This window comes from Kitasatospora mediocidica KCTC 9733, from assembly GCF_000744225.1.
Lineage (GTDB): Bacteria > Actinomycetota > Actinomycetes > Streptomycetales > Streptomycetaceae > Kitasatospora > Kitasatospora mediocidica.
Window position 1 is genome coordinate 740,919 of record NZ_JQLN01000001.1, and the last position, 115,343, is coordinate 856,261.

Here is a 115,343-nt window from a genome sequence, read left to right on the forward strand (position 1 = left end):
CGCGGGTTCGTCGACCTGGATGACGGCGGCACCCGCGGCCTCGAGGTCGGTGACCTCGTCGCGCAGGGCGAGGGCGACCTGGCGGGCGGTCACGGCGAGCGGCTGGTCGTCGCGGACGAAGGACCAGGCGAGCATGGTGACCGGGCCGGTGAGCATGCCCTTGACCGGACGATCCGTCAGGTCCTGCGCGTAGCGGTACCAGTCGGTGGTCATCGGGTGCGGGCGGGAGATGTCGCCGGCCAGCACGGGCGGGCGCACGTAGCGGGTGCCGTAGGACTGCACCCAGCCGTGCCGGGTGGCGAGGTAGCCGGTCAGCTGCTCGGCGAAGTACTGGACCATGTCGTTGCGCTCGGGCTCACCGTGCACCAGGACGTCCAGGCCCGCCTTCTCCTGATAGGTGATCACCTCGCGGACCTCGGCCTCGATGCGCTCGCGGTAGGCGGCGGTGTCGATCCGCCCGGCGGTGAGGTCGGCGCGCGCGACGCGCAGTTCGGCGGTCTGCGGGAAGGAGCCGATGGTCGTGGTCGGCAGCAACGGCAGGCGCAGCCGCGCGCGCTGGGCGGCGGCCCGTTCGGGGTAGGGCTGAGCACGGCGGGCGTCCTCGGCGGTCGTGCCGGCGAGCCGGGCGCGCACGGCCGGGTCCCGGGTGATCGGCGAGGTGGCCCGGGAGGCGAGGTCGGCCCGGTTGGCGGCGAGGTCGGCGGCGATCGCGCCGGTGCCCTCGCGCAGCGCGCGGGCGAGGAGCGCGCTCTCGGCGGTCTTCTGGCGGGCGAAGGCGAGCCAACGGGCGATCTGCGGATCGAGGTCGCGCTCGGCGGCGGCGTCGAGTGGAACGTGCAGCAGCGAGCAGGACGGCGCGACGTCGACGCGGCCGGCCAGGCCGAAGAGGGTCGCCAGGATGGCCAGCGACTTCTCCAGATCGTTGATCCAGATGTTGCGACCGTCGATCACGCCGGCGATCAGGCGCTTGCCCGGCAGACCGCCGACGGCCGCGAGGTCGTCGAGGTTGGCGGCGGCGGGACCGGTGAAGTCCAGTGCGAGCCCGTCGATCGGGGCCTTGGCGAGCACCGGCAGCGCCTCGCCGAGGCGGTCGAAGTAGCTGGCGACGAGCAGCTTGGGACGGTCGCTCAGCGCGCCGAGTTCGCGGTAGGCGCGCGCGACGGCGTTGAGCTCGGCGGGCGTGCGGTCCTGGACGAGCGCGGGTTCGTCCAGCTGCACCCACTCGGCCCCGGCGGCGCGCAGGTCGGCGAGGAGTTCGGCGTAGACCGGGATCAGCCGGTCCAGCAGGGTGATCGGCTGGAAGTCGTCGGCCACCCCCGGCGCGGGCTTGGCCAGCAGCAGATAGGTGACCGGGCCGAGCAGGACCGGGCGCGCGCTGTGGCCCAGGGCCAGGGCCTCGCGCAGTTCGCCGACCTGCTTGGCCGGGTTCGCGGTGAAGGTGGTGCCCGGGCCCAGCTCGGGCACCAGGTAGTGGTAGTTGGTGTCGAACCACTTGGTCATCTCCAGCGGCGCGACCAGCTGGGTGCCGCGCGCCATGGCGAAGTAGCGGTCCAGCGGGTCGGCGTGGACCGCCGCGCGGTGGCGGGCGGGGATCGCGCCGACCGCGACGGTGGTGTCCAGCACATGGTCGTAGAGCGAGAAGTCGCCGGTGGGCACCTCCTGGATGCCGGCCTCGACGAGCCGGGCCCAGTTCTCCCGGCGCAGTTCGGCGGCGGTCGCCTGCAGGGCCTGCGCGGTGACGCCGCCCTTCCAGTAACCCTCGACGGCCTTCTTGAGTTCACGGTTGCGGCCCTGGCGGGGGTAACCGTGCACGGTGGCCCGGGTCGCCGCGGCTACGGACTTCGCTGTCAAAGGACTCTCCTTCGCGAGACGTGCTCCTGCTCCCGGTGACGGGACGACAGCGCGAAGGGATGACGAACCGGGCGGTCGGCCGCATACGTACCCACCGCATGCCGGACTCCGCCTGATCTGTACGCCGACCCGCCCTCGAGGTCACCGGAAGAAATCCGCACACGGGTGTCCCGGGTGCGGGCAACGGGCAGGTCTTCGGACTCGCGGGCACGGCCACCCTGTGAAAGGGCGGACACCTACTGGCCGTCGCTTCCCAGACCCCTCCGGGGCCCAGTGCATGTGACGGCGGTCGTTCCCACTCACCGCTGCGGGGCAGTCCCGGATTCCCACCGGGTTCCCTCTTACGACGCACCTGCCCGAACGGGCGGGGCGAACCAGCTGCCCGGCCAGCCTAGGCGCAATCCGGCGCGCTGAGAACAGCAATCCGCCAGGACGTCCGCATTCTGAGACACCGTCAGGACCGGACCACCCGGGCCGACACCCCGGGCGCCGTCCTCCGACGTCAGCTGCTTGACGCCAGTTCCCGCTCCGCGAACGCGCGGAAGCTGCGCGGCGGGCGGCCGGTGAGGCGCCGGACGGTGTCGGTGGTGCGATCCTCGGCCACGCCGACGGCGTCTTCACCGCGCACGCGCTCCTCGCCGCGACCCGCGCCGACCTCGTCGAACACCTCGTCGGCTCACGGCAGATGACTCGCGAGCAGGCGCGGGCACAGCTGGCGGCCTTCACCGCCAAGGTCCTGAGCCCTGAACCCGAGCGGGCTTGACCACACCCCCGAGGCGGTGGCTAGTATCCGGGGAACGTACTTCCCAAAGGGAAGCATGCTGCTGAGGAGCGTTCTGTGACCACCCGTTGCCTGACCGGGCAGCATGCCCACCACGACGTCTACGCGGCCCAATGCCCGTGCCGCGCGATGCTGGACCTGCTGGCGAACAAGTGGGCGGCCCTGGCCATCGGAGCCCTCGAAGACGGCCCCCGGCGTTTCGGCGCCCTGCAGCGCACCCTCCAGGGCGTCAGCCCCAAGGTCCTCACCCAGACCCTGCGCCGCCTGGAGGACGCCGGCCTCGTCGACCGCACCATCTACCCCGAGGTTCCACTGCACGTGGAATACGACCTGACCCCGCTCGGCCACAGCGCGGCCGTGCCGCTGCGCATGCTGCGCAGCTGGGTCGAGGACAACATCGACGGCATCACCAGCGTGCCCGGCCACCAGGAGTCCGCGGCACCGGTGGCGTAGACGCGGCCCCCAGGATCGCAGCCGTGCTCCAGGCCACGCGGTCTCAGCCGGTGACGCGCAGGACGAGCTTGCCGCGGGTGCGCAGGCTCTCGCCGCGGGCGTGGGCCTCGGCGGCCCGCTCCAGCGGGAAGACCTCCTCGACCTCCACGCTCACCTCACCGGCGTCGATGAGGTCGGCGATCCGGCGCAGCGCGGGGCCGTCCGGCTCCACCAGGAACGGGGTGACCCGCACACCGCGCGCTGCTGCGGCCTCGGCCAGCTCCGTGGAGACGCCGGCCGGGACGGCGACGAGCAGGCCGTCCGGGCGCAGGGTCTCCAGCGAGCGCGTCCCGGTCCGGTCGGGGTCGTCGCCGACCAGGTCGATGACGACGTCGACGTCCCGTACGACGTCCTCGAAGCGGACGGCGTGGTAGTCGATGACCTCGTCGGCGCCCAGTTCCTTGAGCCAGGCGTGGCGGCCCCCGCTCGCGGTGGCGATGACGTGGGCACCCAGGTGCTTGGCGAACTGCACCGCGAGGTGGCCGACGCCCCCGGCGGCGGCCGTGATCAGCACCCGCTGTCCGGCGCGTACGTCGGCGGTGTCCACCACGGCCTGCCAGGCCGTCAGCGCGGCCAGCGGCACGGCGGCGGCCACCTCGTGGCCGACGGTGGCGGGCTTGCGGGCGAACTGGCGGGCGGGCGCGGTCACATACTCGGCGTAGCCACCGGCCGCCCGCGGGAACCACGGCATGCCGTAGACCTCGTCGCCGGCCTTGAGCGTCGTCACGCCGAAGCCGACCGCCTCCACCACACCGGAGACGTCCCACCCCAGCACGAAGGGCGGCTCACCGAGGATCCCCGCCATGCCGGTGCCCCCACGGGTCTTCCAGTCCACCGGGTTGATCCCGGCGGCGTGCACCCGCACCAGGACCTCGGTCGGCAGCGGCTCCGGACGGGCCACCTCCTCCACCCGCAGAACGTCCGGGCCACCGAAGGTGTGCTGCACCACCGCGCGCATCGAGGACATCAGAGCCAACTCCTTGGAATATATCTACCGAAAGGCCGTATATCGGTCGCTCGGTCCAACGGGGTTGACCGTAGCCCGGCGGTGGTGGTTACCGACAAGGCCACCTACTTCCCATCGGGAAGTACCAGGACACCGCCACACACCCCGAACTCGACTCCTCAGAGCATGGTGGAGGCAGCCGCTTGCCGCAGGGCGGCGGCCGCGCCGTGGATGATCGGGTCGCCGTGCCCGAAGAGCGCCGTTTCGACCTCCAACTCAGCAAGCCGGTGCAGCGACTTGACAGCCCGGCCACGGTCGGTGTTGAAGACACCCATCATCGTCCGGCCGACGTTGGCGACAGCGTCTCCGGTGAACAGCACCTTCGGCCCGGGCAGGTGGAGCGCGATCGACCCATCCGTGTGCCCGGGCGCGGCAACGACCACGGCCCCACCACCGAACTCCAGCACATCGCCGTCCCCCACCTCCCGGTCCACCCGGCAGGGCGGAGCCGCCGGAAGCGGCGGAATCCCCGCCCTGATCGCCACCTCGAACTCCTCCAGCACCGGCGGCGCCCCGGCCACCTCCCCCCGGATCACCGGAGCATCGAGCACATGCGCCACCACCTCCGCCCCGTGCCGGGCGGCGAGTTCAGCGGCGGAGCCGGTGTGGTCCTCATGCCAGTGCGTCAGCACGATCCGCCGCAGTTCGCCGTCCAACGCCTCCTCGATCTCCGCTGCGCAGTCCACCGTACCGGCGTCGATCAGGGTCAACTCGCGGCCGTCCCGCCACAAGTAGGCCGAGCCCACGAGGAAGCGGAGCATACGCAGTCCTGGCGCTATCTCGATCACGTCCATGCCCTCAGCATGCGTGACCGGGTCCGCCGACGCGCCTTAGTTCGCCGACGGCGCATCAGGCATGTGGAAGCGCTCTGCACCCCCCCGCACTGACCGACTCCCCCGCCCCCCTCACTGGGCGAGGTAGCCCCCGTCCACCGGCAGCACCGCGCCCGTGATGAACGAGGCCTCGGGCGAGGCCAGGAAGACCACCGCCGCCGCGACCTCCGGCGGTTCACCGAGCCGGCCCATCGGGTGCATCTTCTCAATCGCCTCCAAGTACGCGGCGCCGCCCGGCTCCTGGGGCAGGCGGGCGACCCGCTCGGTGCGGATGGTGCCGGGCGCCACCGCGTTGACCCGGATACCGCGGTCGGCCCACTCGACGGCCAGGTGCTTGGTCAGCCCGGAGGCGACGAACTTGGCGGGCCCGTACACCGCCTGACCACGCTGCCCGGCCTCTCCGGAGACCGACGAGACGCAGACGATCGCGCCCCCTCCGCCCTGCGCCACCATCGCCTCGATCGCGTACTTGCAGGTGAGGAACATGCCCCGGCCGTCCACCGCCATCACCCGGTCGAAGTCCTCACCGTCCGCCTCGGTGATCTCCATCAACGGGAGCACGCCCGCGTTGGCCACCGCGACGTCCAGCCGCCCGTACCGCTCGACTGCCGCCCCGACCATGCGCCGGACGTCGGCCGCCTCGGAGACGTCGCCGACCACCGTGGTGATCCCCGGCAGTTGTCCGGCCAGGCGGTCGAGGCCCGCGCCGTCGAGATCGGTGGCGACGAGCCGTGCGCCCTCGGCGACGAAGCGCACGGCCACGGCCCGCCCGATCCCACTGGCGGCGCCGGTCACCAGGCATACCTGGTCGCGAATGGTCATGGCGGGATGGTTGCCACCGTTCGACCGGAACGAAACCACCCCCCATTGCACCACCCGGCGGGCAAGCCCCCCCCGACGATGACGTGCACATTCAGGAAACTCGCCAGTATCCGATTCCAATAACAATTCAATCCGGGGCCTTCTCCACGCCCCCGGGAGGTCTCTAGGCTGCGCCCGTGTCCATCCTTCAGAGATTTCGAAGCTCCGGCCCGCACCTGGCCCCCGAACTCGACGACCGTGACCTCGGTCGGGTCTGCAAGCAGCTGGACACGCCCCCCATGCCGGGGCTCACCGACATTCAGCTCGACCAGATCGAGCGGCTGATCCGGAATGCGGGAACGGATTGGGACCGGCGTTCGCATCGTTTCTCGGTCATCGCCGAGTCCGTGGCCGAGTCCAGTCTCGCCCGCTCCTGGCTTCGGCGGCGGCCGAACAGTGCCGACGCGCTGATCCTCCAGGCGTGGGCCGCTCTGGCGTACGGCCGCAGGGCGGGTGTCATGGACGACGCGCGCGCCGCGGCGGAGGGGTGCTACCGGGCCGCCGACATCCAGCCGAACGATCCGACGCCCTGGCTGGTGCTGATCGGGATCCTGCGGCTGGTGCGCTGCGACCAGAAGGACATGGCCGAGGCCTGGAACGAGCTGACGGCCCGCGACGCCTGGAACCGCGAGGCGCACCTCCAGATGCTGGGCTACCTGTCGCCGGAGGAGTGCGGCTCCCACGGCCAGGTGCTCGACTTCGTCGACAACGTCCGCTACCGGATACCGGCGGGCGCGCCGGCCGCCGGCCTGGAACTGACGGCCGTCGTCGACCAGCACCACCGGACGGTCGCCCGCGGCGGCGTCGACGCGCTGATGGCCAGGAAGCAGTGGACGCAGGCCCGCGCCCAGTCCGCGCTGGACCGGGCGTTGGCCGACTGGACCAAGCCCGGCCACCTCCAGCACGCGGCGGCCCTGGCCGACCTCAACCTGCTGGCCTACGCGCTCGTCCAGGCCAAGCGGCTCCCCGAGGCCGAGGTGGTCTTCCAGCTGATCGGCCGCACGGTCACCCCCTGGCCGTGGCGCCTGGAGGGCGACCCCGTTCGTCAGTTCGCCTACTGGCAGGCACAGGCACTGCGCTGACCGCGCCGGCAGCGGCCCGGGCGGCCAGTCGCTCACGCAGGCGGGCGTGGCGGAACTGGTACACCGTGCCGACCTGGCGCAGCACGCCGAGGTGGTGGGCGTCGTGCAGAAACCGCGTGAGCCGCCAGGGCAGGCGGCCGGTGAGGGCCAGCCAGAGGCGGGTCTGCTGGTAGGAGGCCCAGGCGGTGACGAGCAGGGCCCCGGGCGCGATCAGCACCCCGACCAGCAGGCCGGCCAGCAGCACCGCCGTCCGGCCGTCTGACTCCTGCCCCGGGCCCGCCCCTCGCAGGAAGACGCAGCTGAGGATCACCATGCCCAGCGCGGACACCGACAGCCCGACGCCGAACGCCACCCCGGCCGCCTTCCGACGGGCCAGCGACAGCGACTGACGCACGGTGAGCGGGGCGTCCCAGCTCCTGGGCGACTCGTCCGCGAGGTGCACCAGGAACCCCACGCCCGCCGAGCAGCCGATCCCGACGACGACGAGTGCCAGCGAGGCGAACGACTCGTCCAGGGCGTGGAACCGCAAGCCGATCACCGTCACGCACAGCCCACCGATCACGGCGAAGGCGACGGTGACCGCGGAGCGGCTGAGCGGTTTCGTGAGCAGCACCCGCGCCCTGCCGTGGCCCCTGCCGCTGCCCTTGCCGTCGGCCGCCAGCAGCCCCTCACGCACCCGTTCGCCGAGGGACGCCGAGGGCACCAGCGCACCGAATCCGCATCCCATGGCCGCACTGAACAACAGCGCGTCGAAGCCCAGCGCGAAAGCCACGGTGAGACACATGGCGCCCGCGCTGAGCACGCCGACCACCGCCGCCCTCCTCCGCCGGGACACCGACCGGTGCAGCTCCCACCAGGCCCAGTCCTCCGTCTTGTGGCGCGTCAACTCCCCCGCCAGGTAACCCAACCAGCGCTCCGCCCGGGCGCCGTTCCACGCCCCGGCCGCCTGCCGGCTCCCGACCGGCGCCGGCGGGCGCTTGAACACGCCGGGGACCAGCGCGTCGAGCAGGTGGTTCTCCAGCGACGGCGCATCCACGAAGTCCAGCAGCGGGGACGGATCGGCCGGATCGCGGTAGAGCTCGCGCACCACCCCCAACAGCAGCGGCTGCGCCAGGGTGACGGCGAGCGGGCCGTCCGGGGCCTCGGTGATCGCGGCGACGACGGGCTGCCACCGCGCGCTCAGATGCGGCGGGACGAAGACGCGCAGGTGTTCGACGACGTCCTGCTGGGTGAGGCGCCGGGCGCGCAGCAGCGCGGCCGCGCGCAGGATCCCGGCCTGGCCGGCCGTCAAGTCGTACTCCGCGGCCCGGGAGGTCACGATGAGCGGCACCGGCCAGTCCAGGACCTCGTTCAGCCGCGCCACCGCCGCGCCGCGCAGACCCGCCTCCATCTCGTCCAGGCCGTCCAGCACCGGAAGGATCAACCCCGCCTCGACCAGCCGGGTCATCACCGCAGGGCCGCCGGACTCCGCGCGCAGGAGGTGCGGGTACTCCTGGCTCAGGCGGGCCGCCAGCCAGGTGTCGAGGTGGTCCGCCTCCGGGTTCCAGGAGGCGAGCGGGAGCAGGACCGGCACCGGATCCTTGGCCTGGCGCCGCTTCAGGAGCTCCCGCAGGAGCAGCACCACGAGCGTGGACTTGCCCGACCCGGCCTCGCCGAGCACCATCAGCCGGCCCGCCGGGAGGGCGCGGAAGGCCTCGACGAACGCCCCCAGATCACCCACCGCGGCATCGCGGCCGAGACTGCCGGTGAGCCGGGCGTGGTCGGCGTACCCGCTGTGGTCGGTGGTCCAGCGGGTCGGGATGGGCACGGGATCGAACAGGCGGCGGACGACGACCTCGGCGTCCCACTGCGCGCCGACCAGCTTGGCCAGCGCCAGAGCCGCCCGCTCCTCGCGGGTGGCCTCGGGCGGGAGCTGCGTCGGTGCGTAGGTGATCCCGCCCGAGACGCTGCCGGCCATCACGATGAACTCGGCGCGGCCACCCTGGTAGCTGTTGTGCACGCCGCCACGCGCGGCTGTCTGTTCGTCCATGGTCCGACGATTCTGCCAGCGCCTAAGCTGTCCCCGATGAGACGCCGCCGCCCCCCGCTCCCCACTGCCCCGCTGCCGCAACGCGGCGGGATCGACCCGGTCCGACTGCGACTGCCCGGCGAGGGACCGTGGCCGACGGTGCGCGCCTACCTGCTGGACCACTTCCCCGAACGGCTGGGCGACCGGGTGGAGGCGATGCTGCGCGAGGGCCTCTTCGTCGGGGTGGACGGGCCCCTGGCGCCGGACACGCCGTTCCTGCCCGACAGCTACCTGTGGTTCCACCGGGACCTGCCGGACGAGGTGCCCGTGCCGTTCGGCATCGACGTGCTCTACCGCGACGAGCGGCTGCTCGTGGTGGACAAGCCGCACTTCCTGGCCACCATGCCGCGCGGCGGGCACGTGGCCGAGACCGCGCTGGCCCGGCTGCGCCGCGACCTGGACCTGCCCGCGCTCAGCCCCGCCCACCGGCTGGACCGGCTGACGGCGGGCGTGGTGATGTTCGTCGTCGCCCCCGAGCACCGGGGCGCCTACCAGACGCTCTTCCGGGACCATCTGGTGCGCAAGGAGTACGAGGCGGTCGCGCGCTACGACCCCGAGCTCGTCCTGCCGCGCACCGTCCGCAGCCGGATCCTCAAGGAGCGCGGCGTGATCGCCGCCCAGGAGGTGGCGGGCGAGCCGAACAGCGAGAGCCGGATCGAGCTGATCGAACACCGCGGCACGCTGGGCCGCTACCGGCTGCTGCCGATGACCGGGCGCACGCACCAGTTGCGGCTGCACATGAGCAGCCTGGGCCTGCCGCTGCTCGGCGATCCGGTCTACCCCGTCCTGCTGGCGGGCAGCGCGCCGGACGACTTCGACAACCCGTTGCAACTGCTGGCCAGGCGCCTGGAGTTCACCGACCCGGTCACCGGCGAGGAGCGCTGCTTCACCAGCGGTCGCACCCTGCGGGCCTGGACCTGAACCCTCCGGCGGGCGGGAGCCGGCCGCACGGCCCGACGGCTGCCGTGCTGAGTCCCTCCACCCCGTCTCCACACGGTATTTGACGTTCCCTTAGGCACGTAATGGCCTCTGGTCGAGGCCCTCTGTGTACCGCTGTTCCGATATCCAGGAGATTCCTGAAACTTTTCCGATATTTCCTGCGACGAAATCACTGTTACACAGTCGACCGGTCACTGTTACACAACAGACGCCTCAGAGCCTGGGCGCATTCCTACGGTTTCCTCACTGCCCCGCGTTCCCCGAAGCGCAGGCCGCCCGCCGGCCTGCGGTGATTCGACGTGCCGGCAGCGCTGTGGCACCGATTCCCTAGGAGTACCTGGAACATGAGTCTGCGTCTGAGGACGATCACCCGCGAGGAGCATCTGTCCTTCATCAGGAGCCTGCCGTCCGCGAGTCACATGCAGGTGCCCTCGTGGGGCGAGGTGAAGGGCGAGTGGCGCAGCGAGTCGGTCGGCTGGGTGGACGCGTCGGGTGCGGTGGTGGGTGCGGGGCTGGTGCTGTACCGGCAGTTGCCGAAGGTGAAGCGGTACCTGGCGTACCTGCCGGAGGGCCCGGTGATCGACTGGTTCGACCCGGATCTGGACCGCTGGCTCCTGCCCCTGCTGGCGCACCTGAAGTCGCAGGGCGCGTTCTCGGTGAAGATCGGGCCGCCGGTGGTGGTGCGCCGCTGGGAGGCCTCCACCATCAAGGAGGCCGTGGCGGGCAAGGAGGCCAAGCGGCTGCGGGACGTCGAGCCGGACTGGTACGAGCCGCGGGCCTTCGAGGTGGCCGACCGGCTGCGCAGGTCCGGCTGGCTACAGAACGAGGACGGCGGCGCCGGCTTCGGCGACGTCCAGCCGCGCTACGTCTTCCAGGTCCCGCTGGCCGACCGCACGCCGGACGATCTGCTCCGCGGCTTCAACCAGCAGTGGCGGCGCAACATCAAGAAGGCCGACAAGAGCGGCGTCGAGGTGGTCCGGGGCCAGTACCAGGACCTCCGGATCTTCCACCGGCTCTACCTGGTGACCGCCGAGCGCGACCGCTTCACCCCGCGCCCGCTGGCCTACTTCCAGCGGATGTGGACCGCGCTGACGGCCGAGGACCCCGACCGGATGCGGCTCTACATCGCCCACCAGGACGGCGAACCACTGGCCGCCACCACCATGCTGACGGTCGGCGAGCACGTCTGGTACTCCTACGGCGCCTCCGCCGACCACAAGCGCGAGGTCAAGCCCTCCAACGCCATCCAGTGGCGGATGATGCGCGACGCCCACGCGCTCGGCGCCACCAGTTACGACCTGCGCGGCATCAGCGACACCCTCGACCCGAGCCACCCGCTGTTCGGTCTGATCCAGTTCAAGCTCGGCACCGGCGGCCAGGCCGCCGAGTACCTCGGCGAATGGGACTTTCCGCTCAACAAGCTCCTGCACAGGGTCCTGGACCTCTACCTGTCCCGACGCTGAGCACCCCCGGCTCTTCGCAACCCCTCACCCTCCCTCAGGAGCAACGCACCATGGCCCTGTCTCTCTACGTGGACACCGAACGCTGGCGCGCGCACCAGCAGACCGTGCTGGCCGAGTTCCCCGGCCTGGTCCCGGTCGCCAAGGGCAACGGCTACGGCGTCGGCAACCGTCGGCTGGCCCTGGAGTCGGCCAGGCTGGGCAGCACGATGATCGCGTTCGGCACCTCGTACGAGGCCGCGGAGGCACTGGCCGCCGAGGAGTACGCCAGCGCGCCTGCCGACCGCTACGAGGGCGATCTCCTGGTCCTCGCCCCCCTGCGGCCGCACGAGCCGAACTCGCCGCTGCCGACCCGGGTGATCCGGACGATCACCGACGTCACCGCGCTCCGGGCGCTGCCCGACGGCTCACGGGTGGTGGTGGAGTGCATGACCAGCATGCGCCGCCACGGGATCGCCCCCGGTGACCTGGTGCAGCTGGCCGAGGCCGTTGACGACGTCACCTTCGAGGGCTTCGCGCTGCACCTGCCGCTGGACCGGCCGGACGGCTCCGACCCGGTGGGGGAGGTCGTGGCCTGGATCGCGACGATAGCGGCGGCGGGCCTGCCGACCGACACCGTCTTCCTGAGCCACCTGGGCTCCCCCGAAATCGCCCGTCTCGCGGAGCTCTTCCCCACGACGGAGTTCCGCGCCCGGATCGGGACCCGGCTCTGGCTCGGCCAGGCCCGCGCGCTGGCCGCCCGGGCGACCGTGCTGGACGTGACGCCCGTCGCCAGAGGGGAGCGCTACGGCTACCGCCAGCACCGGGCGCCCTCCGACGGCCACCTGCTGGTGGTCTCCGGCGGCACCGCGCACGGCGTCGGCCTGGACGGCCCGAAGTACCACCACGGGCTGATCCCGCGCGCCAAGGGCATCGCCCGGGCCGGGCTGGCGACCGTCAACCGCACGCTGTCGCCCTACTCCTGGCAGGGCCGCCAGCTCTGGTTCGCCGAGCCGCCGCACATGCAGGTCAGCATCCTGTTCCTGCCCGCCGGTACCCGGGCGCCGGCCATCGGCGGCGAGCTCGACCTCACGGTCCGGCACACCACCACCCGCTTCGACCGTGTGGTGGACAGCGAACGGCCCACCGGGGCCTAGCCCTTCTGGCCCTTGGTCACCACGGTGGACGCGCCGTCCGCCGCACCGGAGTGGACGTGGGCGCTGGCGTCGAACCCGAGCTGGAGCGCCCCCGCGCTCACCAGGGCGAGGACGCACAGCACCGTACGGCGGACCAGGGGGGCGCCTTCGCTCGCTGGATGGTGCATGGAGTCGTCCTCTCGGAGCACGGGGCAACGCTCACACGGCTGTGTGGACCGACAGCCCACGGTACCCGGCCGCACTCCGGAACGGACCCCCAGTCTGTGACCAACATGTATTTTTACTAGGGCAGTTGGGAGATCCTCCGGGGCGCGGACATGTCGTTGTTGTGCCCGTTCGTGACGGACTCGACGACATTGCTCGCCAGCCCCAGCACCAGGAACAGCACCAGCAGCGCGGTGCCCGCCCCGCTGATCCGCAGCGGCCGGGTGGCGGAGTGGGTCTCCACCCGCGGGTCCGGCGGACCGTCGCCGAACAGGCCCTTCGGGTAGGCCGAGGTCAGCATCAGCCCGTACGCGTGCACCCGCATCGCGAAGCGCGTGATGGCGGCGGTCGCCTCGAACAGCGGCCGGGGCATCCGGCCGGCGATCAGGACCCAGAGCCAGATCAGCACCGACACGGCGAACCAGCCGCTGCTGGCCAGGCTCTGGATGATCACCGCAGGGATCATCAGGATGAGCCGGAACAGCACGGCCAGCCGGTTCAGCCGGCCCGGGCGCAGCTCGATCCGCACCGGGTAGTCGGCCGGCGGGTCCAGCGAGAACGGCGGGTAGGCGTCGACCAGCAGCGTCGCGCTGGCCCCCACCCGCGTGTAGTAGCCGACGTACCCCGCCAGGAAGCGGGCGATCGGCTCGGGCAGCCGGCCGGTCGCCAGCGCGGCGAACCAGCCGACGATGACCACCAGGGTCGCCACGAACGACAGCACCACCAGGATGACGAAGTGCGGCAGCAGCAGCAGCAAGCGCAGCAACACGGTGAGCCGGCGCTGGCCCGCGGGCTCGGGGATGTCGAGCGCCGGCAGCCACTCCACGGGTCCGGGCTCGGTCGGCACGCTCCATCCGCCTGGTGTTGCCATGTCCTGATGCCTCCGTCGAGTCGATCCGCCGTCGGACCTTGCCGTCCATGCCCCACGCTGGCAGGCCCGGCGGGCGGCGGCCTGATTTCAGGGCCGTCCAGGTGGCGGCGGCAGTCCTTCCCGGCTTCCCGTTCAGCCGGGAAGCTGCTACCTGTGCTGGAGTGGGCGGATGGACAAGGACGAGGTACTGGCACTGTTCGACCGCCAGATGCGCCGGGAGGCCCGGTCCGACAGCCCCGGCTCCCGGGTCGAGCGGGACGGCGACGTGGTGCGGCAGGTCGGCGCGGACGGCGGCTGGAACGGCGTGCTCTGGTCGGATCTGGACGACGCCGGCGCCGCGGCGGCGATCGCGGCCCAGGTCGCGCACTTCACCGCGCGGGGAGGGGAGTTCGAGTGGAAGCTCTACTCCCACGACCGCCCGGCCGACCTCGGGCGGAGGCTGACGGCAGCCGGCTTCGCGCCCGATCCCCCCGAGACGCTGATGGTCGCCCGCATCGACGAGCTGTCGGCCGAGGCCGCCCCTCCCGAGGGTGTGCGCCTGCTGCGGGTGACCGACCCGGCCGGCGTCGAGCTGCTGGCCGACGTCCACGACCAGGCGTTCGGCTCCGGCGGCGCCCGGATCCGCCGGTCCCTGCTCGCGCAGCTCGCCGGGGCCCCCGAGAGCGTGGTAGCGGTCGTCGCGATGGCCGGCGACCGGCCGGTGAGCGCGGCGCGGATGGAGCTGCCGCCGGGCGCGAGCTTCGCCGGACTGTGGGGCGGCGGCACCGCCGCGGACTGGCGCGGCCGGGGCGTCTACCGCGCGCTGATCGTCTACCGTGCCGCGATCGCCGCCGAGCACGGCTACGACTACCTCCAGGTCGACGCCTCCGACCAGAGCCGCCCGATCCTCCAGCGCCTCGGCTTCACCGCGCTCGGCACCACCACCCCGTACCGCTACCGCCCCTGACACCCCCAAAATCGCTTGACCTGGCCACCGGTCGACGCTGCACTGTGGCGGGGCATCACGCGTCGTGCTGCCCTCATCCCCGGGGAGGCAGCGGTAGCCATGGAGATCCGTCAGACAACCGACCAGGACCTCGACGTCTTCGTCACCACCATGTTTGCCGCGTTCGGGCGTTTCCCGAAGACCCCGACCGACGACGGCGGGGTCTGGTGGTCGGCGCTCGAAATGGACCGCAACCTGCTCGCCGTATCGGCGGACGGGCGGCCCGTGGGCACCACCGGTGCGTACTCCTTCGAGCTCACCCTGCCCGGTGGCATCATCGCCCCGACCACCGGGGTGACCACCGTCGGTGTCCTGCCCTCGCACCGCCGCCAGGGCGTGCTCACCGCGATGATGCGGCATCAGCTCGCCGAGCTGCGGGCCCGCGGGGAGTTCTTCTCCGTCCTGCTGGCCTCCGAGGCGCTGATCTACCGCAGGTTCGGCTACGGACCGGCGACCTACACGCAGCGCCTCACGGTGCCGCGCCACCGGGCCGCCCTCGCCGTTCCCCGGGCGCGCGCAGCTGCCGACGCCCCGGCGACCGGCTCGGTCGAGCTGCTGCGGCGCGCGGATTGCGGCGAGATCCTGGAAGAGGTCTACGACCGCTACCGCCGCGCCCAGCCCGGCGCGCTGGCGCGGCCGCACCGCTGGTGGGCCTCGGGCGCCGGGCATCCCCCGATCTCTTCGGAGCCGCGCTACGTCGCCGTCCACCGTGACGCCGACGGCGTCCCGGACGGGTACGCCAGCTACTCGCTCGACGAGCACGACACCCTGACGGTCGACGAGACCATCGCCACCGACGACACCGCCTCCACCGCCCTGGCCCGGTTCGTGCTCGGACACGACCTGGTCGCTCAGATCGTGTTCCGGCACGTCCCGCCCGACCACCCGCTGCGCTGGCAGCTTCTGGACTTCAACGCCGGCCAGCTGAGCAACAGCACCGACTGGCTCTGGGTGCGCCTGCTGGACATCCCGCGCGCACTGACCGCGCGCGGCTGGTTCACGGACGGCGAACTCGTCCTCGACGTCGACGACCCGTTCCTCGGCGAGCACGGCCGCTACCTGCTGACCGTCCGGGACGGCAAGGCCGACTGCGTCCCGACGGACCGGGAGCCCGACCTGTCCCTGGACGTGAGCGACCTGGGCTCGATCTACCTCGGCGGCACCACCCCGAGCACGCTCGTCCGTGCCGGACACATCCAGGCCCACCGCCCGGACGCGGCCGCCCTCGCCGACGCGCTCTTCCGGGCCGAGCGCACCCCGCACTGCCTGCACTGGTTCTGACCAGGGCCGCACAGGCACGGTCGCCACACGACGCTGAACATCGGACCTCCTGAAAGGGGCACCCCCACCATGGTCCTGCTCGCACAGATCAGTGATCTTCATCTGGACGGCACAGAGCGGGCGCGCGAACGCGCCACCCGCGTCATGGACTACCTGCGGGCGCTTCCGACTCCGGTCGACGCACTGCTGGTCACCGGCGACATCGCCGACCACGGCGAACCGTCCGAGTACCGGGAGGCGGCCCGGATCCTGACCGCAGCCTTTCCCGTGTTGACCTGCCCGGGCAACCACGACTCCCGGGAGCCGCTGCGGAGCGCTCTGCTCGGCGAGCCGCCGGCCGAAGGCCCGGTGAACCGCCTGCACCTGATCGGCGGTACCGCGATCCTGATGTGCGACTCCAGCATCCCGGGCAAGGACGAAGGCCTGCTGGACCAGCAGACGATGAGCTGGTTGGCCGAGTCGCTCGACGCGCTGCCCACCGGCACACCCGCGCTCGTCGCCTTCCACCACCCACCGGTGACGCTGCACCACCCACTGCCCGACTCCTACACCCTGCAGAACGACCAGGACTTCGCCGCACTACTGGCCGACCACCCCGAGGTGGTCGCCGTCATCACCGGCCACGCCCACACCGCCGCGGTCTCCACCTTCGCCCGGCGCCCCCTGCTGGTCGGCCCGGCGGTCACCTGGACACTGCGCCTGCCCTGGGAGGGCACAGAGGTCGCGGACTTCGAGCAGCCGCCCGGCATCGCCTTCCACGTGCTGGACGAGCGGCACCGGCTCACCACGCACTTCCGCACCGTCCTGTAGCAACCGCCCGTTCCGCCGACCGAGCGGAGTGGTCGGCCGGCGGGAGCGCCCGGCTCGGAGAAGTCCCGCGGTTGGGGCCGTCGCCGCTCGCTTCCCGGCCGCAGCCGATCCGCGATGAGGCCGAGGCGGATACCGCGCGGCCGATGCGATAGTGCTCGCGCGGAAGCCGAGCGGAGGGACGACCCAGGATGGCCGAGGAACACCGAACCACGACGGAGCGCCTGCACCGCGACGACCAGGGCCGGCCCGTACCGACCGGCCGGGTGCGGCGAGTGGTGTCGCTGGTGCCCTCGCTGACCGAGGCGGTGGCCGAGAGCGCGCCGGAGCTCCTGCTCGGCGCGACCGACTGGTGCACGCACCCGGCGGGGCTGGACGTCGTGCGGATCGGCGGCACCAAGAACCCGGACACCGAGCGGATCGTCGCACTGCGTCCGGACCTGGTGATCGCCAACGAGGAGGAGAACCGGGAGGCCGATCTGGCGGCCCTGCGCAGCGCCTCGATCCCGGTCTGGGTCACCGAGATCCGCACCCTCGACCAGGCCCTGGAGTCGCTCGACCGCCTGCTGACCGTGGCCTGCGGCCTGCCCCGGCCGGCCTGGCTGGACGCCGCCGAGGCGGCCTGGCGCGCGCTCCCCGCGCCGGACCCGGCCGCCCTGCGCAGCGCGGTCGTCCCGATCTGGCGCCGGCCGTGGATGGTGCTGGGCCGGGACACCTTCGCCGGTGACCTGCTGCGACGCCTGGGTGTCCGCCAGCTCTACGCCGACCACGCCGAGCGCTACCCGGCCGTCCCGCTCGACCAACTCCGCGCCGCCGGGCCCGATCTGGTGGTGCTGCCGGACGAGCCGTACCGGTTCAGCGCCACCGACGGCCCCGAGGCGTTCCCCGGCGTCCCGTCCGCGCTGCTCAGCGGGCGCCATCTCACGTGGTACGGACCGTCGTTGGCGCAGGCACCGGCGGTGCTGGCCGCCCAGCTCGCGGCCGCACCGATCTGATGGTCCGTCAGGCTGCCTTCGGCAGGCGGCCGGTGCCGGTCCAGGCCAGCAGCTGCGCCGCCGACCAGGTGGTGACCACCCGCTCGGGTGGCACGCCCGCCTGCGCGGCCCGGGCGCACCCGTAGGGCTGCCAGCTGAGCTGACCGGGCGCGTGCGCGTCGGTGTCCAGGGCGAACAGGCAGCCGGCCTGCTCGGCCTGCCGCAACAGCCGCAGCGGCGGGTCGAGCCGCTTGGGGCTGCAGTTGATCTCCACCGCCGTCCGGTGCTCGACGCAGGCCGCGAAGACCTGGGCCGCGTCGAACTCCGACTCCGGACGCGGCTTGTCCGCCGCGATCAGCCGACCGGTGCAGTGCCCCAGCACGTCCACCAGCGGGTTGGACACGGCGGCCGTCAGACGGCGGGTCATCGCGGCGGCCGGCATCCGCAGCTTGGAGTGCACCGAGGCGACCACCACGTCCAGCCCGGCGAGCAGGTCCTCGTCCTGGTCGAGCGAACCGTCGTCGAGGATGTCGCACTCGATGCCGGTGAGCAGCCGGAACGGCGCGAGCTTCGCGTTGACCTCGGCGACCACGCCGAGCTGCTCGCGAAGCCGCTCGGCGCTCAGCCCGTTGGCGACGGTCAGCCGCGGCGAGTGGTCGGTGAGCACCGCCCAGGCGTGGCCCAGCTGTCGGGCGGTGCGGGCCATCGCCTCGATCGGGCTGCCGCCGTCGGACCAGTCCGAGTGCAGGTGGCAGTCCCCGCGCAGTGCGTCGAGCAGCCGCCGGCCCGCCTCGTCGAGCTCGGCGAGCGGACCGCCGGCCCGTTCCTCCAGCTCGGCCAGGTAGCGGGGCGTCCGCCCGGCCAGCGCCTCGACGACGACGGTGGCGGTCTTCGGACCGATGCCCGGCAGCGCGGACAGCCCGGCGAGGGTGCGCGGCAGTTCCGGCCGGGCGCCCAGCACCTCGGCCGCCTTGCGGAAGGCCTGGACCCGGTAGGTCGAGGCGTGCTCGCGCTCCAGCAGGAAGGCGATCCGGTCCAGCGCGGCGATCGGGTCCAGGGGGTCCTGGGAGTCTGTCCGGTCCAGGGAGTCTGTGGGGTCCAGGGGATCTCTGCGGGCTTCGGCGTCCATCGGCACCTCCTCCGTCCTCCAGGATGGGCCCGACCGGGCCCTGTCCGCAGCGCACGGGGTGCGAGCGGGCCGCCGAGGACGTGCGATGGAGGTATGCCCGACCCCAACGCCACCGTCACCGAGGTCGACGGCCGCCGCCTGCGGCTGACCCACCTGGAACGGGTCCTCTACCCGCGGACCGGCTTCAGCAAGGCCGCCGTGCTGCACTACTACGCCCAGGTCGGCCCCGCCATGCTGCCGCACCTGCGGGACCGGCCGGCCAGCTTCCTGCGCCTGCCGGAGGGGGTGGAGGGCGAACGGTTCTGGGCCAAACGCGTGCCGCCCGGCGCGCCGGACTGGGTGCGCGGGCTGGACGTCGAGCACCATCGCGAGACGCTGCACCAGGTCGTGGTGGCCGACCTGCCCACGCTGCTCTGGGCGGCGAACCTCAGCTGCCTGGAGATCCACGTCCCCCAGTGGCGCCTGGCGCCGCAGACCCACGACCGGCTGATCGTCGACCTGGACCCGGGCCCGGGGACCTCGGTGGTCCAGTGCTGCGCGGTCGCGCTGGCCGCGCGCGAGCTGCTGGCGCAGGACGGCCTTCGGGCGTGGCCGAAGACCACCGGCAGCAAGGGCCTGCACCTGACCGTCCCGCTCGTCGAGACGCCCGCCGACCGGGTGGGCGACTACGCCCGCGAACTCGCCCGCCGCCTGCGGCTGGCGCTGCCCGAGCTGGTCGTCGACCGGATGGCCAAGCAGCTGCGGGCAGGCCGGGTCTTCGTCGACTGGTCCCAGAACAGCAGTGCCAAGACCACGGCCGCCGCCTACTCGCTGCGGGCCGGCGCCGAACCGGGCGTCTCCACCCCGCTGGCCTGGCCGGAGGTCGAGAGCTGCGGACGGCCCGAGGAGCTGGCCTTCACCCCGGACCACGTCACCGCCCGGGTCCGGGAGCACGGCGACCTGCAGGCCGCCCTGACCGAGCCCGCGACCGCCGGTACCCTGCCGGACTGACCCGCCCCGGGAACAGGAGAAGACCATGGAGTTCCTCGTCACGATGACCACCCGCGTCCCGGACGGGACCTCGGAGCAGGCCGTCGAGGAGATCCGGGCCCGCGAGGCCGTACGGGCGCGCGAACTCGCGGCGCAGGGCCACCTGCTCCGCCTGTGGCGCCCCCGCTGCGGCCGGGCGAGTGGCGCACGCTCGGCCTCTTCGCCGCCGACGACGGCGCCCGGCTGGAGGAGGTGTTGGCCTCCATGCCGCTGCGCGTCTGGCGCACCGACGAGGTCACCCCGCTGTCGCCCCACCCGAGCGACCCGCAGCCACCTACGGCGGGGTGAGGGTCCGGACTATCCGGACCAGGACCCTGGTCCTCCCCCAAGATCCGACTCCGGGCCCGTCGGTCGTCGGTCGAGCGATGGAAGGATGGTTCGCGCACGACGACGGCGACGGCGCACCGGTCCGAGCCCGGGGCGCGGGCCGCCGCACCATCCGCAGAGGGAGACCACCAGCATGGCGATGCGCCGACCGCTGCCGCCGGACGCACCGCAGGCACCGCAAGCACCGCAAGCACCGCAGGAACCGGGCGCCGACTCCCCCTGGACCCGTAACGACGCGCTGGTGGCTGCCACTACGGCCGTCCTGGACCTGTTCACCTACACGATGACCAACCTGGACGCCCACCGCTCGTTGAGCGTCCTGGGGCTGCTGCTCAGTGTGCTGGCGGCGCTGCCGCTGCTGTTCCGGCGCCGGCACTCGTTCGCGGTCCTGGCCGGGGTGCTGGCCGTCAACCTGGCCCTGAACCTGAGCGCGCCGTTGTCCCACCGCGTGCCCTGCACCACCGTGGTGGCGCTGTTCGCCGTCACCCGTTACCGCCCGCTCACGGTCACCGTACCGGCGGGGCTGGCCACCGGACTCGTCACGCTGCTCAGCCGCGGGCCCCAGCTGAGTCTGAACGGGACGGACTGGCTGGCCGGCCTGCTGGCAAGCGGGCTCGTGGTCGGCACGGGCGCCGTACTCAACCGCTGGCAGCGCGAGGTGGAGGTCCGCCGCGCGCTGCTCGCGGAGCGTGCGGTCTCCGAGGAACGGCGGCGGATCGCACGGGAGTTGCACGACATCGTGGCCCATCACCTCACCACCATGCAGCTGATGGCCGGCGGCGCCCGGGCCAACCTCGGCGGCGACACCGAGGTGGTGCGCGAGGCCCTGGTGACACTGGAGAGCTCCGGGCGCCTGGCGCTGCGCGAGATGCGCCAACTGCTGGACGTCCTGCGGGCCGATGACGAGCACGAGGCGACCCCGGCCGCGCCGCAGCCCGGCACCGCCGACCTCGAACGGATCGTCAACGACTCGTGCCTGGCCGGCCTGTCCACCGAGTTCACCGTCCACGGCACCGCGCGCCCGCTGCCGCCGACCACCGACCTGGCCGTCTTCCGGATCGTCCAGGAGGCGCTCACCAACGCCCGCAAACACGCCGGCCCGGCCAGGGCCCGGGTCAGCCTGACCTACCGGCCGGAGTCGGTGACCGTGGAGGTCCGCGACAACGGCTCCGGCCTGCCGGGCCGAACCGCCGGCACGGGCGCAGCGGTGGGACCGGGCCGGGAGGGCGGCGGCTACGGCCTGATCGGCATGCGCGAGCGGGCCGCACTGCACGGCGGCAGCCTGGTGGCCGAACCACTCGCGGAGGGCGGGTTCCGCGTCACCGCCAGCCTGCCGCTGGACCCGGCCGAAGCCGCCGAGTGGGCGCAGACGTTCTGAGGCGTGGCGCGGTACTGGCTAGGCGCTGCGCAGGTGGGAGCGGCGGGTGGCCGGGGTGGCGTGTTCGACGGCGTCCTGGAGCTGGTCGCGGGTCATCGTGGAGCGGTGCGGGATCTCCAGGTCGCTGGCCCGTTTGTACAGCTCCGCCTTGGTGAGCGCGTCCAGGCTCTCCTGCGAACTCTTCGCGGTCCCCGTGCTCTTGCGGGTCGCGGCGGCCTTGAGGGGTTGCCGGGCGCTGGTGCTCTTCTTGCCCCCGGCCGGCTTGGGACTACGGCTCGACGACGGCGCGCCGCTGCGGGCGCCCCGGCCCGTGGCGGGCTCTGCCGCAGCGTCCGCCGCGGGCTCCTCGGCGGGCCGCGGGCCGGCACTCTCCAGACTGCGGTTGAGGATGTCCATGAGGTCGATGACATTGGTCGCCTCGACCGGACCCTCGGAGGCGGCGATCTCGCGTCCCTCCGCCTTCGCCTGGACCAGCTCGCGGACCTGTTCGCTGTAGGTGTCGTGCCACTGGCCGGGGTCCCAGTCGAGCGAGAGCATGTCGATCAGCTGCTCGGCCGCCGAGAGTTCGAGGTCGGAGACGGCGATGTCCTCGTCGGGGAGGTTGTCGACCTCGCGGCGGGGGTCGCGGACCTCGTCGGCGAAGTGCATCGTGTGGGCGGTCAGGATGCCGTTCTCCGCCCTGACCGCCGTCAGGCAGGTCTTGCCGCGCATCGCGAACATCGCCAGGCCCGCCTTGTTCCGGCGCTCCATGGCCAGCTGGAGCAGTCGGTAGACCTTCGCGTACTCCTTGCCCTTGGGGCCGACGTAGTACGTGGTGTCGAAGTAGATCGGCTCCACCTGGTCCAGGTCGACGAAGCCGGTGATCTCGATGGTCTTGGACCGGCCGGGGGCGATCTGTTCCAGCTCGTCGGGCTCGACGATGACGTACTCGCCCTCGGCGAGCTCGAAGCCCTTGACGATCTCGTTGTAGGGCACCTCGTCGCCGGTGCGCTCGTTGACCCGCTTGTTGCGCACCCGGTCGGCGGTGCCGCGCTGGATCTGCCGGAAGGAGACTCCGTGCGACTCCGTGGCGGAGTAGAGGGCGATCGGCACCGTGACCAGCCCGAAGCTGAGCACTCCCGTCCAGAGCGGTCTAGCCATGGCCACAACCTCCAACGACCGGTGTCGGCGATGCCGCGCGAGCCGCCCGTACGCACCGCGGCGGCACGAGCGGCGGGAGCAGCGGGCACCCGGCTTTCCATGGTGCTCCCGTTCCGGGCCTGGCGCCGCCGCTACGCGACCAGCCGGGCGGCGTAGTGGTGGCGCCAGGACATCACGTCGACCATCCGCAGGCCCACGGTGGACGCGGCCTCGCGCAGGGTGTCCTGGTCCACCCAGACCCAGTCGAACCAGGTGCTGACGGCGGCGTCCCCCAGGCGCAGCCGCAGCTGGGCGTCGCCGGGGTAGCGGCCCGCGCCGAGCTGAGCGGCCACGAACTCCTCGTGCGGGCCGGTCGACATCCGCCAGTCGATGCTGGTCACGATCAGCTGACCGCCCGGCCGCAGCGCCGCGGCCAGCGTGCTCAGGAACCCGGGCACACGCGCCACGGTTCCCGCGATCCCGAGGTTCGCCCCGAGCAGGGTGACCGCCGCGTACCCGGCTCCGGCCGGCGGCTGCCAGGCGTCGCCGACCCGGCAGTCGTAGCCGGCCCGGGTCGCCAGCTCGACGGCCGCCGGGCAGCTGTCGATCCCGGTCGCGTCGATGCCGCGCTCGCGCAGCGCCTCGACGTGGCGCCCGGTGGCGCACCCGACGTCCAGCACCGGGCCGCCGGTGATCCAGTCCAGGGCGGCCACGTCGGCCGGCGGCCGCGCGGCGGGATCCCGCAGCCACCAGTCGAGATTGGACATGCTGCGGAAACCGTCACAGCGCTCGATCTCCAGTACTTCCGGGGCCACCGAGCGCAGCGCACGTTCCATGATCTCGTCCGGGCCGAGTTCGCTTTTCCGAGCACTCGTGGCATATTCTCGCATCATTGACTTCGCTTCCCTGTCCTTGTAGCTTTTTATCCGGCAGTCAATGACGAAGGGCAGGCCGAATGTTCAGCAGTCAGCACCTCTGTCGCCTTTTCTCCGGCGACATCACGGACTATCACCGGTTCATTGACGAACTCTTCTCCCGGCGCGTCGCGGACGTATTCTCCGACATTCCCTTCTATCGGGATCACCTGGCGTCGAAGGGGCTCACCCCGGCTGACTTCCGTGGCATATCCGACCTGTCGAAGCTGCCCGTGGTGGATCGCCGCACACTGCAGAGCCGACCCGTCGAGACATTCGTCAGTGCGGCCGCGCTCGCCGCCGGGCTGCCGTCGCCCGCCTATACGTCGGGGACGAGCGGGGAACCGCTCCAGCTCTATGCCAGCCGGGATTTCTACATAGCGTCCTTCCATCTCATGCAGCTGGCCTACGGGGGGTCGGTGCCGTTCACCGCCTCCTGCCTCTCCGAAGTGGACAGGGTGCTTCCCGAGCAGGACGACTGCCAGGTCCACTTCATCGCGCGGAGCAACAGCGTCGCCCAGCTGTTCGAGCGGCTGAAGGAGATCCGGCCGCAGGTCGCACTGCTCGGCCCGCGCCGCTGGCGCAAGCTGGTCGAGCGGTACGGCCATGAGCTGGCGGACCTGAACCTCGTGGTGGCCGGCGCCGCGGGCGCGGCGTCGACCCCGGAGGAGCGGGCCTACCTCAGCGGCTTCGTCGGCTGTCCCGTGGTGGACATGTACGGTGCCACCGAGCTGGGCGGGGCGATCTTCGAATGCCCGCGAGGCCGGGAGCACGTCCTGGCCCACCACAACTACCTGGAAATACTCGACGACGACGGAAATCCGGCCGCGCCCGGCCATTCCGGGAATCTGGTCTGGACCGCTCTGGACAATTCCATCATGCCGCTCATCCGTTATCAGATCGGCGACACCGGGCAATTCGCCGTCGATCAGGAATGCGACTGCGGCTGGAACGGTCCGATTGTCCAGGGGGTCGGCGGCAAGGCGAGAGAGAAGATCGTCTTCCCCACCGGCATGACGCTCAACGCTTTCAAGCTCAATGTCGAGGTGCACCGGACTCCAGGGCCTCCGCTGTTCGACGACTACCGCTTCCGGCAGGCGGAGGCCGACCTCATCAGGCTGTCCGCGGTGCGGTCGAACGATTTCAGCGAGGATATGCTCGGCGATCTTCTCTCCCGTATCGAAAAGCTGCTCGGCGGTCATGTCCGGCTGGAACTCGTCTGGGTCGACGCCATCGACCAGCCGATGGACAAGCCCGTCTATTTCGTCTCGCTGGAACAGTCCCGCCGGGAGGCCGCGGCCGGTGCCGGCGCGCCGGTCACCCCTTGACGTCGAAGAGCCGGGCCCAGGCGGCGAAGCAGGTGACCCGCCACAAGCGCAGGACCTCGGTCTTGCCCGGGCGGGCCGCCCTCGCCGCGTCCGTCGGGCCGCGCAGCCCGGCCGCGTCGAGCAGGCCGGGCCACTCGGCCGCGGCGTTGGCGGCCTCCTCCCGCAGGCGGTCCAGCGAGGCGAGCAGCCAGGTCATCTCGACGCTGGAGTAGCTCTTCTTCTCCGCGGGCCGCAGCAGGGTCTCCGGCACCAGCCCGTCCGCCGCCAGGCGCAGCACGTACTTGGTGCGCCCGTCCACCAGCTTGTGCTCAGCGCCGAGACCGAGCGAGAGCTCGACGAGCCGGTGGTCCAGGAACGGCGAGCGCGCCTCCTGCCCGAAGGCCGCGCCGATCTCGCGGTTGTAGCGCAGCAGGATGGGCAGGGCGCCGTAGCGCAGGTGGTGGCGGCAGAGCTCGCCGAAGGACCCGATCGCCGGGAACCGGCCGTCCTGCATGGCGGCGACCCCGGCGGGCCGGACGTCGTCCGCCAGCCAGCCCAGATCCAGCGACAGGTCGCGGCCCGGTGTGAAGCACTCGGCCGGGTGGGAGGTGCTCAGGAACGGCAGTCCGGGCACCCGCTGCCCCGCCGCGAGCGGTTCGAACGAGCTGTGCCAGGGCACGTAGCCGCCGAGCAGCTCGTCGGAGCCCACGCCGTCCAGCGTCACCCGCACCCCGTCGACGGCCATCGCCTCGCAGGCGGTCCAGTGCGCGGCGGCGATCGAGCGCTCGTAGGGGACCTCCAGCGCGGCGAGCAGCGCGTCCCTGCGGTCCAGCAGGTCCGCGCCCCTGACGTCGGCGCGGTGGTGCGGCGCCCGCCTGCGCGCCACCACCTGCGCGACGATCTCCTCCTGGTCGTGCTCGGGGATCCCGAAGCACGCCTTGTAGGAGGAGACGGAGGTGAAGGCCGCGATCGTGGAACTGTCGATTCCCCCGGACAGCAGCAGGGCGGTACCGGACGAGCCGGCCGCCAGCCGCACCGATTCGCGCAGCCGCTCCCGGAACTCGGCGGCGGCCTCCGTCGCGGTCAGGTCGAGCGTGCCCGGCTCGGGGAGGCGGTACCACGGACGGATGGCCTGCGCGGCGGCGCCGGGGCGCCAGTTCCCCGCATCCAGCTCCAGTACGGAGCCCGGCGGCAGCTGGTACACCCCGTCGAGCAGGGTGTTGTCGTCCTGGTCGGTGAACCCGTTGACGAGGAAGTCGATCGCCGCCGGCACATTCAGCCGCCGGGACCCGCTGTCGGCCAGGACCGTCATCCGGGTGGCGAAGGTGACGCCCCGCGCGTCCTGCGACCAGTAGACCGTCTTCAGGCCGAGACGGTCACGGCCCACGGTCAGGCGCCTGCGGTCCTCGTCCCACAGCGCGAAGACGAACTGCCCGTCGACGGCCGCCAGTCCGGGCACTCCGTGCTCGGCCAGGACGCCGAGCAGTGCCTCGCCGTCGGTGCGGCCGCCTTCGCCGGCCGGGCGCAGCAGACTGCCGGTGAAGGCGAGCGTGTACGGACCCCGGCTCACCGTGGTGAGACTCGCGCCCCACGTCGGGGGCCGGCCGTCGCCGGTCCAGCGGCACAGATACTCGTCCATCAGAACAACTGCCTCTCACGGTCGGACGACAGGACCGAGCCCTGCTCGGAGTGCGGCGCGGATGTGCTCGTCGGGAGGACGAAGGGGAACAGGTTGAGCCGCCACCAGCGGGGGAACCCCTCGGGGCGCAGCGATTCGGCGCCGGTTCCCCCGCGTGCCGTCACGGTGTAGGAGCGCCCGCGGTACCGCACCGCGACCGTCACCTCGGCCGGACGCGTGGCCGCCCGGCAGACGCGCTCCAGGGCCTCGAAGAAGAAGTACGGGCGGTATTCGTAGTCCTGCGGCTGGGACAGCACGGTGCGCGCGAGTTCCGCGGCGCCGTCCGCGCGGTCGATCTCGTCGGCGCCCGGCAGGCCTTCGACCGAGTCGACGCACAGATACCGGGCGAGCTGCCAGAGGCGCCAACGCCCCGGGAACACCAGGTGGTTCCAGTCCTTGCAGTGCAGGTTGCTGAACATCGTCATGCTGAACTCGGTCTTGAGACCGAGATAGGGGGCCAGCCCGTTCACCGTGTACAGCGCCAGCAGGACGGCGGCGGCCGGCCAGGCGCCGCCCGCGTCCGGCGATCCGGGATGCCAGGCGGACGGCCCGGTCAGCGCCTGGACGATCTCCACCACGAACCACGCGGTGAGCAGGCCGAAGCAGGTCTGGATGACCCAGGCCACGCCGCGGTGCCGGTAGGGGAGTTGCCGGTTCGCCCGGCGCGGGGTGATCAGCCACACCATCACGCAGGCGACCACGCCGGCGACCGCGAAGCCGGTGGCGGAGTGCGGCACCGGCCAGGACGAGCTCAGCGCGGTCGGCAGGAACGCCGCCAGTCCCGCGTACATGACGGCCGAGAAGTTCACGATGCCCAGCAGGGCGAGGCCGAAGTGGAAGACGATTCCGGCGAGCACTCCGGTGTAGCGCGTCTGCGGCACCATCAGCAGGACCGGGATGCCCAGTTCGTACACCAGCGTGCTCACCACGGCATAGCGGCGGGCCAGTTGGACGAGCCACGGCGCCTGCACGCCGCGGTCCCAGCACATGAACGCGGCGAACGTGCCGGCGTAGCCGTCCAGGCTCAGGAAGCTCCGGTTGAGCTTGTGCGTGAAGGCCGCCAGATAGGTGATGATCATCAGCCACTGCACGCTGACGATCACCAGGGCCCGGCTCTGCTGTTCGCTGCCCCCGGCGGCCCTCAGGCCGTCCGCCGCGAGGACGGCGGCCAGCATGAAGGCGCCGAGCACCAGGTGGTTGGAGACCCGCAGCGAGTAGCTCGCGATCACCAGGACCAGCAGGACGAAGACCGCCAGGTGCGCCGCGACGGCGGACGGCTGGACCGCCATCCAGGCGCAGACCGCCATGAACGCGACGTGCAGGGCGTAGTGCGCCCGCGAGCCGAGCCGCAGTCCCAGGGTCGGGACGAAGCAGCGCCGCAGGTACTCCTCGCCGTCACGGGTGAGGTAGAGCAGCTCGTGCGCCAGCAGCGCCGCGCCGAGCAGCCTGATGACGGTCACTGCGGCCGACGCCCCGCGACGACGGCGTAGAGGCCGAACGACTGCTGGACCGTGACGTCCACGAAGCCGGCCGCCGTGAGCACCGCGGCCATCTCCTCCCGGGTGTACTGCTTGCCCCGGTGGCTGAGCAGCATCGTGACCGACAGGCAGGCCGCCGCGAGCGGGCCGTCCTTGCGCGCGTCCAGCGGCAGTTCGTGGACGAGGACCGAACCGCCGGGCCGCAGCGCCGCGTACGCGCGACGCGCCAGCTCCTCGCAGGTGGCGGGGTCCCAGTTGTGCCAGACGCTCGCGAAGAGCACCGCGTCCTGGTCGGCGGGCCAGGGTTCCTCGCCCAGCATGTCCTGGTCGGCGGTGAAGACCCGGCCGTCGAGCCCCTCGGCGGCGATCCGCTCGGCGGCCAGCCGGCAGACCGGCCCGCGGTCCAGGACCACGCACTCGATGCCGGGGTGTTCCCGGGCGACGGCCATCGCCAGGCTGCCGGAGCCGCCCGCGACGTCGAGGAACCGGCGGGCCCCGGCGAGCGAGGGATGCGCCGCCAGTGCGGCGGCGGCGGGCCGGGCGAAGGCCGCCATCCGCTCGGTGAAGTCGCGGACCTCCTCGTCGGGGAGCAGGCTGACGTCTCCCGCGAGTGGCGTGATCGCGCCGTCGCCCGGGCTGGACGCCTGGCGCAGAGCGGTCAGCCCGGGGTCGTCCGGGCGCAGGAAGCGACCGCGGTAGAACTCGCTCGACCGCAGCAGATAGGTGGCCGCGACGTCGGTGAGGGTGAACCGTCCGTCGTGGTCCGCCCGCAGCAACCCCAGCGCGGCCTCCACCGCGAGCATGGCCTCGGCGGCGCGCGGCGTCGTGCCGAGGTGGTCGGCCACCTGCGCGGCGTCGGCGGGACGCGCGGCGAGCAGGTCGAAGAGGCCCAGATCCATGGCCAGTTGCGTCATCGGCAGGACGTGGCGCCCGTGCCGCAGTTCGAGCAGCAGGGTGTCGTCGGCGACTGCGGCGGTGTCGATCGCACCTGATGTCGTCATGGCTGCTCCACCCAGTTCTCGTACATCGGTCGGAGCACGGCCGGAAGCGCCTCGAACTGGGCGGCCGTCAGCAGCGGAGCGCTGTTCGCGCGCCCGTCCATGAGCTCCTCCACCAGCCGCGCGTCCGTCGAACCCGGCCGCCGGACCTCCAGGTTCAGCCACCACGGGGCGTACCGGACGGCCAGCGCGACGCGCGTCTGGTCGGACGTGTTCGGCGCCACCGCGTGCCACAGGCGGGCGTCGAAGAGGATCGCGCTGCCGCGGCGGCCGGTCACCTGCAGTTCGCCGCTCTGGGGCGTCGCGGCCAGCTCGTCGTTGTCGCCCGTCGGGTTGCCCGGCCGGCGGTGGCTGCCCGGGACGAGCAGCGTGCCGCCGTTCTCCTCGGTGAAGTCCGTCACCATGAACAGCGCCGACAGGTGCATCACCATGTCCCCGTAGGGTTGCGGGATGTGCGCCGCGACCGTCTGGTTGTAGGGCCAGTCGCAGTGCCAGAAGCCGCGTTCGGCGCCGGGGAGCGTCACGATGCCGAAGTCGCTGGACACCCGGACGTACTCGCCGAGCAGCCGTCGGACGGCGCCGAGGACCCGGTCATCGGCGACGAACGAGGCGTGCGCCCCCAGCCGGGCGACGATCGCGGCGGCCTTGGAGACCCGCTGGTAGCGGGTGGTGTCCGTGCTGCCGTTGCTGGTCCGGGTCCACGACTCTCCGCGGGCCTGCGCCTGGGCCCGCTCCTCGGCGAGGATGAGGTCGTGGACCAGGGGGATCTCGTCCTCGGGCATGACTCCGGGCACCAGACACCACCCCTGGTCGCGCAACTGAGCCACGAGGGAGTCGGTTTCAGGTGGGGCAAGGCCGTCGAGGCCGGCTGGGGTGGTCACTGTAGGTCTCCCTGAATCACAGTTCGAGAAGGTCGGGAAACTCTCCGCGGCCGTGGCTGCGCACGGCGCCTTCGGTCTGCTCGACCGTGAGCTCGTTGAAGATGTGCAGGCGGTTCTGGTAGAGCGCGCGGATGCGCTCGCCCGCACCGTCCGTGGCCCACTGCTCCATCAGCAGTGCGGTGTAGCCGATGTGCCGGACCTCGTCCTTGACCAGGCTCTCCAGGATCCGGCGCGAGGTCGGCTTCTCCTGCGTGGGCGTGAAGCCGAAGATGATCGGGGCGAAGAGGTGCATGTGCAGCCGGGTGCGGATCTCGCCGATGTTCATCTGCACCAGGTGGTCGATCAGGTGCTCGTGCGGGACCGACACGGACGTCTTGTCCAGCGGCCGCGTCCGGATGTCCGGCATGGTGGCGGCCAGTCGCGTCCCCGCGCCGGGCGGCAGGAAGGCGGGAAACGCCGTCTCGGTGAGCCGGACGAACAGCCGGGAATGCGCGGACTCGTCCCTGGCGTGCTGGAGGACCTGCTCCGCGGCGACGTCGTCGTGGTGGACGCCCTGCCAGAGCGTGAACAGCTTCTCCGACCCCTCGCTCTCCGCCGGGCCGTTGGCCAGGGTGACGCGCGCGGCGTATCCGGGGACGGTCGTGGCGCAGTGCCAGAAGAATTCGGCATAACGCGGACGGGCGAATACCGGCTGCACATCCTGGAAGGCGGCCGTGAGTGCGTCGGTGTAGTGCGGAAGTTCGTGGTCGGTGTACTCCCTGACCACGTTCAGCAACTGCTCCAGATAGTCTTCGGGGCAGACGCGCTTGACGTAATCCTTCAACGCGGTTCGGGAGAGCGCGTCGCGGTCGCTGGTGGAACTCTCGATGCTGCTCGTCATCTCGTACGTCCTGCGGCGTAGTAGGGCGTGCTGGAAGGTGGCCCGGGCCGGCCGCGGGTGATTCCTTGCGGCCGAGCGGCCGGCCCGGGCCTTCATGCCTTCATGCCTTGGTGCCTCGGTGCTTGGTGCCTTGGTGCTTAGAGGGACGCCTGCTCCGGCTCGACGAAGCTGGCGTTCCACGCCCGGTACGACGCCTCGAACTGCGCCGGCTCGGTGAAGCTCGCGTTCCACGCCCGGTACGACGCCTCGAACTGCGCCGGCTCGGTGAAGCTCGCGTTCCACGCCCGGTAGGACGCCTCGAACTGCGAGAAGTCCTCGGGCATCTCGATGGTCGCGATCGCGGTGAGCGCGCCCTCCTGCTCCGGCGACAGCTCGAAATTAAGGGTGTCGGACAACTTCATAGAAGTAACCCCTCGACTCGGTGCGCCACCTCGGTCCGGCAGCGCTGTCGGCGACGCTAAGGAACCTTTTTTCGGCAGTCAACGACTCGCCGCGTAAACTGCCCGAAGGGGCCAGCTTCGTCATCACGCGAACGGTAGTCCGGTGGCGTTCTGTTCGGGCGCGGGTGCGACGAGGACTTCACGAGGGCCTCCGCCGCACCCGCCACCACGACGACCAGGCACGATGCGCCCGGACGCGACCGCTTAGACTGCGGACCCGCCCCGCGACGCAGGGGCCAGTGGGATGGGATTGGGGACGCATCGGCATGGGCATACGCCTGCTCGGTCCGGTCGAGCTGCGGCATCCGGACGGCAGCCTCGCCGAGGTCGCGGGCGCCAAGCGGCGCGCGGTGCTGGCCCTGCTCGCCCTCGAACTCGGGCGCAGCGTCCCGATCGAGCGGTTCTTCGAGATGCTCTGGGGCGACGATCCCCCCGCGCAGGCCCGGGCCGCCCTCCAGGGGCACGTCGCCGCCCTGCGCAAGGTCCTGCACGGCACCCCGTTCACGCTGCACACCCGCGCGCCCGGCTACCTGCTGAGCGGGGACGCCCAGCAGGTCGACGCCCGGCGGTTCGAGGAGCTGCTCGCCGAGGCCGAGGCCCTGACGGACCGGGCCGAGGCCGCCGGACTGTGCGAACGGGCACTCGCGCTCTGGGGCGGGGCGGCACTGGCCGACCTGCCTGACACCGAGCTGCGCCACGCGCTGGCCGGGCGACTCGACGAGACCAGGACCCGGGCCCTCACCACCTGGGCGCAATGCCTGCTCGGGCTCGACCGGGGGGCCGCGGCGATCCCGGCGCTGGAGCAGCACGTGCGCTCCGACGGGCTGCGCGAGCAGACCGTGGCGCTGCTGGTGCGCTGCCTGCACCAGGCCGGACGGTCCTCGGCCGCGCTGACCGCCTATCACCTGGCCCGCCGCCGACTGGACGACGAGCTGGGGATGACGCCGGGACCGGCCCTCCAGGCGGCGCTGGCCGCCGTCCTGGCCGAGCCGCCGGCTGCCGGGCCCGGCCTTGGGGAGCCCGGCATCGAGGTGCCCGACCGCGTGGGGCCCGACCGCGAACGGCCGGGGGACGACGGCGGCCGAAGTCGCGGTCGCAGCGGGCCGGCCGGACGGGTCGGCGCCACGCTGACGCTGGTGCCCGTCCAGCCGCGCGTCTCGACGGAGCCGATGCCGGTGATTCCCGCGATGGAGGCGGCGGAGGCGGCGGGTTCCCCCGGCGGGCGGCCGGCGGTCCAGTCGCTGCCCCGGCAACCGCTCGGCTTCGTCGGCCGGGACGCCGAGACGCAGTGGCTGGACCGCGAGTGCGGGGCCGACCGGGTCGGCAACGGACTCGCTGTGCTGATCGGCCCGGCCGGCGTGGGCAAGACCGCCACCGCCGTGCGCTGGGCGCACACCGCCTCCCCCGGGTTCCCGGACGGGCAACTCTTCGTCGACCTGCGGGGCTTCGACCCGGCCGGGCCGGCCGATCCGGACGAGGTGCTGGCCGGATTCCTGCGCGCCCTGGGCCTGCCGGAGGCCTCGATTCCCCAGGACCCGGCCGCGCGGGCCGCGCTCTACCGGGAGGAGACGGCACAGCGCCGGCTGCTCGTGGTGCTGGACAACGCCCACAGCGCGACCGAGATCTCCGAACTGCTGCCGGCCGGCCCCGGCTGCGCGACCGTCGTCACCAGCCGCAGCACGCTGGAGGACCTGGTGGTCACCGAGGGCGCGGCCATGCTGCGGCTGGAGACGCTCTCCGACGACGTGGCCCGGCAGCTTCTGGAGCGGATGGTCACACCCGAGCGGGTGCGCGCCGAGCGGGAGGCGGCCGTGGAGCTGGTGGCGCTCTGCGACCGGCTCCCGCTGGCCCTGCGCATCGTCGCCGGCAAGCTCGCCGCCCGCCCCGCGTGGTCGCTGGCCGACCTGGCGGCCGAGTTGCGCGACGAGCGCACCCGGCTGTCGGCGCTGGACATCCGCGGGGTCGCCAGCGTGCGCACCGGACTCTTTCTGACGTACTGTCAACTGCCGATCGAGGCAGCCAGGTTGCTGCCCCTCCTGGCCGTCCATCCGGGCGTGGAGGTGGACGCCTGGTCGGCGGCCGCACTGCTCGACAGCGGCCTGCCGGCCGCCCGGCAGGCGCTCGGCGCGCTGGCCGGCTACCACCTGCTCGTCGAGAGCGCCCCCGGCCGCTACCGGCGCCCCGACCTGATCCGGCTCTACAGCCAGGAGTTGAGCGCCAGCCGGGGAGCGGCCGCACAGCAGGCGGCGCACAGCAGGCTGTTGAACTACTATCTGGCCGGTGCCCACCGCTCGGCCGCCGCCCTGCGGGCCTGCGGGCAGTTCCCACGGCACCTGGAGTACCTGGCGTACCTGGAACTGCCCGACTATCCCTCGGACCGGCTTCCCCGGCTCGACGACCCGCGGGCGGCACTCGACTGGGTGCGCGCCGAACAGCCCGCGATCCGCGCCCTGCCGTCCGCCCCCACCGGCGCCTGCGGTCACCCGGAACAGGCCGCCCGGCTGGCCGAGTTGTGCGCCGCGTTGAGCGAGATCGCGCCGCTGGTCTGAGGATCCACCGGGCGGGCGCGGCGCACCGCGCCGGTCAGGCGACGGCGCCGGAGAGTTCGCCCCGGAAAGCCTCCGCCCGGGACGCCTCGGCCTGGGCGGCCAGGACCGGTCGCAGGGCCCGGATCGCGTAGAAGTTGCGGGACTTGACCGTCCCGACCGGCACGCCCAGGACCACCGCGGCGTCCGCCACCGAACGGTCCTTGAGGTGCAGCTCGACCAGGACGTCACGGTGGTGCGGCTGGAGCTGCGCGAGGACGAGCTCCATGTCCCAGGCTGCCAGCACCTCGTCGAACGGGTCCCCCGGGACGGCACGCTCCTCGGGCGCCTCGTCCGCGACCTCCTGGGCGCGGGCGGCGGCCATCCGGAAGTGGTCGATGGCGATCCGCCGCGCGACCGTGAAGAGCCAGGGCCGGCTCTGCTCCGCTCCGCGCGAGATCGCCTCGGGGTGCTGCCAGGCTCGCAGCAGCGTCTCCTGGAGGATGTCCTCGGCCTTGCCCCGGTCGCCGCTGGTCACCCGCAGCAGGGCACGCAACAGGTAGGGGCCGTGCAGCCGGTGGATCTCGGCCAGGGTCTCCTGGTCGAGCGTGGGCTTCCGTACGACACCGGGGGTGTCGGGGAGCTTGCTGTCTGTCACGTCGAGGGTCTGCATGGTCACCGCTCTTTACTTCACGTCGGCACGAACGCATCTGGGAGGCCAGGGCCCGCACGAGATTCGGCGGCTCCCCCGGCCTGTCCGACGCATCGTGCCGGGCGGCGCCAACGACGAACCAATGGATCGCCAACGTTCGCCAAGAGCCGGCGTTGGGCGTTCCTCAGCAAGAAAATTCTCAGAAACCGACGGCGAATCTGCGACCGATCGTCACTGCTGAACCGTGAGAGCCAGTAGCAGGCGCTGCACACCGTCCTCACCGAACCGCTCGATCAGCACCGCCACCCAGTGCGCGGCGGCCTGCCGCTCCTGCGACGTCCAGCCGGACGCGGACGGATGCTCGTCGACCACCAACGCCTCGGCGATCAGTTGCAGTTGGACGGACGGGAGGCCTGCGGGGCCGCCGGTCGCGCCCCGCCGGGCCAGCGACCGGGCCGCCGCGATCACCTCGGCCGCCCGGGCCTGCGGCACCGCCAGGCCACCGCCGGCCGCCGGTTCACCCGACGGCGGGTCACCTGGGGCCTGCTCGGCCGCCGCTTGGCCCGCCAGCAGCCCGGCGATCACCTGACGGATCGTCAGTTCGCGCTGGGTGCGCTCGTCATCTTCGGACAGCACGCCCGCCGCCCCGGTCCGACGTCCACGCCGAGCCCACCAGTGACCACCGTCTCCCATACCGTGCTGCCGTACCGATCCCGGCCTCCGCTCGGACGAGGGCCGCTACGGATAGAAACGTGTCCCGCGTCCGGCGGGTTCACCTCCGGGCGGCGGACCGGGGGTGAACCCGAAGTGGCCGGGCGGCCGCTCGGCACCGCCGGCCTGAACGCCGCGCGGCGCCGCAGCCGTTCAGCTGGCCGGGGGCCGGAGCGACGACAGGAGGCAGCAGATGGCAGGCACAGGCGGCGGAGCACCGACCGTGCAGCGGTTGGACCCGGAGGCCGACTGGCATCTCGCCCCGAACTACACCCCCGCCCACCGCGTCCCCACCGCGCGGCGAAGCGCTCCTGCGGTGACGACGCCGCCCAGGCCCGATTGGACCGAGCCACTGGACGCGCTGGGCACGATCCTGGTGCCACCGGAGGCGCGGCTCGGGAGCTGCCGCGCCGAGCCTGCCGGACCGCCGGTCCCGATGGTGCCCGCCGTCCCGCCGGTCCCCGCGCTACCGCCCCGGCCGGCTGCCGCCCCGCTCGCCGCCGAGCGCCTGCCGCGCCGCCGGTTCCCCGCGCTGGGGAGCGGCTTCGGCAGCGGCTTCGGAAGCGGCGGCGAGCAGGAGCGGATGCTGAAGCTCGCCGCCGTCCGCACACCGCTCAACCGCTGCTACCGGATCGCGGTGATCGGCCTGAGCAGCGGGATCGGCACCACCTCCGCCACCCTGGCGCTGGGCTCGACGCTGGCCGCCGAGCGCCCCGACCGGGTGGTCGCCGTGGACGCGAACCCCGCCGGGGCGGCCGGAGCGCTCGGGCGGCGGACCCACGGCAGCACCGGCGCCACCCTCGCCGACCTGCACGCCGCCGCAGCGTCGATCACCGACCACCGGGACATCCGCCGCTTCACCGCGCAGGGCGCCGGCGGCCTGGAGGTCCTGGCCCACCCCGACGACGACGGCCTCGGACCGCTCGACCCGGTGGTCTACCGCCAGGTGATCGACCTGCTGAGCACGCAGTACCCCGTGGTCCTCAGCGACTGCGGCGCCGGCCTGTCCCCGCAGGCCCTGCGCGGGGTGCTGGACGTCACCGACCAGGTCGTGGTCACCGCCGACACCAGCGTCGACGGCGCTGCGGGCGCGGGCGGCGTGCTGGACGGTCTGGTCGCGAACGGCTACGGCGAGCTGGCGCTGCGCGCGGTCACCGTGGTCCGCGACCTCGGCGGTGGCGGACGCCGGGTCGGGGCGGACCGGCTGGTGGAGCACTTCGGGGCACGCTGCCGGGGTGTGGTGGTGCTGCCGTTCGACGACCGGCTGACCGCCGGCGCGGAGTTCGAGCCCGCCCGGCTGCGTTCCCGGACCCGCCGGGCCTGGCTGGACCTCGCGGCCCTGGTCGGCCAGGACATGGCCCGCGCCCAGCAGCGCGGCGGCGCCTGGTGCCCGCCGCTCGGCTGACCCTGCCGACCCTGCTCACCCGGCCGACCCGGCGCACCGGGCGGCCGCCGGGGCCGCTACCCCGCGTAGGGCGAGGCGATCGCCAACACCGTCGCGACCGCCTCGCGCACCGCCCGGGCGTGCGGCAGGGCCAGCGGCGCGCCGTCGTACGGGTGCGGCCGGACTCCGCGGTCGGCCAGCAGGTAGAGCGCCCGCAGTGTGCGCAGAGTGTTGGAGACGTGCGCGGGCACCGGTCCCGGCCTGCCGCCCGCGAACTCGGCGGCGATCGGCTCCAGCCAGCCGACCGCCTGCTGTTCCGTCAGCTCCGGACGCGTCAGGGTCAGGGCGATCGCCACGCCCAGCCGGTCGTCCTCCATGGCGTCGAACAGGTGGGTGGTCGGCGCGAGCAGCCGGGCGGCGGCCAGTTCCAGCAGCGGCACGGGGTCGGCCCGCGGGCAGCGGCCGAGGGCGCCCAGCAGGTCGGCGCCGTGCGCGACGGCGTGCAGCCAGCCCAGCTCCGCGTCGTAGCCGCGCAGGTCCGTCTCGGCCGGGTACCAGCGGGCGAACGCCTCGGCCCAGGCCGGGTCGTGGTCACCCCGGCGCACCAGGCCTGCGAGGATCAGCGGCGCGAACGTCCGGGCCTGGATCTCGGGATCGGCGAACCGGCCCGCCATCTCGGCGCCGAGCGAGCGCCGTGTCTCCACCGGGAGGTCCGGGATCCAGCGGCTCAGCAGCACGAACGCCTGGTCGTCGCGGACCACCGGATCGGCCGAGCGCAGCGCGGCGCTGAGCCCGGCGATCAGCTCCGGCGTGGGCCGGACGGTGTCGTCGTCGAGGAGGTTCCGCCAGTCCGTCACGCCGTTCAGCCTAGGCCGTGTCTGACAATTCGCGTCGGATGAGCCCGCGGCGTTGGGCGCCCGGCTGGGCGTGCCGGCGGATCGTCCTCGTACTGGGTCGTACTTGGATGATCCGCCGGTGCGTCCAGCCGGGATGCCCGGCGTCGCGGGCCCGGCGGGAATTGTCAGACACGGCCTAACAGCCGGGGTGTGACGCTACGAGGGCCCCGGGCGCCAGCTGCGGCGGCGGCCGCGTGGCAGCACCACGGCCGCGCAGCCGACCAGCACCGCCACGCCCAGCGCGCCGCCCGCGACGGACGCGGCCTGACGCCCGGCCGGCTGCGGGCGCACCGGGGGCATCGCCGTCGAGGCGGCGGACGGCGTGGGCGCGGGCGCCGTGCCGTGCTCCTCGGGAAGGACGGCCGAGACGGCGGCGACCGGGTCGACCGTGCCGTAGCCGAGCTGCGGGTCGGGCAGCGCGGTGCCGGGGTGGTAGGCGGTGGCCTCCAGGCGGTGGACCAGTTGCTCCGTCGTCAGCTCGGGGCGGTAGCCGAGCACCAGGGCGGCCGTGCCGGCGACGAAGGCGGCGGCGAAGCTCGGTCCCGTTCCGGTGAAGTAGCCCACGCCGCCCGGGCCGACGCTCATCACCGAGTCGCCGGGAGCCACCAGGTCGACCCGCGCGGCCGCCGGGGACGCGGGGGCGGCGGACTGGGACGGGGACTGCGCCGGTGCGCCGCCGGGGCCGAGGTCGGCGACCGCCAGCACGTCCGGGGCCGTCGGCGCCTGGGCGGCCGCCGCGCCGGCGCTCGCGCCGCTGGGGTCCACCGTGGCGGGCACGATCACCAGCGCGCCCTTGCCGTCGGCGTAGTGCAGCGCATCGGCCAGCTGGCCGCTCCCGGGCGGCAGCGGCATCGCGAGGTCGATCACCCGGGCTCCCCCGTCGGCGGCCGCGCGGATGCCGCGCGAGACCTGGTCGGCGGCGGTGTTGCCGACGTCGTCGGTGATCGCCACCGCGAGGATCCGGGCCGCGGGGGCGACCCCGGCGAAGCCGACGCCGCTCTGCCGGCCGGCGGCGATCAGCCCGGCCAGGAAGGTGCCGTGGCCGACACAGTCCCGGCCGGAGTCACCCGGGCCGTACTCCCGTGGGCCGAGCGCCAGTCGGCCGCCGAACACACCTGACGTACCGTCAACTCCCGACCCCAGCACGGCCACCGTCACCCCGGCGCCCTGGCTGAGCGACCAGGCGGCGTCCGGGCGCAGGAAGGTCTGCGCCCACGGGGTGAGGTCGGTGCTCCGGGCCGAGGCGTGCAGGCACCCCTGTTGCTGGAACGCGGAGTTGGTCTGGCCGATGGTCGGCAGCGAGGACGGCTCCGCGCCGGCCGACGCGCCTGCGACCGGCGCTCCCGTGGCAGGTGCGCCGGTGGCAGGTGCGCCGGTGGCGGGCAGCGGCGTGTCGGCGCGGGCGGGCCCCGGGGCGAGCGGCACCAGCAGGAGGCCGCAGAGCGCTGCCAGGGCAGCCGGGGCGGACCGGTGGGTCATGCGGTGCTCCCCACCCGGTGCACCGGGATGTCCTGCGGGAGCAGCAGGCTGAGTTCCGACAGGTCGTCGATCTCCAGCCGGCTGAGCCGTCCGGCCTGCCGGGTGACCATCGACTCCAGGGTCTGCCGGGCGAACCGGCCGTTGCCGAAGGAGCGGTCCCGGGGCACCGAGGCGAAGAGCGTGTGCAGTGCCTCCAGCGTCTCGGGCGCGCACAGGTAGCCCGCCGTCTCGGCCTGGATCCGCACGATGGTCGTCAACTCGTCGTCCGTGTAGTGCTCGAAGGCGATCTCGCGGGAGAACCGCGAGGCCAGACCGGGGTTGGAGGCCAGGAAGCCCTGCATCTCCTCCTGGTATCCGGCGACGATCACCACGACCTCGTCGCGGTGGTCCTCCATCAGCTTCATCAGCGTGTCCACGGCCTCCTGGCCGAAGTCGTTGCCGCTGCCGCCGCGCGGGGTCAGGGTGTACGCCTCGTCGATGAACAGCACGCCGCCGCGGGCCCGTTCGAAGGCCTCCTTGGTCAACTGCGCGGTGTGGCCGACGAAGCGGCCGACCAGGTCGGCCCGGGCCGTCTCGATCAGCTGGCCGCCGGTCAACACGCCCAGCTCGGAGAGCAGTTCGCCGTAGAGCCGGGCGACGGTGGTCTTACCGGTACCGGGCGGTCCGGCGAAGACCAGGTGGTGGCTGATCTTGGCGGTCGGCAGGCCGGCCTCCTCGCGGCGGCGGACCTGCTTGATCAGGTTGACCAGGTCCTCCACCTGCTCCTTGGCGGCCGGCAGGCCGACCATCGCGCGCAGCTGGTCGAGCAGTTCGGTGCTGGCCGGGACCGGCTCCTCGCCCGCCTCCTGGGCGATCGCGGCGGCGACGGCCGCCGCGGCCTCGACGCCGACGTCCAGCGGGACGAGCTGCGCGAGGTCCGCGTCGCCCACCTCGGAGAGCAGCGCGAGCCGGGAGGCCTGCCGGTCCACCATCTCCTCGAAGACCTTGCGCGCCGCCCGGCCGTTGCCGAAGTCGGCGCCCTTGGCCATCCGTTCGAAGTGCTCCAGGAGCGCCTCACGGGTGTGCTCGGCCAGTTCGTAACCGTGCGCGCCGGCCGCCCGCTCCACGATGGTGGTCAGCTCGTCCACCTCGTAGTTGCAGAACTCGACGGTCCGGCTGAAGCGCGAGGCGAGGCCCGGGTTGGAGGCCAGGAAGTCCTGCATCTCGGCGGAGTAGCCGGCCACGATGACCACGATGTCGTCCCGGTGGTCCTCCATCAGCTTGACCAGGGTGTCGATCGCCTCCCGGCCGAAGTCGTGTCCGTTGCCGCCGCCCCCGGTCGACAGCGCGTACGCCTCGTCGATGAAGAGCACGCCGCCGAGCGCCTCCTTGAAGACCTCGGTGGTCTTGATCGCCGTGCCGCCGATGATCGCGGCCACCAGGTCGGCCCGGGCCACCTCGGTGAGATGACCGCTGCGCAGCACGCCGAGCTCGGCGAGGATCGCGCCGTAGAGCCGGGCCACCGTCGTCTTGCCGGTGCCGGGCGGTCCCGCGAAGATCAGGTGGCGGCTCATCGGGAGGGACGGCATACCGGCCTGCTCGCGGCGTCTGGCCAGCTTGTTGAGGTTGACCAGGGTGGCCACCTGCTCCTTGACGCCGGCCAGGCCGACCAGCGAGTCCAGCACCGCGAGCGGGCCCTCGGGCTCCGGGACGCCCTGCGGCTGCGCGGGCGAGCCCTCCTCACCGCCCGGCTCCAACGGCTCGCCGCCCTCGCGCGGTTCACCGGATTCGGCCGATCCGCCCGACGCGGTGGCGCTGCCGTGCGCGTCGGCGCTGACGTTCTCGCTGCTGGTCAGGTTCTCCACGGCCAGCCGGTTGCTCGGCCTGGTCTGCCGGAGCCCGGCCCCCGGTTCCCGGTCACCACGCAGTCGGTGATCCGGACCGGTTCGGTGGACTCGATCCGGATGCCGTCCAGGGTGTTGTCGATCAGTTCGCAGGCGTTCAGGCCCGCCCGGCTGCCGGCCGCGAGCATCGCGCCGTGCCGGCGGCTGCCCCGCACCCGGGACCGGGTGACGGTCAACTCGCCGCCGTCCTCGACCAGCAGGCCGTCCCCGCCGGAGTCGATCACGTCGCAGTCGCGCAGCGCGCCGATCCCCGTCCGGCCGGCCGAGACGCCGGGGCCGCCGGAGCCGCGCACGGTCGTGGAGCCCAGGTAGGTGTTGCCACCGTCCTCGATCCGCACGCCCGCCCGGCCCGCCGAGCTGATCTCGGACGCCTCCACCCGGCCGCGCCCGTCACCCAGTACCTCGATGCCGTGCCCGCGCGCGTCGATCACGTTCAGCCGGCGCAGCAGCGGGTTGGCACCCTCCCGGACGCTCACACCGGGCCCGGCCACGTCGCGGATCTCCAGCCGGTCGAACTCGGCCGAGCACTCGCCGACCAGCTCGACGCCGACGTCCCCGCAGTCCCGGACGGCGGTGCGGGTGAGCGAGGGGCCCGCGGACTCCCCCACCCAGATGCCGGTGCCCTCGGCGCCGCTCACCTCGCACTCCTCGAAGGTGCCACGCGAGCGGCCGCCGACGTGGATGCCGTGCCCGGCGCTGCGCGAGGTGCGGCACCGGCGCAGCACCGGATCGGTGCCGGCGGCCAGCACCACGGCGTGGCCCTGGGTGCCGGTGACCGTGCAGTCCTCCAGCACCACCCGGGAGGAGGAGCTGAGGTAGACGCCGACCGAGGTGTCCCGCACGGCCGTGCGCAGCACCCGGGTCGAGCAGTTCTCCTCCAGCGCGAGGGCGGGCTTGTCGGTGGCCGAGATCTCGCAGTCCTCGATCACCCCGCGGGCCTCGCCGTTGGCGCAGACGCCGTTGCCGCGGGCGTCGCGCATGACGCAGTTGCGCACCACCGGGTTGGCCCGCTCGCCGATCACCACGGCGGAGGTGCCCAGGTGCTCGATGACGCAGTCCTCGATCACGCTGCTGCCGGTGGAGGTCTCCACGATGCCGGCCCCCGCCGGGTTGACCACCCGGCAGCCGCGCATCGCCAACGCGCCCTGCTGACGCGTCAGTACGGCCGTCCAGGAGTTGCCGATCACCTCGCAGTCCTGCAACGCCGCCTGCCCGCGCGGGACATCGACGGTCGGCAGGTCGTCGTCCTGCCCCTGGAGCACCAGACCGGTCAACTGCACCGCCTCGGCGACCACTTGGATCACCGCGCCGCGCTTGGGCGAGATCCGGACGCTGCCGCGGACGTCCTCGGCAGTGATGGTCACCATCTTGGTGATCACCAGGTTCTCCTCGTAGCGGCCCGGCCGGACGCTGATCACCGCACCACTGCGCGCCGCCTCCAGGGCCTCGCCGATCGTGCGGTAGCCGCCCTCCCGCTGCTCCGCACACACCGTCAGCACATGGCGCGTCATGCTCGTTGTTCCCCTTCGTCGTTCATGGCCGGACCGGACCGCTCGGTGGAGCAGGTGTCGTCGCCGTCGCTCAGCCCGTGCAGTTCGCCTTGACGGCGGCGGCCGCGAGGTGGGCGTAGGTCTTGGTGGTGTTCGTCCAGTCCTGGCCGCGGTCGTGCAGCATCACGCCGATCCGGCCGTTGCTCACCGGGTACGTCCCGGCGTTCACCCACGCGCCGCGGTTGCCCACCTGGTTGACGGTGAACGAGCCGATGGTGCCGCTGCCCGGGCTGCTGCCGGTCTGCACCGTGTAGTATGCCGGAGCGCCGCCGACGGCCTTGACGTCACCGTTGCCCGGGACGTAGACCGACAGCGTGCAACTGCCGCTGGTGACCGCGCCGGTGCTGAACGTCCAGACCACCGAGTTGCCGGAGTCCTTCCCGGACGCGCCCGACATCGGCATCGAGTTGAACTGGCCGCCGCAACCGCTGTTGCCGGAGTTGGTGACCCAGCCGGCCTGGCCCTGGTCGAACCAGCCGTTCTGCTGGAAGGTGGTCCCGCTGTTGGCGCAGAACGGACCGGCCACACCCGTGTAGCTGGGCGCCGGCGGGGGCGCGGCCTTGGTGGGCGCGGGGGCTGCGCGGGCGGCTGGGGCTGGGTCTGGGTGTTGGGCTGCGGCTGGGTCTGCGGCTGGGTGTTGGGCTGGCCCTGCTGGCCCGGCTGGCCCGGCTGCTGCGGGGCCTGGCCCTGCGGCTGGCTCCCGCCCGCGCCCGAGCCGGCGGGGTTGGCGCCGGCGCCCGAACCGCTGCTGAGCGGCGCCACCACGGCGCCCGCGCCCGCGGCACCCGCCGCGACCGGTCCCGCGCCCGACCCGCCGCCCGCGCTGCCGCCGCCGGTCGTGCCGCCGGCGTCCGCGCCACCGCCCGTCGTGCCGCCCTGCGGGGGCTGGCCCGGGCCCTGCGGGCCGGTGCCGGGACCGATGTCGCCGTGCGCGTCGGCCTTGGGGACGTAGCCGTTGCCGCCGCCGCTCTGCTGCGTGTAGCCGGGCGGGGCACCGGCGCTGGGGCCGCCGGGGGCACCGCCGCCGCCGAGGTGGGACAGGACCAGCGGCAGGCCGATCAGCACCACACCGGCGGTCGCCGCGGCGGCGATCATCGGCTTGGAGATCCGGCTGGGCTTGACGGCGGTGGCCGTGGCGGCGCCGGCCGTCACGGCGCCGAGGCCGTCGGTGGCGGCGAACGCGGGGGGCTCCGCCGCGCCGTCCGCGTCGGCGCCGGTGCTCTCGGCGTCGCCGCCGTCGGGGTCACCGCCCGGGCCTTCGCCTTCGGGCTTCGCCTCGGGCACCGCGGCTACCTCGGGCAGCTCGGGCAGCTCGGGCAGCCGCCCGGTGGCTGCTGGCTCAGCCCGCTCCTGTGCCTGCGGCTGCTCCGGCGCTTCTGCTTCCTCCACGGCCCAGGCGACCGCGGGCAGCTGGTACCCGACCCCGGTGCCCTCCGCTTCGCCCGATCGTCCGCTCTTGCCGTACCGGTCCTTGCCCACCCTGGTTCCCTGGCCCTTCGACGACAGTCCTCACGCAAACGCATCCATCCGATGTGACGGACGCGGTGACCTCCGGGGTTCACCGGTCCGCGAGACCGTTGCGCCGCGCCACCGAGCCACCGAGCCACCGGTCCCGCCGTACGGCCAGACGGCCCTACGCGGCCTCGGCGGCGCCGCCCGCCCGCCAGACCGGCTCGGCGGCCTCCTCCGGCGGGGTGAGGATGAACGCCACCGCACGCTCCAGCACGTCCGCGTCCGCCTCCGGCGTGACGCCCGCCGCGCACCGCGCGCGCAGGTGCGCGAGCAGACCCGGCTCGGGGGCCAGGGCGTAGCGGTCCAGGTAGTAGGTGACGGTGTCCGTCCAGATCCACGAGCTGTCGGTGCGGTAGGTCATCGGGACGACAGCGAGCCGGGACGGCTCGACGACGTCGTCCATCAGCATCGGGGTCATCAGCACCGCCTCACCGGCCTGGAGGTACCGCAGCAGGGCGGCGCGTTCGACGCTGTCGTCGATGCGCGGACGGTCCGCGGCGAAGCCGGGTCCGGTGACCGGGTCCACGGTGTCGAACACGGAAGCCAGCTCGAATTCCTGGTTCGCCTCGGCCATCGCCACTCTCCTGTCGTCGCGCACCCCGGTCCTGCGCCGGGACGCCCTCACCCAGCAAGAACGGATGGAGCGCGCTCGGACGTTCACCAGGCCGGCCGGCGGCAGGCGGCAGGTGTCCGGCGGTCAGCTCCAGTCGAAGGTCAGCAGCGCCAACCGCTCGACGGGCTCGAAGAAGAGCAGGATCCAGTCGGCGCCGCCGCGCCGGTAGTGCCAGCCCGGCACCGCCGCCACGAAGCGGAACCGGTGACCGGCCGGGCTGACCGGCGCGGCCTCGTCCCCGTCGTACTCCAGCGGGAAGAGCCCGGCCTCCGACCAGTTGCCGCCGGCGTCGGTCCCGCCGAGCTGGTCCAGCAGGGCGACCCCGTCGAGGTTCCCGTGCAGCGGGGAGCCGTCGTCGTCGAGCATCAGCAGTCTGCCCTCACGGCGGAACGAGTCGCGGAAGGCCTGGTAGCTGCGCTCCTCGCCCCGGCAGTGCTCGTCGAGGCGGGCCCGGAAGCCGTCCGTCGGCTCCGGCAGCTCGTCGGCGGTCGTCGCGCGCGCGAAGTAGCGCACGTCGCCGAGCAGGCGGTAGCGGTCGCCCTCGATCGCGAACCCGAGCCAGTTGGTGGTCTGCAGGGGGGAGTGGAACGCCTCGGTGTGGTCGCCGAGATAGCCCTCGGCCGGCTCCAGCGGGCTGACCAGGTGGATCCACCCCTGCCAGGCCGGGTCCACCCGCGCGAGGTCGATGGAGACCAACGGGTGCAGGTGCGCGGCCAGTTCGAGCTGGTCTGCGACGAACACCTCCGCCGCCTCCGGGTACACCCGCAGTCCCGGCCCAGCCGTCATGACGTCTTCCTGCATGCGAGCCCCTCCCACGGTGGCGATCCACCGGCAACCTACTCCGGCCCACCGACAGCCACCAGAAACGGGATTGGAGGGGGCTCGGCCGGACCGCCCACGCGGGGCGACAGCGTGTCAGATCCATCATGCCTCGTCAGAGGCTCGGCGGGTAGGACCGAGAGCACGTCCGTCGTCCCTTGTCGCCACCCGTCGGTGAGCCGCAGACTCGACGGCATCCACTCCCCACGGCCACGCGCCGGGACCTGTCCGCAGGTGCCGGTGCGCCTGTCGTGCTGCCCCGCCGTCGGCGGCGGGTGGGGGTGGCGGACGAAAAAGGGGGAACGCGATGGACCAGGAAGCGGTACTGCGGGCGAAGGTGCTGCTGGGCAGCGCGGACCGGCGGGTGGTGCGCGGGCCGAAGGCGGTGGAGATGTACCGGCTGCTGACGGGGACCGCCCCGGAGGTCTACGGCTCCAAACTGGCGTACGTGCTGGTCGAGGCCGCCTGGGCCCCCGGGGCGCGGGAGCTGCCCGCGCTGAGGCAAGCGCTGCTGGACGAGGCGGTCGAGGTCGCCCGGGCCCTGGACGCGGCGAACCCGTACCGGGCGAAGGTCCTGGCCAGGGCAGTGGACGCGCTGCGGGCGGAGGTGGCGGGCGGGTGACCCGGTCGTAGTACCGCGGTACCACCCCGCGGCCGGGGTCGGTCCCTGGGTACGACCGATTCCGGCTCGCGGGTTCGTAGCGTTGAGCACAACGCAGGCCGGGTCGTCCGGCCGCCCAAGGCCAGGGGAACACCCGATGATCGAGGCGCAGCAGCTCACGAAGCGGTACGGCGAGAAGACCGCCGTCGACCGGCTCGACTTCACGGTCAAGCCCGGGACCGTGACGGGCTTCCTCGGCCCCAACGGCGCGGGCAAGTCGACCACGATGCGCATGATCGTCGGGCTGGACGCCCCGAGCGCCGGCTCGGTCACCGTCAACGGCCGGCGCTACGCCGAGCACGCCGCCCCACTGCAGGAGGTCGGCGCGCTGCTGGAGGCGAAGTCGATCCACCCCGGGCGCTCCGCGTTCAACCACCTCAACACCCTCGCACTCACCCACGGCATCCCGCGCCGCCGGGTGGACGAGGTGATCGAGATGACCGGCCTCCAGCAGGTGGCGAAGAAGCGGGCCGGGGCGTTCTCACTGGGCATGGGCCAGCGGCTGGGCATCGCGGCGGCGCTGCTCGGCGACCCGGCGACGATCATGCTGGACGAGCCGGTCAACGGCCTGGACCCGGAGGGCGTGCTGTGGATCCGCAACCTGCTCATCGGCCTGGCCGACGACGGCCGCACGGTCTTCGTCTCCTCGCACCTGATGAGTGAGATGGCCCTGGTCGCGGACCACCTGATCATCGTCGGACGCGGACGGCTGCTCGCCGACACCACCGTCGAGGGCCTGATCCGGCAGTCCGGCGGCGACACCGTCAAGGTCGCCAGCTCCGACCCCGCACGGCTGCGCGAGCTGCTGGCCGGCCCGGGCGTGGAGATCACCGGCCGGTCCGGCTCCGAGGAGCTGGAGGTCACCGGGCTGGCGGCGCGGGCGATCGGGCTGAAGGCGGCGGAGCACAACATCGCGCTCTTCGAGCTCCACACCAAGGCCGTCTCCCTGGAGGAGGCGTTCATGGAGCTGACCCGGGACGCGGTGGAGTACCACGGCACCACCACCACTGCGGCTGTCGAGGCCGCCGAGACCGTCGGGAGCGCAGCATGAGCACCGCCACCGCCACCCCCACCGACGCTCCGGCCGCGCCCGAGCGCGCCGGACGCCCCGCCTACAAGGTCACCGCCGCCCGGGTGTTGCGCTCGGAGTGGGCCAAGTTCTGGTCGCTGCGGTCCAGTTGGATCACGCTGACGCTGGCGCTGTTCTTCGTCCTGGCGTTCGGCCTGATCCGGGCCTGGCGCTTCAAGGCCAACCTCGACGCGGGCCAGCACATGGACCCGGACATGCTGGGCGCCAACGCGGTCAGCCTGACCCTGTTCGGCCTGAACTTCGGCCAGCTGGCACTGGGCGTGCTCGGCGTGCTGGTCGCCGCCGGCGAGTACTCGACCGGCATGATCCGCTCGACGCTCGCGGCCGTCCCGCGCCGGCTGCCGGTGCTCTGGGCCAAGGCCGTCGTGTTCGGCGTCGTCGCGCTGGTCGTCGGCACGGTGGGCGCGTTCGTCGCCTTCGGCTTCGGCAGCGGGATCGTCTCCGGCACCCGTGCCGCGCTGACCTTCTCCGACGCGGGCGTGCTGCGCAGCCTGTTCATGGCCGGTCTGTACCTGGCGCTGATCGGTGTCTGCGGTGTCGCGCTGGGCGCGCTGCTGCGCTCGGTCGCGGGTGGCATCGCCATCCTCGTCGGCGTGCTGATGCTGGTCCCCGGCCTCGTCTCGCTGCTGCCGACGAGCTGGCAGAACAACGTCAGCCAGTACCTGCCCAGCCACGCGGGCGACTCGATGTACGCGCTGCACCAGGACGCGCACACCCTGGCGCCCGGCACGGGCCTGCTGGTCCTCGCCCTGTGGACCGCACTCGCCCTGGCCGGCGCGGCGTACCGGCTCAAGCGCACCGACGCCTGACCCGCGCGCAGCGCACACCAGCGCCGACGGCCGCGACCAGTGGGGGGTCGCGGCCGTCGGCATGTGCGGTGCCAGTACTCAGCCCCGCACGGGCCGTGCTCCCACGCGGCCCCGGTCACTCGTCGTCCGGCTCACCCGCCTCGTCCAGGGCTGCGAACCAGTCGGCTGTCGACATGCCGACGTACAGCTCGAAGACCCTCCGATAGGTTTCGGCAAGCCTGTCACCGACGAGCGGCTCCATGGCCCTGATCTCGGCCGCCACCCTGTCCTGGATCCAGGCTTCGTGAGCCGCCGAGATCCCGGCGAGGTCCGCCTTCGTCGGCGCGTCCCTGAGCCTCAGCTCCGCCGTCGCGACAGCTTCCTTCCAGCCGTCGGGGCCGTCCACGAGATCCGGCTCGTCCTTGATCATCGCGTTGACCTCCGCGACGGCCCGTTCCGCTCGGTAGTCCGCGAGGACGCGGTCGACCTCGGCGCTCTCCGCTGCGGTCGGCGCCTTCCTGAGCCGCTCTCCGATCGCCAGCTCGTTCGCCCGGTGGAAGTCCTCCCGGACGGTCTCCAGCTGCTCCTGGTAGTGCGCGTACTCGGTGTTCCCCTTCAGCACCTCCCGCTTGATGCCGCCGAGCAGCGACTTCACCGAGGGCGCCGGGTGGGTCGAGGAGGCCTCCTGCTGGAGATCCGTCAGCCGGTTCCTGGCCTGCTGGATCCGCTGCGCCAGGCCGTCCCTCAGCTGCTTGGTCGGCAGCTGCCCCTTCAGCGTGTTGAGCTCGTTGAGGTACGGCTCGACGTGGCGCAGCACCTGGACCCCCGACATGGTGGCGATGGTGTCCAGCCGCTCGAGAGCGGCTTCCACACGCTGCTGGGCCAGGGGGTGGGAATCGTCCCGGTAGTCCGTCAGACCGGCCCTGCGAACGCCTGCCTGACCCTGGTCCGGCGCCGACTCCTCCGGCTGCGGCCGGGCCACTCGCTCGGTGAAGTAGAAGCCGATGGACTTCTCGATCGAGGCGAGATCCTCGGGCTCGAAGCCGCCATCCCAGTTCGGGAGCTTCTTCGTCGTGTCGAGCAGCCGCGGATTCTCCAGGAAGGCCCGGCCGTAGTTCCGGCCGTAGGCCTCCTCCAGCCTGAGCCCTCGCGTCCAGCCCTTCGACGGCTTGCTGTCGGGGTTTCCGTTCTCGTCGTGCCGATGCGGGCTGATGTCGACGGAGATGATCCTGATCCCCGCGAAGGCCAGCTCGTCCATGACGCCGCTGCGCATGCCGACCGCGCCGACGATGTCGTAGTGGTCCGACAGGTACTTCAGCATGGAGAGTTCCTTGCGCCGGTTACCGGCCGAGGCCCACATCCAGTAGTTCAGCAGATCGGCGCCCGTGGTCTCGGGCTTCTCCCCCATCGGGACGACCTCGACCGTGTCACCGAGAACGTTCTTCACCGCTGCGATGATCTCGGTCACCCCCTTCGAACCGGTGTCGAGGGCGGGGGCGTTGGCGCCGGCCCGCGCGCTGTGGCCGGTGTCGCGGAACGGGACGATGACGTACTGCTTCGCCTTGTCGAAGTTGTGCGCGTCAAGGTCCTCCTGAAAGGCCCTGCCCTCCTCTTCGCTGTACGCCCCGTAGAGCGCCGCGAGCCTGGGGATGAAGAGCTCCTCGCGGTTGCGCTGCCGGTTCTCCTCCTTGACCGCTTGCTTGTTCGTCGCTTTGCGCAGGGCGAGCTTCTCGGCGTCCGCCGCGTCGATCACGTGCCGCTGTTCAGCCGTGAGGTTCGCCCGGGCGCCTGCTGTCACCCACTGCGTCTGCTCACGGGTGAGCTTCACCAGAGCCTTCTGCTCAGGCGTGAGAGCGCCCAGGGTGTCCTGTCCCGACTCCCGCTGCTCCGGTGTGAGCCGCACCGTCTCCTGCTGCTCGGGCGTGAGCTTCACCCTGTCGTGCTGTTCGGCTGTGAGAGCCGTGAGGATCGGCCCCACCTGCTTCGCTTCGGTGAAGATGTCCGATTCGAACAGATACGCCTTGATGTCCTCGGTCGCCTGCGTCTCGCTCCTGCCGAAAGGCATCAACTCGACGGGACCGGACTTCGCGCCCCCGGCCTTTGCCGGCCGAACGACCTTGGGCAGAGAAGTCTCCCGTGTGTAGAACACCTGACGACCTGCCTTGATCAGGTCGTCATGCAGATTGATGATCTGCATGGACTGTCCCTCGGTCGCGTCGCTGACATTCCAGACCAGCAACTTGGCCCGAGGGTTCACCATCATGGCGGCGCGCACGTGGTACATGTCGCCGGAGTTCTCCGCCCTGATCACATAGGTCTCGTCCGTGCCGAGCGCCTGTATCTCCTCGTGCGTACGGAGCCGGTCCGATGCGAAGGAGACCCAGAGGCGGGCGTCCTGGGTGAAGTGCGGGAGAGGGCCATCGGTGTGCGGCGCGTCGGACGCCCGGTCGCGCCAGCGCAGTTCGCCGCCCTGCTCCGCGGGAGCGATCACGCTCAGCGGGCGCCCCGGCTCGTTCGGGCTGGTGAGGACGACGGAGGCCTCGGTCCCGTCGGCGGACGCCGCCAGACGCTGCTTCAGGCTCTCCAGCGCCGTGGCACCCACGCCGTAGTCGAAGGCGAGGAGATTGTCGCCGAGCAGCTCACGGGCCTCGCGATCCGGCGCGGTTCCGAAGCCGAGCGATCCGTCCATGGAGCTGAGCGTGAAGTCCATCGCGGCGTCGGTGTGCGTGTCGGCGTGGGCGTGGGGGTCGGGGTGGGTGTAACCCGGCGGCACCGCGGCCGACTTCGGTTCCCGCTCGGTGTCCACCACCAGGTGCGCACCGAGTGCCTCGGCCACCGGCTTCGCTCCGGCGGGCGCGTCCTTGGCGACCGAGAGGCTCAGCCAGCTGCCGCCCTCGACGATGGTGGGGCGGCCGCTGCGGTCGAAGCCGACCTGCCGGGCGACCACCAGGTGCCCGCGGCCGTCCGCCTCGGTCCGGTACGGTGCGCGGGCCGACGGGACGAAGTAGAGCGCCCCGTTGGGAACGTACGCCTTCAGGTCGAGACCGGGCAGGAGGCGGTGCACCTCCGCGAGCACCTGGGACGCGTAGGAGTCGCTCCCGCCCGCGGCCATCGAGCAGCCGGCCAGCTGCAACGGCTTGACGCCGTCCCAGATCCGCTCTGCGTGCAACTGGACGATGACGTGGGCCAGTTCATGCGGCTGGACCGCCGAGTCACGCCAGATCGGCATGTTGTCGGCACCGGTGTGCATGGCGAGCGTGAAGAACCGCTCGTCGGTCGGGAACCGTTCGAGGCTGCGGGCGACCCGCTGCCTGGCCTCCGGCGAGGCTGTCGGGTCGTCCAGCCAGTGCGCACCGGACGTGTGGTTGAGGCGCACCGAGGCGCGCAGGTCGTTGAGGCGGGCCTCGGATCGGGCGGTCTCCGGACGCGGTTCCCCGGCCGGCGACGGCGCATGGGCCGACGACGGGCCGAAGTGCGTGGCTTCGGGGATCTGAGCCAGTTCGGATTCGGGGTCGGAGTCTGAGTCGGGGTCGGAGTCGAACTCGGAGGCCGTTTCGTACTCGGACGACGAGTCGAAGTCGGGCGCCAACTCATAGACGGAGGCGGTGTCGGACTCACTGCCGGACTCGGTGCCGGACTCCGCCGGCGAGGGCGGCAGAGGAACCGACTCCGGACGGGCGGCCCCGAGGTCGCTCTCCTGGTGCTGCTCGGTTGCCGCCGACGTCGTGGACACGGCCTGCGTCTCCCCTGCCAGCACGCTGGCGATGAAGTCCTCCAGCAACGGGCCCGCCGGCTCGACCACGTCGTCGGCCGGACGACCGGCCTCCGACAGTGAGGCGGCGCGGTCCCGGCCCTGCTCGGGCCGGGAGGACGTGGTCACCCGGCCTGGCAACGGCTCGGACAGCGCACGCGGCCTGGTGAGCTGCGCGTGCGGGGTGGGCTCCTCGTTGTCCACGACGTGCTCGGACGCGGACGCGGGCACGGCCTCCGTCTCCGTCTCCGTCTCCGTCTCTTGAGTGGCCACGCGCTCCACGGGAGGCCGGGACGTCACCGGCAGCCCGGCCAGCGGCTCCACTTCGTTCGGCTCATCCTCCAAACGCTCCGGGGAGCCCTCCGCCGCGTCATGCTCGGACGCAACCTCCTGCACAAACTCGACACCGCCCCCGTGCTCCACCGCGACCTCAGCCTCGCTCTCGACCTCAGCCTCATGGAGCGGGTCCGGGAGCGTGCTGCGGTCGATCGGCAGATCGTCGCCCGCGGGGTTCTCGTCCGTGAAAGCGCGGTAGTGATCGCTCATCACCGTGCTGTCCCCGGTCTCCGCCTCCGGGATGTCGATCTCGATGGGGATGAGCCCCCGGATCGGGAGCTTCGCCGGCTGATCCGGGTGCTCCCCGGGCAGCGGCTGATCGCCGAACACCCGGTCGCCGTCACGCAGGACCAGGGCCACCTCCATGAAGCCCGTGTAACGGACCATCGGCGAGCCGGACTTGGCGGCCGACACCACGCGTCCGCCGTCGGCCTCCGCGACACCGTCGCGGGTCCGGTGCTGTCCGCCGACGCTGACCTGGAAGGTGCCCTCGGCCGTCGCCGACAGCTCCGCCTTGGGGCCTGCCTGGATCTGGCCGCCCCACAGGCCCCAGTCCAGTCGGGTGTGCTGCGACGAGGACGCGGACTCGTTGGCGGGGCTGAACTCAGCCCCGGTGTCGATCCCCTGGAACTCCAGATGGACGATCTTGAGCGAGGCCTCCACCCGCGCGTCGGCCACCAGCCGACGGTGGCCGGGGGCCGGCGTGCTGACGGGCACACCTCGGGTCGCCGGGGCGACCTTGGCGGACAGCTGGCTGTGGCTCTCGCTGTTGAGCACCACGCTTTCGAGATGCTCCCAGGTGCTGCGGCCGAAGAAGTCCGGGCCGTGCGTGAGCAGCAGCTTCTGGACGCCGGCGGAGTCGCCGATCCAGCGCATCACGTCGGTGTCGTGCAGTCCGTTCCCGAACACCCTGGCGGGCGGCACCTTGATCGCTACGGGCACCGGCACCGGCACCGGCAACACCCGCACCGGCGCAGGCGCAGGAGCAAGCGCGCCTTCGGGCGCGGCAGCCGCATCAGGCGCAGGTTCCGCGGCCCGGTGCCAGGCGTCGACGGCCCTGAACGATGTCGGCCGGTCCACCGGGACCGTCGACCCCTCCTCCATCAGGACGTCGATGCCGATCTCGGTGGTGGCGAACCCCCGCTTGGTCGTACCGATCCGCTGGATCGGGCGCAGAGCGGCCACGGTCCGGTCGACGACGTCCTGCAGCGGCGGCCGGGACTGCGACCGGACCGGCGCGGACCCTACGCCCCCATCGCGGACGAGCACACGGTCCGGCACCACCCGGTTCTGGTCACCGAGGGCCAGCAGCGGGCGCCGCTCCATCTGGACGAACAGCCTGGCCCGGCCCGTGAAGGCGGCAGCGGTCAGCTTGGACTTCGTCGCCCCGCCCGAGGTGACCGAGGTGGCGTGGACGTCGATCTCGTCCCTCCCCGTCGCCCTGGTCACGCTCCCGCCTGCCACCACCGCGACTCCGGAGGCGAACGGGTCGGTGGTCCCGGCGAACGCCACCGTGAAGCCGTTGGCGTGGCCGGCTCCGAGATTCGTCGAGCCGTCCGTGTCGGCGACGGAACGCTGGTTGCTGGTACCGGTGTTGAACTCGGTCGTCGTGCGGTTCCCGTTGCTGTCCGGCGTGCTGCCGCCGTAGTGGCTCAACTCGCCGACGCCGGCACTGATCCGCACCGTGCTCCGGCCGTGCTTCAGCACGATCGCGTGCCCCGACATCAACGACTTGATCTGGGGGTGGAGTTGGTCGACGGTCAAGGCCTTGAGGAGCATCCGGCGCATGCCGGACCAGTCGGAGCCGAGCGTCGTCCTGCCGGGGCCGGCGAGCTGCCCGACGGTGCCCTCCAGGTCCGCCGTCCCGCCGGTGCGAGGCGCGACGAAGAAGACGTCCGTGACGATGTCGGAGGAGCCGAGCCGGTGCGACTGCTCCACCCGGACGGGTACGGCCCGGTGCGCCGTGATCGGGGTCCCGGCCCGTGTCCCGCCCGCTGCGGCCGGCACCGGTGCCGCGCCCCGGACGGGCGCCTCGCGCAACGGCACCGCCAGCGTGGTCTCGACATCGACGTCCCGCGTCCCGACCGGGAACGACCGCCCGCCTCGCTCCAGGTCGAAATGCAGGGTGAAGCGGGCATCTCCGGTGAACAGGCCCGCAGGTTCCACGAACTTGCCGCGGCTGCCGACACCACCCGTGCTGACGGTGGTCGTGCTGCGGATCCGGTCCCTGGTCCGCGCGTAGCTGCCGGTGATGTCGAAGTGCGGGATCTTGAACTTCAGCACCCCGTTCCCGACGTACCGGATCCGGCGCTCGGCCGTGATCCCGGCCGACGTCCGGAGCTGGCTGCCCAGCTCGAACTCGAACTTCCCGATCGTCTCCCGGTGCGTGAACTCACGCAGCCGCGCGGTCGCCGTGACGGTCCCGTGCCAGCCGTTCACGTCCACCTCGGTGCCGATCGTCTCTCCCCGACTCAGCGCGGAGAGCTGCGACTTGAGGGCGAACGGGTCGAAGGCCTCGCGCAGCCGCAGCCGCAGCTCGTCCGGCAGCAGGCCGGCGTGTTCGCCGAGAGTCGCCTCGACCGTGCTCAGCACCTCGGTGTCCCTCCGGCCGAGACTGAGCACCACGTGCGAGGCACTCATCGCGCCGGACTCGGTGAGCCTGCTGGGCGGCTCGTGCAGCGTGGCGGGCAGCTGGTTGTCGGTTGCGCGCGCGGTGGTCCGGCCGCGCTCGGTTCCGTCCTCCCGGATGACGGCGGAGCTGTCGGGCCCGACCGTGTAGTCCCGGGTGGTGCGAGCGTCGAGACTCAACTCCGCGTCGAGCTCGACGGGAAACGCGTGCTCCCTGCCGTTCGCCGTGAACGTCAGGTCCAGCTTCACCCTGGCGCCGAAGATGTCCTGTCGGCGCGCGAACTTGCCGTTGGCGTAGACCTTGCCCGCGCTGCCGTCCCGCCACCCGTTGCGGTCCCGCACCTGACGGGTGAGGGTGGGGGCGATGTCGACGGTGTCCTTGACGGCCTGGGCTCCCGTGCCCGCCTCGTGCAGCAGGACCGTGCCACCGGCCTGGCCCTGGTGGGAGGAGGTGTCGGAGAGCAGGTAGCGCTCCGCACCGAAGGTACTGGTCTCGCTGACCACGTTCACCTCGGCGGCCTGGCTGCGCCGGTACTCCATGCTCACCAGCTCGGCCGTTGCGGAGACCTTCACGCCCTTCAGCAGGCCTGCCGACAACTCCGGTGTCTCGAGCTTGAGTCCACGCGTCATCGCGGTGAGCCGCGCGGCCACCCGGGCGTGGCTGAAGGTGTGCAGGACGGTCTGGGCCACCTCGTCCCATCCGCCGCCGACGAGCAACCGGCCCTGCACCCGCAACACTTCGTGCAGGGGGTGGATGTCAGGGAGATCGCGCACCGTCACGGTGTCCGAGAGACCGGCACCCGCAGCATCGGCGTCCGCCGCTTCGGCGCCCGCATCGGTGGCCGGGCGGGCCTCCCGGGGCCAGACGCTGTTCGGCGGCGCCGGGATGACCGTACCCGGGGCCCAGGGCTCCTCCCCCGCAGGGACGGCCCCGGCCACGGGAACCGAGCGCGCCTCGTCCTGTTCGACGAGCACCCGGAAGTTCACGGCAGCCTCGACGTGGCCGGAGCGATCGGGCAGGACCGTGTTCGTCTGCCGGAGTTCGAGGCCCAGCATGGTCACGCCGTCGAAGACCGCGCCCCGGACCTTCGCCTTGGTGGTGACGGTCACCTCCTGGCTGGCACCGGAGCTGCGGACCCGGTCGCGGCCGAGCTGTGCCGTCTTGGTGCCACCGAGGATTCCGGGCTTCGCAGCGGTGTAGCCACCGGATCCGGGCACCGGGACCTGCCAGGTGTCGGTGCCGGTGTCCTGGCCCACCCGCGAACGGTAGATACCGGTACCGACGTTGAACTCCGTCGGATCGGTGTTGCCGACATGACGGAAGCTCTCCGCGACGGTCCTGGCGGTGATCTCCACCGAGGCCGTGCGCAGCCCGCCGATGTCGCTGACCTCGATCCGGGTCCGCTCGCCCGCCATCAGGCTCTTGAGGTCCTGGTGCAGGCCGGCCAGCCCGACCCGGCTGAGGATCTTGGCCTTGAGCGCGGGCCAGAGGTCCCCGGCGATCCTGTCGCCCGCGGCCTGCACGTCCTCTCCGGCGAGGATCCTGGCCATACCCTGCGGAGCCGCCGGGTCCTGGTCGTGGTCCGTCCAGACGTCGAGCACGATGTCCGAGCCGCCGAGGCGCCCGCGCTCGATCACGCGCTGCGGCGGGGCGAAGTGCAGGTCGACGGGCGGCGCGATCCCGTCCGCGTCGCGGGTGTCCCGCAGCGGGATCGCGATGACGACGTCGAAGCGGTCCAGCGGCTCCCTGTGGTCCGCCGAGGACGATCCGACGATCGGCGTGTCCGAGCGGAGTTCCGAGAAGGTCGCGGTCACGGTCATGTGCGCGTTGAAGAGGGCGGCGCTTTCCACGCTCTTGCCGCGGGCGATCGTCCGGCCGGCTTCCACGGTGGTCGCCCCGCGCGTCGAGTCGTGCTGGTAGCCGACGCCCAGGGAGTAGTCGCCCTTGCTGCCGAACTTGACCTTGCCCTGTGCCCCGACCGCGACCCGCCGACGGGTGTCCTCGGAGAGCGCCACCGAGGACTGCCGGTCCGCGCCGCTCTCGAACTCGACCGACTGGGTCTTCCGGTACTCGGGGGTGCCGTCCACCGTGCCGGTGAGCGTGAGCCGGCCGGACCGGCCGTTGGCCGCAAAGGGCATCTCCCAGACATCCCCGCGGGACAGCGCCGACAGGATCGGCCGCACGGTGCCCGACTCGAGGAGGGTCCTGGCCAGCGTGTCGGCCGCCGCCCGGTCGTCGCCCAGCGCGCGGGTGAAGCTCCGGGTGATCGTGTCGAGCACCGCCCGGTCGTCCATCCGCAGGGCCACGATCTGGTCGGATGCGGAGAGCCGGTGCTCGTCGACGATCCGGCTCGGCGCCTGCCGCGCCGGCTCCTGCTGCTGTTCTCGGGGCTGCGACTGCGACTGCGCGGGCGGCTCCGTCGCACGGTCGGCGAACCGGGCCGAGTTCGGGATGGGCTTGCTCGTGTCCACCTCGGCGAGCTCGACCGTCCGGTAGCCGCCCAGTCGGTCGTGATAGGTGCCGTTCGCAGCCCGGTACGCCGGGTGCTGCGTCATATCGACCTCCGGCACCGGAGCGTGCGGCGCGGCCTCCCGCACCTGGTACTCACGCCAGTGGCCACCTCCGGCGACCGCCAGCACCGGCCTCCCGTTCGCCGTGAAACCGACCGCCTGCGTCACCACCAGGTGGTTGCTGCCGGCGTTGTTCGCCGGCGGGAGCGACCACACATCGTCACTCGCCACCACCAGCTTCGGCCGCAGACCGGTCCGCTGGAACAACTCACGTGCCACCTGCGGCACATACTCACCATCCAGCGCCTCACCCAGACCACAGGCGAGCAACTGCACGTCGTCCGTGCCGTTCCACTCCTCCGTTCTGCGCAACTCGACCAGGGTGTCCGCCAGACGCGTCGGCGACATCTCCAACCCGTCATGCAGCGGCATCCGACTCACCGCGTGCGTATGCGCACCCAGCATGAAGACACCCTGATGCCCCGGAAGCCGCCCCAGCATCTCGTCCAACACCGCGCGATCCGACTTGCTCACCACCGAATCGGTCAACCAGCGGCCACGACCGGCACCGTGCTTCGACAGCGGCTCACCCACGGTCGGCGGGAGCGGGTCGAATTCACGCCCCTCCCGCCATACGGGGATCGCCTCGCGCAGCAGGACCGTCACGGCCTGCCGCAGGGCCGCCACAGAGCCCGCGTTGCCGTCCTGTTCGGCTTCCGCCCGCTCGTTCCCAGCACGCTCCTCCACCCGGTCGAGGCTGGCGTCGAAGTTCTTCGAAGGGACGGCGTGTGTCTGCAACACCTTGCGCAGCGCGTCACCGAGCTCGCCGAGCGCTCCCTGCGCGGCCGGGTGACCGTAGAGCGCCACCACGGCACCGTCGAGGAGGTGATCATCCAGCGTGAGGACCGCCTCCTTGTTCTTCTCCCGCTGCGCAGCGACATAGCCGGCATGGCTTTCCCTCGCCGACTCGCCGCCCTCGACGGCCTGCGCGTGCTCCTGGTAGATCGTCCTGAGCGCTCCGAGACTGGTCCTGACGTCCGTCGCAACGGCTTTGTGGAACTTCTCGCCGAGCCGACCCATATCGGTGGCGATGGCCAGCCGGATGTCGAAGACGATCGTGGGCTCCCCCCGCCCGGTGATCATGTTCAGGCTCTCGCCGCCACTCAGCCCGAAATTCAGCGGCTTGTCCGGGTCATGCTTCACAAAGGTGTTCGGCTCGGGCGGGTACGGGCCGTAGCCGAGCGCCACGGGCTTCTTCACGAGGTCCTTGTGGGCGAGCGGACTCCGTGCGAATTCACTCTCCCGCTGACCCTCCCCCAGGACGAAACCGAAATCGGTCGCCCGGGGGTTGATGTCCTCCAGAGCGGGAGTGAACGCCACCTTCCACGACGGCTCGTCGGCAGCCGGCTTTTCCACCCGGACGGGCTGGACACTCCTGCGGGCGAGGGCCAGGCGGGTCTGCATGTCGGCCTCGACGGAGAGCTTCTCCATCAGGGACGCATGCTCGGGAGCGCGATATCCGCCGGAGAGGATCCCGGGATACCCCTCGCCGTGCAGCGCCTCCGCAGCCGCGACGAACAGGCCCGAACGGGCCGTGTCGGCCCCTCCCCGGTCGAACGGACCGACCAGCAGACTGTGCGCGTCATCGTCCCCGAGGTGCAGATACACCTCACTCATGCCACCGTCGCGCAGCCCCTTCGCGATCGCCTCCGTCTCCGCGTGATTGACGACGAAATTCCTGATCGTCCCGTAGGGAACGGCGAGCCTCGCGCTCTTGTCCCTCGCGGGCCAGTGCCACGAGAACGGAACCACGGCGACCGGGAAATCCTCGCCATCGTGGGAGACAGCGCCGATGGCCGCGTCGTAGAAATCACTGCGCCACGTCCCGCCGGAGGCCACCCGCACATTGACGCCGATCACCAGGCCACCCCGAGCACCGCGGGCAGCTTGGGCATCGCCGGAGGCCGGATCGGAGATCCCGGCGAACGCCTCGTCGCGATAGCGCGCGATCAAGCCGTTCAGATCGGTGTGCTCTTCCAGAACGACGGCGACGACACCGACGAATCCGATTCTCTCCGGGGCGAGCTCTCCCACCGGCTGACGACCATCGGGGTCGACGGGAGGCAGCCGCCTCCCGAACCGGCTCGGAACGCCCCGCCCGGTCAGGGAAGGACCGCCGCTCTCCTTCCGGGCCCCCGAGGAAGCCACGGGTCCCGACGATGAACCCCCCTGCTGACCTCCGGCGCCTGCCCCGCCGCCCTTGGAGCCCACGTTGCCGTTGCCGGCCCCGCCGCCCCGACCGCTCGCGTTGCCGCGACCGCCGGCATTGCCCTTGCCACCCGGGTTGCCCGTGCCGCCCGCGTTGCCCTTGCCAGCCTGATTGCCCGTGCCGCCCGCGTTGCCCTTGGCGCTCGCCTTGTCGCCCGGACGACGCGTCACGCCGAACCGCGGGGCCTCCGGAGCCAGCAGGCCGAGGTCGATCAGCGGCAGTGACTTGACCCGGTCCAGGACCGCGAGGGCGGTTTCGTCCGCTGTTTCGTACCGGCGGGTGAGCGCGTCCGCGGCGCCGGGCTTCGCGTCACTGCCGTTCGCGAGCGGATTCGACGGCCTCGGCGCAGCGATCCACTCCTTGAGGACCTTGAGGATCGCCGGCTTCTGCGCCGGGTCCTCCCAACGGTCGACCAGCTCCTGGTCATCACTGATCCCGGCGCGGATCCTGGCGTAGGCACTCCGCGCGTCCTTCTCCTCCCGCATGCGGTCGAGGAGCACGCGGGGCGACGCCCAGCGGTCATCGCCCGACACCGCCGTCACGGCGGAATCGGTGGAATCGGCGGAATCGGTGGAGTGGCGGTCGGTGACGGCGTCGAGCGGGTGGTCCCGCACGACCGTGGTGCTGTCGACCGTGTCCTCGATGACCTTCAGGTAGCGGGCGGGCAGCGCTTCGAACTCGTCGATGGACGTCATCAACCCGTCCTCGCGCACCGCACGACTGTCCGGCCGCTGCCGGAACAGGGCACCGGGGCCGACGCGGTTGCCCGCGCTGTCCAGACCGGAGTCCTGGTACTCGTCCTTCAGGCCCAGGTAGTGCAGGACCTCGTGCACCAGAACGGGCCGGTGGGCCGCGTCCTCGGCCGGATCGGCCGGCAGGTTCCAGGAACGCTGGTCGGAGTCGACCGGCACGCTGTGACGCCTGATCGTGATCTGCTCGGGGTGCCTGTCGCCCGGCAGCAGTTCCAGGTCCAGATGGAACTGGTCACCCGAGCGAGGGAGTTTCAGGCCGACGTTGACGTGCTCGTCCAGGGCGCTCTGCACACCGTCGCGGATCGCCGCGAGATCGTCCCGCGACAGGCCGCCGGCCTCCAGGTCCACCCGCAGGCTCACCGTGTGGTGCCGCACCCAGGTCCCGTTGTCCGCCTGGACGCGCCGCACCACCGATCGGACCAGCGCCTGCGTACCGGCCAGTGCCCCCCGCGCGCGATCGACCAGCGGCTCACGCGCCGGGTCGAACAGTTCGGTGTGCACGGAGGCGGTCGGCGCCTTCGCCAACCGGTGTCGCCACCCCTGCGCCGGAACCGCGACCCGCTGGGCCGGCTCCTCGACCGCGCGCCGCGCAGCCGGGTGCGGCTGCGCGGCCGGCTGCCCGGGGGCACCGTGCGGCTCGACAACCTCCGCATGCGGCTCGGGCTGCGGCTCGGGCAGTGGACCGGTCGACCGGTCGTACAGGCTGTGGGCCTCACGGTAGATCCGCGTCACCTCGGCGTCGGTGAACTCCCCTGTGCCGCCGACGATCTGCTGGATCTGCTGGATCTGCTGCCTGACGACATCGATCTCCTGGTCGTAGAACTCGTAGCTGACGTTGTTCTCCAGCAGGTCCTTCATCCGGTGCCCGGACATCCACTTGACCGTGGGAACGAACGGGGAGATCGTCCGCGCGGCATGCGCCTCCAGCGTCCGGATCCGTTCGTCGGCTTCCCCGTTCAGGTCCAGCACGGGCTGCCGCGACGGCTCCGGGAGCCGGGCCCTCGACTTGTTCAGTTCGCGCAGGTACGGGTAGGCCCGTTCGAACACCTGGTACCCGGTCATCTCGACGGGGTCCCGCATCCTGTCGAGTCCGCCGGCCACCCGCTCCTGGGTACGCGGGTGCGAGGAGTGCCGGAAGTCCGTCAGGCCGGCGCCCCCGTCCCCGTCCCCGAAGTAGAAGTCGACGGCATCGCCGATCCGGGCCAGGTCCGCCGCAGCGAATCCGCCCGGCCAGTTCGTGACGTTCCGCTGCAGGTCCTGCTCTCTCGGCTCCTCGATGAAGACCCGGCCGTAGTGCCGCCCGAAGGCCTCCTCCACCTCGACGCCGCGGTCCCACCCCTTGGACGGCGCGAGGTTCGGCAGGCCGTCCTCGATCCGGTGCGGGCTGATGTCGACGGAGATGACCTTGATCCCGGCGAACGCGAGCTCGTCGATCACGCCGCTGCGCATACCGACCGCCCCCAGGACCGTGTGGGTCGTCGACAGGTAACGCAGCAGCGCGAGTTCCTTGCGGCGCATGTCACCGGTGAGCCGGCCGTCCTCCTCCAGGTTCCTGACCGAGTGCCACTCCCAGTAGTTCAGCAGGTGCGGGCCCTCGCTCCATCCGGCCGGCTCCTCGCCCATGGGGACGACCTGCACGTCGTGGCCCACCGCGCTGGCCTTGATCTGCTCGATGATCTCCCGCACGCCCTGGTGCCCGGTGTCGAGCGCGGGCGCGTTGGCGCCGGGCCGGTCGCTGTGGCCGGTGCCCCGGAAGGGGACGATGATGTACCGCGCGTCGGGCTGGAATCCACGGCTCGCCAGGTCCTCCTGGAAGGCCGCCGCCTCGGCCTCGCTGTAGGCGCCGTAGCGCTGCGCCAGGCTGGGGATGACGAACTCCTCGCGGTAGGAGTACCGCGCATGGCCCACCGGGTCGGCCGTCCCCTGGGCGGCGGTCGCGATGGCCTGGAGCCGGGCGAGCTTCGCCTGATCCTCCGGCTGCGGATCCGTCAGGCGCATGATCCGGTTGCGCTCGTGCTCCAGGCTCGTGTCCCGCAGGTACTTCGCGATGTGGGAGGTCGCGACGGTCTCGCTCATCGAGAAGCCACGGACCGACGGCGCGCTCGTCCAGTAGACCCCCCGCCCCTGACCCACCAGGTCGTCGTGGAGCAGAGCGATCTGCCGAGCCTGCCGCTCGGTCTCCCTCCGGACGTTCCAGATCAGCAGGCTGCGGGTGGGGTGGAGCACCATCGCGGCCCGCACGTGGTACATGTCCCCCGAGTTCTCGGCCCGGATCGCGTACGTGTTCTTGTCGTTCAGTCCGCGCTCGCCCAGCGCCAGGGTCAGGGCCGCCGCGTCGGACGGAAGTTCGGCGGCACCGCGGACCGTCAGCGCGGGAGCGGCGGGAGGCGCGGGTGGCGCGGCTGCCTGCTCGGTGTGTGCCGAATCCCCGGACAGCGCCTGGGTGATGAGGTCCACCACCGACGCGGGCTGCTCCGGGTGCGACGCGGTGGTCGCGGGCGGCGGACCGTCCTGGGCGAACCGGGACGCGCCGGGGATGTTGTTGTCCGGCTTCAGCCGGCCGGGCTCGACCGGACGGTAGCCGGCCGGGCTGTCCTGGTACGTGCCCCGCGCGGACTGGAACGCCGCGTGCTCCGTCATGGTGACGTCCACCCCGCGGTCGTCCAGCTGGTACCCACGCCAGTGAGCGCCCTTGACGACGGCGAGAACCGGCTTGCCGTCCGTGGTGTAGCCGACCGCCTGCGTCACCACCAGGTGGTTGCTGTCGTCCCTGTTCGCCTGCGGAAGCGACCACACGTCGTCAGTCGCCACCACCAGCAGCGGCCGCAGACCGGTCCGCCGGAACAACTCACGTGCCATCTGCGGCACGTAGTCCCCGTCCAGTGCCTTGTCCAGAGCACAGGCGAGCAGCTGCACGTCGTCCGTGCCGTTCCACGCCTGCGTTCTGTGCAGCTCGACCAGGGTGTCCACCAGGCGCGTCGGCGACATCTCCAACCCGTCATGCAGCGGCATCCGACTCACCGCGTGCGTATGCGCACCCAGCATGAAGACACCGTCCTGCGCCGGAAGCCGCCCCAGCATCCCGTCCAACACCGCGCGATCCGACTTGCTCACCACCGAATCGGTCAACCAGCGGCCACGACCGGCACCGTGCTCCGACAGCGACTCACCCACCGTCGGCGGGAGCGGGTCGAATTCACGTCCCTCCCGCCATGCGGAGATCGCCTCGCGCAGCAGGACCGTCACGCCCTGCCGCAGGGCCATCGCGGACCCCACCCGGCCGTCCTGTTCGGCCTCGTTCCGCTCCCCCGCACCGCCGCGCGTGCCCACCCGGCCGGCACTGTCCGTGAAGTTTCCCGAAGGGTCGGCGTGGGTCTGAAACACCTTGCGCAGCGCGGCGCTGAGCTTGCCCAGCGCATCCGCCGCGCCCGGGTGATCGTAGAGCGCCAGCACGGCACGGTCGAGGAGGTGATCATCCAGGGTGAGGGCCGCCTGCTTTCCCTTCTCCCCCTGAGCGGTGACATAGCCGGCGTGTTCTGTCCCGGCCGCCGCCTCGGCGTCCCCGGCGCCTCGCGCATCCGCCTCGTACACCCTCCTGAGCGCCTGGAGGCTGCTCCTGACGTCCTTCGCCGTCGCCTTGTGGAAGTGCTCACCCAGACGACCCATGTCGGTGGCGATCGCCAGCCGGGTGTCGAAGACGATCCTGGGCTTCTCGGCCCCCGTCCGCTCACGCCCCGCGATCATGTTCACGCCCTCACGGGTGCTCTCCCCGAAATCGAGAGGCTCGTCCGGAATGTGCTTCACGAAGGTGTTCGGCTCGGGCGGGTACGGGCCGTAGCCGAGCGCCACGGGATTCTTCACGAGGTCCTTGTGGGCGATCGGACTCCGCGCGAATTCACTCTCCCGCTGACCCTCCGTCAGGACGAAGCCGAAATCGGTCGCCCTCGGGTTGAGATCCTCCAGACGAGGGGTGAAAGCCACCTTCCAATCCGGATCACCGGCGTCCTTCTTCTCCACCCTGACCGGCTGGACACTCCTGCGGGCGAGGGCGAGGCGGGTCTGCATGTCGGACTCGACCGAGAGCTTCTCCATGAGGGAGGCATCGTCGGGAGCGCGATATCCACCGGAGAGGATGCCGGGATACCCCTCGCCGTGCAGCGCCTCCGCAGCCGCGACGAACAACCCCGAACGGCCCGTGGGGTTCTGGCCCCGGTCGAACGGACCGACGAGGAGGCTGTGCGCGTCGTCGTCACCGAGGTGCACGTACACCTCGTTCATGCCGCCGTCGCGCAGCGCCTTAGCGATCCCGTCGGTCGCCTCGTGATTGACGACGAAGTTCCTGATCGTCCCGTAGGGAACGGCGAGTTTCGCGCTCCGGTCCCTCGCGGGCCAGTGCCACGAGAACGGAACGACGGTGACCGGGAAATCCTGGTCGTCGTGGTTGATCCTGCCGACCGCCGTGTCGTACAGATCGCCGTTCCACGCCCCGTCGGGGGCCACCCGCACATTGACGCCGATCACCAGGCCACCCCGAGCACCCCGACCGGCAGCGGCATTGCCGGCTGCCGCATCGGAGATCCCCGCGAAGGCCTCATCGCGATAGCGGGCGATCAAGGCGTTCAGGTCGATGTGCCTGTCCAGGACGACAGCGACCACACCCACGAATCCGACGGTCTCCGCAGAGGGGTTGGCCACCTCCTGACCACCTTCCGGTGTGACCGGAGGAACGTGCATCCCGAATTCCGTCAGACCGGCCTGCTCGACGATGACAGGCCGACCCTCCTGCCCGGGGGCGGACGCAGTGACGACTCCCGTTGCCGGAACTCCCCGGGTGCCGCCCCTTCCCCCGCCGACGCCGCCCCGACCGCCCTGCCCAACCTGGCCGCCGCCCCGACCGCGCGGGCCAACCTGGCCAACCTGACCGCCGCCCCGACCGCCCTGGCCGCCAACCTGGCCAACCTGACCGCCGCCCCGACCGCCCTGACCGCCGCCCTGACCGCCTCTGCCGCCCTGGCCACCTCGGCCGCCTTGGCCGCCGCCCTGGCCACCTCGGCCACCCCGAGGCGCCATGCCGAAGTGCGGAGCGTCGGGACCCAGCAGGTCGAGATCGACACGGCCGGGAAGGGAGTTCCCCTTGCGGTCCGAAACGGCCGCCCAGATCCGGACATCGGCACCGAACGCCTCCGGGCGCGGGTCCGTGTCGACCCTCAGGACGTCGTACGTGGTCGGATCCGCCCAGCGCAGGACACCGTCCTCCCCATGGATCAGAGCCAGCGCATGCCCGTCACCCTCGGCGTCACGGCCGGCCAGGAGAACAGTCGCGAAAGTACCGCGCCCGGACTGCCGCACCTCCCCGATCAGCTCCGCCAACCCCGCCTCACCCACACCGAATTCGTGCGGCAGGCCATGGTTCTTCGACAACAGCATCGCCGCGCCGGCCTCCGCCTCGGAGCGCAGCGGCCGGTCCGCCGGACGCTGCTTGCCGTAGTGCGTCGCACGCAGCGCCTCGGTGGCCTCCAGGCAGTGCTGCAACGTGCCACCGTCCACGCTCACGTCATGCGGGTTGACGAAGCGCAGCAGCTCGGGGGTCGGCTCGTGGAACTCGGTGGTGCCCACCTCCAGGAGATGCCGGCTCAGCGCCTCCTCCTGCTCCTTGGTCGCCAACTCCAGGTCGCGCGCCCAGCGCACCGCGTCCGTCCGCTCATAGGCAGGAGTCCGCTGCCGGACGACCCGCGACGCCTCCCCCTCCTCGGCGGGCTCCTCCTCGCGCTGCCGTTTGACCCCGACGTGAGAACTCGACGGCTCGGTGGAGCCCGGCTCCCCGTCCGCCGTCTCCTCGCGCGGCGAGCCGCTCAGCACCTCCTCGATCGAGGCAACCGATTCGGGCCCCTTCGCCCGGTCCTCCGACGGCGGGACAAGCTGCTCCTCACCGCTCCTGGCGCCCCCCTCGCCGTCAAAGGTCAGCAAGCGCCGGCTGACGGGGGTCGCGGCGGCCTCCGGGTTCCGCCGGTACGTGTCGGGGCGGTCGGTGGCGAAGGTGTCGTCGCTCTTCGCCTCGTGCGCCTTCCAGGCCTCGCCGTCGACGGTCTTCGGGCCCCAGTGCTGCAGGTACTTGTCGAACCACTCCTTGCCGAACTCGCGCTTGAGGTCGGAAACCGTCTCCAGCGCGATGTGGCGTCCGTCGGCCAGCTCGTCGAAGCCGTGCGCGGCCCGGTCCAGAGCCGGCATCACCTCGGCCTCGAAGCTGACGCGAGCGGCCAACTCGTCGGCCAGCGTGCTCTGCGTCCGCTGCCAGGTGGCGAGCTTCTCGCCCAGCGGCTCGGCCGACGGTTCCTCCGCCTGCTCGGACGGCTGCTCGTCCGCCGTCTCGCCGGCCTTCTCCGCCGACGCCTCGGCCGCCTCGGCCGCCTTCTCCTCCGACGCCTCGCCGGCCTTCTCGCCCTCGCCCGCGCCCTTCGCGTCGCCCTGGCGCAGTGCCGCGCGGATCGCGTCGCCCAGCGCCTCGCCGGTGGCGAACTGCTCGTCGAACGCCTTCCGCACCCGCTCGGTATGCCCCTCGGCGACCCGGTCGCGCGAGCCGTCGGACAGGTCGCCCGCCGCCGCCCGGGCCGCGACCCCGGCGGCCTGCGACGCGGCCTCGCGCGCGACCTGGAGCGTGAGCAAATCGTGGACGGTGGACTCGCTCAGCAGCTCGTCCAGGCTCTCCGGCGTGGCCTCCCGGTCCGCGACGGCGAGCAGGTGCGCGTCCACCAGGTGGCCGATCTCCCGCGCCACCGCGCCGCCGTGGCCCTCCGCCGACCGGCCCTTGAGACCCAGCGTCTCGCCGACCCCGGAGTCGAATCCGGACACCTTGGTCTGCCAGGACGCGACGGCCTTCTCGACCGTCTCGGAGACCTTGGTGAGCGCGGCCTCCCGCGCCGCCTGGACGGCGAACTCGTGCGGGAGCCCCTCGCTGCGCGCCGCGAAGTCCTCGTTGAACCTGGCAGCCCGCCTCGCCAGGTCGTCACCACGCAGCCCGGCGGCCGAGTCGGCCGATCCGAACGACGCCTTGAAGTCGGTCTCGACCTTCGCCCGCAGCTCACGGCCGAGCAGGGTCAGGCTCTCCTCGGAGAGCTCGGCACCCTCCTTGGCGCCGGTCTGCTCCAGCAGCGCCTGGTCGCGCTCCGCCAGGCCCGTACGCCAGTTGCTCCCTCTCAGCTGCTCGACAGCGCGGTCCGCGCGGGAGAGGGCGCGTTCGTAGCCGACCCGCAGGTCGAGGTCGCGCGCCAAGGAGTTCGTCAGTTCGCGCAGTTCCGTCCTGCCCTGGGACGTCCGCTCCACCAGGCGGCTCCCCGCCGCGTCCTCGTGCTCGGCGTAGACGCGGGCCACCGTGGCCTCGACCTTCGCCCGGAAGAGCCCGGACATGTGGCTGCGCACCCGGCCCAGCGCCTCCTCCGACAGCGGCTGGTCCGAGCGCCCCTCGTCCGTCCCACTCGCGCCCGCCCGCTCGACCGGGTCGAGCAGGGGACGGCTGTGGGACTGCACCAGTTCGTCGAAGCGCGCCATCCCGACCCGCACCGCCGCCTCACGGATGGCGGCGAGCTTCAGCATCGGCTCCAGCTCGGCGAAGACCTCCTCGCGGAAGTGCGGCCGCTCCTCCAGCCGGGCGGTCATCAGCTCGTGGGCACGAGCCCGGACGGCTGCGCCGACCTCGTGGCCGACGTCCTCGGGGAGGTTCTCGGACCACTCCTGGAATGCCCTGTCGAGCCTGGTCTGCGCCTCGCTCTCCCGGCCGAACGCCTGCGCCGCGTCCGACAGTCGGCCGTCGTAGCTGTCCTGCAGCTCGCGCTGGGACTGCTCCCAGCTCGGGCCCTGCTCGTCGTCGGAGCGGACCTCCGCCCGCCGTGGGGCGTCGACGAAGACGTACGCGTGCCCGGACGGGGTGGTAGCTGGATGGTGATCGGCACCAGCCTGATGGTCCGGCGCGGACGGCCCGACCTGGTCGGACTGTGGCTCCGGCCCGCGCGGCTCCGGCCCGCGCGACCCCGGCCCAAGCGGCACGAAGCCGTCCGGCGCCGGGTGGGAACGCGGCAACGGCTCGTCGTCGACCCGCAGATGGCCGCCGAGCTCCTCCACCCGCACCTCGTCCGATCCGCGCGACAGCGACAGCCGCAGCCAGTGGCCGTCCGGGGTGAACGTGGGCCTGCCGGCCGCGTCGAAGCCGACCTTCGAGCTGACCATCAGGTTCCCGGAGGCGGCCCGGTCCACCGTTCCCGGACCGGTCACCTTCGGCACGAAGGTCAGCACATTGTCGGGGACGTACGCCTCCAGGTCGCTGTCCGGCAGCAGCCGGCCCAGCTCGCGCAGGGTCTGCGCAGCGTACGAGTCGTCCTGCCCGCGCCCGATGTTGCAGACGGCGAGCTGCAGCGGTTTGGTCTCGTCCAGGCGACCGTCCCGGCGCATGGCGGCGAGCGCCTGGGCCAACTCGACCGGCTTCACCGGCTTGCCCCGCCAGGTCAGCTGCCCGTCGGCGCGGGTGCTGTGACTCACGACGGTGGAGAAGCGCGGGTCGACCGGGAAGTGCTCGACCGCCTCCGCGATCCGTTGACGCTCCTCGGCGCTCGCTCCCGGATCCTCCAGCCAGCGCACCCCGGAGCCCCGCCGCACGGCCAGCGCGTCGGCCAGCTCGGCGACCAGCTCGTGGTCGACCGGACCGGAGTCGTACGCGTGCCCGGCCGCCCCGGGCGAGTGGTGACCGCCGAAGCTGAAGAGGCCGAGGCCGTCTTCCAGCGGATCGACCTCGGGCTCCCTCACCCGTTCCTGGCGGCCCGAGGCCGGGTTGTCGCCGAGCGTCCGGGCCTCGTGCTGCAACCTGTCCCGGACGACCCGGTCGAAGTGCCCGCGGACCGCGTCGTCGGTCGAGAACATGCTCTGGAGATCCCTGAACCGCGCTTCGCTGCTCGTGTACTCGAACCGCCGCGGGCTCTCCAGGTTCCCGTCCGCGTCCTCGGCCAGCCGGGGGCCGTGACCCAGCGCGTAGCTGTCCCCCGCCGGCGACTCCTGGACGTCCGACAGTTCGAGCTTCGTGTCGAAGATCGGCCTGCCGGACTGCTCCCCGAGGGCCGGCGCACGGCTGGGACGGTACGTGCTGGCACTGGTGTAGGAGGAGAAGTCGGCCTGGTAGTACTGGTGGAAGTCGCCGAAGAACTGCTTCATGTCGGCCAGGTCGGCGTCGTCCAGTTGCGCCGGTTCACGACGGCCGTCGACGAGCAGGTCCGCGTCCTTGCCCGACAGGTTCAGCGTGGTCCGGGTCAGGAACTCGAAGGCCGCATCCCGGTTCTTCCCCTCGTCGTCGCTGAACTTGTTCCGGAAGTAGAAACCGAACGGGTCGGAGTCCACCATCGCGACGGCCCGCCTGAGCTCCTGCTCGCCCTCCTTGCCCGGACCCCACAGTCGGGGGTACCGGCGCATCATCTGCACCGCGCCGATGTGCTCGGCCTCCCGGTCGTGCTCCTCCGGCCGCGCGTTCTTGCTCTTGTCCGCCGCGTACATGCGCTCGGAGTTCTGCTTCTGGATGTCGTGGAAAACGATCGCCTTGACGATGCTGTCCACCTTCACGAACCGCCGTGGGTCGTCCCGGTCCGGGTGGGCCAGCTTGAGGTACTGACCCAGCACCATCTGCGCGTGGTCGGAGAAGGTGTACGGCAGGTGGTGGGCGATCTCCTCGTCGAACTTGGGCCGCAACTCGGGGAAGGCGCCGTACAGGCTCTCGATCATCACGTGCGGCGGCGCCCCCGCCTTCCACAACTGCGTGATCTCCTCGCCGACTTGGAGCTGAAGAGCCTGGTGGGCAGGCAGGTTGCGCCGGTTGGCGTCGAAGTCGTTGAGGTGTGGCCGGCCCGAGACGTCGAAGTCCTTCGACGCCTCGTGGTAGCCGCGCGCCAGCGACTCCCCGATGGCCGCCTGGGTCGCCCAGGGGAGCACCGTCCGCTCCATGAACGCGTCGATGCTCTCGCGGTCGCCGGGGCCGAGGTTGTCGAGGTCTCTGGGCAGGTGCGCCCGACTGTCGCCCGCCGGGTACTCCGCCGCGTACGCGTCGCTGTGCTCGGCCACGAAGGTCCGCAGGTCGGCGAGGCGCTTGACGAAGCGCAGCTCGTTGCCGCCGGTCAGCAGCGGGTCCATCCGCCGCTCCGCCTCGGGCTGCTCGAACTGCTTCCAGGTCACGTAGTGCTGGCGCAACCGGAAGGCGATGCCACCCAACTCGACGGCCTTGTTGCGGAAACTCGCCTTCGGACGCAGGTCGAAGACGAGCTCTCGGAGCGTGTCGGGGCTCGTGGTGAGCTCTGCGCCGTTCGCGCGGGTTTCGCGCAGGTGCTCGATGACGCCGGTGTACAGACCGGGCTTGACCTCCTCGGCCCGCTCGGCGGCCCAGTCGAGCAGCCTGTCGTGCTCGGCGCGCTCTGCCTCCGGCAGCAGACCGGTGTGCTCGCCGAGCCGGGCGATCAGGTCCTGCAACTCGTCCGACTGACGGTGGAGTTCGTCGTGGTGTGGCTGGGTGGTGATCCAGGGGTGGTCCTTCGGCAGCAGCCGGCGGTCCGTCAGCAGCGGTGCGCCGATGTCCGTGCGCAGCTCGTCGACGTGGAAGGACTCACCGTTGCGCGGGTCGGCCGGGCCGGTGAAGGCCTCCTCGTCGTAGTAGTACGTCCGCAGCGAGCCCGGCCGGGCTGTGCTCTGCAGCAGGTCGATGTCCGCACCCGCGATGCCGAACTGGTTCGGCTCGCCCCGGTGGTCGACGTTGAAGGTCCGCTGGGAGTTGGGAACGGCCGACTCGCGCCCGGCACCCGCCAGGTCGCGGCCCCGCTCGAACTCCAGGCGGGCCTGGTCCAGTGCGCCCCGCAGCGTCTGCGCGACGAAGGTGTCCCGTTGCGCCTCCGGGAGGCCGTTGTACGCGGTGGTGAGCGCCCTCGGGTCGTAGTTCTCGGGCGCGGTGAGCGAGCGCCTGCCCCGGTACGGCGGGACCGGCGAGTTGCGGTCCTCCTCATGGATGGCGTGCTCGGCGATCGTCCGGTAGGTCGACAGCGGGACCAGGTAGGAGCGCAGCAGCGGCTTCGTCCGCGGGCCCAGGTCCGCGATGTACTTCTCGGCCCACTTGAGCGCCCGCAGCGGACGGCCGGCGCCGGTCCACAGCACCGAGTCGCCCGCGACGGACATCCGGATCTCCCCGGTGAGCGGGTCCTGCTGGATGTCCTTGTACTCCGAGGTGCTCCCGCCCGGCCGGTCGGGGGCGGGCGTCAGCTCCTGCTCGCTCACCACGGTGGTGTAGAGGCGGACGAACGGCTCGTCCTCGTGGAACTCGAGCTCCGGATCACCCCGGTAGACGGTCTTGGGCTCCTCCCAGACGAACTCCTTCTTCTGCCGGTCGAAGACCAGCTGCCCGTCCAGCGGCCGGCTCGGACCGGGGAAACCGACACCCTGGGCGTCGCCCGGCAGGTCGCCCACGACCGGGTTCCCGGGGTCCTCGGCGGGTGTCTTGGGCCCGAACGTCAGGGCACCCCCGATGTCCCGCAGTTCGTGCTGCGCGCGGTCGTGGTCGCCCACCGGAAGGTCGACGCGGCCGGGCGGTGCCTGCGGCTCCGGATGCGGCTGCGGGTGTGTCTGCGACTGCGACTGCGTCGGGATCCGGGCCGGGGCGGAGATCGGGGCCGGGGTGTCGACCGGCTTGCGGTGGCTGTCGGAGGGAGGCGGAACATCCTTCGACCCGGCGCCGCGGGGCAGCGGAGCCTCGGGGACGGCCGTGGAGCGGTCCGTACGCTGCGTCGTGGTGGAACCGGAGGACCCGGCGCTCTGCTGCTGCCGCCCGCCTGACGCCGTGGTCTGCGCCCCGGACGTCGCCGTCTGCGTCCGCACCGGCTCCCGCACCGGCCCCTGCGGGAGGTCGGCCTCCGCACGCTGCGGGGTACCGCTGTAGCCGGTGCCGGTGGTCCGCACCGGGGTGAGGACCGGGTAGTCGAGCTCGTCCGGGTCCTCTCGCGAGTACGCGGGCGGCAGGTCCTGGTAGTTGGGCAGCTCGCCCTCCGGACCGGCGGCCTGGTACGGCGGCGCCGGTTCGGCGATCTCCTCCCCCGAGCTCTCGAGGCCCGAGGACTGCGTCGTGCGCGGCGTCGGATCCGGGATCCCCAGCTCCGCACGGGCCCTGGGCCCCATCGGCCGCGGGATCAGCAGCGAGGTGGGGTGGCCGGTGAAGTTCGCCAGCAGCGCCAGCAGGACGCGCGGGTGCAGCGGCCCGTAGTACTTGTCGTCACTGGTCTCCGCGGACGCCGCGTCCCACTTCTTCACCTGGTCGGCGAACTTGATCCTGAGCGGCTCGACCGCCAGGTGCCCGCCGTGGCCGATGAACCCCATGATGACGCCCGAGTAGAAGGCCCCGGCGCTGGCCTGGAAACTCTCGCCCTCGAAGATCATGCCGTTGAAACCCGCGGTCAGGAAGTTCTGCAGGCCGCCCTTGAGGTAGCCACCGATCCCCTCGCCGAGCTTGTAGAGGAGCTGGTAACCCGACTGGAATCCGAGCCCTTCGGCGGTCTCCATCGCCTCCTTCGCCAGGTTCCGGATGGCGTCTTCTTCCGCCTTCGCCGCGTCCCCGAGGACGCTGCGCAGCAGTTTGGTGATGGTCGCCTGGTCGACGGCGTAGCGCGCCGAGTCCTTGGCGAGCGTCCTGGCGAAGTCCTGCCCGGCCTGCCGCGCGACGTCCTGGCCGACCAGGTCGCCCAGGTTGCGCTCGAAGGTGTCGCCCATGTCCGCGGTGAACTTGGCGACCTTCTTGCCCACGCCGTCCGCCACGCCCCCGGCGGCGCCCTTGGTGAGGTCCTTGAGCCCGTCCTTGAGGCCGTCCTTGAGGCCGCCGCCGATCAGGCCCTTCCCGAGGGACGTCACCCCGCCCTTGGCCAGGTCCCCGAGGACGTTCTTCGTGACGTTCTTCTCCATGCCCTCCAGGCCGCGCGCCAGGCCCTTGAGGTCGTTCTCCAGCAGGTCGCCGATGCCCTTGCCGAAGAGCTTCCCGAACAGCTTGCCGAACCCGTGGCCCAGCAGCTCCAGCGGCCCGGCGAGCAGGCCGTTGATCGCACCGAACTCGACGGCCTGCAGGGTGGACTTCCAGTCCCAGCTGCTCTTGTGGCCGTCGGCGATCTGGATGGTCTGGATGATCACGTCGAGCAGCACGCCGCCCGTGATGCTCAGGAACTCGTGGAGGAGGAGCTGCCTGAGCAGCCAGAAGAAGACCCGCTTGATGATCGCACTGACGATCACCTCCTCGGCGAAGATCGTCGCGAGCGAGGCACCGAAGGTGATCGGACTCGCCGCGATCGCCCAGGCGATCTCGGCGGCGAGCTGCACCATCTGGGCGATCATCATCCATTTGGTGTACTCGACCTGATTGGCCGTCTGATGGGCGTAGTCGCCCAGCTGCTTGGCCATCGTGGCGGCCGAGCCCAGGTAGTCGGTCCCGCCGCTCTCGCCGGTGAACCGCCGCATCTCCAGGACGAAGGCGTCGCGCGCCTGCCCGTCGAACTGGGTCAGGCAGACGTTCACCAATTGGTCGATGTAGTCCTTGAGGACCGGGATGTCCGCGGCGATCGCCAGGTAGTCGTCACCCGCCGTGCGCAGCTTGTCCTCGTCGGCCTCCGGCCACGTCATGCCGGTCACCACCCCGAAGAGCTTGGCCAGTCCCTCGGGGAGCTCGATCGACATGGTTGGTGCACTCCTGACATGACGTCAGAACCTGGCTAGGCCTGGTTCTTCGCGTTCTCATCGGCGTTGTGGAGGAGGTCGGAGGTGTTCTGACCCTGCTGACCGAGGTTGTCCACGGTGTCGCGGACCTGCTTGAGCAGGGAGGTCAGGTCGGCGGTCGGCTTGTCGACCTGGCTGTGGTACGTCTGACCGATCTCGTCGGTGCCGGCCGCGCCCTTGTTGTAAAGGTTGATCTGGTCGGTGTTCTTGAGCATCCGGTCGACGGTGTCCGACATGGCACCGAAGTGGGAGAAGGCGTTCTTGAGGTCCGCCAGCGCCACCAGCTTCTCAGCCACGGAACTCCTCCTGCCGGGTGCGCTTGCGCCGCTCCTCCTCCTCGTCGAAGCCGGGGCGCATCGAACGCAACGGAGCCAGCAGCTCGTCCAGTTCGGTGCCACCGGTCATCGAGGTCCGCAGCGCCTCGCCGATCCCGCGGAACGAGCCCATCGACTCCGCGACCCGGTCGCCGATGTCGGCGCGCGCCTCGTTCAGCACGTCGGTGAGGACGGCGGACAGCTGGGCGGGGGCCATCGAACGGTAGGCGGTGGTGTGGAAGGTCAGCGCGAGCACCTGACCCTGCGCGCCCACCTTCGCGGTGACCATGCGGTCCTTGGAGGTCACCGAGGCGGTGGCCGCGGCGAGTTCCCTGGCCACCTCGGCCATCTTGGTCTGCTGTTCCTGCAAGGCGGCCATCGCCTGCTCGATCTGCTCCGCGAACGGGGTCGTCATCGCGGGCACCTCCAGTGTGTCTGCGATCCGGCGCGGGCCCTGGCAGCAGGGCCCGCGGCGGATCGGCGTACAGGTCGTCACTTCCCTCTACGGGCGGACGGGCCCCGGAGGTTCGGCTCCCGGCGTGACGACCTGCGCACACACGTTCTCAGCGGCCGATCACACCGCTCACCGCGCCGGACTCGGTGCCCCAGACCTCCTCGTCCTCGGCCAGCCAGGTGGTGCGCTGACGGTCCTGCCCGCCCTGCCCCTGCGCACCCGCGCCGCCCATGCCGGCGCCACCCATCGGGGGCATCATCGAGCCGCCCGCGCCACCGGTGGTGGCCACCGAGCGCCCGGTCAGCTCGGCCTCCTCGGCGGCGCTCGCGGCGGCGGCCTTCTCGGCGGCCGCGGCCTGCTCCTCGGCGGCGGGACCGGTCGCCGACTCCATGGACAGCGCACCGTTGCCGGGCTCGCCGCTCGCGACCCGGCCGCCGACACCGAACGTCGGCCCCAGAGCCGACGAACCGCCACCGGTCGACAGCAGCTCGGAGCCGGAACCGCCGGACGAGCTGCCGGACGAGCCGCCGAACGACCCACCGCCGAACGACCCCAGCCCGCCCATGCCGCTCAGCCCGCCCACGGTGATCGGCGGGCCGGTGTACCCCGTACCGCCACCGCCGCCGGTCTGCAGGCCGCCGGCCGGCGCGGCGAAGGCGTGCTCCTCGTCGCTCAGCAGCTGGTCCATCTCGGAGACCGGTTTGCCGTTCGCATCGACGACGCTGCCGTCCGGGCGGATGGTGTCGCCCTTGGCGAGCACCACCGGATTGCCGTTCGAGTCCAGCAGCGGCTTGCCGTCCGGGCCGGTCACCGTCCCGTCCGCGTTCAGCTTCGAGCCGACCGGGAGCCTGAGCACCGGGCCGGTCGGGGACAGCGTCGCCTTGCCGACCGTGGTGCCCACCGGCACGTACCGCGGCTTCCCGTCCGCTCCCAACAACGGCTTGCCGTCGGGCCCGATCAACTCGCCCTTGTCGTTGACCGTGGTGCCCGCCGGTACGAACTCGGGCTTGCCGTTCTTGTCGACCAGCTGCTTGCCGTCCTTGCCCAGCAGCGGAACCTGACTGCCGGGCCCGCCGGCACCACCGCCGCCGATGCCACCACCGCCGACCTTGGGTGGTCCCGGCGTGCTCACCTTGGGCGGGGGCGGCGGGGTGGCGTCCTTCGTCTTCGGTGGCGGCGGCCCGCCGCCCGTACCGCCGTCCTTCGGGCCGCCCGCACCGCCGTCCTTGGGCCCGCCCGCACCGGGGGGATCGACCGGCGGATCGGTCGGCAGGATCATGGTGGGCTGGATGAGCTTGGGCAGCAGCCGGTAGGCGGCGCCGTAGCCCGCGGTCAGGGAGGTGGCCGAGGTCGTCACAGCGATGTTGGCGGGCCCGTCGAGGTCACTGACCACGTGGGCGAGCCACTTGTCCTTGGCCTGTCGGTCCATCGCCGCCATGAAGGCTTCGTTGTTGTCAGGGGCGATCCCGCCCGAGAACGTCCCGTTCGTGCTATAGGCTTTGCTGCTGCTGGGCGTCAGCGTGAGCTTCGAGATCATCGACTGGAACGCCTCCAGCAGGGCGGGGTACGGCGACGCATGGGACTGCAGAGTCGGCGGCTGGATCTTCCAACCGTGCATGTCGATCGCGGCGGTTGCGACGTGTCCCTTCCAGCTGTTGGCGGCGGTCCCCAGCGCCGCGAGGGTCGTGTTGAGATCGGTGCCGGCCGTGGTGAGTGCCTGGGAAATCGTCCCGGCGGTCCCCTTCACGTAGTCCGGGCCCACCTGGAGATACAGCTGCTGGAACTCCCCCTTCACGCCGATCAGGGCCTCCTTGAGCCGACCCGCCGCGCTGCCCTGGAAGTCGGTGTCGTCCCCGTCGACCGTGGTGGCCCATCCGTCCGCCGCCGCGATCGCGTCGTTCAGCCAACTGTCCGTCTGGTCCATCAGGGCGGCCGCGTTGATGAAGCTCTGGCCGTCGACGGTCCCGTTCCCCACCGGCCAGGTCTCCAGGAGCGGGCTGACGATCGTGCCCTCCGCGTTGCAGAAGTTGGCCCACGGCGTCGCGGGGGAACCGTCCGGGGCATCCCACTGGGTGTGCCAGGGCAGGTCGATACCGACGACCGTGCTGCAGTCCGAGACGCCCACCTTGAACGTCCACTCGGCCCAGAGGTCGAAGGTGTAGTTCGCGTTCTCGGTGTACGAGGTGACGATGGACGGGGTGCCCAGCCAGATCGGGCTCTTCAGGCCGGCGACGTCATCGCGGCTGATGACGGCATCACCGCCCTTCGGCCCGGCGAACGTCCTGAGGATGTCCTCCCAGAGGTACGGCCCTGCCACAACTGACTCCCGGTGAACTTGTTCGGTAAGGGGACGGGGTGAGGGGACGACGAGACGGCGCGGGGTGAGGCGCGCCGGTAGGGCGCCCCACCCCGCGCCGGCTCAGACGGGCGGAGGCTGCGGCGCGGGCGTCACGCCGCCCAGCACCTCCTGCAGCAGGGTGCTCATCTGTGCCGCGGTGAGTTCGGCGTCGGCGTTGTTCAGCCTCGCGCTGGCCATCTGCAGGTCCATCCAGATCTTGCCCAGTGTCGAGTCCGTCGTGCGAAGAGCCGTGACGAGGTCGTCGCAGAACTCCTTGTACGCGGTGGCCAGATTCGGGACCTCGGTGATGACACTGCTGCTGCTTCCGGTCAGCAGGACGTCGCTGCTGAGCAGCTTGATCTGGTCGGCGATCTTGCTCCGGAAGTCCTCCAGGGTCACGGAGAAGTCCTTGAGACCCTTGTCGGTCATCGAGATGGTGCCGCTGCCCATCCGTACCGCCTCCTTTCACGCATCCGCTCGCCCACTCAGTGCGAGTAGCCGGCCGCTGCCTGGTTGTCGGCGTGCGTCATGGTCTGGTGCATGCTGTCGAGGCACGCCGCGGCGGCGGCGATGTCGTCGGTCATCTGCTGCTCGTTCTGGTTCACCGCCGCGAGGAACTCGGTGAACGCCGTCGCCGCAGCGCCCTGGAAGTGCTCCTGCAGCGGGGTCAGCACCTGGACCAGGTGGTCGAGGTCGCTCTTCATCGTGTTGCCCGCCGCCTGGAGCTCCTGGACGGCCTGGTCAACGGTTTCGTGATGAAGTGTCAGGTCTGCCATGGATGTGGTTCCTTTCGGTCCGTGCGCCGTCAGCTGCCGCTGAGCGCTTTGAAGACGGGGTCCGAGGCGCCCCAGTTGCCGCCGATCAGCCCGGCCTCTTCCTCGGCCTGGTTGAGGACCTGGTTGGCCCCGGAGGTGCTCTCCATGAGCTTCTCGAAGGCGTTCATGACCACCTTGTAGCGCGAGATCCAGTCCTCGATGTTCTGCTGGAACTTGGCGCTCGCGCCCGAGATGTAGCCGGCGTTGATCTCGGCGTTGATCCGCTCGACCGTCAGGGCGGAGGTCATCATCTCCGAGATCTTCGTGTCCAGGCCCGTCAGGGCGCTCTGGATCGCCGCGTCGTCCTTGTTCAACACTGGTGTGGACACCGGTGCTCCCTCCTCGGTCCGCCGGGCCGCACGTCGCGGGCCCGTACTCGCGTCATCTGGTTCAACGGGCCCGCCGCGCCGCCGGGTTCAGCCTCAGCAGGCCGTCTTCGCGACCGGTTGCGGCGCCGCCACCCCGCCGCCCGCCAGCGCCGCCGGGTCCAGGCTCGGGCCGCTGGGCAGCAGGGTGAGCAGCCCCTCGGGGACCGCCACCGCCGCGACGCCCGCGTAGCCGAGCTGTTTGACCACCGCGGCGGACGGCAGCGGGTACTTCACCCCGCCGTCGGTCACCAGGTAGTCGGTCGCCCCGGCGCCCGCGCCCGAGAGCGCGCGCACCAGCGCACCGCCGCCGGGGCGCACCGCGATCCGGTCGGCGGCCGTGCAGCTCGTCGGCACGCCCGGCTGGACGGCCGGCGGCTGGCCCGCCGCCGCGGCGGCGTCCAGCACGGTCACGGACGTGGCCGGCGCGCCCGCGCCCACGTGCAGGTCGGCGCAGACGGCGTGGCCCTGACCGGGCGCCACCAGCGCCGGCGGCGTGGCCGGCAGCGTGCTCGCGAAGCCCGCGCCGGGCGCGGTGTGCGCGGCCAGGTCGTCGGGTCCGATCGCCGCGGGCGCCGTCGCCGCGCCGTCGTACGCGTACCGCTGGGTGCGCCGGTCGCCGCGCAGCAGCTCGAACTGCGTGGCGGTGAGCGGCACCAGGCCGCTCGTAGCGAGGACGTAGGGCGCGCCGCCGGGCGCCTCGAAGAGCTGGCCGACCCGGCTGGGGCGGCCGGCCAGCGCCGGGCCGGCCGAGCCGCGTCCGGGGATGTCCGGGGAGGTGAGGTCGGGCCCGGCGGGCAGCGCGTTCAGGAACGCGGCGGTCACCGGGAACGGCGCCGTGCTCCCGTACCCGAGCGCGTCCAGTGCGCCGTTGGCGGTGTCGGCGCGCAGCCGCTGGCCGTGCCACAGGAGGTGGACCGAGCCGTCCGGCGCACCCACCAACGCGGCCTGGCCGTCCGTCAGTGCGGTCCCCTCCGCGGCGGGGCCCACCAGCAGGCTCAGGTTCGGCGCCGTCGCCCCGGCCGCGGTGGGCTGCAGCGTGCCGCAGGCCAGCCAGGCGGCGCCGCGCAGTTGGGCGGCCGGCGGCAGCCCGTCGGGGGCGCCGAGGATGCCGAGCGAGCCGCCGCGCGCGACGCCGCTGAGCGAGGCCTGCCCGACCTGGTCGACCGTCATCTGGTCACCGGCCAGCAGCTTGGCGCTGCTCTCGTTCAGGACGGGGTGCAGCACGCCGCCCACGTAGAGGTAGCGCGCGCCGGTCTCGTTGACCACCACCAGGGTGCCGGGCTTCGCCCAGCCGGTGTTGCCGCCGGGCACCATCAGCCCGTAGACGGCGGTCCCCAGACCGATCATCACCGCCACCGCCAGCCCGGTCACCGCACCACGGGTGGTGCGGCCGACGGGGGTGTCCGGCGCGTCGGGCTCGGCCCGCAACATGCCGGAGGCGAGCCTGCTCATCACGAACAGGTGCGCCTGCACCTGGTCGCGTCGGGACTGCATCCGTTTCCTCCTGGGGTTCCTGGGTCGTCGGTCGGATCAGCCGGCCGCTCAGCCGTTCATGGCCCGCAGCGTGTGGTAGACGCCGACCACCAGCAGGCTCAGCGGCAGCAGCGCGATCGCCGACAGGGTGTGCAGCAGGTCGGCGGCCCGTCCCCAGTACGGCAGCAGCCGGCGCCCGGGCACGGTCCAGGCGACCACCAGCAGCACGGTGGCGAGGGCGAGCAGCCCGGCCAGCGTCAGCAGCCGGCCGCCGGTGGGCTGGCCCAGCGTCAGCCGGACGGCCAGCAGCGTCACCCCGTACGCGCCGGGCACCAGCACCGCGAGCCGCTGCGGGATGCTGCCGATCGCCCGGCTGTGCAGCAGGAGCAGCACGCTCAGCGAGCCCGCCAGCGCGATCGCGGGCCATCCCGACCCGAAGGCGACCAGCGTCAGCGCACCGGCGCAGGCCGCGCCGAACGTCAGGTAGAAGGCCGTCAGATACCCGTCCGCCAGCCGGCTGCGGTCCAGCACACCGGTGGCCTCGAAGGGCTCGATGTCCTCCTGCAACTCGTCGGCGTTGCGCGGCAGTGCGGGCAGCCGCAGCCCCGACAGGCGGAACGCGACGGACGGCACGAACGTGCCGAACAGCACCACCACCACCGCCACCGCGGCCGCCGACTGCTCGGCCGACAGCCCGGCCAGCGCGAGCGCCCCGGCCAGCACGCCCAGCAGCGCGAACACCCCGAGCCCGAGGAAGAGCGGCGCCGAGCAGGCCACCGCCGCCAGGCCCAGCACCGCGGCGCCCGCCGCCGCCGAGGCTCCGGCCAGCAGCCGCGCCCCGGTCAGCTCGGCGCCCGCCGGGCCGGTCGGCAGCAGCACGCCCGCCAGCGCGAAGTACGGGACGGCCGTGGCGGCCAGCGCGGTGCCGGCCCCCGCGTCACCCATCGCCCGCGACGCGCTGAAGGCGCCGAGCAGCAGCAACAACCCGGTCACGGCGGCCGCCAGCTCGCGCAACTGCGCGGAGCCGGGCAGCGCGAGCAGCGCGACGCCGCCGAGCAGCGCCAACAGGCTCAGCCCGACGGCCAGATGGTGGGTCAGCACCGGCCGCCAGGAGTCGCCGCGCTCCTGCATGCCGGTGGCGACGCCGTCCACCATGTCGTCGAAGTGCACCGGCGGCAGGGCGGCCCGGCGCGGGCGTAGGTAGAGCTCGTCGCCGTCGCGCAGGCCGAGCGCGTCGGCGGTGAGCTCCTCGTCCAGCGGGTCGCCGCCGAGGTTCTGCAACACCCAGCCGCCGTGGTCGAGACCCTGTTCGTCCAACTCGGGTCCGGCGTAGCCGATCACGGCGGGGAGCAGGTCGGCCAGCGGCACATCGGCCGGAACCGCCAGTTCGAAGGCCGATCCCGGCGCATGGAACCTCAAGCGGCACAACCCCGCGACGGCACTGGTGTGCACGCGTCCTCACTCTCCCAGCCGGCTGATGTCCTGAACGGGGCGCGAATCGCCGCCCCACCCGGCTGTACGGGCGCGGCCCGCCGAAGAGTTCACCCCGGCGCGAGCTGAACCCCGCGCCCCCGGCGAACCGTCCTCCGGTTGGACGGCGGTGTCGCGGCCGTCGAGGAGTGAGGAGCCTTCCCTTGAGCGTGGTCCTGGTCAACCGCACGCCCCGGCGCCCCGGGCCGGAGATGCCGGACGGGGAGATGCAACTGCAGGAACCCCCCGTCCTGCCGGAGTCGCAGAGCGGTATGGCGAGTGTGATCAGCATGGCGCCGATGGCGCTGGGCTCGCTCTCGATGGTCTTCATGTTCCTGCGCCCGGACGGCGGCGGCGGCGGCGCGATGTCCTACATCGGGATCGGCATGATGGCGCTGTCGTCGGTGGGCATGCTGGTCACCCAGCTGATCCGCGGCTCCAGCGACCGCAAGCAGCAACTGCGCGCCGAGCGCCGGGACTACCTGCGCTACCTCTCGCAGATGCGCAAGCAGGCCCGCAAGACGGTGGTCCGCCAGCAGGAGGCGCTGGCCTGGCGGCACCCGTCCCCGGGCGAGCTGTCCGCGCTGGTGCGCACCTCACGGCTGTGGGAGCGGCGCTCCTCGCACCCGGACTTCAGCGACGTGCGGATCGGCACCGGCCAGCAGCGCCTGGCCACCCGGCTGGCACCACTGGCGACCAAGCCGGTGGAGGACCTGGAGCCGCTCTGCGCGCACGCGCTGCGCCGCTTCATCCACGCCTACGGCACGCTCGACGACCAGCCGATCGCGATCCACCTGCGCGGCTTCGCGCACCTGCTGGTCCGCTGCGAGGAGGATCCCGAGCAGGCCCGCGCGATGGTCCGCGCGATGCTGGCCTCCCTGGCGCTCTTCCACGCCCCGGACGAACTGCGGATCGCCGTGGTGGCGGACGGCGCGCGGCGGGCCTCCTGGGAGTGGGCGAAGTGGCTGCCGCACGCCCTGCACCCGACCGAGACCGACGGCGCGGGCGCGCTGCGCCTGGTGGCGAGCACGCTGGCCGAGGCGGAGCAGCTGATCGGCGAGGAGTTCGCCGCCCGGCCGCCGTTCGAGCCGGACGCCGTCCCCAACCGGGACGAGCCGTTCACAGTCGTCGTGCTGGACGGCCCCGGCGCCCAGGGCATCGCCCGCCCGGCGCTGGCCGGCTACCGCAACGCCATCCTGGTCGACCTGGGCGAGGCCCTGGAGTGGAAGCCCTCCCGGGTCACCCTGCGGCTGCGGATCGCGCAGGGCCGCCTCACCATGGTCGGCGCCGACCGCAACCGCAAGGACGAGATCACCGACCTCGGCCGCCCCGACGCCCTCGCGCTGACCGCCGCCACCCGGACGGCCGCGCTGATGGCGCCCTACCGGATCGGCGACTCGGTGGAGGCCGGCGAGCCGCTGGCCACGGACTTCGACCTGACCGCGCTGTTGGGCATCCGCGACCTGCACCAGCACGACGTGGCGCAGCACTGGTCCGAGCGCACCCAGCACAACAAGCTGCGGGTCCCGCTGGGCCTGGGCGCCGACGGCAAGCCGGTCGACCTGGACATCAAGGAGTCCGCGCAGGGCGGCATGGGCCCGCACGGCATGCTGATCGGCGCGACCGGCTCCGGCAAGTCCGAACTGCTCCGCACCCTGGTGCTGGCGCTGGCGATCACGCACTCCTCCGAGGTGCTCAACTTCGTCCTGGTCGACTTCAAGGGCGGCGCGACCTTCCTCGGTCTGGACGCCCTGCCGCACACCTCCGCGGTGATCACCAACCTGGCCGACGAGGCCGCCCTGGTGGACCGGATGCGCGACACCCTGCACGGTGAACTGGTCCGCCGCCAGGAGCTGTTGCGCTCCGCCGGCAACTACTCCTCGCTCCTGGAGTACGAGAGCGCGCGGGCCGCCGGGACGCCGCTGGAGCCACTGCCGACCCTGTTCGTGGTGGTCGACGAGTTCAGCGAACTGCTCTCCGCCCACCGGGACTTCATGGAACTGTTCGTGATGATCGGCCGGCTCGGCCGGTCGCTGGGCGTGCACCTGCTGCTGGCCTCGCAGCGGCTGGACGAAGGCCGGATGAACGCCCTGGAGTCGCACCTCTCCTACCGGATCGGCCTGCGCACCTTCTCCGCGATGGAGAGCCGCGGTGTGCTCGGCGTCCCGGACGCCTACCAGCTGCCCTCACAGCCCGGCAACGGCTTCCTGCGCAGCGACACCTCCACCCTCACCCGCTTCAAGGCCGCGTACGTCTCCGGCCCCTACCGCCCGCGCCGCCGTCCGGCCCAGCAGGCCGCGATCGCCGGCCAGGTCGTCCCGTACGGCACCGAGTACGTGCTGCCCCGGCACCGCCCGGTCGTCGTCGAGGAGGAGCCGGCCGTCGAGGAGAGCGGCTCGCTGCTGGAGATCGCGGCGAGCAAGCTCTACGACGTCGGCCCGCCCGCCTACCGGGTCTGGCTCCCGCCGCTGGGCGTGCCGCCGACCCTGGACGAGCTGCTGCCGCCGCTGGCCCCGCACCCGCAGCGCGGCCTGACCACCGAAGGCAGCGCGGACCGCGGCACGCTCAGCGTCCCGGTCGGCGTGGTCGACCGCCCGTTCCACCAGCAGCGCGACCTGCTGCTCGCCGACCTCTCGGCCGCCGGCGGCCACGTCGGCATCGCGGGCGGCCCGCAGAGCGGCAAGAGCACCCTGCTGCGCACCCTGATCACCGGCCTGGCGCTCACCCACACGCCGAGCGAAGTGCAGTTCTACTGCCTGGACTTCGGCGGTGGCGCGCTCTCCGCGCTGCGCGGCCTGCCGCACATCGGCGGGATCACCGGACGGCACGACCCCGAGCGGGTGCTGCGCACCATCGCGGAGGTCAACGGCATCCTCACCCGGCGCGAGCAGCGCTTCGCCGAGCTGGGGATCGACTCGATCGACGCGTTCCGCCGCCGCCGGGCGGCCGGTGAACTGGCCGACGACCCACACGGCGACGTCTTCCTGGTGATCGACGGCTGGAACACCGTCCGCCAGGAGTTCGCCGACCTCCCGCCGATCCTGACCCTGATCGCCCAGCGCGGCCTCAACTACGGCATCCACCTGATCATCGGCACCACCCGCTGGGGCGAGATCACCGGCGCGCTGCGCGACCTGCTCGGCACCCGCTTCGAACTTCGCCTGGGCGACCCGGTCGACTCGATGATCAACATGCGGGCCGCCGCCAAGGTGCCCAAGCTCCCCGGCCGGGGCCTGACCGACGACCAGCTGCACTTCCTGACCGCCCTGCCCCGGATGGACGGCTCCGGCAGCACCGAGGACCTCGGCGAGGGCGTCGCGGACCTCGTGGACGCGATCGCCGACCACTGGACCGGCCCGCGCGCTCCCGAGGTCCGGATGCTCCCACTGATGCTGGACGCCGCGACGCTGCCCGCGCCCGAGGGGCGGCTGCGGATCCCGATCGGTCTGGAGGACACCGCGCTCGCGCCGCTCTGGCACGACTTCGAGGAGTCCCCGCACCTGCTGGTGGTGGGCGACAGCGAGAGCGGCAAGACCAACCTGCTGCGCCTGGCCACCGCGGCCGTCACCAGCGCGTACACCCCGGAGGAGGCCAGGATCATGCTGGTCGACTACCGCCGCGAGCTCTACGAGGCGGTCCCCGAGGCCTACCGGCTGGGGTACGCGGTCGGGGTGGAGGTGCTGCGGCAGATCGTGGACGGCGCGGCGCGCGCGATGCAGAACCGGGTGCCGGGCGCGGACATCTCGCCCGCGCAGCTGAAGCTGCGGGACTGGTGGCAGGGCCCCGAACTCTTCATCGTGGTCGACGACTACGACCTGGTGGCCGGCTCCGGCGCCGCCCATCCGTTCGCCGCGCTCTTCGACTACCTGGCGCAGGGCGCCGAGTTGGGCCTGCACCTGATCGTGGCGCGTGGCGCCAACGGCATCGGGCGGGCGATGTCCGACCCGCTGCTGCGCAAGCTCCAGGAGGTCAACACCCCTGCGGTGCTGCTCTCCTGCCCGCCGAGCGAGGGCTACCTGTTCGGCAACGTCAAGCCGCGCCAGTTCCCGGCCGGTCGCGGCCTGCACATCACCCGGCGCCGCACGGTCCAGGTGCAGACCGCGCACCTGGCCAAGGCCGAGGCCGAGTGAGTGAACCCTGGTCAGGACGCTGCCCGTAGATCGGGGTAGGGTCCGGCGTCCGGTCGGGGCCATTCAGCCAACGACCAGTGGAGGCAGGCGATGCCCGCGCCGACCCCGCGACCGCGGACCGACGACGTCCCCGAGGCACCGGGGACACCGTCCGCCGTGCCCGGCGCGACACCCGCCCGCAGCCTGCCGCGGCGGGCGCTGCGCCGGGTGCGCCGCCGGCTGGCCGTGGGCCGCGCTGGCGGTGTCACGACCGGCGCCGGCCCGTCCACGCTGCGTGCGGCGGGCCCGCACTTCGTCATCGCCGCACCGGACGACGACGGGCCGACGGCGGCGCTCTCCGGCCTGCCCGAGGACCCGCGCGTGCTGGTGGTGGTCGCCGCTGCGCCCGACGCCGCGCCCGTACTGCGCGCCCACCTGGCCGAGCTGGCCCGGACGGCGGCCGAACGCGGCGCGGGCGCCCTGCTGCTGGCCGCCTCCGGACTCGCCGCCGCACCGACTCACGAGCCCGGCGACGCACCGGCCCATGCGCCCGTCAACGCGCCGACCGATGCGCCTCGGCCCGCCCAACGGGTGGCGGAGCGCGCCGGGTTGCCGGTGGTCGCCCCGGACGGCCTGGTCTCGATCCGACCGGACGGCACGCTCCTGGTCAGCGCCGCCCGGCCCGGCGCCCCCGCATCCTGGTGGCACTGCGCACCGGGCGCGCAGCCCGAACGCCTCGGCGGGGTCTGGCCGTTGCCGACGACCCCTGCCGCCGCCGAGACCCCCGACAGCACCGCCCAGGAGCCGCCGGAGCCGATCGACCCGACCGAACTCTTCGGCGTGGGCGGCCCGTTGCTCACCCGCCTGCCGTCCGGCTGCTGGCTCAGAGACGCCGAGGCGCCAACCAGCTTTCACCCCATGGCACTTGAGGGCATGTCGGCCGAACCCGGCAGCTTCGTCCTGGTCGTCGGCCATCCGGTCACCCCGCTCGCGTCCGCCGACCAGCTGGCCGTCGCCGTCCACCATCTGGTTCCCCCGGACACCGCCCTACTGCTCAGCGCCCCCTGGGCCGCCCCGGTGGACCTCGTCGCCCTGGCCGCCGAACTCGCCGCCGGGACGGGACGGGACGTCCGGGTCGCCGTCGGGCTGCCGATGCGCACGGCCGGCGGCCGTTCGGCCCGGCTGCTGCACGCCGACGGCAGCCTCGGCTGGGAGCCGTTCCTCGTCGAGCTGACCGCCTCCGCCGACCGCCACCAGGTGGTCGCCTCGGCCTGGCGCAGCCGGCCGGAGCACTGGACCCCGTGCGGCCCAGCCCAGTTCGAGGTGCTGCCGGGCTGGCGCCTGGAGGCCGTCCCCGCCGGGCTCTGGCTGCGCCCGGCGGACCCGCAGGACTGCGCGCCCCGGCAGTACGGGCCTGACCCCGCACGGCCGTTGTTGGTCGTCGGCGAGCAGGGGCAGCCGGTCGACCCGCAGGTCTGGGAGGGCCTGGGCGAACTCCTCGCGGGCATCCCGCCGTTCGGGGACGCCCGGCTCGGCCTGCTGGTGGCCGGGACGACCGATGTCGGCTCCGAGGCGGTCGCCCGCTTCAGCGCCCGCCTGCACCACCTCGACTGGACGGACCCGCTCCCGGCCCCCACCACTCCCCCCGCCCCGCCCGAGCCCGAACCCACCCCCGAACCCGAACCCGAACCCACCCCCGAACCGCCAGCCGCACCCCCGGTCACGCCACCCCCGCCCACCTTCACCACCGGCCCGGTCACCCCCACCCCGCCGACCCCGACCCCCTCGCCCGCACCCGAGGCACCCCCCACCCCCGCACCCTGCCCCCCACCCCGACCTCCCCGGGCCGCACCACCACCAGCACCCCCCAGGAGCGCGAGGCCGTCAAGTCCCTGCTGGGCGACCAGTTCCAGCGCCTGGCAAGCCGCGCCGACCAGGCGGGAACGCGACTGCCCTCCCTGCGTTCCTCCCTCCAGGACGACGTCAAACCCGACCTGGTGGCCGTCCTCCTCCACCACCTCGACGCGCCGCACCCCGCCTCGCGCGCCGAACTCGCCCGCGCCGCACGGAGTTCCACCCCCGGCCCGCTCACCCCGGTGCTGGCCTGCCTGGGTTCCGGCCTGCGCCGACTGCCCAGCCACCACGGCGCGGTGCTGCTCGGCGCCCAGGCCGGACCGGACGCACTGCGCCACTACACACCCGGGGCGATCCTCACCGAGCCCGCGCCGCTTCCCGGATTCCCCTCCCACGAGATCGAGTTGGGAACACCCGTCGAGTTCGCCGTCTGGTCCACCACCGGCCGCCGGACCCTGGTCTTCGCGACGCCCGGCGAGGAGCCCGAGGTGGTCTTCGCACCGGGCACCCGCTTCTGCGTCCTGGACCAGTTGCCGCCACCCGAGGAGGGTGGCCCGATCCGGGTGTTGCTACGCGAGTTGGGCGCCGACGGCCCGGAACAGGCCGGGGCGAACGAACGCGACCAGCAGACCGCCGAGCGCCTGCGCGGCTGGCTGGCCCGCCGCGACGCCCTTTCCGCCGCCCAACTGCGCGCGACGGGCCGCCCGCTCCACGCCGGGCTGACCCCGGGCGTCACCGTGGACTGACCCCTCCCCACCTCCCGAACCGACCGCCCGTCAAGCCTCCAGCCGGAGCACCCGCTCCGCGTCACCGGTCCGGGGGCAGGTGACGCAGGTGTCCGCCGGGCGGATCGTGTAGTAGAGGCAGCAGCCGAGCCGGGTGCGGGTCAGGTGACTGCGCCCCTCCGTGCCCGGCAGCCGGCGGAAGCCGGCCCCGCCGGCGAACGGCGCCGGCCCGCCGGGCAACAGGTCGGTGGCCTCGGCCACCGCCCGTTCCTCCTCCCCGAGCATCCGGCCGAGGTACCAGATCCCGGAGACCAGATCGTCGGTCACCATGCCCCACAAGGCCCGGTCGCCGCGCTTCACCACCGGCCGGAAGGCCTCCAGCACGGGCGCCACATGCGCCGCGACGGCGGCCCGCAGCTCCGCACGCAACCCCTCCTCCCCCGCTCCTTCACGCTCTCCGCATACTTCCCGCCCATCAGCCGGCCGGACAGCCAGGTCTCCTGACCCCACCTCGATCCAGACGTCCTCCGGCCTCAGCCACGACACCCGGCCGTCGAGATACCAGGGGCCGCTGATCAGCAGGCAGGCCGACCAGAGGTAGTGGTGCAGCAGCCTGGAGGCGGCCACGTGCGGCGGTGCCACGCACCCGTGCTCGGCGCCGATCCGCCGCGCCTCAGCCTCAATCAACAGGCCGATCCCACCCGACAGTTCAGCGACACACAGCCATTCCCGACCCGGCCCCGAGACCGGCGCCGCGTCGACCACCGAGACCCGCAGCACCCCGCAGACACCCTTCAGCCGCCGATAGCCGTCCGCCAGGGACTGCTGAGTGTCGGGCACGGATTCCCCCTCACAGCGAAGTTGCCTCAAAAATAAGGTGAGCCTCACCTTATAGGCAGTCGGGACACAATTCACGACTCCACCGAGTGCGACCTGCCGGTTTGGTCAAGCTTGACTCAATTAGGGTTGCCTAACCTAAACTGCACTCGTGCTGAGAATCGACCTGCCAGCCTCAACAGCCCCGGCGCAGCGATCTCCGGCCGTCCGGCAACCCCTGTTGCTGGCCGTCGGGCTCTGTGTCCTGGTGCTCTGTCTCGCCCTGAGCCTTGCGCTCGGATCCCGCCCACTACCGCTCTCCACCGTGCTCGACGCGCTGTTCGGCGGCGGCCACGGACGGGACGCGGACGTGGTCACCGGGCTCCGCGTGCCGCGCACGATCATCGGACTGGTCGTCGGCGCCGCGCTCGGCGTGGCCGGCGCGGTCGCCCAGGGCGTCACCCGCAACCCGCTCGCCTCGCCAACCACGCTGGGCGTCAACGCGGGTGCGAGCTTCGCCGTGGTCACCGCGATCTACGCACTGCACCTCACCCGCCCGGTCGAGTACGTCTGGTTCGCGGTCGCCGGCGCCGCCGTCGCCGCGATCGCCGCGCAGGCGATGGCCCGTCAGAGCGGAGACCTGGACCCGACCAGGCTCGCGCTCGGCGGCACCGTGCTCGCCGCGGTGCTGACCTCCTGGACCTCGGCGCTGATGCTCGCCAGCCGGCGCACCCTGGACGAGGCCCGCTTCTGGCTGGCCGGCTCGCTGGCCGGGCGCGGCCTCGAAGTCCTCACCCCGGTCCTGCCGTTGATCGTCCTCGGGCTGGCCCTGGCGTTCGCCGTCACTCCCGCGCTCAACACCCTGGCCCTGGGAGACGAGACCGCCCACGCGCTCGGCGTGCCGGTGACCCGGATCCGGGTGCTCGGCGGACTGGCGGTCGTGCTGCTGGCGGCGGCCGCGGTCGCGGTGGCCGGGCCGGTGGCCTTCGTCGGGCTGGCCGCGCCGCACCTGGTCCGGCTGGTGCTCGGCACCGACCACCGCTGGCTGCTGCCCGGTTGCCTGATCGTCGGTCCGGTCCTGCTGCTGGCCGCCGACGTGCTGGGCCGGGTGGTGGTGCGGCCCTCCGAGCTGGAGGTCGGCATCGTCACGGCCTTCCTCGGCGCGCCGCTGCTCGCCGTGCTGGCCCGGAAGGCGGCCCGGTGACCGCCCTCCCGCTCCCCGCCGTCCGCCCGCTCGGCGAACGCGCCCGACGCCGGCGCCGCACGCTGCTGCTCTGCGCGGCGGCCCTCGCCGCGCTGGTCGCACTGACCTCGCTCGGGCTGGCTTCCGGCCAGGTGTCGATGGCCCCGGGGACGGCACTGCGCGCGCTGCTCGGCCTGGGCGACCCGGGCGACGTCCTGGTGGTCCAGCAGTTCCGGGCCCCGCGCGTGCTGGCGGCGCTGATCGCCGGCGCCGCGCTGGCCGTCTCCGGATCGCTGCTGCAACGGCTGTTCCGCAACCCGCTCGCCTCGCCCGACGTGGTCGGCGTGACCGGCGGCGCGTCCTTCGGCGCGGTCCTGCTGCTCGCCACCGGCGCCTCCCAACTGCTCACCCCGCTGGCCGCGTTGGGCGGAGGCCTGGTCGCGGCGCTGGCGCTCGGCGCCTTCGCCTGGCGCGGCCGGGTGGCGGTGGGCCGACTGGTGCTGGTCGGCCTGGCCGTGCAGGCCGGGCTCGCGGCGGCGGTGAACCTGATGATCGTCCGCTTCCCGGCCGAACTCGCCTCCTCCGCCCTGCAGTGGACGACCGGCTCGCTGTACGGCAGCACCTGGCCGGGGGTCTGGGCGGGCGGCGGCGCGGTCGCCGTGGCGCTGGCCGCCGCCGCCCTCCAGGGCCGCCGCCTCTCGGTCCTCGACCTGGGCGACGAGTCGGCCGCCGCACTGGGCCTCACCCCGGCCCGGGCCCGGCTGCACCTCCTGCTGCTGACCATCGCGCTGGCCTCGCTGGCCGCCGCGCTCAGTGGGCCGGTCGGGTTCGTCGCCCTGGCCGTCCCGCACCTGGTCCGCTTCCTGGCCGGACCACCGACCCCCGGCACCCTGGCGCTCACCGCGCTCGCCGGCGCCGCCCTGCTGCTCGGCGCCGACCTGATCGTGCTGCACCTGCTGCCGGTCCACGGCCTGCCGGTCGGGGCGATGACCGCCACCCTCGGAGCGCCGTGGCTGCTCATCCTGATGATCCGCCAGGGCCGACCCGTCGATCGGAGCACCTCATGACCACCAGCACCCTGGCAACCGACCCCCTCGCAACCAGCACCCGCAACGAACTCAGCTGCCAGAGCCTGGAGTTGCGCTACGGCAGCCGCACCGTGGTCGACGGTCTGGACCTCACACTGCCCGGCGGCGCGGTCACCGCCATCGTCGGCCCGAACGCCTGCGGCAAGTCCACCCTGCTGCGCGGCCTCACCCGGCTGCTCGACCCGGCCGCCGGCACGGTCACCCTGGACGGCTCGGACGTTCACCGGATGCCTGCCCGCACCCTCGCCAAGCGCCTGGGTCTGCTGCCGCAACAGCCGGTCACCCCCGAGGCGATCACCGTCGAGTCCCTGGTCCGGCTGGGCCGCTACCCGCACCAGCGGATGCTCAGCCCCTGGTCGGCCACCGACCAGGCGGCGGTCGAGGAGGCACTGACCCGCACCGGGACGGCCGAGCTGCGCGACCAGCCGGTGGACCGGCTCTCCGGCGGCCAGCGCCAGCGCGCCTGGATCGCCCTGACGCTGGCCCAGGACACCGAGCTCCTCCTGCTGGACGAGCCGACCACCTTCCTCGACCTCCGCCACCAGCTCGAAGTCCTCGACCTGGTCGCCGAGTTGAACGAGGAGGCAGGCCGCACCGTGGTGATGGTGCTGCACGACCTCGGCCAGGCGGCCCGCTACGCCGACCACTTGGTGGTCCTGCACGAGGGTCGGTTGGCCGCCGCCGGACCACCCGCCGAGGTGCTGGACGCCGCCCTCGTGGAGGCCGTCTTCCAGGTCCCCTGTCAGGTGATCCCCGACCCGGAGACCGGCACCCCGCTGGTCGTCCCCCGCGGCCGCGCCAGACGCTGACCCCTCTCACCACCACCCCGGCCGGGCGGCCCACCGCCCCGCCGCTGCCCCGCCCTGCCCAAAACCACCCCGCCCAACAGCCGACCACCCACCTCTCTCCCGAACCAGGACATCCCGTGATCCAGCGCACCACCACCCGCCGACTCCGCACCCTGCCTGTCGCCGTCCTCGCCGCCGCCCTCAGCGCCACGCTCCTCGCCGGCTGCGGCAGCAGCGGATCGGACGGCGCCGCCGCCCCGGCCGCCTCCTCCCAGGGCACCGCCGCCGGCTTCCCGCGCAGCGTCACGCACGCGATGGGCACCGCCGAGCTCAAGGCGCAGCCCAAGCGCGTCGTGGTGCTGGACAGCGGCGAGTTGGACGACGTCACCCTGCTGGGCCTCACCCCGGTCGGCGCGGTCTCCCCGCACATGAAGACCGAGGGCGGCTTCCCGTCCTACCTCAAGGGTGAGATCAGCGGCACCAAGGACGTCGGCCCGATGGCCGAACCCAACCTGGAGCTGATCGCCTCCCTCAAGCCCGACCTGATCCTCTCCTCCAAGGTCCGGCACGAGAAGATCTACTCCCAGCTCAACGCGATAGCCCCGACCGTCCTGGCCGAGACCACCGGCTTCCCGTGGAAGGCCAACCTCGCCCTATACGCCCAGGCGCTCGGCAGGGAGGACGAGGCGAAGAAGGCGCTGGCCGACTACCAGGCCCGGGCCGCCAAGCTCGGCGACGAGATCAAGGCCAAGAACGGCGGGACCACACCGACCGCCTCCGTGGTCCGCTTCGTGGCCGGCCCGACCCGCCTCTACCAGAAGTCCTCCTTCAGCGGCACGGTCCTCTCGGACGTCGGCCTGGGCCGCCCGGCCTCGCAGAACGTGGACGGCTCGATGCTGGAGGTCAGCCCCGAGCAGGTCGACAAGGCCGACGCCGACCTGGTCTTCGTCACCGTCGCCGACGACCCGACCAAGACCCAGCAGAGCCAGGTCCAGTCCACGCCGGTGTGGAAGAGCCTGAACGCCGTGAAGAACAACAAGGTGTTCAACGTCCCGGACGAGACCTGGATGTCGGGCATCGGCGTGCAGGCCGCCGACCAGATGCTGAACGACATCGCCAAGGCCGCCGGGGTCCCCGCCCCGCAGTAGCCCGAACCCGGGGGCGGGACCGTCCACGCCTCGCCCCCGGCCCGCTGTCACCGACCACCGAACCTGTCACCGACCACCGGAACGGCAAGACCACCATGCGGCTCTACCTGCTCGCCCTCAACCCCACCGACTCGGTCACCCAGGGCTTCCTGCCGGCCGCGGCACGGCTGGGCCTCGACGTCACCGTCCTCACCGACCACGCCGAAGCACACCGCCTCGCGTACGCCGGACTCCCCTCGCCCCCCGAGGTCCTGGCGTGCGAGGTGCAGGACTTCCGCGAGGTGGTCGGCCTGGTCTCCCGGCACCACGCACCGGCCGCGCTCTTCAGCAACAGTGACCACCTGCAGACCCAGACCGCGCTGGCCGCCGGGTACTTCGGCCTGCCGGCCAAGGACTGGCGGGCGACCCTGCGAGCGAAGAACAAGGCCGAGCTGCGCCGGCACCTGAGCGCCACCGGCCTGGACACCGTCTGGTCCGCCGAGTTGGCCCCCGGCCAGGACCCGGCCACGCTGGCCGACCCGCCCTTCCCCTGCGTGCTCAAACCGCGCGAGGGGGTGGCCAGCGAGGATGTCGCCCTGGTCACCGACGCGGCCGAACTGGCCCTGCGCCACCGGGAGATCCAGCACCGCAGGCCCGGCGCGACGCTGGTCGTCGAGGAGCTCCTGACCGGCGACCTCTTCACTCTGGAGACCCTGGGCGACGGCCGCGACCGCCGGGTCCTCGGTGGCTTCCGCACCCGGCTCTCGCCGCCGCCGCACTTCGTGGAGGAGGTGCTGGAGTTCGTCCCCGCCTACCCGCAGGCCGTGTTGGACCAGGTACTCGCCCAACTGGACGCGCTCGGCGTCGGCCTGGGCGCCTGCCACACCGAGTTCGTCCTCCAGGCGGACGGCCGGGCGCGCCTGATCGAGGTCAACTACCGGGCCATCGGCGACCAGTGCGACCTGATGCTGGCCCAGATCCTGGAGATCCCGTACTTCGAGCACGTCCTCACCGCACACCTCGGCCGCCCGCTGCCCGACGTCCCCGGCCCCCGCACCGACCGCCGGGCCCGCAACGAGGTGGTCTGCGCCGACCGCGCCGGCACGCTGACCGCCGCACCCGGCCGCTACGACGGCGAGGCCGACGGCGTGCGGCTGGCCTACCGCCCGCTGCGCCCGGTCGGCGAACGCCACGAGCACTACCGCACCAACCGCGACTACCTGGGCGTGGTCTGGGCGATCGGCGCGGACCAGGCCGCGGTGGACGCCGCCGTCGCCGGCTTCGTCGCGGCCCACCGCTGGGAGATCACCCCGTGAGCACCCACGACGAGTTGACCCTCCGGGTGCTCGACGCCCTGCTGCGCGAGGACGTCCTCGGCCTGCGCACCCGCAGCATCCCCGACGAGCGCCCGGACGGCCGCTGGCTGCGCCTGGACGCCCGCCCGGGAACGCGGTTCGCACTGCCGGTGGCCACGGGCGGCTTCCAGTGCGAGTACGCCGTGCGGGAGCCGCTGCTGGAGGCCGACGGGGTCGCGCTGACCGACCTGGACGCGATGCTGGCGGCCCTCGCCGCAGCGGCCGATCCGGCCGACCGGCCCGGCCACCTGGCCTTCGCCGAGGAGTGCCGGCAGACCCTGTCCACCATGCGCCTGCACGCCGCCGCCCGGCCCGCCGTGCACGGCAGGCTGGCCGAGCGCTACGGCCACGATCCGGCCGCCTGGTCCGGACTCGGCGACAGCCTGGCCTTCGACACACTGGCCGCCTACCTGGACCACCCGGTCTACCCGACCTCGCGCGGCCGTTCCGGCCTGACGGATACTCAGATCACGTCCTTCGCACCGGAGTTCCACCCCTCCTTCGAGCTGCGCTGGCTGGCCCTGCCGGCCTCGGCGCTGACCGTGCACGGCGCGGCGCCGCTGCCCTCCTGGTGGCCGACCCCGGCCGAGCTGGGCCTCGGCCACCTCGGCACCGGCCATCTGACCATCCCCGTCCACCCGTTGTCGGTCGGGGCGGCGCTGGACGAGGCGCTGCACGCGGCCGGTCTGGCCGACGTGGCCGAACTCGCCGAACACGGCTACCTGGAGGTCGTCCCCACGCTGTCCACGCGCACCGTCGCGGTGGCCGCCGACCCCTCACTGCACCTCAAACTCCCGCTCGCCACCGCCACCCTGGGCCTGCGCAACCGGCGGACCATCAAGCCCGGCACGCTGCGCGACGGCGCGGCCGGACAGCGGCTGCTGGCCGCGGTGATCGAGCAGGAGCCACGCTTCGGGGAGAGCGTGCTGCTCGCCGACGAGCAGTGCTACGCCCACGCCGGCCACGAGTTGCTGGCCGTGCTGGCCCGCCGCTACCCGGGCGGCCTTGAGGAGGCCGTGACGGTGCCGCTGGCCGCCCTGGCCGCGCCCGCGCCGTCCGGACGCCTGGTGCTCGACCACCTCGCCGACCACTTCTACGCGGGCGACCCGCTCGCCCTGTACGACGCCCTGCTCACCCTGCTGCTCGACTGGCAGGTCACGCTCTTCGGCCACGGCATAGCGCTGGAGTCGCACCAGCAGAACACCTCCCTGGTGCTCGACCGGACCGCCGACGGCGGCAGCCGGCTGCGGCTGCTCTACAAGGACAACGACGGCCCCCGGATCAACCGCCTGCGCAGCAGTCATCTCCCGCTCGACGAGGCCGCGTTCGACGACGCCCGGATCTTCGGCGAGGACGACCGGCCGTTGACCGACCTGTTCACCACCATCACCGGCCACCTCTGCACCGCCTCGCTCGCCTTCACCCTGGCCGAACCCGGCCGCGCACCGCTGGAGGTGACCCTCGGCCTGCTGCGCGCCCGGCTGACCGAGGCGCTGGAGCGGATCGGCCCGGCCGGCGACCCGCTGCGCGCGGCACTGCTGGACGCCGACCGGCTGCCGGTCAAGGCGATGGTCAGCGCCGGAACCCTGCTCAGCAAGGAGCGCTCGGGCGCGGCGGACATCAACAAGCACTACACCACCGGCCCGAACTACCTGCGCAGGGCGGCGTCGTGAGAACCGGCACGACGCCCCGGACGACACCGGCCGACCCCCGCCCGGCCGGCCTGGAGCGCCGCCAGGTGCACGCGGTGGCGGCCTGCTACTTCGTCGCCTCGTTCGCCGCCCTGGGCCTGCCGCCCTACCTGACGGCGATCCTGCCGGGGCTCGGCGACAGCAAGGGTTCCTGGGCCGGGCTGCTCTACATCATGCCCACCGTCTTCAGCGCGCTCGGCGCCCCGCTCTGGGGCCGGCTGGCCGACCGCTTCGGCCGCAAGCGCCTGCTGCTGCGCGCCCAACTCGGGCTCAGCGTCTCGTTCCTGCTCGCGGGCGCGGCCAACAGCCTCTGGGCGTTCGCGCTCGCGCTGGTCCTCCAGGGCTTCCTCGGCGGCACCTTCGCCGCCACCAACGGCTATCTGGCGGCCGCCCTGGAGGGCCCGCGGCTCTCCAGGGCGCTCACCCTGATGCAGGGCAGCGCGCGGGCCTCGCTGGTGGCCGCGCCGATCCTGGTCGGCGCGCTCTCGCCCTGGGTGTCCCCGCACCGCCAGTACCTGCTGATGGCCGTGCTCCCGCTCGCCGCGGCCGCGCTGCTGACCCGGCTGCCCGAGCCGAAGGCACCGGCCGACCAGCGCGGACGGCAGCCGAGCGCACCGGCGCCCGAACCCGCCGCCGTCTCGCTGCGACCGCTCTACGTCTACGAGTTCGCGTTCGTCTTCGCCACCATCATCTCCTTCCCCTATCTGATCGCCCTGGTCGACCAGCGCCTGCCCGGGGTGAGCGCGACCGTCACCGGCCTGCTCTTCGCCCTGCCGCACCTGTGCTACCTGCTGTGCGCCTCCCGCGTGCACAACGCCTTCCTGCACCGCCCGCACACCGGCCTGGCGCTCGGCTTCGCGCTCGTCGCCCTCGGCCTGGCCGGCCACGGCCCCGCGCACTCGCTGCTCGCGTTCGCACTGGCCCGGCTGGTGCTCGGCGCCGGCCTCACGCTCGGCCTGGTCTGCCTGTCGGTGCTCGCCGCCGAGGCGGCCCGCGGCCGGGCCCCGGGCCGGATGTTCGGCACCCTCGAACTCATCTCCAAGGGCGGCGCGGTGGCCGCCGGCCTGGTCGCCGCCCTGGTCAACGCCGCCTACGGCGCGGCCGCGCCGGTCCTGGTCGGCACCGCCGCGGCCCTGGTCACCGCGCTGGCCGCCACTGCCCCCCGTCTGTTCGCCCACTCCCGTTGGAGCCGCTGATGTCCGCTCTGCCAGCCTCGCCGCCCGTGCCCGCGCCCATCGACGCACCCACCGAACTGCCCACCGCCGACGAGGCGGTGGCCCACACCCTGCTCAACTGCCTGCTGCGCGAGGTCTCCTCGGCCGAGCACCAGACCGCCGTCACCGACGGCCGGCTACTGATCCGACTCCCCCGGCGCGGGGCACTGCTGCGGGTGGCACTGCGCCGCACCTCGCTGCTCGGCGCGCACCGCTTCGTCGGCCCGGTCTGCGAGGAAACCCCGGACGGCTGGCGGGTGTTGGCGTGGCGCGAGCTGGCCGAGCACGTCCAGGCGGAGCTGACCCTGCGCAGCGGCCTGGGCAACGAGGAGTTCCTGGAGCAGCTCGCCTCCAGCCACGAGGGCGTCGCCGCCGCGCTGGCCGGCCGTCCCGCCGCGGGCCCCGATCGCTACCTGGAGTCCGAGCAGGCCCTGTTGTTCGGCCACCGCTTCCACCCGGCGCCCAAGTCCCGCTCGGCCGGCCGGGCGGCCTGGGCCGCGTACGCGCCGGAGGCCCGGGCGGTCTTCGCCCTGCGCTACCTGGCGGTGCGCGAGCACCTGGTCGCCGAGCGGAGCACCGACCCGGCGGCGACCGCCGTCCTGGACGGGCTGCTGCCCCCGCACGCCGTCCCGCCGGGCTACCGGCTGCTGCCCGCCCACCCCTGGCAGTACGAGCTGCTGGCCGACAACCCGGTCCTGCGCGCGGCCCTCGCGAGCGGCGACGTGCTCGATCTGGGCACCGGCGGAGCGGAGTTCGCCGCCACCGCCTCGGTCCGCACGCTGCACGGCGCGGGCGCCTTCCTCAAGTTCAGCCTGAACGTGCGGATCACCAACTGCCTGCGCAAGAACGCCGCGTACGAGCTGACCGGCGCCGTCGAGCTGACCCGGCTGCTGGAGCCGGCCCTCGCCGAGCTGGCCGAGCGCTTCCCGGACTCCGCGATGCTGCGCGAGCCGGCCTTCCGCACCCTCGCCCTGCCGGGCCCCGACGGCACCCCGGACCTCGCGCTCTTCGAGGGCTTCGGCCTGATCGTCCGCGAGGACCTGAGCGCCCGGCTGCGCCCGGGGGTCACCCCGCTGCTGGCCGCCGCGGTCGCCGACGAGTACCCGACCAGTTCCGCGCACATCTCCCGCCTGCTGGACGGCGCCGGCCCGCAGGAGCTGCTCACCTGGTGGGCGCAGTACCTGCGGCTGCTCCTCCCCCCGGTGCTGGCCGCCTACTTCGACCACGGCGTGGTGCTGGAGCCGCATCTGCAGAACGTGCTGATCGGGGTCGACGCCGCGGGCCGCCCGGCCCAGGTGCTCTTCCGCGACCTGGAGGGCACCAAGCTCGTCCCGGAACGCAACGCCGCCCTGCTGGACCAGTTGCCGCCCGAGGTGGCCGGCCCGATCGGCTACGACGCGCAGCGCGGCTGGGACCGGGTGGTCTACTGCCTGCTGGTCAACCACGTCGCCGAACTGCTGGCCGCCCTCGCCGACCAGGCCCCCCTGCTCGAACCCGAGCTCTGGGAGCTCGTCCGCACAGCCCTGCGGGACTATGCGGACGGGCACGGCTGCCCGCCACGGCTCAGCGCGCTGATCGCGGGCGTACCGCTGCCGGCCAAGGCCAACCTGCTGACCCGCTGGGAGCGCAAGGCCGACCGAGAGGCCGGCTACGTCCGGCTGCCCTCGCCGTTCGCCGCCGACGTGCTGGCCCAGGCCGCCCGCACCCGGCTGCCCGTCCCCACCCCCTCCGTCCACGCGTCCGCCCCCGCACCCCCGCCCGGAGCGCCCGGTGACCCCGACCCCCGCCGTCCTGGACCGCGTCACCGCGCTGGCCCCCGACGCCCTGCCCGCCTACCTCTACGACCTCGCCGCGCTGCGCCGGCACGCCGCCGCCGTCCGCGCCGCGCTGCCCGAGCGGGTCGAGCTCTACTACGCCGCCAAGGCCAACCCGCAGGCCCCGCTGCTGACCGCCCTGCGCGACGCGGTCGACGGCTACGAGGTCTCCTCCGGCGGCGAGTTGGCCTACGTCCGGGCCACCCTGCCGGACGCGCCACTGGCCTTCGGCGGCCCGGGCAAGACCGCCGCCGAGATGGCCGACGCGCTGCGCCTGGGCGTGCACCGCTGGCACCTGGAGAGCGAACAGGAGCTCTACCGGCTGGCCGACCTGCTGGCGGCGACCCCCGAGGCCGAGGTCGACGTGCTGCTCCGGGTGAACCTGCCGGTGGTCTCCGGCGCCCTGGACGCCGTCGCGCTGGCGATGGGCGGCCGCCCCACGCCGTTCGGCCTGGACCCCGAGCGGGCCGAGGCCTGCGCCCGGCTGCTCGCCGAGCCGCGCTTTCGCCAACTGCGGCTCCGCGGCGTGCACGCCCACCTCGCGAGCGGCCTGGACGCCCCCGAACAGCTCGCGCTGGCCGGCCAGGTGGTCGCCTGGTCCCTCGACCTGGCCCGGCGCCACCGCTTCGAGCTGACCGAGGTCAACGTGGGCGGCGGCATGGCCGTCGACTACGCCGACCCGTCCGCGCGCTTCGACTGGGCCGCCTTCGGCACCGGCCTGGCCCGCCTCCTGGCACCCCACCCCGGCCTGCGCCTGCGGATCGAGCCGGGCCGCGCGCTGACCGCCTACTGCGGCTGGTACGCGACCGAGGTGCTCGACGTGAAGCAGAGCCACGGCGAGGACTTCGCGGTGCTCCGCGGCGGCACCCACCACCTGCGCACCCCCGCCACCCGCGGCCACGACCAGCCGTTCGCGGTGCTGCCGGTCGAGGCCTGGCCGCACCCCTGGCCGCGCCCGTCCGCGCGCTCCGGCCGGACCACCCTGGCCGGCCAGCTCTGCACCCCCAAGGACGTCCTCGCCCACCGCGCCCCCGCACCCGGCCTGCGCGCCGCCGACCGGGTGCTCTTCCAGCTGGCCGGCGCCTACGCCTGGAACATCTCGCACCACGACTTCCTGATGCACCCGCACCCCGGCTTCCACTTCCTGCCCGGCGACAGGACCGACGACCAGCCCGCCCACCCGCAGCAGCCTCAACCCGGTCAACCCACGGGTTGACCCCCGGTTCCACCCCCGCCCCCACCCGCGGGATGACGTCCGGTCAGGCTCCCGCGCGGGAAGCTCTTCCCATGAACACCACCGAGTACTGCGTGCAGCTGGCCCTGGTCCTGATCGTCGTGCGCCACATCAAGGGCGGCAAGCTGGACGCCGCGAGCCTCGTCCTGCCGGTCATCCTGATCGCCGCCACCGCCGTGTACTACCTGCGCCAGTTCCCGACCGGCGGCGGTGACCTGGGCCTCGAACTGGGCCTGTGCGCCCTGGGCGTGCTGTCCGGAGTGCTGTGCGGGATCACCACCCGGGTCTGGAACACCAAGGAGGGCGTCTTCTGCAAGGCCGGCTTCGTGCCCGCCGCGTTCTGGATCGGCGGTATCGGCGCACGGATCGTCTTCGTCCTGGCCACCGAGCACACCAGCTTCAACAAGACCGTCGAGACCTTCAGCCGCACCCACCAGATCACCGGCTCGCAGGCCTGGGTGGTGGCCTTCGTCCTGATGGCGATGGGCGAGGCCGTCGCCCGCCTGGTGACCATCCGGGTCCGGGCCCGCGGTGTGCGGCGCGCCGGCCTGGTGGGCCTGGCCGCCTGACCCACCGCCCGCGAACACGAACACGGGAGAGCCCCGGCGCCCAAGGCGCCGGGGCTCCCGGCCGTCCGGACCCGCGGTCCCGCGCGCTCAGGCGCGCCCGGCCGCCAGCTGGGTCCGGCGGGAGAGCGAGTCGATCACCACCGCCGCCAGCAGGACGGCGCCGGTGACGATGAACTGGATGGCGTTGCTCAGCCCCTGGATGTTCATGCCCGACTGGATCGAGCCGATCACCAGCGCACCGAGCAACGCCGACCAGGTCTTGCCGCGCCCGCCGAAGAGGCTGGTGCCGCCGATGACGGCCGCCGCGATGGAGTTCATCAGCAGGTTGCCGCCGCCGGAGGTCTGGCTGGCCGACTGGATCTGCGCGGCGAGGAAGAGACCGCCGACCGCCGCCATGGTCGAGCAGATCATGAAGACCGAGATCCTGGTCCAGGAGACGTTGATACCGGCCCGCCGGGCGCCCTCGATGTTGCCGCCCAGCGCGAAGATCCGCCGCCCGTAGGTGGTGCGGCGCAGCACGAAGTCCAGCACCACGATGAAGATCAGGAAGACCAGCAGCGCCAGCGGCAGGCCCTTGTACTGGTTGAGCGTGTACGCCACCACGAAGCTCACCACCGCCAGCAGCACGGTGCGCACCGCGATGTCGACCGGTGGCCGGTAGGGCACCCCCGCCCGCCGTCGCCGGTTGGCGTCGTACAGCATCGAGCCCAGATAGAGCAGCACGCCGACCGCCGCCAGCCCGTAGGCCGCGATCTGCTGCCCGTAGATGGTGCTGTAGAGCCGCGAGACGATGTCGTTGCCGGACAGGTTGACCGTGCCGTTGGCGCCCAGGATCTGCAGCATCACGCCGTTCCAGGCCAGGTTTCCGGCCAGCGTGACCACGAAGGCCGGCACGCCGACCTTGGCGAAGAACAGGCCCTGGATCAACCCGACCAGAGCGCCGCCGACCAGCGCCGAGATCAGCGCGACCCACTGATTGACGCCGTGCGTGACGTTCAGGACCGCGAAGATCGCGGCGCACAGTCCGCTGACCGAGCCGACCGAGAGGTCGATCTCACCCAGCAGCAGCACGAAGACGACGCCGATCGCGATCATCCCGGTGCCGACGATCTGCTGCGAGAGGTTGGAGAGGTTCTGCGCCGACAGGAAGCTGCTGTTCAGGCTGCCGAAGACGGCCCAGATGACGATCAGCGCGAGCACCACGGGCAGCGAGCCCAGCTCGCCGCTGCCGATCCTGCGCCGGAACTCGCCCAGGTAGCCGGCCACGCCCTGCTCGCGGACGATCAGCCGGGGGTCGACCACCGGCGTCGCCTCCGCGGCCACCGGGACGGGTGCGTTGACGCCGTCCCGGGACATGCTGTCCTCGGGCAGGTCCGCCCGGTGGAACCCGTCGTCCCCCGGGGTGTTGTGGTCGCTGCTCACTCGTTGCCCTCCGTGCCACGGGCCTTGCGGCGGGTCACGGCGTTGTCCGTGGCGCCGGTGATGGCGGAGATGATCTGTTCCTGCGTGGTCGAGCGCCGGTCGAAGACGCCGTTGTTGCGCCCCAGCCGCAACACCGCGACCTGGTCCGCGACGGCCATCACGTCGGCCATGTTGTGGCTGATCAGGATGACCCCGAGGCCGCGGTCGCGCAGCCGCTCGACCAGGTCGAGGACCTGGGCGGTCTGCTCCACGCCGAGGGCCGCGGTGGGTTCGTCGAGGATGACGACCTTGGGCTCCCCGATCAGCGAGCGGGCGATCGCGACGGTCTGCCGCTGCCCGCCGGAGAGCGAGGCGATCGGGATCCGCACGCTGGGGATCCGGATGGAGAGCGTGCTGAGCAGTTCCCGCGAGCGCTTCTCCATCTCGACCTCGTCCAGCACCCCGAACCGCCGGATCTCCCGGCCGAGGAAGAGGTTGCCCACCACGTCCAGGTTGTCGCAGAGCGCGAGGTCCTGGTAGACGGTGGCGATGCCGAGGTGCTGGGCGTCCTGCGGCCGGTGGATGGCGACCGGCCGGCCCTGCCACTCGATCACACCGTCGTCCGGCTGGTTGACACCGGCGACGGACTTCACCAGGGTGGACTTCCCGGCGCCGTTGTCGCCCACCAGGGCGACCACCTGACCTGCCGGGACCTCCAGTTCGATGTCGGTGAGCGCCTGGACGGCGCCGAACCGCTTGGAGATCCCGCGCAACGCCAGGACCGGCGCAGCTGCCGTGGGTGGGACTGTCACGGTACCAACTCCCTTGATCGGCCGGGGTCCTGGACTAGCTGAGGCCGGCCGCGGTGCAGGCCGAGGCGTACTGCGGGGTGCAGATCTGGGCCACCGTGTAGAGCCCGTCGGCGACCACCGTGGTCTTGATGTTGTCCTTGGTCAGCACGATCGGGGTGATCAGGTCCGAGGGCACCGACTGGCCGCTGCCGCTGGTCGCGGTGGTCGGCGTGGCGGAGGCGGGCAGCGGCTTGCCCTGGGCCAGCGCGACGGCCATCGTCCCGGCCGTGTCGGCCTCCGGCTTGTACGGCTTGTAGATGGACATCGTCTGGGTGTCCACCAGGATCCGCTGGACGGCGTCCAGCTGTGCGTCCTGACCGGTCAGCGGAACCTTGAGGTTCGCCGCGCTCAGCGCGGTGGCGATACCGGCGGCCATGCCGTCGTTGGCGGAGTAGACCCCGACCACCTCGTTGGCGCCGATCGCGGTGATCCCGGCGGCCGCCTCCTGGTTGGCGTTGTTCGGGTCCCAGTTCGGCGTGTCGTACTCCTTGCCGATGGTCAGCTTGCCGTCGATGGCGCTGTGCGCCCCCGCCTTGAACTGCGCGGCGTTCGGGTCGGTCGGCGAACCGTTGATCATGATGATCTTGCCGCTGGAGGACTTGCCGCCGACCGCGGCCACCAGCGCCTCACCCTGGAGCTGGCCGACCTTGTTGTTGTCGAACGAGACGTAGGCGTCCACCGGGCCCTGGGCCAGCCGGTCGTAGGCGATCACCTTGACGCCCGCGTCGTGCGCCTTCTGCACGGAGGACTGGATCGCCTTGGCGTCCACGGCGTCCAGGATCAGCACCTGGTTGCCCTTGGTCAGGGCGGTGTCCACCTGGGTCTGCTGGGTGGTCGCATCCTGGTTCGCGTTGTAGTAATCGATCTGCGCGTTCGGGTCGAGCGCCTTGATCTGCGCCTCGATCAGCGGCTTGTCGAACTGCTCGTAGCGGGTGGTCTTGGTCTCCGGCAGCAGCAGCCCGATCTTGATTACCGACGTGGAGCTGCCACCCGAGGCGGCCGAGCTGCCGGTCGATTTCTTGGCGCTGCCGCACGAGGCGGTGACGAGGGCGAGAGAGACCACGGTGGCCGCGATCACGGCACGGGAAAGGCCGAGCTTCAAGGGAACGCCTCCAGACGTCGGGCCCCCCGGCCTCCGAGTCTCTGACGCTCCGTCCGGTCCTGCCACCGCAGCTCGGCCGAATGTGCGTACCCCCCAGCCGACGAACCGTCAGCGCCCGACCTCGCCGCCGGGCGCCGACGATCCGCCGGCCGTCACTGCGGCCCGCGCAGCATGTTCAACCGGCGCTGGTACTCCTCGTCGTCGATCTCGCCTCTGGCGTAGCGCTCGCCCAGGATCCGGGCGGCATCCGGCCCACGCTCGCGGGCGGCCTCGGACGGCGGGGCCCAGCGCATCGGCGACGCGCCGGCGGCGACCGGCTGGTGCCCGCCCTGCCGGCGGTAGATGAGGGACACCAGGACGACGATCACGATCAGCAGGATCAGCACGCCGAGCGCGACGAGGCCGAAGCCCCAGCCGCCCCAGCCGCCCATCCAGCCGCCGTGGTGATGCTCGAATCGGAGGTTCATCGTGCGCCGCCTCTCCTGCCCCGCTGCGGGGGCGGACGTCTCCGCAGCACTTACCAGTGTGCTCCGGGCGCTGCGGCCTGCGACGATCTCCGCGATGAGAAGTTCGTGAGGTCGTTGAAGGGTGCTTCGCTACGCCTCGCCGGGGTGCCAGGAGGGCCACTCGCCCGGACGGTCCGCCCAGTGGACCTGGTGCGGGTCGTTCAGGTCGATGTCCGGGAAGAGCTGCTTGAGGCGGGGCTCGAACTCCTCCGGGGCGAGCGGCTCCCAGCCGGTCCCCTTCAGATGGACGAGGCGGTAGCGGCTGTCGGTGCGGAACTCCGCTACCTCGACCAGGACGTCGCGCGGGCTGCTGGTGCTGTTCATGGCTCCCAGCCTGGGCCGCCCGGGGCCGGGGTGCACCGTCATGCGTCCGTACGGACCAGCGCCGGTGCCGCACCTGGGAGCGCGGGACACAGGACAGGCCTTCCGTATCAATGGGATGATCGGAGCAACACCTAGCCGCCAGGAGGGACGATGGCGCAGGACGAGCCGCTGCCTCCCCCCACCGAGGTACTGGCCGACCGCGAGGCGCGGTCGCTGCTTGCCGCGCTCAACGAGGCCGACCTGCCGCACGGCCTGCTCCCGGCCCTGGACGACTACCACCTGGTCCGGCAGATCCTGGACCGGGCCAGTCTGGGCATCGCCGTCCTGGACTCCGAACTGCGCTACCGCTACGTCAACCGGACGCTGTCCGAGATCAACGGCGTGGCCGCCGCCGACCACATCGGCAAGTGCCTGGAGGACGTCGTCCCGGGCATCGACGTGGCGGCCGCCGAGGCGGAGCTGCGGGCGGTACTGGCGTACGGCGAGCCGCGGGTGCACACCGTCGAGGGCACCACGGCCTCCGGTCCTGCCCATGAGCCGCGCTGGTGGCACAACGCCTACCACCGGCTGGAGGACCGCGACGGCGTGCCGGTCGGCGTGGTGGCGATGGTCCTGGAGATCACCGAGGACCGCAGGATCCGCCAGGCCCTGGACCGCGCCCGCACCCGGCTGGTGCTGCTCGACGAGGCGGCCACCCGGATCGGCACCACCCTGGACGTCGAGCAGACCTGCAAGGAGCTGACCCGCCTGCTGGTGCCGCAACTGGCCGACATCGCCTTCGTGGACGTGTTGGAGACCGACCGGCCGGCGGCCTCCAGCATCCCGACCTCCGCCCTGCGGATGCGCCGGCTGGCGCTCAGCACCACCGGCCCGCTGGTCAAGGCGGGCCGCAAGCTCGGGCCGCCCGGCATCCTGTTCAGCCCGCAGTCCTCCTCGGCCATGACGCGTTGCCTGGCCGAGCAGCTGCCGGTGGTCTTCAACTTCCCCTCCGAGGAGGAGATGCTGCGCAACGTCTCGCAGGCCTCCCAGGTGGCGCGCTTTCGCCGGCTCGGCCTGCACTCGGCGGTGTTCGTACCGCTCACCGCGCGCGGACAGGTGGTCGGCGTGGTGGTGCTGGTGCGCGCCGGCGACTCCCCCGGGTTCACCCCCGACGAGGTCGAGCTGGTCGCCGAGCTGGCCCGGCGCGCCGCCTCCAGCATCAGCAACGCCCAGCGCTACGCCCAGGAGCACGAGACCGCGCTGGGCCTGCAACGCGCGCTGCTCGCCGAGCCGATGTCCCCGCACCCGGACGTGGAGTGCGCCAGTCGCTACCTGCCGGCCGGCGCCAGCGCGGAGGTGGGCGGCGACTGGTACGACACGGTGGCGCTGCCCGGCGGCTCGACCCTGTTGGTGGTCGGCGACGTGATGGGACACGGCCTGGACGCCGCGGCGACCATGATCGAGTATCGCTCGCTGATCCGCGCGCTGGCCCTCCAGCGGCTGCGCCCCAACGAGATCCTGCGCGAGGCCGAGCGGATCGTCGAGGCGCTCGAACTCGAACGGGTGGCGACCTGTCTGCTGGTGCTGATCGACCCGGCCGCCGGGACGTACTCGTTCGCCAGCGCCGGCCACCTGCCGCCGCTCCAGCTGGAGGCGGGGCGGCCCGGGCGCCTGCTCGACGTGCCGGTCGGCCCGCCGCTGGGCACCGGCACCGGCGGCTACCAACAGCTGACCCTGCCCTACACGCCCGGCCTGACCCTGCTGCTCTACACCGACGGCCTGGTCGAGCGGCGCGGCACCGACATCGAGGAGTCGCTGGCCGCCTTCGCCGCGCTGGACCTGCGCCACTCGGACCCGCTGGAGCACCTGATCGACACGGCCCTGACCGAACTCGCGGCCGGCCACGGCGAGGACGACGTCGCCCTGCTCGCGGCCCGCCTCGTCATCCCCGCCATCCCCACGGCGCCGTAGCCGGCCGGTCAGCCGGTCAGCCGGCGGGTGCCTCGACCCTCTCGTCCCGCACGACCGGCAACGGCGTACCGCCGGCCCGGCCGCGCGAGCGGTGCGAGAGCGCGAGGTAGACCAGCGCCGCCAGCGCGCCCGAGAGGAGGAAGCTGACGTCGATCCCGCCGGTCAGCGGGAGCAGCGGCCCCCGGTAGACGGGCGTGTCCACCGAGCAGAGCCCGATCGCGGCGCCCAGCACCCAGGCGAGGGTGGCGGGCACGTTCCAGCCGGCCTTGTACCAGTAGATGCCACCGCGGGTGCGCTGGTTGAGCACCTGCAGCGACGGGCGGTCGTAGTCGCCGCGGCAGCGCCGGAAGCCGATCAGGGTGATCACCGCCCACGGGGTGCCGATCGCGGTGAGGACCAGCACGAAGGAGGTCACCGCGTCCTGCGCGCTCCAGACGAAATGGCCGAGGAAGACCAGCAGGGTGGCCGTGCCGGCCACCACGTAGGTGGCCTGCAGCCGGGTGGCGCGCGGCAGGATCGCGTCCAGGTCCAGGCCCATGCTGTAGAGCATCAGGCCGGAGTTGCCCGCGCTGCCCATCAGCCCGTTGACCAGCAGCGGCAGCAGGAACCAGGCCGGCGCCCCCGCCAGCAGCCCACCCACGTAGTTGCTGCCCGCACCCGTCGCGACGGCGGTGAAGGTGCCGAAGAGCTGCGGGATCAGCAGGCCCAGGAAGAGCCCGCCGCCGGTTGCCCAGAGCACCTTGCGGCTGGAGTGCCGGGCCGGGGAGACGTACCGGGTGTAGTCGCCCAGCAGGGTGATGAAGGCGATCGGGCCGCTCAGCCCGGCCGAGACCACGGCCAGCAGCCAGGTCTGCCAGAAGCCGCCCAGCAGGTAGTGCCCGTGCGCGGAGGCGTGGAAGTGCGGGGCGAAGGCGAACAGGCCCAGCACCAGCAGCACCGACATGCACCACATCAGCCACTTCTCCAGCTTGAGCAGCAGCTGGTAGCCGAAGACCGCGAAGGTGGCGCTGAGCGCGGCCAGCACGGTGTACGTGACCACGTAGGCCGGCCCGTGGGCGGGCAGGCCGACCATCCGGTTCAGCGCGCCGACCACCACGTCGCCGCCCACCCAGAGCGCGAGTGCGGTGTAGCCGAGCGACAGCAGCAGCCCCACCACCGACCCGATCAGCCGGCCGCGCACCCCGAAGTGCGCGCCGCTGCTGGTGGACAGGTTGGTGGCGCTGCGCAGCGAGACCAGCGCCAGCGGCGCGACCAGCAGGATACCCACCGCCGTGCCCAGGACCAGCGCGGAGCAACTGGCCCAGAAGGAGAGCCCGAAGGAGACCGGCAGCCAGCCGAAGACGACCACGCCGAACGCCAGGTTGGAGCCGATCAGGATGCTCAACACGTCCCGCGGGGTGCTGGTGCGCTCCGCCTCGGGGATGGTGTCGACGCCGTGCTGCTCGATGAGGCTGTGGCCTGGGCCGTTCGCTGCGGAGCCGTCGGGGGACGCGGAGGCGTGGTTCATCGGTGCCTTTCTGACATTCAGCCGCCCCGGCGGGTGCAAGTGCCAGGGCGGTCGTCTCTCAGCGTCGCCGAGCCGGGTCTCCCGGCGAAACCGGTCGAATGTCTGATTTCACCCGGAACATCCGCTGCCACCCCGTAGCTTTCTCCAGCCCGCTACTCGTCGTCACCACGCTCGGCCCGGACCGCCCGCTCGGCCGCCAGCTGGGCCGCCTGCACCTCGCCCTCCACCTCCTCGGCCGGCCGGCGCACCACGGTGCCGCCGTGCCGGGCGGCGATCGCGTCGACAGCCTCGGGACCGTGCTCGCGCAGCTCGGCGATCAGCAGACTGCCGCCCTCGGCGAGGCCGCTGCTGTAGACCATCAGCCCCTCGGCGGCGTCCTGGAAGTGCTGGATCTCGGCCGCGCCGCCCAGCATGGTGCCGGCCGTCCAGCCCAGGAAGACGCCGATCGGACCGCCCAGCAGGCCGACCAGGCCGCCGACCACTCCGCCCGCCACCGTCGCCGCACCGGCTCCGCGCACCCAGCTCTCGGGCACGCTCAGCAGCCCGTCCGCGGATCGCTCCAGCACCGCGGCCTGCCGGACCCCGTGCACCTCCTTCACCTCCTCGTAGGCGGCAGCGGCGCTGGCCTGGTCCTCGAAGGTGACGAAGAGCATCGTGTGGGTCTCGGGCATCGGACGGCCTCTCGACGTGCCGGACCGAATCTCGTACCGGCGGATGTACCGGCACCTTAGACCGCGCGGCACGGGGTATTCGGTGACCAGCAGTCCGCGACACGACGCAGAAGGCGGGTCGATTCCGCAGTGATAGAAGCCGTACAACCTGACAATCGGAACATGTCGCTCCGAGCCGCGTTCTCCGATCCCGTCCGGTACGGCTCGCTGGCCGCCGGCGCGCTCCCCGTCCTCGCCTTCCCCCCGCTCGACCTGGAGGCGCTGGCCTGGGTCGCCCTGGTGCCCGGCCTGCTCCTGATGCAGCGCGCCCCGCACGCCCGGGAGGCCGCGGTGCGCGGGTGGTGGTTCGGCACCGGCTTCGTCCTGGCGGCGATGTACTGGCTGGTGCCCACCGTCGGCCCCGGGCTGCTGCTGATCGCGGCGCTGTTCGGCCTGCTGCAGGGCGGCGTGGGCCTGGCGGTCTGGACGCTGCTGCGCGCGCCGCTCACCGCGGGCCGGGCCGCCGCCGCGCTGCTGGTCGTCCCGTCCGCCTGGGTGGTCAGCGAGTTCGCCCGCTCCTGGCAGGCGCTCGGCGGACCGTGGGCGCTGCTCGGGGCCACCCAGTGGCGTCACCCGACGGTGCTGGCGCTCGCCTCGCTCGGCGGCGTCTGGCTGGTCAGCGCGGCCGTGGTGACGGTCAACACCGGTGTGCTGATCATCCTGCTGACCGACCGGCTGCCGATCCGCGCCACCGGCGCCGCCGCGACCGCGCTGGTCCTGGTCGCCGGCCCGCTGGCCTTCGCCCTGCGCCCGGGCCCGGTCCCCGTCCGCACCGAGACGGTCGCCCTGGTGCAACCCGGCGTACTGCCCGACGGCGCCACCCGCCTCGACGCCTCCGCCCGGATCACCGCCGACCTGCCGGGCCCCCGTCCCGACCTGATCGTCTGGGGCGAGAGCAGCGTCAGCACCGACCTGACCCGCGACACCGTGACACTCGCCAGGCTGCGCGCGCTCTCCGCCTCCGCCGACGCCCAGCTACTGGTCAACGAGGACGCCCGGAAGGCCGACGGAACCATCTCCAAGGACGCCGTGCTGATCGGCCCCGACGGCATCCGGGCCCGGTACGCCAAGATGCGCCTGGTGCCGTTCGGCGAGTACATCCCGCTGCGCCCGCTGCTCGGCTGGATCGCCGGGATCAGCCGGGCCGCCGCCGAGAACCGCACGCCGGGCAGCTCGTTCCACCTCTTCGAGCCCACCGACCTGAGCGGGCGGCAGCTGCCGCTGGGGGTGCTGATCTGCTTCGAGTCGGCCTTCCCCGACATGGCGAGGACCGCCGCCGACCAGGGCGCCCAGCTGATCGTCTACCAGTCCGCGACCTCCAGCTTCCAGGACACCTCGGCCCCCGACCAGCACGCCTCCCTGGGCGCGCTGCGCGCCGCCGAGACCGGACGACCGGTCGTGCAGGCGGCGCTCACCGGTGTCTCGGTGGCCTTCGACGCCCAGGGCCGGCGACTCGCCCGCTACGGCACCGGCCGCACCGGCGCCCTCACTGTCCGGCTCGCGCTGCCCGACGCCCACTCGCGCACCTGGTACGACCGGGTCGGCGACGTCGTCCCCTGGACGGCCGTCCTGGTCAGCGCCGGCGCGACCGCCCTCGCGCTGCGCTCCGGCAGCCGTCGGCGCCGGCCGCCGAGCACCCCCGACCGGGCCCAGCACCACCCCGCGGCCCCCGTCCCCTGAGCGGCCGTCAGGCCTTGCGCGCGCGGCTGGGCTGGACGCGCGGCGGCTCGCCCGGCGCCTTCGGGTGGTCGGGCGGGTAGGGCAGCTCGCCGAGGCCCTCGTCGCGCTCCTGCCGCGCCGCCAGCTCCAGCACGCCCTCCAGGCCGAACGCGTGCTCGGCCAGCTCGGCGTACGGGTCGCCGGAGGCCGCCAGCCGGGCCGGCACGGTGCGCAGCGTGAAGTCCAGCGGCGTGACGTCGTCCAGCTCCTCCCAGCGCAGCGGCGTCGAGACGGTCGCCTCCGGCCGGGCCCGCAGCGAGTAGGCCGAGGCGATGGTGCGGTCGCGCGCCATCTGGTTGTAGTCCACGAAGACCTTCTGGCCGCGCTCCTCCTTCCACCACGCGGTGGTGACCGCCGCCGGCATCCGGCGCTCCAGCTCCCGGCCGAGCGCGATCGCGCTCCCCCGCACCTCGGGGTACGTCCAGTCGGGCCGGATCGGGACGTAGACGTGCAGGCCGCGCCCGCCCGAGGTCTTGGGCCAGCCGCGCAGGCCGTACTCCTCCAGCACCACCCGCAGCTCGTGCGCCGCCCGGACGGCGTCCCGGAAGTCGGTGCCGGGCTGCGGGTCCAGGTCGAGCCGCAGCTCGTCCGGGCGGTCGGTGTCGGCCCGGCGGACCGGCCAGGGGTGGAAGGTCAGGCAGCCGAGGTTGGCGGCCCAGAGCACGGCGGCCGGCTCGGTCGGGCAGATCTCGTCGGCGAACCGACCACTGGGAAAGGCGATCCGCGCCGTGGGCAGCCAGTCCGGCAGGCTCTTGGGCGCCCGCTTCTGGTAGAAGAACTCGCCCTCGACGCCGTCCGGGAACCGCTGCAGGGTGGTCGGCCGCTCGCGCAGCCCGCTCAGCACCGCCTCGCCGACGGCCTGGTAGTAGTGGGCGACATCCAACTTGGTGAACCCCGGCCCGGGGTAGTACACCTTGCCCGGGTTCGAGATCCGCACGCTGCGCCCGCCGACCTCCAGCTCCACCGCTTCAGCCATGCCTCCACGGTAGAGCCGCGCCCGGTGGGCGGCGCGACGTGCGGCGCCGGGAGCGGCGACGCACCATCGGAGGATGGACCTCCCGATCATGCCGCCGGTCGAGCCGATGCTGGCCAAGGCCGTCGACGACATCCCCGCGGGCATGCAGTACGAGGCCAAGTGGGACGGTTTCCGCTCGATCGTCTTCCGCGACGCCGACGAGGTGGAGCTGACCAGCCGCACCGGCAAGTCGCTGACCCGGTACTTCCCCGAGCTGGTGGAGGCACTGCGGGCCGAGCTGCCGGAGCGCTGCGTGCTGGACGGCGAGATCGTCGTCGCGCACGACGGACGCCTGCACTTCGAGGAGCTCCAGGAGCGGATCCACCCGGCGGCCTCCCGGGTCCGCACGCTGGCCGAACGCACCCCCGCCTCGTTCATCGCCTTCGACCTGCTGGCGCTCGGGGACGTGCTGCTCGCCGAGCAGCCGTTGTCGGCCCGGCGCGAGGCGCTGGTGTCGGCCCTGGCGGCGGCCCGCCCGCCCGTGCACACCGCCCCCGCCACCGCCGACCGGGAGCTCGCCCGCAGCTGGTTCACCCGTTTCGAGGGCGCCGGGCTGGACGGGATCGTGGCAAAACCACTCGATCAGCCCTATCGGCCGGGCGTGCGGTCGATGTTCAAGATCAAGCACAGCCGGACCGCCGACTGCGTGCTGGCCGGCTACCGCGACCACAAGGACGGCGGCGGCGTCGGCTCGCTGCTGCTGGGCCTGCACGACGCGGCGGGCGTCCTGCAGCACGTCGGGGTCTGCGCCTCGTTCACGGCGGCCCGCCGCCGCGAGCTGGCCGAGGAACTGGCGCCGCTGCGGATGGCCGATCCGAGCGAACACCCTTGGGCGGCCTGGTCGAACGACGCCGCGCACGAGAGCGCCCGGCTGCCCGGCGCACCGAGCCGGTGGAGCGGTGGCAAGGACGCCGCGTGGGTGCCGCTGCGCCCCGAACGGGTCTGCGAGGTCGGCTACGACCACATGGAGGGCACCCGGTTCCGGCACACCACCCGCTTCAAGCGCTGGCGGCCCGACCGGGCCCCGGAGAGCTGCGACTACCACCAGCTGGAGGAGCCCGTCGGCTACGACCTGGCCGACCTGCTCGCCCCCGGCCCCCAGGCCTGACGGCGCGAGATTTGGCACCATCGTTACAGGGGTTCGCAAGACCGGTGAGGTGAGCGCGGATGTCCAACGACGCGATCGTGCTGCTCAAGGAGGACCGCAAGGAGATCCTCCGACTGTTCGGGGCCTACCGTGCCCACCTGGCGCAACGTGCCGACGGGACGGCCGACGACGCGGCCGGAGCCGAGCTCGCGGACCGGATCGTGCACACCCTCACCGTCCACACGTACCTGGAGGACGAGGTGCTGTACCCGCGGCTGCGGGTGCTGCTGGCCGACCCCGCGACGGCGGCGCCCGAAAAGACGGCGGCGCCCGAGAACGAGGTGCTGCGCAGCTACCGCCTGCACCGCACGGCCGACGAGCTCTGCGAGGAGCTCGCCGCGCGGCCCGACGGCGATTCGGCCGAGGCCCGGGCCGCGCACGACGCCCGGGTGCTGGAGCTGATCGACACGGTCACCCGGCACATCGAGGACGAGGAGCGCGACTGGTTCCCGCTGGTGCGGGCCGCCGTGAGCCGCAAGGTGCTCCAGGAGATCGGCACCCAGCTGCTCGCGGTCCGGGAGACCGCTCCACGCCCGCCGTCGGGCCCTCCCGGTTTCCCGAGCGCCCCGGAGGGCACGGGGTAGTGGGGGACGAATCCGCCCAGACCGTCCCGGATCACCGCACCCAGGAGGCACCGATGCGAATGTCCGACTTCCCGCCCGGCACCCAGCAGGGCATCGCCGCCGGCGACCTCATGGGCGACCGCCTGCTGCACGAACTGGAGCAGCTGCACCGGACCAGGCACGAGACCTTCCTGTACGGCTCCGACGACGCGCTGCGGCGGCACACCGAGCGGACCTCCGAGCTGGAGGCGGAGTACGTCCGGCGCTTCCCGATCCGGATGGTGACCGCCGGCCGCACCCGGGCCGGAGCCCGCGCGCGCGAGGTCGCCGCGCGCTCCGAAGCCTCCCCCCACTGACGGCGGGCCGGGGCGATGGCGCACGACACGGCGAGCAGACGGCAGCGCGAGGTCCTGCGGCTGTACACCGAGGCGCTGGCCTCCTTCGGCCGCCGGGTGCACCTGGTGGCCGCCAACCAGTGGACGGCACCCACGCCGTGCAGCGCATGGTCGGTGTACGACCTGGTCCACCACCTCACGGTCCGGCAACTGTGGGTACCCGAACTGCTGATGGGGGCTACCGCCGCCGAGGTGGGCGACCGCCTCGGCGGCGGGCCGCCGGACGGCGGGCGCGCCGAGCACCCGGCGGCGGCCTGGACGGCGGCGGCCGAGGCGGCGCGCGAGGCGTTCGCCGTGCCGGGCGCGTTCGACCTGACCGTCCATCCGCGGCACGGCGACCGCTCGGCGCTGGACTACTGCACGGAACTGATCCTGGACGCCACCGTGCACACCTGGGACCTCGCCCGGGCCACCGGCGGTGACGCCCATCTCGCCCCCGAACTGGTCGAGTTCGCGCTGCACGAGGCGACCCGGCAGCTCAGCCGGCCGGGCGCGGCGGACCGCTACGCCCCCGCCGTCGAATCCCCCGCGACCGCCGATCCGCAGACCCGGCTGCTGGCGCTGCTCGGGCGCCGGGTCGGGGCCTGCTCCGAGGTCGATCCCGAGTTCACCTGGTAGTCCCGACCTCACCGGACGTCACTCCACACCACGGTGCCCGCTCCCGGCACCACCCGGTCGGAGTGACGTCCGCTCAGTCGTGTACCGTCACACGATCTCAGGCAGTGTGCCCGGCTGCGGTTGAACCGCCGGGCCGACCCGCCTGACGAACAGCAGCGCATCACGTTTCCAGGGAGCAACGCTCAGTGCACCGACCTCTTCGCAGGACGCTTCCGGCGCTGGCAGTCGCCGGCATAGCCCTCGCCACCCCCCTCGTCTTCGCCGACTCCGCCCAGGCCAAGCCCTCGGGCCAGTGCTCGTCGGTCGGCGTGGAGTACTCGACCGACGGCGGCCACTCGTGGTCGCAGGCCGGCCGAATCGGCCACCCGTACACCAAGTTCGTCGTCCGCCTCACGGACACCCCGTCCGAGGGGTGCTCGTACAAGGTCTCGCTGGCCTCGTACGCCACCCAGGGCCCGAGCTGGTCGACCTCCGGCACCCAGACCTTCCTGGGCTGGGACACCACCACGCTGGACGACAAGCACGGGCAGGCGACGCTCGACGTGAGCAGCCACACCCCGCCGTGCTACGGCCAGATCGACCTCTACGGCACGGGCGTCAAGCACGACGGCATCACCGGCCCGCTGCCCAAGTACCCGGACGCGGTCTTCCCGAAGGACCTGATCACCGCGTGGAACGGCGGCACCGCGTGCGCGCCGACCCCGCCGGTCACCCCGCCGACGGTTCCGCCGACCGTTCCGCCGACGGCCCCGCCCACGGTCCCGCCGACCGGCTCGACCACCACCACCCCGCCGCCGGTGACCACCACCACGGCTCCGCCGACCAAGACGCCCGCGTCGCCGTCGGCGTCCGCCTCCAGCTCGGCTCCGGCCAAGCCGACCGGCAGCCCCAGCGCTCCGGCCACCGCCCCGGCCACCGTGCCGTCCGGTAGCCCGAGCACGCCGGCCACCACCGCCCAGCCGGTCGGCGCCCCGTC

The 115,343-nt window shown here is 72.6% G+C and carries 79 protein-coding genes, 5 pseudogenes and 1 riboswitch (2 of these 85 cut by a window edge); of the genes and pseudogenes, 38 read left to right on the forward strand and 46 right to left on the reverse strand.

What is annotated here, in order from left to right; all coding sequences use genetic code 11:
* Nucleotides 1–1,851 carry the 5' portion of a 5-methyltetrahydropteroyltriglutamate--homocysteine S-methyltransferase gene (metE, locus tag BS80_RS03075; RefSeq protein WP_035792241.1) on the reverse strand. Its footprint begins 465 nt before the window's first position, so 1,851 of the gene's 2,316 nt are visible here — the first part of the coding sequence; the start codon lies at nt 1,849–1,851; its stop codon lies off the left edge, out of view.
* 169 nt (nt 1,852–2,020) lie between these two features.
* A riboswitch (cobalamin riboswitch) is annotated at nt 2,021–2,245 on the reverse strand.
* Nucleotides 2,246–2,353: 108 nt separating this feature from the next.
* Nucleotides 2,354–2,452, reverse strand: a pseudogene (locus BS80_RS40315) (ergot alkaloid biosynthesis protein); the annotation flags it as partial.
* On the opposite strand from BS80_RS40315, the pseudogene BS80_RS42420 reads away from it, so the two are divergent.
* Together BS80_RS42420 and BS80_RS03080 are read left to right on the forward strand one after the other, a co-directional pair.
* Nucleotides 2,450–2,614 (forward strand): annotated as a pseudogene (locus BS80_RS42420) (TetR/AcrR family transcriptional regulator); the annotation flags it as partial. The pseudogenes BS80_RS40315 and BS80_RS42420 overlap by 3 nt on opposite strands.
* 75 nt (nt 2,615–2,689) lie before the next feature.
* Nucleotides 2,690–3,085: a winged helix-turn-helix transcriptional regulator gene (locus BS80_RS03080; protein WP_035792245.1), complete on the forward strand. Its 396-nt coding sequence runs from the start codon at nt 2,690–2,692 to the stop codon at nt 3,083–3,085.
* Nucleotides 3,086–3,128: 43 nt separating this feature from the next.
* On the opposite strand, the gene BS80_RS03085 is transcribed toward BS80_RS03080, so the two are convergent.
* The 3 genes from BS80_RS03085 to BS80_RS03095 form a co-directional block, all read right to left on the reverse strand.
* Nucleotides 3,129–4,082 carry an NADP-dependent oxidoreductase gene (locus BS80_RS03085; RefSeq protein ID WP_408607340.1) on the reverse strand — a complete coding sequence of 318 codons (954 nt, stop codon included), beginning with the start codon at nt 4,080–4,082 and terminating at the stop codon, nt 3,129–3,131.
* 167 nt (nt 4,083–4,249) lie between these two features.
* Entirely contained in the window at nt 4,250–4,924 is a 675-nt protein-coding gene (locus BS80_RS03090) for an MBL fold metallo-hydrolase (protein WP_035792251.1), read from the reverse strand.
* 111 nt (nt 4,925–5,035) lie between these two features.
* Nucleotides 5,036–5,785: an SDR family NAD(P)-dependent oxidoreductase gene (locus BS80_RS03095; RefSeq protein WP_035792254.1), complete on the reverse strand. Its 750-nt coding sequence runs from the start codon at nt 5,783–5,785 to the stop codon at nt 5,036–5,038.
* 176 nt (nt 5,786–5,961) lie between these two features.
* On the opposite strand from BS80_RS03095, the gene BS80_RS03100 reads away from it, so the two are divergent.
* Entirely contained in the window at nt 5,962–6,906 is a 945-nt protein-coding gene (locus tag BS80_RS03100) for a hypothetical protein (protein ID WP_035792257.1), read from the forward strand.
* Here BS80_RS03100 and BS80_RS03105 read toward each other — a convergent pair.
* Nucleotides 6,830–8,935: an NACHT domain-containing protein gene (locus BS80_RS03105; RefSeq protein ID WP_035792260.1), complete on the reverse strand. Its 2,106-nt coding sequence runs from the start codon at nt 8,933–8,935 to the stop codon at nt 6,830–6,832. The genes BS80_RS03100 and BS80_RS03105 overlap by 77 nt on opposite strands.
* Before the next feature lie 36 nt (nt 8,936–8,971).
* Between BS80_RS03105 and BS80_RS03110 the strand changes: the two genes are divergently transcribed.
* From BS80_RS03110 to BS80_RS03120, 3 genes are all read left to right on the forward strand, one after another.
* On the forward strand, nt 8,972–9,895 hold the full coding sequence (locus BS80_RS03110) for a pseudouridine synthase (RefSeq protein ID WP_035792271.1): 924 nt from the start codon (nt 8,972–8,974) through the stop codon (nt 9,893–9,895).
* A gap of 362 nt (nt 9,896–10,257) precedes the next feature.
* Nucleotides 10,258–11,376 carry a lipid II:glycine glycyltransferase FemX gene (locus BS80_RS03115; protein ID WP_035792274.1) on the forward strand — a complete coding sequence of 373 codons (1,119 nt, stop codon included), beginning with the start codon at nt 10,258–10,260 and terminating at the stop codon, nt 11,374–11,376.
* A 50-nt stretch (nt 11,377–11,426) separates the two neighbouring features.
* Entirely contained in the window at nt 11,427–12,509 is a 1,083-nt protein-coding gene (locus BS80_RS03120; RefSeq protein ID WP_035792277.1) for an alanine racemase, read from the forward strand.
* Here BS80_RS03120 and BS80_RS40320 read toward each other — a convergent pair.
* Nucleotides 12,506–12,676: a hypothetical protein gene (locus tag BS80_RS40320; protein ID WP_157535815.1), complete on the reverse strand. Its 171-nt coding sequence runs from the start codon at nt 12,674–12,676 to the stop codon at nt 12,506–12,508. The two genes, BS80_RS03120 and BS80_RS40320, sit on opposite strands and share 4 nt — an antisense overlap.
* A gap of 116 nt (nt 12,677–12,792) precedes the next feature.
* Nucleotides 12,793–13,584 (reverse strand): DUF4389 domain-containing protein, encoded by a 792-nt coding sequence (locus tag BS80_RS03125; protein ID WP_051965809.1) that lies wholly within the window; start codon nt 13,582–13,584, stop codon nt 12,793–12,795.
* A gap of 169 nt (nt 13,585–13,753) precedes the next feature.
* Between BS80_RS03125 and BS80_RS03130 the strand changes: the two genes are divergently transcribed.
* The 4 genes from BS80_RS03130 to BS80_RS03145 all read left to right on the forward strand — a co-directional run bounded on the left by BS80_RS03130 (nt 13,754) and on the right by BS80_RS03145 (nt 17,652).
* Nucleotides 13,754–14,530, forward strand: a complete 777-nt coding sequence (locus tag BS80_RS03130) for a GNAT family N-acetyltransferase (protein ID WP_035792283.1) — start codon at nt 13,754–13,756, stop codon at nt 14,528–14,530.
* Nucleotides 14,531–14,629: 99 nt separating this feature from the next.
* A complete protein-coding gene (locus BS80_RS03135) occupies nt 14,630–15,850 on the forward strand; it encodes a GNAT family N-acetyltransferase (protein WP_035792286.1) in 1,221 nt (406 codons plus the stop codon).
* Nucleotides 15,851–15,919: 69 nt separating this feature from the next.
* Nucleotides 15,920–16,660: a metallophosphoesterase gene (locus BS80_RS03140; protein WP_035792289.1), complete on the forward strand. Its 741-nt coding sequence runs from the start codon at nt 15,920–15,922 to the stop codon at nt 16,658–16,660.
* A 188-nt stretch (nt 16,661–16,848) separates the two neighbouring features.
* Nucleotides 16,849–17,652, forward strand: a complete 804-nt coding sequence (locus BS80_RS03145; RefSeq protein ID WP_198045411.1) for a helical backbone metal receptor — start codon at nt 16,849–16,851, stop codon at nt 17,650–17,652.
* A 7-nt stretch (nt 17,653–17,659) separates the two neighbouring features.
* Here BS80_RS03145 and BS80_RS03150 read toward each other — a convergent pair whose 3' ends face one another.
* Nucleotides 17,660–18,688, reverse strand: a complete 1,029-nt coding sequence (locus BS80_RS03150; protein ID WP_035793187.1) for a PHP domain-containing protein — start codon at nt 18,686–18,688, stop codon at nt 17,660–17,662.
* Between the two features lie 165 nt (nt 18,689–18,853).
* Between BS80_RS03150 and ligD (BS80_RS03155) the strand changes: the two genes are divergently transcribed.
* The 4 genes and pseudogenes from ligD (BS80_RS03155) to BS80_RS03165 all read left to right on the forward strand — a co-directional run bounded on the left by ligD (BS80_RS03155) (nt 18,854) and on the right by BS80_RS03165 (nt 21,494).
* Nucleotides 18,854–19,750 (forward strand): non-homologous end-joining DNA ligase, encoded by an 897-nt coding sequence (ligD, locus tag BS80_RS03155; RefSeq protein ID WP_035792300.1) that lies wholly within the window; start codon nt 18,854–18,856, stop codon nt 19,748–19,750.
* Between the two features lie 43 nt (nt 19,751–19,793).
* Nucleotides 19,794–19,853, forward strand: a pseudogene (locus BS80_RS43750) (muconolactone Delta-isomerase family protein); the annotation flags it as partial.
* Nucleotides 19,854–19,903: 50 nt separating this feature from the next.
* Nucleotides 19,904–20,077 (forward strand): muconolactone Delta-isomerase family protein, encoded by a 174-nt coding sequence (locus BS80_RS43755; RefSeq protein WP_332262147.1) that lies wholly within the window; start codon nt 19,904–19,906, stop codon nt 20,075–20,077.
* 172 nt (nt 20,078–20,249) lie between these two features.
* Nucleotides 20,250–21,494 (forward strand): sensor histidine kinase, encoded by a 1,245-nt coding sequence (locus BS80_RS03165; RefSeq protein ID WP_035792303.1) that lies wholly within the window; start codon nt 20,250–20,252, stop codon nt 21,492–21,494.
* Nucleotides 21,495–21,512: 18 nt separating this feature from the next.
* On the opposite strand, the gene ku is transcribed toward BS80_RS03165, so the two are convergent.
* Together ku and BS80_RS03175 are read right to left on the reverse strand one after the other, a co-directional pair.
* Entirely contained in the window at nt 21,513–22,634 is a 1,122-nt protein-coding gene (ku, locus tag BS80_RS03170; protein ID WP_035792306.1) for a non-homologous end joining protein Ku, read from the reverse strand.
* A 131-nt stretch (nt 22,635–22,765) separates the two neighbouring features.
* A complete protein-coding gene (locus tag BS80_RS03175; protein ID WP_035792309.1) occupies nt 22,766–23,449 on the reverse strand; it encodes a class I SAM-dependent methyltransferase in 684 nt (227 codons plus the stop codon).
* A gap of 119 nt (nt 23,450–23,568) precedes the next feature.
* Here BS80_RS03175 and BS80_RS03180 point away from each other — a divergent pair, with 119 nt between their 5' ends.
* Nucleotides 23,569–24,855, forward strand: coding sequence for a phenylacetate--CoA ligase family protein (locus tag BS80_RS03180; RefSeq protein WP_035792312.1), 1,287 nt, complete (start codon nt 23,569–23,571; stop codon nt 24,853–24,855).
* On the opposite strand, the gene BS80_RS03185 is transcribed toward BS80_RS03180, so the two are convergent.
* From BS80_RS03185 to BS80_RS03210, 6 genes are all read right to left on the reverse strand, one after another.
* Nucleotides 24,845–26,473 (reverse strand): asparagine synthetase B family protein, encoded by a 1,629-nt coding sequence (locus tag BS80_RS03185; RefSeq protein ID WP_035792315.1) that lies wholly within the window; start codon nt 26,471–26,473, stop codon nt 24,845–24,847. The genes BS80_RS03180 and BS80_RS03185 overlap by 11 nt on opposite strands.
* Complete coding sequence (locus BS80_RS03190; RefSeq protein ID WP_035792318.1) at nt 26,473–27,972, reverse strand: hypothetical protein; 1,500 nt, start codon at nt 27,970–27,972, stop codon at nt 26,473–26,475. The genes BS80_RS03185 and BS80_RS03190 overlap by 1 nt, the downstream gene beginning before the upstream one ends.
* Nucleotides 27,969–28,991 (reverse strand): methyltransferase, encoded by a 1,023-nt coding sequence (locus BS80_RS03195; RefSeq protein WP_035792321.1) that lies wholly within the window; start codon nt 28,989–28,991, stop codon nt 27,969–27,971. Before BS80_RS03195 ends, BS80_RS03190 begins: the two co-directional genes overlap by 4 nt.
* On the reverse strand, nt 28,988–29,869 hold the full coding sequence (locus BS80_RS03200) for a phytanoyl-CoA dioxygenase family protein (protein ID WP_063771872.1): 882 nt from the start codon (nt 29,867–29,869) through the stop codon (nt 28,988–28,990). Before BS80_RS03200 ends, BS80_RS03195 begins: the two co-directional genes overlap by 4 nt.
* A 16-nt stretch (nt 29,870–29,885) precedes the next feature.
* Entirely contained in the window at nt 29,886–30,749 is an 864-nt protein-coding gene (locus tag BS80_RS03205) for a hypothetical protein (RefSeq protein ID WP_035792325.1), read from the reverse strand.
* 137 nt (nt 30,750–30,886) lie between these two features.
* Nucleotides 30,887–31,150 (reverse strand): hypothetical protein, encoded by a 264-nt coding sequence (locus tag BS80_RS03210; protein WP_035792327.1) that lies wholly within the window; start codon nt 31,148–31,150, stop codon nt 30,887–30,889.
* 305 nt (nt 31,151–31,455) lie between these two features.
* On the opposite strand from BS80_RS03210, the gene BS80_RS37445 reads away from it, so the two are divergent.
* Complete coding sequence (locus tag BS80_RS37445; protein WP_051965813.1) at nt 31,456–33,738, forward strand: AfsR/SARP family transcriptional regulator; 2,283 nt, start codon at nt 31,456–31,458, stop codon at nt 33,736–33,738.
* Between the two features lie 34 nt (nt 33,739–33,772).
* Here BS80_RS37445 and BS80_RS03220 read toward each other — a convergent pair whose 3' ends face one another.
* Together BS80_RS03220 and BS80_RS03225 are read right to left on the reverse strand one after the other, a co-directional pair.
* Nucleotides 33,773–34,387 (reverse strand): sigma-70 family RNA polymerase sigma factor, encoded by a 615-nt coding sequence (locus BS80_RS03220; RefSeq protein WP_083974137.1) that lies wholly within the window; start codon nt 34,385–34,387, stop codon nt 33,773–33,775.
* Between the two features lie 210 nt (nt 34,388–34,597).
* Nucleotides 34,598–35,002, reverse strand: coding sequence for a hypothetical protein (locus BS80_RS03225; RefSeq protein WP_035792329.1), 405 nt, complete (start codon nt 35,000–35,002; stop codon nt 34,598–34,600).
* A gap of 268 nt (nt 35,003–35,270) precedes the next feature.
* Between BS80_RS03225 and BS80_RS03230 the strand changes: the two genes are divergently transcribed.
* A complete protein-coding gene (locus BS80_RS03230; RefSeq protein WP_051965815.1) occupies nt 35,271–36,482 on the forward strand; it encodes a MinD/ParA family ATP-binding protein in 1,212 nt (403 codons plus the stop codon).
* A 56-nt stretch (nt 36,483–36,538) separates the two neighbouring features.
* On the opposite strand, the gene BS80_RS03235 is transcribed toward BS80_RS03230, so the two are convergent.
* The 6 genes and pseudogenes from BS80_RS03235 to BS80_RS03265 all read right to left on the reverse strand — a co-directional run bounded on the left by BS80_RS03235 (nt 36,539) and on the right by BS80_RS03265 (nt 45,180).
* A complete protein-coding gene (locus BS80_RS03235) occupies nt 36,539–37,318 on the reverse strand; it encodes a DUF2785 domain-containing protein (protein ID WP_035792337.1) in 780 nt (259 codons plus the stop codon).
* Nucleotides 37,319–37,513: 195 nt separating this feature from the next.
* Nucleotides 37,514–38,836, reverse strand: coding sequence for a S8 family serine peptidase (locus BS80_RS03240; RefSeq protein WP_051965817.1), 1,323 nt, complete (start codon nt 38,834–38,836; stop codon nt 37,514–37,516).
* Nucleotides 38,833–42,230: pseudogene (locus BS80_RS03245) on the reverse strand (right-handed parallel beta-helix repeat-containing protein). Before BS80_RS03245 ends, BS80_RS03240 begins: the two are co-directional and overlap by 4 nt.
* 70 nt (nt 42,231–42,300) lie before the next feature.
* On the reverse strand, nt 42,301–42,795 hold the full coding sequence (locus tag BS80_RS03250; RefSeq protein ID WP_035792339.1) for a hypothetical protein: 495 nt from the start codon (nt 42,793–42,795) through the stop codon (nt 42,301–42,303).
* 1,107 nt (nt 42,796–43,902) lie between these two features.
* Complete coding sequence (locus tag BS80_RS03260; RefSeq protein ID WP_035792345.1) at nt 43,903–44,355, reverse strand: hypothetical protein; 453 nt, start codon at nt 44,353–44,355, stop codon at nt 43,903–43,905.
* A 123-nt stretch (nt 44,356–44,478) separates the two neighbouring features.
* The gene (locus BS80_RS03265) at nt 44,479–45,180 is read right to left on the reverse strand and encodes a hypothetical protein (RefSeq protein ID WP_035792348.1); all 702 of its coding nucleotides are present in this window, start codon (nt 45,178–45,180) and stop codon (nt 44,479–44,481) included.
* 340 nt (nt 45,181–45,520) lie between these two features.
* Between BS80_RS03265 and BS80_RS03270 the strand changes: the two genes are divergently transcribed.
* From BS80_RS03270 to BS80_RS03280, 3 genes are all read left to right on the forward strand, one after another.
* Nucleotides 45,521–45,835, forward strand: a complete 315-nt coding sequence (locus BS80_RS03270; protein ID WP_035792351.1) for a hypothetical protein — start codon at nt 45,521–45,523, stop codon at nt 45,833–45,835.
* Between the two features lie 136 nt (nt 45,836–45,971).
* Nucleotides 45,972–46,925 (forward strand): ATP-binding cassette domain-containing protein, encoded by a 954-nt coding sequence (locus BS80_RS03275; protein WP_035792354.1) that lies wholly within the window; start codon nt 45,972–45,974, stop codon nt 46,923–46,925.
* Nucleotides 46,922–47,773, forward strand: coding sequence for an ABC transporter permease (locus BS80_RS03280; RefSeq protein ID WP_035792356.1), 852 nt, complete (start codon nt 46,922–46,924; stop codon nt 47,771–47,773). Before BS80_RS03275 ends, BS80_RS03280 begins: the two co-directional genes overlap by 4 nt.
* A 115-nt stretch (nt 47,774–47,888) precedes the next feature.
* Here the strand turns inward: BS80_RS03280 and BS80_RS03285 are convergent, their stop codons facing one another.
* The 9 genes from BS80_RS03285 to eccD all read right to left on the reverse strand — a co-directional run bounded on the left by BS80_RS03285 (nt 47,889) and on the right by eccD (nt 80,941).
* On the reverse strand, nt 47,889–73,721 hold the full coding sequence (locus BS80_RS03285; protein ID WP_035792358.1) for a WXG100-like domain-containing protein: 25,833 nt from the start codon (nt 73,719–73,721) through the stop codon (nt 47,889–47,891).
* 35 nt (nt 73,722–73,756) lie between these two features.
* Entirely contained in the window at nt 73,757–74,056 is a 300-nt protein-coding gene (locus tag BS80_RS03290; RefSeq protein ID WP_035792361.1) for a hypothetical protein, read from the reverse strand.
* A complete protein-coding gene (locus tag BS80_RS03295; RefSeq protein WP_035792363.1) occupies nt 74,049–74,489 on the reverse strand; it encodes a YbaB/EbfC family nucleoid-associated protein in 441 nt (146 codons plus the stop codon). The genes BS80_RS03290 and BS80_RS03295 overlap by 8 nt, the downstream gene beginning before the upstream one ends.
* Before the next feature lie 148 nt (nt 74,490–74,637).
* Nucleotides 74,638–76,845, reverse strand: a complete 2,208-nt coding sequence (locus tag BS80_RS03300; protein WP_035792366.1) for a hypothetical protein — start codon at nt 76,843–76,845, stop codon at nt 74,638–74,640.
* A gap of 102 nt (nt 76,846–76,947) precedes the next feature.
* Nucleotides 76,948–77,316, reverse strand: a complete 369-nt coding sequence (locus BS80_RS03305; protein WP_035792369.1) for a hypothetical protein — start codon at nt 77,314–77,316, stop codon at nt 76,948–76,950.
* Between the two features lie 35 nt (nt 77,317–77,351).
* Nucleotides 77,352–77,642 (reverse strand): WXG100 family type VII secretion target, encoded by a 291-nt coding sequence (locus tag BS80_RS03310; protein ID WP_035792372.1) that lies wholly within the window; start codon nt 77,640–77,642, stop codon nt 77,352–77,354.
* A 29-nt stretch (nt 77,643–77,671) separates the two neighbouring features.
* On the reverse strand, nt 77,672–78,010 hold the full coding sequence (locus tag BS80_RS03315; RefSeq protein ID WP_157535819.1) for a hypothetical protein: 339 nt from the start codon (nt 78,008–78,010) through the stop codon (nt 77,672–77,674).
* Between the two features lie 93 nt (nt 78,011–78,103).
* On the reverse strand, nt 78,104–79,543 hold the full coding sequence (eccB, locus tag BS80_RS03320) for a type VII secretion protein EccB (RefSeq protein WP_035792378.1): 1,440 nt from the start codon (nt 79,541–79,543) through the stop codon (nt 78,104–78,106).
* 48 nt (nt 79,544–79,591) lie between these two features.
* Nucleotides 79,592–80,941 (reverse strand): type VII secretion integral membrane protein EccD, encoded by a 1,350-nt coding sequence (gene eccD, locus BS80_RS03325; protein ID WP_232246327.1) that lies wholly within the window; start codon nt 80,939–80,941, stop codon nt 79,592–79,594.
* Nucleotides 80,942–81,156: 215 nt separating this feature from the next.
* Here eccD and BS80_RS03330 point away from each other — a divergent pair, with 215 nt between their 5' ends.
* Entirely contained in the window at nt 81,157–85,122 is a 3,966-nt protein-coding gene (locus BS80_RS03330; RefSeq protein WP_035792382.1) for a type VII secretion protein EccC, read from the forward strand.
* Between the two features lie 497 nt (nt 85,123–85,619).
* On the opposite strand, the gene BS80_RS41590 is transcribed toward BS80_RS03330, so the two are convergent.
* Nucleotides 85,620–85,961 carry a hypothetical protein gene (locus BS80_RS41590; RefSeq protein WP_198045412.1) on the reverse strand — a complete coding sequence of 114 codons (342 nt, stop codon included), beginning with the start codon at nt 85,959–85,961 and terminating at the stop codon, nt 85,620–85,622.
* Between the two features lie 187 nt (nt 85,962–86,148).
* Nucleotides 86,149–86,703 carry a hypothetical protein gene (locus BS80_RS41595; RefSeq protein ID WP_198045413.1) on the reverse strand — a complete coding sequence of 185 codons (555 nt, stop codon included), beginning with the start codon at nt 86,701–86,703 and terminating at the stop codon, nt 86,149–86,151.
* A gap of 395 nt (nt 86,704–87,098) precedes the next feature.
* Between BS80_RS41595 and BS80_RS41600 the strand changes: the two genes are divergently transcribed.
* Nucleotides 87,099–87,701 carry a hypothetical protein gene (locus tag BS80_RS41600; RefSeq protein ID WP_035792386.1) on the forward strand — a complete coding sequence of 201 codons (603 nt, stop codon included), beginning with the start codon at nt 87,099–87,101 and terminating at the stop codon, nt 87,699–87,701.
* Between the two features lie 30 nt (nt 87,702–87,731).
* Here BS80_RS41600 and BS80_RS03345 read toward each other — a convergent pair whose 3' ends face one another.
* Nucleotides 87,732–88,520: a (2Fe-2S)-binding protein gene (locus tag BS80_RS03345; RefSeq protein WP_035793199.1), complete on the reverse strand. Its 789-nt coding sequence runs from the start codon at nt 88,518–88,520 to the stop codon at nt 87,732–87,734.
* 214 nt (nt 88,521–88,734) lie between these two features.
* On the opposite strand from BS80_RS03345, the gene BS80_RS03350 reads away from it, so the two are divergent.
* From BS80_RS03350 to BS80_RS03390, 9 genes and pseudogenes are all read left to right on the forward strand, one after another.
* Nucleotides 88,735–89,700, forward strand: a complete 966-nt coding sequence (locus BS80_RS03350) for a FecCD family ABC transporter permease (RefSeq protein ID WP_035793201.1) — start codon at nt 88,735–88,737, stop codon at nt 89,698–89,700.
* Nucleotides 89,697–90,746 carry a FecCD family ABC transporter permease gene (locus BS80_RS03355; RefSeq protein ID WP_035792388.1) on the forward strand — a complete coding sequence of 350 codons (1,050 nt, stop codon included), beginning with the start codon at nt 89,697–89,699 and terminating at the stop codon, nt 90,744–90,746. Before BS80_RS03350 ends, BS80_RS03355 begins: the two co-directional genes overlap by 4 nt.
* The gene (locus BS80_RS03360) at nt 90,743–91,576 is read left to right on the forward strand and encodes an ABC transporter ATP-binding protein (protein ID WP_051965822.1); all 834 of its coding nucleotides are present in this window, start codon (nt 90,743–90,745) and stop codon (nt 91,574–91,576) included. The genes BS80_RS03355 and BS80_RS03360 overlap by 4 nt, the downstream gene beginning before the upstream one ends.
* Before the next feature lie 116 nt (nt 91,577–91,692).
* A complete protein-coding gene (locus tag BS80_RS03365; protein ID WP_035792389.1) occupies nt 91,693–92,703 on the forward strand; it encodes an ABC transporter substrate-binding protein in 1,011 nt (336 codons plus the stop codon).
* Nucleotides 92,704–92,798: 95 nt separating this feature from the next.
* Nucleotides 92,799–93,998 (forward strand): ATP-grasp domain-containing protein, encoded by a 1,200-nt coding sequence (locus BS80_RS03370; RefSeq protein ID WP_035792391.1) that lies wholly within the window; start codon nt 92,799–92,801, stop codon nt 93,996–93,998.
* On the forward strand, nt 93,995–95,710 hold the full coding sequence (locus tag BS80_RS03375; RefSeq protein WP_232246328.1) for an IucA/IucC family protein: 1,716 nt from the start codon (nt 93,995–93,997) through the stop codon (nt 95,708–95,710). The genes BS80_RS03370 and BS80_RS03375 overlap by 4 nt, the downstream gene beginning before the upstream one ends.
* Complete coding sequence (locus tag BS80_RS03380; RefSeq protein ID WP_035792393.1) at nt 95,707–96,924, forward strand: MFS transporter; 1,218 nt, start codon at nt 95,707–95,709, stop codon at nt 96,922–96,924. Before BS80_RS03375 ends, BS80_RS03380 begins: the two co-directional genes overlap by 4 nt.
* Nucleotides 96,924–98,648: pseudogene (locus BS80_RS38970) on the forward strand (IucA/IucC family protein); the annotation flags it as partial. The gene BS80_RS03380 and the pseudogene BS80_RS38970, both read left to right, overlap by 1 nt.
* A 64-nt stretch (nt 98,649–98,712) precedes the next feature.
* Nucleotides 98,713–99,972 carry a type III PLP-dependent enzyme gene (locus BS80_RS03390; protein ID WP_051965823.1) on the forward strand — a complete coding sequence of 420 codons (1,260 nt, stop codon included), beginning with the start codon at nt 98,713–98,715 and terminating at the stop codon, nt 99,970–99,972.
* Here the strand turns inward: BS80_RS03390 and BS80_RS40330 are convergent.
* From BS80_RS40330 to BS80_RS03420, 6 genes are all read right to left on the reverse strand, one after another.
* Entirely contained in the window at nt 99,957–100,583 is a 627-nt protein-coding gene (locus BS80_RS40330) for a hypothetical protein (RefSeq protein WP_157535823.1), read from the reverse strand. The genes BS80_RS03390 and BS80_RS40330 overlap by 16 nt on opposite strands.
* Before the next feature lie 63 nt (nt 100,584–100,646).
* Nucleotides 100,647–101,915 (reverse strand): sugar ABC transporter permease, encoded by a 1,269-nt coding sequence (locus BS80_RS03400; protein ID WP_035793210.1) that lies wholly within the window; start codon nt 101,913–101,915, stop codon nt 100,647–100,649.
* A gap of 62 nt (nt 101,916–101,977) precedes the next feature.
* Complete coding sequence (locus BS80_RS03405) at nt 101,978–102,772, reverse strand: ATP-binding cassette domain-containing protein (RefSeq protein WP_035792399.1); 795 nt, start codon at nt 102,770–102,772, stop codon at nt 101,978–101,980.
* Between the two features lie 34 nt (nt 102,773–102,806).
* Nucleotides 102,807–103,913 (reverse strand): sugar ABC transporter substrate-binding protein, encoded by a 1,107-nt coding sequence (locus tag BS80_RS03410; RefSeq protein WP_035792401.1) that lies wholly within the window; start codon nt 103,911–103,913, stop codon nt 102,807–102,809.
* A gap of 152 nt (nt 103,914–104,065) precedes the next feature.
* The gene (locus tag BS80_RS42425) at nt 104,066–104,380 is read right to left on the reverse strand and encodes an SHOCT domain-containing protein (protein ID WP_051965825.1); all 315 of its coding nucleotides are present in this window, start codon (nt 104,378–104,380) and stop codon (nt 104,066–104,068) included.
* A gap of 129 nt (nt 104,381–104,509) precedes the next feature.
* Nucleotides 104,510–104,743 (reverse strand): hypothetical protein, encoded by a 234-nt coding sequence (locus tag BS80_RS03420; protein WP_035792404.1) that lies wholly within the window; start codon nt 104,741–104,743, stop codon nt 104,510–104,512.
* 150 nt (nt 104,744–104,893) lie between these two features.
* On the opposite strand from BS80_RS03420, the gene BS80_RS03425 reads away from it, so the two are divergent.
* The gene (locus BS80_RS03425) at nt 104,894–106,693 is read left to right on the forward strand and encodes a SpoIIE family protein phosphatase (RefSeq protein ID WP_051965827.1); all 1,800 of its coding nucleotides are present in this window, start codon (nt 104,894–104,896) and stop codon (nt 106,691–106,693) included.
* A 16-nt stretch (nt 106,694–106,709) separates the two neighbouring features.
* On the opposite strand, the gene BS80_RS03430 is transcribed toward BS80_RS03425, so the two are convergent.
* Both BS80_RS03430 and BS80_RS03435 read right to left on the reverse strand, forming a co-directional pair.
* Nucleotides 106,710–108,200 carry a purine-cytosine permease family protein gene (locus tag BS80_RS03430; protein ID WP_083974145.1) on the reverse strand — a complete coding sequence of 497 codons (1,491 nt, stop codon included), beginning with the start codon at nt 108,198–108,200 and terminating at the stop codon, nt 106,710–106,712.
* Between the two features lie 152 nt (nt 108,201–108,352).
* The gene (locus BS80_RS03435; protein ID WP_051965829.1) at nt 108,353–108,871 is read right to left on the reverse strand and encodes a hypothetical protein; all 519 of its coding nucleotides are present in this window, start codon (nt 108,869–108,871) and stop codon (nt 108,353–108,355) included.
* Between the two features lie 162 nt (nt 108,872–109,033).
* On the opposite strand from BS80_RS03435, the gene lnt reads away from it, so the two are divergent.
* Nucleotides 109,034–110,590 carry an apolipoprotein N-acyltransferase gene (gene lnt, locus BS80_RS03440; RefSeq protein WP_051965831.1) on the forward strand — a complete coding sequence of 519 codons (1,557 nt, stop codon included), beginning with the start codon at nt 109,034–109,036 and terminating at the stop codon, nt 110,588–110,590.
* 7 nt (nt 110,591–110,597) lie between these two features.
* Here lnt and ligD (BS80_RS03445) read toward each other — a convergent pair whose 3' ends face one another.
* Entirely contained in the window at nt 110,598–111,605 is a 1,008-nt protein-coding gene (ligD, locus tag BS80_RS03445; protein WP_198045414.1) for a non-homologous end-joining DNA ligase, read from the reverse strand.
* A 73-nt stretch (nt 111,606–111,678) separates the two neighbouring features.
* Here ligD (BS80_RS03445) and BS80_RS03450 point away from each other — a divergent pair, with 73 nt between their 5' ends.
* From BS80_RS03450 to BS80_RS03470, 5 genes are all read left to right on the forward strand, one after another.
* A complete protein-coding gene (locus BS80_RS03450) occupies nt 111,679–112,752 on the forward strand; it encodes an ATP-dependent DNA ligase (RefSeq protein ID WP_035792406.1) in 1,074 nt (357 codons plus the stop codon).
* 59 nt (nt 112,753–112,811) lie between these two features.
* Entirely contained in the window at nt 112,812–113,375 is a 564-nt protein-coding gene (locus BS80_RS03455) for a hemerythrin domain-containing protein (protein WP_051965832.1), read from the forward strand.
* A gap of 53 nt (nt 113,376–113,428) precedes the next feature.
* A complete protein-coding gene (locus tag BS80_RS03460) occupies nt 113,429–113,710 on the forward strand; it encodes a DUF6158 family protein (RefSeq protein WP_035793234.1) in 282 nt (93 codons plus the stop codon).
* Nucleotides 113,711–113,725: 15 nt separating this feature from the next.
* Nucleotides 113,726–114,367 carry a TIGR03086 family metal-binding protein gene (locus BS80_RS03465; protein WP_051965834.1) on the forward strand — a complete coding sequence of 214 codons (642 nt, stop codon included), beginning with the start codon at nt 113,726–113,728 and terminating at the stop codon, nt 114,365–114,367.
* 185 nt (nt 114,368–114,552) lie between these two features.
* Nucleotides 114,553–115,343: the 5' portion of a hypothetical protein gene (locus tag BS80_RS03470; protein ID WP_051965837.1), read on the forward strand. 151 nt of this gene lie beyond the right edge of the window; the window shows 791 of its 942 coding nt (coding positions 1–791); the start codon lies at nt 114,553–114,555; its stop codon lies off the right edge, out of view.

What these genes read in the sequence shown, in the direction of transcription:
- BS80_RS03090 (WP_035792251.1), bottom strand. Translation starts at nt 4,924, where the DNA reads ATGGACGTGATCGAGATAGCGCCAGGACTGCGTATGCTCCGCTTCCTC.
- BS80_RS03205 (WP_035792325.1), bottom strand. Translation starts at nt 30,749, where the DNA reads ATGACGAGCAGCATCGAGAGTTCCACCAGCGACCGCGACGCGCTCTCC.
- BS80_RS03295 (WP_035792363.1), bottom strand. Translation starts at nt 74,489, where the DNA reads ATGACGACCCCGTTCGCGGAGCAGATCGAGCAGGCGATGGCCGCCTTG.
- BS80_RS03130 (WP_035792283.1), top strand. Translation starts at nt 13,754, where the DNA reads ATGGACAAGGACGAGGTACTGGCACTGTTCGACCGCCAGATGCGCCGG.
- BS80_RS03240 (WP_051965817.1), bottom strand. Translation starts at nt 38,836, where the DNA reads ATGACCCACCGGTCCGCCCCGGCTGCCCTGGCAGCGCTCTGCGGCCTC.
- BS80_RS03360 (WP_051965822.1), top strand. Translation starts at nt 90,743, where the DNA reads ATGACCACCAGCACCCTGGCAACCGACCCCCTCGCAACCAGCACCCGC.
- BS80_RS03270 (WP_035792351.1), top strand. Translation starts at nt 45,521, where the DNA reads ATGGACCAGGAAGCGGTACTGCGGGCGAAGGTGCTGCTGGGCAGCGCG.
- BS80_RS03420 (WP_035792404.1), bottom strand. Translation starts at nt 104,743, where the DNA reads ATGAACAGCACCAGCAGCCCGCGCGACGTCCTGGTCGAGGTAGCGGAG.
- BS80_RS03460 (WP_035793234.1), top strand. Translation starts at nt 113,429, where the DNA reads ATGCGAATGTCCGACTTCCCGCCCGGCACCCAGCAGGGCATCGCCGCC.
- BS80_RS03370 (WP_035792391.1), top strand. Translation starts at nt 92,799, where the DNA reads ATGCGGCTCTACCTGCTCGCCCTCAACCCCACCGACTCGGTCACCCAG.
- BS80_RS03175 (WP_035792309.1), bottom strand. Translation starts at nt 23,449, where the DNA reads ATGGAACGTGCGCTGCGCTCGGTGGCCCCGGAAGTACTGGAGATCGAG.
- BS80_RS03195 (WP_035792321.1), bottom strand. Translation starts at nt 28,991, where the DNA reads ATGACGACATCAGGTGCGATCGACACCGCCGCAGTCGCCGACGACACC.
- BS80_RS42425 (WP_051965825.1), bottom strand. Translation starts at nt 104,380, where the DNA reads ATGAACCTCCGATTCGAGCATCACCACGGCGGCTGGATGGGCGGCTGG.
- ku (WP_035792306.1), bottom strand. Translation starts at nt 22,634, where the DNA reads ATGGCTAGACCGCTCTGGACGGGAGTGCTCAGCTTCGGGCTGGTCACG.
- lnt (WP_051965831.1), top strand. Translation starts at nt 109,034, where the DNA reads ATGTCGCTCCGAGCCGCGTTCTCCGATCCCGTCCGGTACGGCTCGCTG.
- BS80_RS03105 (WP_035792260.1), bottom strand. Translation starts at nt 8,935, where the DNA reads ATGGACGAACAGACAGCCGCGCGTGGCGGCGTGCACAACAGCTACCAG.
- BS80_RS03275 (WP_035792354.1), top strand. Translation starts at nt 45,972, where the DNA reads ATGATCGAGGCGCAGCAGCTCACGAAGCGGTACGGCGAGAAGACCGCC.
- BS80_RS03125 (WP_051965809.1), bottom strand. Translation starts at nt 13,584, where the DNA reads ATGGCAACACCAGGCGGATGGAGCGTGCCGACCGAGCCCGGACCCGTG.
- BS80_RS03220 (WP_083974137.1), bottom strand. Translation starts at nt 34,387, where the DNA reads ATGCAGACCCTCGACGTGACAGACAGCAAGCTCCCCGACACCCCCGGT.
- eccB (WP_035792378.1), bottom strand. Translation starts at nt 79,543, where the DNA reads ATGCAGTCCCGACGCGACCAGGTGCAGGCGCACCTGTTCGTGATGAGC.
- BS80_RS03140 (WP_035792289.1), top strand. Translation starts at nt 15,920, where the DNA reads ATGGTCCTGCTCGCACAGATCAGTGATCTTCATCTGGACGGCACAGAG.
- BS80_RS03265 (WP_035792348.1), bottom strand. Translation starts at nt 45,180, where the DNA reads ATGACGGCTGGGCCGGGACTGCGGGTGTACCCGGAGGCGGCGGAGGTG.
- BS80_RS03110 (WP_035792271.1), top strand. Translation starts at nt 8,972, where the DNA reads ATGAGACGCCGCCGCCCCCCGCTCCCCACTGCCCCGCTGCCGCAACGC.
- ligD (WP_198045414.1), bottom strand. Translation starts at nt 111,605, where the DNA reads ATGGCTGAAGCGGTGGAGCTGGAGGTCGGCGGGCGCAGCGTGCGGATC.
- BS80_RS03455 (WP_051965832.1), top strand. Translation starts at nt 112,812, where the DNA reads ATGTCCAACGACGCGATCGTGCTGCTCAAGGAGGACCGCAAGGAGATC.
- BS80_RS03185 (WP_035792315.1), bottom strand. Translation starts at nt 26,473, where the DNA reads ATGGACGAGTATCTGTGCCGCTGGACCGGCGACGGCCGGCCCCCGACG.
- BS80_RS03165 (WP_035792303.1), top strand. Translation starts at nt 20,250, where the DNA reads ATGGCGATGCGCCGACCGCTGCCGCCGGACGCACCGCAGGCACCGCAA.
- BS80_RS03450 (WP_035792406.1), top strand. Translation starts at nt 111,679, where the DNA reads ATGGACCTCCCGATCATGCCGCCGGTCGAGCCGATGCTGGCCAAGGCC.
- ligD (WP_035792300.1), top strand. Translation starts at nt 18,854, where the DNA reads ATGCCCGACCCCAACGCCACCGTCACCGAGGTCGACGGCCGCCGCCTG.
- BS80_RS03145 (WP_198045411.1), top strand. Translation starts at nt 16,849, where the DNA reads ATGGCCGAGGAACACCGAACCACGACGGAGCGCCTGCACCGCGACGAC.
- BS80_RS03465 (WP_051965834.1), top strand. Translation starts at nt 113,726, where the DNA reads ATGGCGCACGACACGGCGAGCAGACGGCAGCGCGAGGTCCTGCGGCTG.
- BS80_RS40320 (WP_157535815.1), bottom strand. Translation starts at nt 12,676, where the DNA reads ATGCACCATCCAGCGAGCGAAGGCGCCCCCCTGGTCCGCCGTACGGTG.
- BS80_RS03425 (WP_051965827.1), top strand. Translation starts at nt 104,894, where the DNA reads ATGGCGCAGGACGAGCCGCTGCCTCCCCCCACCGAGGTACTGGCCGAC.
- BS80_RS03435 (WP_051965829.1), bottom strand. Translation starts at nt 108,871, where the DNA reads ATGCCCGAGACCCACACGATGCTCTTCGTCACCTTCGAGGACCAGGCC.
- BS80_RS03400 (WP_035793210.1), bottom strand. Translation starts at nt 101,915, where the DNA reads ATGTCCCGGGACGGCGTCAACGCACCCGTCCCGGTGGCCGCGGAGGCG.
- BS80_RS03430 (WP_083974145.1), bottom strand. Translation starts at nt 108,200, where the DNA reads ATGAACCACGCCTCCGCGTCCCCCGACGGCTCCGCAGCGAACGGCCCA.
- BS80_RS03305 (WP_035792369.1), bottom strand. Translation starts at nt 77,316, where the DNA reads ATGGGCAGCGGCACCATCTCGATGACCGACAAGGGTCTCAAGGACTTC.
- BS80_RS03120 (WP_035792277.1), top strand. Translation starts at nt 11,427, where the DNA reads ATGGCCCTGTCTCTCTACGTGGACACCGAACGCTGGCGCGCGCACCAG.
- BS80_RS03180 (WP_035792312.1), top strand. Translation starts at nt 23,569, where the DNA reads ATGTTCAGCAGTCAGCACCTCTGTCGCCTTTTCTCCGGCGACATCACG.
- BS80_RS03280 (WP_035792356.1), top strand. Translation starts at nt 46,922, where the DNA reads ATGAGCACCGCCACCGCCACCCCCACCGACGCTCCGGCCGCGCCCGAG.
- BS80_RS03260 (WP_035792345.1), bottom strand. Translation starts at nt 44,355, where the DNA reads ATGGCCGAGGCGAACCAGGAATTCGAGCTGGCTTCCGTGTTCGACACC.
- BS80_RS03285 (WP_035792358.1), bottom strand. Translation starts at nt 73,721, where the DNA reads ATGTCGATCGAGCTCCCCGAGGGACTGGCCAAGCTCTTCGGGGTGGTG.
- BS80_RS37445 (WP_051965813.1), top strand. Translation starts at nt 31,456, where the DNA reads ATGGGCATACGCCTGCTCGGTCCGGTCGAGCTGCGGCATCCGGACGGC.
- BS80_RS03135 (WP_035792286.1), top strand. Translation starts at nt 14,630, where the DNA reads ATGGAGATCCGTCAGACAACCGACCAGGACCTCGACGTCTTCGTCACC.
- BS80_RS03095 (WP_035792254.1), bottom strand. Translation starts at nt 5,785, where the DNA reads ATGACCATTCGCGACCAGGTATGCCTGGTGACCGGCGCCGCCAGTGGG.
- BS80_RS03310 (WP_035792372.1), bottom strand. Translation starts at nt 77,642, where the DNA reads ATGGCAGACCTGACACTTCATCACGAAACCGTTGACCAGGCCGTCCAG.
- BS80_RS03230 (WP_051965815.1), top strand. Translation starts at nt 35,271, where the DNA reads ATGGCAGGCACAGGCGGCGGAGCACCGACCGTGCAGCGGTTGGACCCG.
- BS80_RS03210 (WP_035792327.1), bottom strand. Translation starts at nt 31,150, where the DNA reads ATGAAGTTGTCCGACACCCTTAATTTCGAGCTGTCGCCGGAGCAGGAG.
- BS80_RS03115 (WP_035792274.1), top strand. Translation starts at nt 10,258, where the DNA reads ATGAGTCTGCGTCTGAGGACGATCACCCGCGAGGAGCATCTGTCCTTC.
- BS80_RS03085 (WP_408607340.1), bottom strand. Translation starts at nt 4,082, where the DNA reads ATGCGCGCGGTGGTGCAGCACACCTTCGGTGGCCCGGACGTTCTGCGG.